93 protein-coding genes and 4 pseudogenes are annotated in these 101,923 nt (G+C 58.6%); 51 read left to right on the top strand and 46 right to left on the bottom strand.

Going from position 1 to position 101,923, the window contains the following annotated elements; translation table 11 throughout:
* A partial coding sequence (locus CFII68_RS27790; protein ID WP_018602255.1) for a hypothetical protein occupies positions 1 to 303 on the bottom strand: 303 nt, incomplete at its 3' end.
* Here CFII68_RS27790 and CFII68_RS22150 point away from each other — a divergent pair.
* The 3 genes from CFII68_RS22150 (at position 302) to CFII68_RS22160 (ending at position 2,031) form a co-directional block, all read left to right on the top strand.
* The gene (locus CFII68_RS22150) at positions 302 to 820 is read left to right on the top strand and encodes an isochorismatase family protein (protein ID WP_018602253.1); all 519 of its coding nucleotides are present in this window, start codon (positions 302 to 304) and stop codon (positions 818 to 820) included. The genes CFII68_RS27790 and CFII68_RS22150 overlap by 2 nt on opposite strands.
* 60 nt (positions 821 to 880) lie before the next feature.
* Entirely contained in the window at positions 881 to 1,192 is a 312-nt protein-coding gene (locus CFII68_RS22155) for an isochorismate lyase (RefSeq protein ID WP_018602250.1), read from the top strand.
* Between the two features lie 308 nt (positions 1,193 to 1,500).
* Positions 1,501 to 2,031 carry an AidA/PixA family protein gene (locus tag CFII68_RS22160; RefSeq protein WP_018602248.1) on the top strand — a complete coding sequence of 177 codons (531 nt, stop codon included), beginning with the start codon at positions 1,501 to 1,503 and terminating at the stop codon, positions 2,029 to 2,031.
* A gap of 88 nt (positions 2,032 to 2,119) precedes the next feature.
* Here CFII68_RS22160 and CFII68_RS22165 read toward each other — a convergent pair whose 3' ends face one another.
* Genes CFII68_RS22165 through CFII68_RS22180 form a run of 4 tightly spaced genes read right to left on the bottom strand, consistent with a single transcriptional unit; the run spans position 2,120 to position 7,246 of the window.
* Positions 2,120 to 2,341 carry a formate dehydrogenase subunit delta gene (locus CFII68_RS22165; protein WP_018602246.1) on the bottom strand — a complete coding sequence of 74 codons (222 nt, stop codon included), beginning with the start codon at positions 2,339 to 2,341 and terminating at the stop codon, positions 2,120 to 2,122.
* Positions 2,338 to 5,214: a formate dehydrogenase subunit alpha gene (gene fdhF, locus CFII68_RS22170; protein WP_018602244.1), complete on the bottom strand. Its 2,877-nt coding sequence runs from the start codon at positions 5,212 to 5,214 to the stop codon at positions 2,338 to 2,340. The genes CFII68_RS22165 and fdhF overlap by 4 nt, the downstream gene beginning before the upstream one ends.
* Positions 5,211 to 6,770: an NADH-quinone oxidoreductase subunit NuoF gene (locus CFII68_RS22175; RefSeq protein WP_018602242.1), complete on the bottom strand. Its 1,560-nt coding sequence runs from the start codon at positions 6,768 to 6,770 to the stop codon at positions 5,211 to 5,213. The genes fdhF and CFII68_RS22175 overlap by 4 nt, the downstream gene beginning before the upstream one ends.
* On the bottom strand, positions 6,764 to 7,246 hold the full coding sequence (locus CFII68_RS22180) for a formate dehydrogenase subunit gamma (protein ID WP_003201284.1): 483 nt from the start codon (positions 7,244 to 7,246) through the stop codon (positions 6,764 to 6,766). The genes CFII68_RS22175 and CFII68_RS22180 overlap by 7 nt, the downstream gene beginning before the upstream one ends.
* A 451-nt stretch (positions 7,247 to 7,697) precedes the next feature.
* Between CFII68_RS22180 and CFII68_RS22185 the strand changes: the two genes are divergently transcribed.
* The 6 genes from CFII68_RS22185 to CFII68_RS27350 all read left to right on the top strand — a co-directional run bounded on the left by CFII68_RS22185 (position 7,698) and on the right by CFII68_RS27350 (position 14,037).
* Positions 7,698 to 9,182: a DUF6531 domain-containing protein gene (locus CFII68_RS22185; RefSeq protein WP_018602236.1), complete on the top strand. Its 1,485-nt coding sequence runs from the start codon at positions 7,698 to 7,700 to the stop codon at positions 9,180 to 9,182.
* Between the two features lie 17 nt (positions 9,183 to 9,199).
* A complete protein-coding gene (locus CFII68_RS22190; protein WP_018602234.1) occupies positions 9,200 to 11,824 on the top strand; it encodes an RHS repeat-associated core domain-containing protein in 2,625 nt (874 codons plus the stop codon).
* A gap of 49 nt (positions 11,825 to 11,873) precedes the next feature.
* Positions 11,874 to 12,302, top strand: coding sequence for a hypothetical protein (locus CFII68_RS27365; RefSeq protein WP_139213124.1), 429 nt, complete (start codon positions 11,874 to 11,876; stop codon positions 12,300 to 12,302).
* A 21-nt stretch (positions 12,303 to 12,323) separates the two neighbouring features.
* The gene (locus CFII68_RS27635; protein WP_174553536.1) at positions 12,324 to 12,731 is read left to right on the top strand and encodes a hypothetical protein; all 408 of its coding nucleotides are present in this window, start codon (positions 12,324 to 12,326) and stop codon (positions 12,729 to 12,731) included.
* Positions 12,732 to 12,755: 24 nt separating this feature from the next.
* Positions 12,756 to 12,986 (top strand): hypothetical protein, encoded by a 231-nt coding sequence (locus tag CFII68_RS27355; protein WP_074849682.1) that lies wholly within the window; start codon positions 12,756 to 12,758, stop codon positions 12,984 to 12,986.
* A 520-nt stretch (positions 12,987 to 13,506) separates the two neighbouring features.
* Entirely contained in the window at positions 13,507 to 14,037 is a 531-nt protein-coding gene (locus CFII68_RS27350) for a hypothetical protein (protein WP_139213123.1), read from the top strand.
* Positions 14,038 to 14,166: 129 nt separating this feature from the next.
* On the opposite strand, the gene CFII68_RS22195 is transcribed toward CFII68_RS27350, so the two are convergent.
* The gene (locus CFII68_RS22195) at positions 14,167 to 15,060 is read right to left on the bottom strand and encodes a LysR family transcriptional regulator (RefSeq protein ID WP_018602232.1); all 894 of its coding nucleotides are present in this window, start codon (positions 15,058 to 15,060) and stop codon (positions 14,167 to 14,169) included.
* Between the two features lie 125 nt (positions 15,061 to 15,185).
* Between CFII68_RS22195 and CFII68_RS22200 the strand changes: the two genes are divergently transcribed.
* Together CFII68_RS22200 and CFII68_RS22205 are read left to right on the top strand one after the other, a co-directional pair.
* Positions 15,186 to 15,632: a cyclophilin-like fold protein gene (locus CFII68_RS22200; protein ID WP_018602229.1), complete on the top strand. Its 447-nt coding sequence runs from the start codon at positions 15,186 to 15,188 to the stop codon at positions 15,630 to 15,632.
* A gap of 25 nt (positions 15,633 to 15,657) precedes the next feature.
* Positions 15,658 to 16,686 (top strand): alpha/beta hydrolase, encoded by a 1,029-nt coding sequence (locus CFII68_RS22205; RefSeq protein WP_018602227.1) that lies wholly within the window; start codon positions 15,658 to 15,660, stop codon positions 16,684 to 16,686.
* A 29-nt stretch (positions 16,687 to 16,715) separates the two neighbouring features.
* Here CFII68_RS22205 and CFII68_RS22210 read toward each other — a convergent pair whose 3' ends face one another.
* On the bottom strand, positions 16,716 to 17,450 hold the full coding sequence (locus CFII68_RS22210) for a helix-turn-helix domain-containing protein (protein ID WP_018602225.1): 735 nt from the start codon (positions 17,448 to 17,450) through the stop codon (positions 16,716 to 16,718).
* Positions 17,451 to 17,563: 113 nt separating this feature from the next.
* On the opposite strand from CFII68_RS22210, the gene CFII68_RS22215 reads away from it, so the two are divergent.
* The 4 genes from CFII68_RS22215 to CFII68_RS26455 all read left to right on the top strand — a co-directional run bounded on the left by CFII68_RS22215 (position 17,564) and on the right by CFII68_RS26455 (position 20,941).
* The gene (locus tag CFII68_RS22215; protein WP_156886079.1) at positions 17,564 to 18,181 is read left to right on the top strand and encodes a YebB family permuted papain-like enzyme; all 618 of its coding nucleotides are present in this window, start codon (positions 17,564 to 17,566) and stop codon (positions 18,179 to 18,181) included.
* Entirely contained in the window at positions 18,178 to 19,644 is a 1,467-nt protein-coding gene (locus CFII68_RS22220; protein ID WP_256211706.1) for an FAD-binding oxidoreductase, read from the top strand. The genes CFII68_RS22215 and CFII68_RS22220 overlap by 4 nt, the downstream gene beginning before the upstream one ends.
* Before the next feature lie 161 nt (positions 19,645 to 19,805).
* A complete protein-coding gene (locus CFII68_RS22225) occupies positions 19,806 to 20,744 on the top strand; it encodes a hypothetical protein (protein WP_024619009.1) in 939 nt (312 codons plus the stop codon).
* A gap of 35 nt (positions 20,745 to 20,779) precedes the next feature.
* Positions 20,780 to 20,941, top strand: a complete 162-nt coding sequence (locus CFII68_RS26455) for a DUF2986 domain-containing protein (RefSeq protein WP_018602217.1) — start codon at positions 20,780 to 20,782, stop codon at positions 20,939 to 20,941.
* Positions 20,942 to 20,947: 6 nt separating this feature from the next.
* Here CFII68_RS26455 and CFII68_RS22230 read toward each other — a convergent pair whose 3' ends face one another.
* Positions 20,948 to 21,622 (bottom strand): DUF998 domain-containing protein, encoded by a 675-nt coding sequence (locus CFII68_RS22230; protein ID WP_018602214.1) that lies wholly within the window; start codon positions 21,620 to 21,622, stop codon positions 20,948 to 20,950.
* Positions 21,623 to 21,700: 78 nt separating this feature from the next.
* On the bottom strand, positions 21,701 to 22,006 hold the full coding sequence (locus tag CFII68_RS22235) for an NIPSNAP family protein (protein WP_018602212.1): 306 nt from the start codon (positions 22,004 to 22,006) through the stop codon (positions 21,701 to 21,703).
* Positions 22,007 to 22,137: 131 nt separating this feature from the next.
* On the opposite strand from CFII68_RS22235, the gene CFII68_RS22240 reads away from it, so the two are divergent.
* Entirely contained in the window at positions 22,138 to 23,904 is a 1,767-nt protein-coding gene (locus tag CFII68_RS22240) for a S8/S53 family peptidase (protein ID WP_018602210.1), read from the top strand.
* A 9-nt stretch (positions 23,905 to 23,913) separates the two neighbouring features.
* Here CFII68_RS22240 and CFII68_RS22245 read toward each other — a convergent pair whose 3' ends face one another.
* The gene (locus CFII68_RS22245; protein WP_018602209.1) at positions 23,914 to 24,450 is read right to left on the bottom strand and encodes a dihydrofolate reductase family protein; all 537 of its coding nucleotides are present in this window, start codon (positions 24,448 to 24,450) and stop codon (positions 23,914 to 23,916) included.
* 304 nt (positions 24,451 to 24,754) lie between these two features.
* Between CFII68_RS22245 and CFII68_RS22250 the strand changes: the two genes are divergently transcribed.
* Complete coding sequence (locus tag CFII68_RS22250) at positions 24,755 to 25,552, top strand: alpha/beta fold hydrolase (protein WP_018602207.1); 798 nt, start codon at positions 24,755 to 24,757, stop codon at positions 25,550 to 25,552.
* Between the two features lie 171 nt (positions 25,553 to 25,723).
* Here CFII68_RS22250 and CFII68_RS22255 read toward each other — a convergent pair whose 3' ends face one another.
* Entirely contained in the window at positions 25,724 to 26,650 is a 927-nt protein-coding gene (locus CFII68_RS22255; protein WP_018602206.1) for an alpha/beta hydrolase, read from the bottom strand.
* Positions 26,651 to 26,772: 122 nt separating this feature from the next.
* On the opposite strand from CFII68_RS22255, the gene CFII68_RS22260 reads away from it, so the two are divergent.
* Positions 26,773 to 27,717 (top strand): LysR family transcriptional regulator, encoded by a 945-nt coding sequence (locus CFII68_RS22260; protein ID WP_018602204.1) that lies wholly within the window; start codon positions 26,773 to 26,775, stop codon positions 27,715 to 27,717.
* A gap of 29 nt (positions 27,718 to 27,746) precedes the next feature.
* On the opposite strand, the gene tssI is transcribed toward CFII68_RS22260, so the two are convergent.
* Together tssI and CFII68_RS22270 are read right to left on the bottom strand one after the other, a co-directional pair.
* Positions 27,747 to 29,075: a type VI secretion system tip protein TssI/VgrG gene (tssI, locus tag CFII68_RS22265; RefSeq protein ID WP_018602202.1), complete on the bottom strand. Its 1,329-nt coding sequence runs from the start codon at positions 29,073 to 29,075 to the stop codon at positions 27,747 to 27,749.
* Between the two features lie 92 nt (positions 29,076 to 29,167).
* Complete coding sequence (locus CFII68_RS22270; protein ID WP_033062430.1) at positions 29,168 to 30,271, bottom strand: polyamine ABC transporter substrate-binding protein; 1,104 nt, start codon at positions 30,269 to 30,271, stop codon at positions 29,168 to 29,170.
* A gap of 138 nt (positions 30,272 to 30,409) precedes the next feature.
* Between CFII68_RS22270 and CFII68_RS22275 the strand changes: the two genes are divergently transcribed.
* Positions 30,410 to 31,201, top strand: a complete 792-nt coding sequence (locus tag CFII68_RS22275; protein WP_018602199.1) for a response regulator transcription factor — start codon at positions 30,410 to 30,412, stop codon at positions 31,199 to 31,201.
* A 28-nt stretch (positions 31,202 to 31,229) separates the two neighbouring features.
* Here the strand turns inward: CFII68_RS22275 and argC are convergent, their stop codons facing one another.
* On the bottom strand, positions 31,230 to 32,159 hold the full coding sequence (gene argC / locus CFII68_RS22280; protein ID WP_018602197.1) for an N-acetyl-gamma-glutamyl-phosphate reductase: 930 nt from the start codon (positions 32,157 to 32,159) through the stop codon (positions 31,230 to 31,232).
* 113 nt (positions 32,160 to 32,272) lie between these two features.
* Here argC and CFII68_RS22285 point away from each other — a divergent pair, with 113 nt between their 5' ends.
* Together CFII68_RS22285 and CFII68_RS22290 are read left to right on the top strand one after the other, a co-directional pair.
* Positions 32,273 to 33,157, top strand: coding sequence for a LysR family transcriptional regulator (locus CFII68_RS22285; protein WP_018602196.1), 885 nt, complete (start codon positions 32,273 to 32,275; stop codon positions 33,155 to 33,157).
* A gap of 114 nt (positions 33,158 to 33,271) precedes the next feature.
* Positions 33,272 to 34,231, top strand: coding sequence for a hypothetical protein (locus CFII68_RS22290; protein ID WP_018602193.1), 960 nt, complete (start codon positions 33,272 to 33,274; stop codon positions 34,229 to 34,231).
* Positions 34,232 to 34,246: 15 nt separating this feature from the next.
* Here CFII68_RS22290 and CFII68_RS22295 read toward each other — a convergent pair whose 3' ends face one another.
* The 3 genes from CFII68_RS22295 to CFII68_RS22305 all read right to left on the bottom strand — a co-directional run bounded on the left by CFII68_RS22295 (position 34,247) and on the right by CFII68_RS22305 (position 35,947).
* Positions 34,247 to 34,564, bottom strand: coding sequence for an antibiotic biosynthesis monooxygenase (locus CFII68_RS22295; protein ID WP_018602191.1), 318 nt, complete (start codon positions 34,562 to 34,564; stop codon positions 34,247 to 34,249).
* Positions 34,565 to 34,605: 41 nt separating this feature from the next.
* Positions 34,606 to 35,580 carry a zinc-dependent alcohol dehydrogenase family protein gene (locus tag CFII68_RS22300; RefSeq protein ID WP_018602190.1) on the bottom strand — a complete coding sequence of 325 codons (975 nt, stop codon included), beginning with the start codon at positions 35,578 to 35,580 and terminating at the stop codon, positions 34,606 to 34,608.
* Between the two features lie 64 nt (positions 35,581 to 35,644).
* Positions 35,645 to 35,947: a helix-turn-helix transcriptional regulator gene (locus CFII68_RS22305; RefSeq protein ID WP_018602188.1), complete on the bottom strand. Its 303-nt coding sequence runs from the start codon at positions 35,945 to 35,947 to the stop codon at positions 35,645 to 35,647.
* 171 nt (positions 35,948 to 36,118) lie between these two features.
* Between CFII68_RS22305 and CFII68_RS22310 the strand changes: the two genes are divergently transcribed.
* The 7 genes and pseudogenes from CFII68_RS22310 to CFII68_RS22330 all read left to right on the top strand — a co-directional run bounded on the left by CFII68_RS22310 (position 36,119) and on the right by CFII68_RS22330 (position 45,287).
* The gene (locus CFII68_RS22310; protein ID WP_018602186.1) at positions 36,119 to 37,978 is read left to right on the top strand and encodes an ABC transporter ATP-binding protein; all 1,860 of its coding nucleotides are present in this window, start codon (positions 36,119 to 36,121) and stop codon (positions 37,976 to 37,978) included.
* A 349-nt stretch (positions 37,979 to 38,327) separates the two neighbouring features.
* The gene (locus CFII68_RS0125780) at positions 38,328 to 39,746 is read left to right on the top strand and encodes a DUF4062 domain-containing protein (protein ID WP_177325031.1); all 1,419 of its coding nucleotides are present in this window, start codon (positions 38,328 to 38,330) and stop codon (positions 39,744 to 39,746) included.
* A gap of 406 nt (positions 39,747 to 40,152) precedes the next feature.
* A complete protein-coding gene (locus CFII68_RS22315) occupies positions 40,153 to 41,175 on the top strand; it encodes a DUF4238 domain-containing protein (RefSeq protein ID WP_018602183.1) in 1,023 nt (340 codons plus the stop codon).
* A gap of 117 nt (positions 41,176 to 41,292) precedes the next feature.
* A complete protein-coding gene (locus CFII68_RS22320) occupies positions 41,293 to 42,189 on the top strand; it encodes a DUF5677 domain-containing protein (protein ID WP_018602180.1) in 897 nt (298 codons plus the stop codon).
* Between the two features lie 74 nt (positions 42,190 to 42,263).
* Positions 42,264 to 42,661: pseudogene (locus tag CFII68_RS27785) on the top strand (integrase); the annotation flags it as partial.
* 231 nt (positions 42,662 to 42,892) lie between these two features.
* Positions 42,893 to 43,489 carry a hypothetical protein gene (locus CFII68_RS22325; protein WP_018602179.1) on the top strand — a complete coding sequence of 199 codons (597 nt, stop codon included), beginning with the start codon at positions 42,893 to 42,895 and terminating at the stop codon, positions 43,487 to 43,489.
* A gap of 298 nt (positions 43,490 to 43,787) precedes the next feature.
* Positions 43,788 to 45,287 carry a hypothetical protein gene (locus CFII68_RS22330; protein ID WP_156886078.1) on the top strand — a complete coding sequence of 500 codons (1,500 nt, stop codon included), beginning with the start codon at positions 43,788 to 43,790 and terminating at the stop codon, positions 45,285 to 45,287.
* Positions 45,288 to 45,416: 129 nt separating this feature from the next.
* On the opposite strand, the gene CFII68_RS22335 is transcribed toward CFII68_RS22330, so the two are convergent.
* A complete protein-coding gene (locus CFII68_RS22335; RefSeq protein ID WP_018602175.1) occupies positions 45,417 to 45,758 on the bottom strand; it encodes a DUF6124 family protein in 342 nt (113 codons plus the stop codon).
* Between the two features lie 470 nt (positions 45,759 to 46,228).
* Between CFII68_RS22335 and CFII68_RS22340 the strand changes: the two genes are divergently transcribed.
* Positions 46,229 to 47,122: a LysR family transcriptional regulator gene (locus CFII68_RS22340; protein ID WP_018602173.1), complete on the top strand. Its 894-nt coding sequence runs from the start codon at positions 46,229 to 46,231 to the stop codon at positions 47,120 to 47,122.
* Here CFII68_RS22340 and CFII68_RS22345 read toward each other — a convergent pair.
* The 10 genes from CFII68_RS22345 to CFII68_RS22390 form a co-directional block, all read right to left on the bottom strand.
* Positions 47,110 to 48,291 (bottom strand): carboxymuconolactone decarboxylase family protein, encoded by a 1,182-nt coding sequence (locus CFII68_RS22345; RefSeq protein ID WP_018602171.1) that lies wholly within the window; start codon positions 48,289 to 48,291, stop codon positions 47,110 to 47,112. The two genes, CFII68_RS22340 and CFII68_RS22345, sit on opposite strands and share 13 nt — an antisense overlap.
* A 109-nt stretch (positions 48,292 to 48,400) precedes the next feature.
* Positions 48,401 to 48,919: a hypothetical protein gene (locus CFII68_RS22350; protein ID WP_018602169.1), complete on the bottom strand. Its 519-nt coding sequence runs from the start codon at positions 48,917 to 48,919 to the stop codon at positions 48,401 to 48,403.
* Between the two features lie 180 nt (positions 48,920 to 49,099).
* Entirely contained in the window at positions 49,100 to 49,543 is a 444-nt protein-coding gene (locus tag CFII68_RS22355) for an HIT family protein (RefSeq protein WP_018602167.1), read from the bottom strand.
* A 396-nt stretch (positions 49,544 to 49,939) separates the two neighbouring features.
* On the bottom strand, positions 49,940 to 50,341 hold the full coding sequence (locus CFII68_RS22360; protein ID WP_018602165.1) for a response regulator: 402 nt from the start codon (positions 50,339 to 50,341) through the stop codon (positions 49,940 to 49,942).
* Positions 50,338 to 52,521 carry a PAS domain S-box protein gene (locus CFII68_RS22365; protein ID WP_018602162.1) on the bottom strand — a complete coding sequence of 728 codons (2,184 nt, stop codon included), beginning with the start codon at positions 52,519 to 52,521 and terminating at the stop codon, positions 50,338 to 50,340. Before CFII68_RS22365 ends, CFII68_RS22360 begins: the two co-directional genes overlap by 4 nt.
* An 86-nt stretch (positions 52,522 to 52,607) precedes the next feature.
* Complete coding sequence (locus CFII68_RS22370; protein ID WP_018602159.1) at positions 52,608 to 53,438, bottom strand: amidohydrolase; 831 nt, start codon at positions 53,436 to 53,438, stop codon at positions 52,608 to 52,610.
* A 28-nt stretch (positions 53,439 to 53,466) separates the two neighbouring features.
* Positions 53,467 to 54,756 (bottom strand): MFS transporter, encoded by a 1,290-nt coding sequence (locus CFII68_RS22375; protein ID WP_018602158.1) that lies wholly within the window; start codon positions 54,754 to 54,756, stop codon positions 53,467 to 53,469.
* 122 nt (positions 54,757 to 54,878) lie between these two features.
* On the bottom strand, positions 54,879 to 55,610 hold the full coding sequence (locus tag CFII68_RS22380; protein WP_018602156.1) for a GntR family transcriptional regulator: 732 nt from the start codon (positions 55,608 to 55,610) through the stop codon (positions 54,879 to 54,881).
* Positions 55,611 to 55,699: 89 nt separating this feature from the next.
* Positions 55,700 to 57,058 (bottom strand): ATP-binding protein, encoded by a 1,359-nt coding sequence (locus CFII68_RS22385; protein ID WP_018602154.1) that lies wholly within the window; start codon positions 57,056 to 57,058, stop codon positions 55,700 to 55,702.
* A complete protein-coding gene (locus CFII68_RS22390; protein ID WP_018602152.1) occupies positions 57,055 to 57,714 on the bottom strand; it encodes a response regulator transcription factor in 660 nt (219 codons plus the stop codon). The genes CFII68_RS22385 and CFII68_RS22390 overlap by 4 nt, the downstream gene beginning before the upstream one ends.
* Before the next feature lie 130 nt (positions 57,715 to 57,844).
* Here CFII68_RS22390 and CFII68_RS22395 point away from each other — a divergent pair, with 130 nt between their 5' ends.
* The 5 genes from CFII68_RS22395 to CFII68_RS22415 all read left to right on the top strand — a co-directional run bounded on the left by CFII68_RS22395 (position 57,845) and on the right by CFII68_RS22415 (position 63,531).
* On the top strand, positions 57,845 to 58,168 hold the full coding sequence (locus CFII68_RS22395) for a PepSY domain-containing protein (protein ID WP_018602149.1): 324 nt from the start codon (positions 57,845 to 57,847) through the stop codon (positions 58,166 to 58,168).
* An 86-nt stretch (positions 58,169 to 58,254) separates the two neighbouring features.
* On the top strand, positions 58,255 to 58,725 hold the full coding sequence (locus CFII68_RS22400) for a DUF2271 domain-containing protein (protein ID WP_018602147.1): 471 nt from the start codon (positions 58,255 to 58,257) through the stop codon (positions 58,723 to 58,725).
* A gap of 24 nt (positions 58,726 to 58,749) precedes the next feature.
* Entirely contained in the window at positions 58,750 to 60,930 is a 2,181-nt protein-coding gene (locus tag CFII68_RS22405; RefSeq protein ID WP_018602145.1) for a PepSY domain-containing protein, read from the top strand.
* Positions 60,920 to 61,885 carry an FAD:protein FMN transferase gene (locus tag CFII68_RS22410; protein WP_018602144.1) on the top strand — a complete coding sequence of 322 codons (966 nt, stop codon included), beginning with the start codon at positions 60,920 to 60,922 and terminating at the stop codon, positions 61,883 to 61,885. Before CFII68_RS22405 ends, CFII68_RS22410 begins: the two co-directional genes overlap by 11 nt.
* Positions 61,886 to 62,187: 302 nt before the next feature.
* A complete protein-coding gene (locus tag CFII68_RS22415) occupies positions 62,188 to 63,531 on the top strand; it encodes an OprD family porin (RefSeq protein WP_018602142.1) in 1,344 nt (447 codons plus the stop codon).
* 43 nt (positions 63,532 to 63,574) lie between these two features.
* On the opposite strand, the gene CFII68_RS22420 is transcribed toward CFII68_RS22415, so the two are convergent.
* On the bottom strand, positions 63,575 to 64,516 hold the full coding sequence (locus CFII68_RS22420; RefSeq protein ID WP_018602141.1) for a LysR substrate-binding domain-containing protein: 942 nt from the start codon (positions 64,514 to 64,516) through the stop codon (positions 63,575 to 63,577).
* Between the two features lie 93 nt (positions 64,517 to 64,609).
* Here CFII68_RS22420 and CFII68_RS22425 point away from each other — a divergent pair, with 93 nt between their 5' ends.
* Positions 64,610 to 65,581 carry a DMT family transporter gene (locus CFII68_RS22425; protein WP_018602139.1) on the top strand — a complete coding sequence of 324 codons (972 nt, stop codon included), beginning with the start codon at positions 64,610 to 64,612 and terminating at the stop codon, positions 65,579 to 65,581.
* A 3-nt stretch (positions 65,582 to 65,584) separates the two neighbouring features.
* Here the strand turns inward: CFII68_RS22425 and CFII68_RS26445 are convergent.
* Positions 65,585 to 65,761 (bottom strand): annotated as a pseudogene (locus CFII68_RS26445) (Lpp/OprI family alanine-zipper lipoprotein); the annotation flags it as partial.
* Between the two features lie 331 nt (positions 65,762 to 66,092).
* On the opposite strand from CFII68_RS26445, the gene CFII68_RS22430 reads away from it, so the two are divergent.
* Both CFII68_RS22430 and fnr read left to right on the top strand, forming a co-directional pair.
* Complete coding sequence (locus CFII68_RS22430; RefSeq protein WP_018602137.1) at positions 66,093 to 67,241, top strand: HD-GYP domain-containing protein; 1,149 nt, start codon at positions 66,093 to 66,095, stop codon at positions 67,239 to 67,241.
* A 138-nt stretch (positions 67,242 to 67,379) separates the two neighbouring features.
* A complete protein-coding gene (gene fnr / locus CFII68_RS22435; protein ID WP_018602135.1) occupies positions 67,380 to 68,132 on the top strand; it encodes a fumarate/nitrate reduction transcriptional regulator Fnr in 753 nt (250 codons plus the stop codon).
* Between the two features lie 308 nt (positions 68,133 to 68,440).
* Here fnr and CFII68_RS22440 read toward each other — a convergent pair whose 3' ends face one another.
* Positions 68,441 to 69,334, bottom strand: coding sequence for a universal stress protein (locus CFII68_RS22440; protein ID WP_018602134.1), 894 nt, complete (start codon positions 69,332 to 69,334; stop codon positions 68,441 to 68,443).
* A 247-nt stretch (positions 69,335 to 69,581) separates the two neighbouring features.
* On the opposite strand from CFII68_RS22440, the gene CFII68_RS22445 reads away from it, so the two are divergent.
* A complete protein-coding gene (locus tag CFII68_RS22445) occupies positions 69,582 to 70,145 on the top strand; it encodes a GNAT family N-acetyltransferase (protein WP_018602132.1) in 564 nt (187 codons plus the stop codon).
* 52 nt (positions 70,146 to 70,197) lie between these two features.
* Here the strand turns inward: CFII68_RS22445 and CFII68_RS22450 are convergent, their stop codons facing one another.
* Positions 70,198 to 71,109 (bottom strand): universal stress protein, encoded by a 912-nt coding sequence (locus CFII68_RS22450; protein ID WP_018602130.1) that lies wholly within the window; start codon positions 71,107 to 71,109, stop codon positions 70,198 to 70,200.
* A 105-nt stretch (positions 71,110 to 71,214) separates the two neighbouring features.
* A complete protein-coding gene (locus CFII68_RS22455) occupies positions 71,215 to 72,465 on the bottom strand; it encodes a DUF4010 domain-containing protein (protein ID WP_018602128.1) in 1,251 nt (416 codons plus the stop codon).
* 207 nt (positions 72,466 to 72,672) lie between these two features.
* On the opposite strand from CFII68_RS22455, the gene CFII68_RS22460 reads away from it, so the two are divergent.
* From CFII68_RS22460 to CFII68_RS22470, 3 genes are read left to right on the top strand one after another with little or no spacing between them, the layout of a single operon-like run.
* On the top strand, positions 72,673 to 73,596 hold the full coding sequence (locus CFII68_RS22460) for a universal stress protein (protein ID WP_018602123.1): 924 nt from the start codon (positions 72,673 to 72,675) through the stop codon (positions 73,594 to 73,596).
* A gap of 59 nt (positions 73,597 to 73,655) precedes the next feature.
* Positions 73,656 to 76,403, top strand: coding sequence for a cation-transporting P-type ATPase (locus CFII68_RS22465; protein WP_018602121.1), 2,748 nt, complete (start codon positions 73,656 to 73,658; stop codon positions 76,401 to 76,403).
* Between the two features lie 41 nt (positions 76,404 to 76,444).
* Entirely contained in the window at positions 76,445 to 76,924 is a 480-nt protein-coding gene (locus CFII68_RS22470; RefSeq protein ID WP_018602119.1) for a hypothetical protein, read from the top strand.
* 16 nt (positions 76,925 to 76,940) lie between these two features.
* On the opposite strand, the gene CFII68_RS22475 is transcribed toward CFII68_RS22470, so the two are convergent.
* On the bottom strand, positions 76,941 to 78,263 hold the full coding sequence (locus CFII68_RS22475; protein ID WP_018602118.1) for a sigma-54-dependent Fis family transcriptional regulator: 1,323 nt from the start codon (positions 78,261 to 78,263) through the stop codon (positions 76,941 to 76,943).
* A gap of 227 nt (positions 78,264 to 78,490) precedes the next feature.
* Between CFII68_RS22475 and CFII68_RS22480 the strand changes: the two genes are divergently transcribed.
* Genes CFII68_RS22480 through CFII68_RS22500 form a run of 5 tightly spaced genes read left to right on the top strand, consistent with a single transcriptional unit; the run spans position 78,491 to position 82,817 of the window.
* Positions 78,491 to 79,369: an MBL fold metallo-hydrolase gene (locus CFII68_RS22480; RefSeq protein WP_018602116.1), complete on the top strand. Its 879-nt coding sequence runs from the start codon at positions 78,491 to 78,493 to the stop codon at positions 79,367 to 79,369.
* 46 nt (positions 79,370 to 79,415) lie between these two features.
* The gene (locus CFII68_RS22485) at positions 79,416 to 81,086 is read left to right on the top strand and encodes a bifunctional protein tyrosine phosphatase family protein/NAD(P)/FAD-dependent oxidoreductase (RefSeq protein WP_018602114.1); all 1,671 of its coding nucleotides are present in this window, start codon (positions 79,416 to 79,418) and stop codon (positions 81,084 to 81,086) included.
* A 28-nt stretch (positions 81,087 to 81,114) separates the two neighbouring features.
* Positions 81,115 to 81,918, top strand: a complete 804-nt coding sequence (locus tag CFII68_RS22490; protein ID WP_018602112.1) for a sulfite exporter TauE/SafE family protein — start codon at positions 81,115 to 81,117, stop codon at positions 81,916 to 81,918.
* Positions 81,919 to 81,960: 42 nt separating this feature from the next.
* Positions 81,961 to 82,395, top strand: coding sequence for a YeeE/YedE family protein (locus tag CFII68_RS22495; protein WP_018602110.1), 435 nt, complete (start codon positions 81,961 to 81,963; stop codon positions 82,393 to 82,395).
* A 2-nt stretch (positions 82,396 to 82,397) separates the two neighbouring features.
* Positions 82,398 to 82,817, top strand: coding sequence for a DUF6691 family protein (locus CFII68_RS22500; protein WP_018602108.1), 420 nt, complete (start codon positions 82,398 to 82,400; stop codon positions 82,815 to 82,817).
* Between the two features lie 177 nt (positions 82,818 to 82,994).
* Here the strand turns inward: CFII68_RS22500 and CFII68_RS22505 are convergent, their stop codons facing one another.
* From CFII68_RS22505 to CFII68_RS22535, 7 genes are read right to left on the bottom strand one after another with little or no spacing between them, the layout of a single operon-like run.
* The gene (locus tag CFII68_RS22505; RefSeq protein WP_018602106.1) at positions 82,995 to 84,362 is read right to left on the bottom strand and encodes an ATP-binding protein; all 1,368 of its coding nucleotides are present in this window, start codon (positions 84,360 to 84,362) and stop codon (positions 82,995 to 82,997) included.
* Positions 84,359 to 85,021: a response regulator gene (locus CFII68_RS22510; protein WP_014338527.1), complete on the bottom strand. Its 663-nt coding sequence runs from the start codon at positions 85,019 to 85,021 to the stop codon at positions 84,359 to 84,361. The genes CFII68_RS22505 and CFII68_RS22510 overlap by 4 nt, the downstream gene beginning before the upstream one ends.
* An 11-nt stretch (positions 85,022 to 85,032) precedes the next feature.
* Positions 85,033 to 85,677, bottom strand: a complete 645-nt coding sequence (locus tag CFII68_RS22515; protein WP_018602103.1) for a tetratricopeptide repeat protein — start codon at positions 85,675 to 85,677, stop codon at positions 85,033 to 85,035.
* A complete protein-coding gene (locus tag CFII68_RS22520) occupies positions 85,674 to 86,483 on the bottom strand; it encodes an SDR family oxidoreductase (RefSeq protein ID WP_018602101.1) in 810 nt (269 codons plus the stop codon). Before CFII68_RS22520 ends, CFII68_RS22515 begins: the two co-directional genes overlap by 4 nt.
* Entirely contained in the window at positions 86,470 to 87,144 is a 675-nt protein-coding gene (locus CFII68_RS22525; protein ID WP_018602099.1) for a TenA family transcriptional regulator, read from the bottom strand. Before CFII68_RS22525 ends, CFII68_RS22520 begins: the two co-directional genes overlap by 14 nt.
* Positions 87,141 to 88,622: an AMP-binding protein gene (locus tag CFII68_RS22530; protein ID WP_018602097.1), complete on the bottom strand. Its 1,482-nt coding sequence runs from the start codon at positions 88,620 to 88,622 to the stop codon at positions 87,141 to 87,143. The genes CFII68_RS22525 and CFII68_RS22530 overlap by 4 nt, the downstream gene beginning before the upstream one ends.
* A complete protein-coding gene (locus CFII68_RS22535) occupies positions 88,612 to 89,289 on the bottom strand; it encodes a thermostable hemolysin (RefSeq protein ID WP_018602095.1) in 678 nt (225 codons plus the stop codon). Before CFII68_RS22535 ends, CFII68_RS22530 begins: the two co-directional genes overlap by 11 nt.
* Positions 89,290 to 89,536: 247 nt before the next feature.
* On the opposite strand from CFII68_RS22535, the gene CFII68_RS22545 reads away from it, so the two are divergent.
* The gene (locus CFII68_RS22545) at positions 89,537 to 91,243 is read left to right on the top strand and encodes an amidase (protein WP_018602091.1); all 1,707 of its coding nucleotides are present in this window, start codon (positions 89,537 to 89,539) and stop codon (positions 91,241 to 91,243) included.
* Between the two features lie 452 nt (positions 91,244 to 91,695).
* On the opposite strand, the gene CFII68_RS22550 is transcribed toward CFII68_RS22545, so the two are convergent.
* Both CFII68_RS22550 and CFII68_RS22555 read right to left on the bottom strand, forming a co-directional pair.
* Positions 91,696 to 92,196, bottom strand: a complete 501-nt coding sequence (locus tag CFII68_RS22550) for a GNAT family N-acetyltransferase (protein ID WP_018602089.1) — start codon at positions 92,194 to 92,196, stop codon at positions 91,696 to 91,698.
* A gap of 1,020 nt (positions 92,197 to 93,216) precedes the next feature.
* Positions 93,217 to 95,271 (bottom strand): pyridoxamine 5'-phosphate oxidase family protein, encoded by a 2,055-nt coding sequence (locus CFII68_RS22555; protein ID WP_018602087.1) that lies wholly within the window; start codon positions 95,269 to 95,271, stop codon positions 93,217 to 93,219.
* Between the two features lie 366 nt (positions 95,272 to 95,637).
* Here CFII68_RS22555 and CFII68_RS22560 point away from each other — a divergent pair, with 366 nt between their 5' ends.
* The 3 genes from CFII68_RS22560 (at position 95,638) to CFII68_RS22570 (ending at position 98,835) form a co-directional block, all read left to right on the top strand.
* On the top strand, positions 95,638 to 96,276 hold the full coding sequence (locus CFII68_RS22560; protein ID WP_018602085.1) for a response regulator transcription factor: 639 nt from the start codon (positions 95,638 to 95,640) through the stop codon (positions 96,274 to 96,276).
* A 318-nt stretch (positions 96,277 to 96,594) separates the two neighbouring features.
* Positions 96,595 to 97,092 carry a hypothetical protein gene (locus CFII68_RS22565; RefSeq protein WP_082306276.1) on the top strand — a complete coding sequence of 166 codons (498 nt, stop codon included), beginning with the start codon at positions 96,595 to 96,597 and terminating at the stop codon, positions 97,090 to 97,092.
* Between the two features lie 105 nt (positions 97,093 to 97,197).
* The gene (locus CFII68_RS22570) at positions 97,198 to 98,835 is read left to right on the top strand and encodes a hybrid sensor histidine kinase/response regulator (protein WP_018602081.1); all 1,638 of its coding nucleotides are present in this window, start codon (positions 97,198 to 97,200) and stop codon (positions 98,833 to 98,835) included.
* Here CFII68_RS22570 and CFII68_RS28140 read toward each other — a convergent pair.
* The 3 genes and pseudogenes from CFII68_RS28140 to CFII68_RS22580 all read right to left on the bottom strand — a co-directional run.
* Positions 98,816 to 99,289, bottom strand: a pseudogene (locus CFII68_RS28140) (methyl-accepting chemotaxis protein); the annotation flags it as partial. The gene CFII68_RS22570 and the pseudogene CFII68_RS28140 overlap by 20 nt on opposite strands.
* A 114-nt stretch (positions 99,290 to 99,403) precedes the next feature.
* A pseudogene (locus tag CFII68_RS28135) lies at positions 99,404 to 100,081 on the bottom strand (PAS domain-containing protein); the annotation flags it as partial.
* Positions 100,082 to 100,255: 174 nt separating this feature from the next.
* Positions 100,256 to 101,161 carry a transcriptional regulator GcvA gene (locus CFII68_RS22580; protein WP_024619763.1) on the bottom strand — a complete coding sequence of 302 codons (906 nt, stop codon included), beginning with the start codon at positions 101,159 to 101,161 and terminating at the stop codon, positions 100,256 to 100,258.
* Positions 101,162 to 101,274: 113 nt separating this feature from the next.
* Here CFII68_RS22580 and gstA point away from each other — a divergent pair, with 113 nt between their 5' ends.
* On the top strand, positions 101,275 to 101,892 hold the full coding sequence (gene gstA, locus CFII68_RS22585; protein ID WP_018602074.1) for a glutathione transferase GstA: 618 nt from the start codon (positions 101,275 to 101,277) through the stop codon (positions 101,890 to 101,892).
* Positions 101,893 to 101,923: the final 31 nt, after the last annotated feature.

Below are 101,923 nucleotides of genomic sequence, written 5' to 3'. Positions count from 1 at the left end.
CGGAGCGTGAGGAACGATCTCCACAGCCCCCACGACCCGATCGTACCCACGCAGCAGCGCGGGAACGATCGACCGCTTTCGCAAGTAAACTGACATACCCGCTTGCCAAACCTGATGACCGGAAGTTACTGTCAGCACCATGAACCTGCCACAGATCGCCTCGACCACCACAACCACGACCGCCAAGGCGGGTCGTGAGGTGTCGTGAGCCAATAACACACGTATCTCAAAGGCCCGCCAGCGATGGTAAGGGCCTTTTCTTTTGCCCTTGCGTCGCTGGCCCACACGCAAGGAAAGCACCATGCACGCTCTGTTAATTCTCGATATGCAAGTTGGGTTGTTTCACGGCCCGGATAAACCCTGGGCCGGCGAAGCGTTGCTGGACACGTTGAATGGCTTGCTGCTCAAGGCCCGGAAGGCCGGGGCACCGATCTTCCTGGTTCGCCACGTAGGCCCGCCTGGCTCGCCCATCGAGCCTGCAAGCCCGCTGACGCAACTGGTGCAGGAACTGCAGTTGGAAGGTGACGAAGTCATCTTCGAAAAAACCCGCCCCAACGCCTTCACCCAGACGGGCCTGGCAGAGCGGCTAAAGGCTTGCGATGCTGAAGGCCTGGTCATCACCGGTATGAAAACCCAGTATTGTATCGACAGTACCTGCCGAGCCGCGCGGGACCTGGGGTTTGACGCGGTCCTGATCGCCGACGGTCATACCTGTTCCGACACGCCTGAATTGAAGGCAGAAATGATCGTCGCCCATCACAACGCAACCCTGGCAGGCGCCTTCTGTCGTGTCGTTCGCGCTGAGGACTGGTGCTTCTAAACCCCATCAGAAGATCGGCCCACGTCGGGCCGGTCTCATTCAACAAGCGGAGCTCACGGCATGGACCCTTTGCAACCCTCGCAATGCGCAAACATGGAGGACATCCGACGCGAAATCGATGCCCTCGACCAGGCGGTCATCACGCTGCTGGGCAAGCGCTATCAATACGTGCTCGCGGCCTCTAAATTCAAGACCTCGGCGGCTTCGGTGCAGGCACCGGAGCGCTTCAAGGCCATGCTGGCGACACGACGCGTGTGGGCCGAGGCCGAAGGCTTGAACCCGGATGCCATCGAGAAAATGTACAGCGACCTGGTGCATCACTTCATTGCCGAAGAGATGAAGCGCTGGACGGCGAATCAGTCCCACAACTGAACCGCGGTCGGCAATGGCTCCCATCCTCCGCACGATCAGAAGCAGTCACCGACAACGGTTGTGCGCCTTTGCCCTCTGATGCCCTCGGAGAATAACCAAAAGTCCGTTAAGAGATCGACCACCACAAAGGTAAATCAAAGCCTTGGTTGTGCTGCGCTTCGCTCCGTTTCGCCAGCGTCAAGAAATGGAAATTTGACACTACAAAGCCATCACCTATCGTTCCTCCCGAGACCGCACCCAGGGACCGGGTGGCCCGGACACCCTTTGAAGGGCGGTCGTCACTGTCATTACCCTCAAGGAGCAACAACATGTCTGGAGCGACCCAAACCATTGATGTGCTCGTCAACGTTGACGCCGACTACCTGCTCGCCCACCCCAATGACGTAGGCGGTGCGATTGCCATGCTGGTGACCCGCAGCGCCATCGACAGCCACGCCAACATCTCCAGTGGCGAAGGCGAAGGCGGTAACGAGTTGTGGTTCGACGTAAAACCCGGCGACATCATTCGCTGGCGCGCCACCACGCTGTCGCGCAACTTCGACCGCATCGCATTGATCAAAAACGTCGTGATCGGCGACCCTCACCAGGGCGGTGATTACAAGGGCACCATCTCGACCCCGCAATCTTTCAATATCCCCGGCATTCCAGTGCCCTATCTGGACAATGGTGCCCCCGGAGGCATTGCCAAGACCGATGTGACCTATACCGTCTGGCAGTCCACTGCGCTGAGCCCGGGAAAGCTCTGGTACCAAATCGTCTTCGTTCTGCTGGACCGTAACCTGAACCAGATCGGCCCGAACAACACATGGGACCCCTACATCACCGTCAATAATCAATAACTGAAATGCACACAGCCCCGGTCGGTTCCCTTCGTCGTTGACGAGGGCGCCGGCCGGGGCTGTGTGCAGGTCCTACAGCATTTCCTTGCTAAGCCGCTTTTTCAAACTCCATCAATGCCGCCAACACCAACGGGTGCAGGACAGCGTCGGGATGTTTCGTTTGCCAGGCCATCAAGTCGCGATACATGGTCGGCGTCCAGAAGCTCTTGATGTGCTGGTACACGCCCCGCACCGCCACCGCGTGATCCGGCTCGCTGGCGAAATACTGGGCGATCTGGTTGGCCATCTTGATCAGGCTGTCAGAACTCATCGACGCACCTCGGCTTTTTCGGCATGGCGACGTTCCCTGAGCAAGCGTCCCTGTTCATCACTGAAGGCCTGGTAGCGCTTCTGCCATTCCGAAGGCTGGCTGACCCGCACGATCTCGACCGCCGTGACCTTGTATTCCGGGCAGTTGGTGGCCCAGTCGGAGTTGTCGGTGGTGATCACGTTGGCACCCGATTCCGGGAAGTGGAACGTGGTATAGACCACGCCCGGTGCCACCCGCTCGGTCACCTTCGCGCGCAGTACCGTCTGCCCGGCACGGCTGCCGATACCCACCCAGTCTTCGTCGACGATCCCGCGGTTCTCGGCGTCGGTTGGGTGAATCTCCAACCGGTCCTCCTCGTGCCAGGCCACGTTGTCGGTACGCCGGGTCTGGGCGCCGACGTTGTACTGGCTGAGGATGCGTCCGGTGGTCAGCAGCAGTGGATAGCGGCTGTTGACCTTTTCCTCGGTGGGCACGTAGCCGGTGAGCATGAAACGGCCCTTGCCGCGCACGAACTGGTCGATGTGCATGGTCGGCGTACCGTCCGGCGCGGCATCGTTGCAAGGCCATTGCAGGCTGCCGTGACGATCCAGTTCGGCGTAGCTGACGCGGGTGAAAGTCGGCGTCAGGCGGGCGATTTCATCCATGATTTGCGAAGGATGGTTGTAGTGCATCTTGTAGCCCAGGGCGTCGGCCAGGGCGATGGTGGCTTCCCAGTCGGCCTTGCCGGCCAACGGGTCCATCACCTTGCGAACGCGGGAGATGCGACGTTCGGCGTTGGTGAAGGTGCCGTCCTTCTCCAGGAACGAGCTGCCCGGCAGGAACACGTGGGCGAACTTGGCCGTCTCGTTGAGGAAGATGTCCTGGACGATCACGCATTCCAAAGCGGACAGCGCGGCCGTCACATGCTGGGTGTTGGGGTCGCTCTGGGCGATGTCCTCACCTTGGCAATAAAGCGCCTTGAAGGTGCCATCCAGGGCCGCCTCGAACATGTTCGGGATGCGCAGGCCCGGGTCGGGTTGCAGGGTCACGTTCCACGCCTGTTCGAACTCGGCGCGTACCGCTTCGTTGGAAATATGCCGATAGCCCGGCAGTTCATGGGGGAACGAGCCCATGTCGCAGGAGCCCTGAACGTTGTTCTGTCCACGCAGTGGGTTCACCCCGACACCTTCGCGACCGATGTTGCCGGTGGCCATGGCCAGGTTGGCGATGCCCATGACCGAGGTGCTGCCCTGGCTGTGCTCGGTGACGCCGAGGCCGTAGTAGATGGCCGCGTTGCCGCCGGTGGCGTAGAGCCGTGCCGCGGCGCGGATCTGCTCGGCAGGCACGCCACACACCGGGCCCAAGACCTCGGGGGAGTTTTCCGGCAGGCTGACGAAATCGCGCCAGCGAGCGAAGTCCGCCGCCTCGCAGCGTGCTTCGACAAAAGGCTGGTCAATCAAGCCTTCGGTGGCAATCACATGGCCCAACGCGTTGAGCATTGCCACGTTGGTGCCCGGACGCAGTTGCAGGTGCAGTTCGGCACGGGCGTGAGGCGAATCCACCAGGTCGATGCGCCGTGGGTCGATGACGATCAGCCGTGCGCCCTGGCGCAGGCGGCGCTTGAGCTGGGAGCCGAACACCGGGTGCGCGTCAGTGGGGTTGGCGCCCATCACCAGGATGACGTCGGCCTTCATCACCGAGTCGAAATTCTGGGTGCCGGCGGACTCGCCCAAGGTCTGCTTGAGGCCATAACCGGTGGGCGAATGGCAAACACGCGCACAAGTGTCGACGTTGTTGTTGCCAAACGCGGTGCGCACCAGTTTCTGCACCAGGTAGGTTTCTTCGTTGGTGCAGCGGCTGGAGGTGATGCCGCCGATGGAGTCGCGCCCGTACTTGAGCTGGATCCGGCGCAATTCGCTGGCGGCGTAGGTGACCGCCTCGTCCCAACTGACTTCCTGCCACGGGTCGTCGATGTGCTTGCGGATCATCGGCTTGGTGATGCGGTCCGGGTGCGTGGCGTAGCCCCAGGCGAAGCGCCCCTTGACGCAGGAGTGGCCGTGGTTGGCCTGGCCGTTCTTGTCCGGGACCATCCGCACCAATTGTTCGCCTTTCATCTCGGCGCGGAACGAGCAACCCACGCCGCAGTAGGCGCAAGTGGTAATGACACTGCGCTCCGGCTGACCGATCTCCACGACGCTCTTGTCGATCAGGGTCGCCGTCGGGCATGCCTGTACGCAGGCGCCGCAGGACACGCATTCGGAATCGAGGAAGTTGTCACCGCCGGCCGCCGCCACTCGAGAGTCAAAACCGCGTCCGGTGATCGTCAGGGCGAAGGTGCCCTGGATTTCCTCGCAGGCACGCACGCAGCGGTTGCAGACGATGCACTTGCTCGGGTCGTACTCGAAATACGGGTTGGAAACGTCCTTGGCTTCATCCAGATGATTGGCGCCTTCGTAGCCGTAGCGCACTTCGCGCAGGCCCACCTGCCCCGCCACGGTCTGCAATTCGCAGTTGCCGTTGGCCGCGCACGTCAGGCAGTCCAGCGGGTGGTCGGAGATGTACAGCTCCATCACGTTGCGACGCAAATCGGCGAGTTTGGAGGTCTGGGTACGCACCACCATGCCCTCGGTCACCGGTGTGGTGCAGGAGGCCGGATAACCGCGCATGCCGTCGATCTCCACCAGGCACATGCGGCAGGAGCCGAAGGCTTCCAGGCTGTCGGTGGCGCAGAGTTTGGGAATGGTGGTGCCGAGCAAGGCCGCGGCACGCATGACCGAGGTACCGGAGGCGACGCTGATTTCACGTCCGTCGATGGTCAGGCTGACCTGCACGTCGCTTTCGCGCGCCGGGGTGCCCAGGTCGATATCGCTGCTGGGATCGAAGATAGTGATCATTGGTCGGCCTCCGTGGTCGCCAGACCGAAGTCGGCGGGGAAATACTTGAGGGCACTGGCGACGGGGTAGGACGTCATCCCACCGAGGGCACAGAGCGAACCGTATTGCAGGGTGTCGCACAGGTCCTGCAACAACAGGGCCTGTTCCTGGCGAGCACCGGCTTCGGTGCTGGCGATCAAGCGATCCACCACTTCCACCCCACGGGTGGAGCCGATCCGGCACGGCGTGCACTTGCCGCAGGATTCCTCGGCGCAGAACTGCAAGGCGAACCGGGCCATCTGGGCCATGTCCAGGCTGTCGTCGGCGACCACCACGCCACCGTGACCGAGCATCGCGCCCATGGCGGCGAACGCTTCGTAGTCCAGCGGCGTATCGAATTGCGCAGGCGGCACCCAGGCGCCCAACGGCCCGCCCACTTGCGCGGCCTTCAGGGGCCGGCCGCTGGCAGTGCCGCCGCCATAGCCTTCCACCAGTTCACGCAGGCTCAGGCCGAAGGCGCGTTCCACCAGGCCGCCGTGACGGACGTTGCCGGCCAATTGGAACGGCATCGTGCCCAGGGAACGGCCCATGCCGAAGTCGCGATAGAACTGCGCGCCCTTCTCCAGGATGATCGGCACCGAGGCCAGGGTCACCACGTTGTGCACCAGCGTCGGCAGCCCGAACAGGCCTTGAATCGCCGGCAGTGGCGGTTTGGCGCGAACCGTGCCGCGCTTGCCTTCGAGGGATTCCAGCAGTGCGGTTTCTTCGCCACAGATATAGGCGCCGGCCCCGACACGAACCTCAATGTCGAAGGCGCAGCCGCTACCGCTCACGTTCGCGCCCAGATAGCCGGCGTCGCGAGCGATGCGCAGCGCTTCGTTCAGCGTACTGATGGCGGCCGGGTATTCCGAACGCACGTAGATGTAGCCCATCGTCGCGCCTACGGCGATGCCGGCGATGATCATGCCTTCGATCAGCAGGAAAGGGTCGCCTTCCATCAACATGCGGTCGGCGAAGGTGCCGGAGTCGCCTTCATCGGCGTTACACACCACATACTTCTGTGCACCCACGGCATCGCGCACGGTGCGCCACTTGATGCCCGCCGGGAACGCCGCACCGCCCCGCCCACGCAGGCCGGAATCCAGCACGCTGGCGACCACGTCTGCGCCATCCATCTGGATGGACCGGGCCAGGCCCTGGAAGCCGCCCTGGGCACGGTAGTCGTCCAGGGACAGTGGTTGCGTGATGCCGGCGCGCGCGAACAGCAGGCGCTGCTGGCTCTTGAGATAGGGAATCTCCTCCACCGGCCCCAGGGCCAGCGGATGGCTGCCGGGATCGCCTGCCAGCGCATCCAGCAGACCCGGCACATCGGCCGGTGTGACAGGGCCAAAGCCCAATCGGACGCCGGCGCTTTCAAGCTCTACCAGCGGTTCCAGCCAATAGAGGCCACGGGAACTGGTACGCAACACCGTCAATGGCAGCTGTCGACGCTCAGCCTCACAGGCCAACGCATCGGCCACCTTGTCGGCGCCCACGGCACGGGCCACCGAATCGCGGGGGATACAGAGCGTCAGCATGCGCCCTCCTCCATGCAATCATTGACCAACTGACGCAGACGCTCGGGCGTGATCCGCGCATGCAACTCCCCATCCAGCTCCAGGGCCGGCGAGCAGACGCAGGCACCCAGGCAATAGACCGGCCGCAGGCTGATGCTTCCGTCGGCGCTGGTGCCGTGGTCGTCCAGCGCCAATTGCTCACGCAGTTGCGCAGCCAGGGTCTCGGCGCCCATGCTCTTGCAGGACTCGGCCCGGCACAGGCGCAGGGTATGGCGCGCGGGCGGCGTGGTGCGGAAATCGTGGTAGAAGCTGATGACCCCGCGCACTTCAGCCTGGCTGAGATTGAGGGCGTGGGCGATCTCCGGGACGGCGCTGTCGGGAACATACCCGCAGCCTGCCTGGATGGCATGGAGAATAGGCAGCAAGGCACCGGGGGTGTCCTTTTCGCGCGCAAGCACGCTGTGGATCAACGGCAGGTGAAGCGTCTCATCAGGCATAAACGTACCTCGGCATCTCGAACGCCACCGCCGCATAGCGGCAGCCGTTCGGAGTCTTGGCTGCGGCGTCCGGTCCACGTCACGGTCGCGTGGCACATCCGATCGCCATTCTCGCTCTCCGGCCAGGTGTCTTTGGCGCACCTGATCCGGGGCATCCTCACAGCTTGCCACTCCCGGGGGTTGGCGATTGCACATGGACGACGAAACGTGTTCTGAAAGCGACTAGACGTGAAAAGTTGTCCTGCGTCCGTGGGAGGTCAAATACCCAAGTGATTGTAGGCGACCCGCAGCGATCGGTGGCGATTGGCCGTTTTCCTGACTGCCAGCGTGGCGAGTGCTTTGTTGAATCACCACATAAGGTTACAAACACAATATATATGTATCGTTTTACAGCTATCAATCTTGCCATCATTTAGGAGGACAACAACCTGACACCAGAAGGAATCCTGGAATGCTACACAAACAGCTTTTTACGTACTCATTACTGCTCTTATCACTTACAGCAAACTTTCATACCTTGGCAGAAGAATATTATTGGACGATTCAGCAGATCCCGGAACATCTTCAAGAGCGACAGCCCTCGCCCGAACTGGCTTGTAGATGGTTACATGAAGAGTATGAAGAAATCTGGAATTACACACCCGCGGTAGCCACGGAGGACGATCACATCTGGTATTGCCACATGATATATGGCAAGGATCCGTTAAACGACTCTTATGGCGCTGTAGCTATTCTCCGCAGCGGCAACACATGCAGCGAAAACCAACAATTCAATAAGATCTCAGGCCAATGCGAGACTCAAGGCGTCGACAGTGGCTGCCCCTTGAGCCTGGCGGGAAACCCAATAAATTTCGCGACAGGTTACAAAATACAAACAGAAAGCGATTACTCAACTGTGCATTCACACCCAAGCGCAAACCCACTCGATTTTTCAAGATTCTACAGAAGTGTTGATGGAGTATGGCGGCACAGTTATTCATCTAGGCTCAGCCTCGAAGAAAACTTGATCACGCTTATTCACCTTGATGGAAGTCGATCCTTTTTTGAAAAAAAGGGAACGTCTTATGAGGCTAGACCACCCGAAACAGGAACGCTCGTCTATCAGTCGGACCGTTGGAGTTATCACGCCCGCAATAATCGCTCACTTGAATTTGATAGCAACGGAAGGTTAATTGCGCTTATTAAATCAGGTAGCGCGCTGAGCATCGCCTATTTAGACAACATTGCGACCGTCACTGATGGTTTTGGCAACGCCTTAAAATTTACCGAGGACACGTTAAAACAGCCTCTTACCGTTACTGCGGGCGACGTAAGCATTAGCTACACCTACAACAATTACAAACAGCTAACCTCCATGACCAAAACCCATCCGACCCATACGGAGAATAAACAATACATCTATGAAGACCCGAAAGATAGCAGACTGCTGACCGGCATTGTTGATGAGCGCGGGGTACGTTATGCCACATGGACTTATGATGCTCAAGGGCGCGCCATTACGAGTGAACACGCGGCGGGTATAGAAAAAATCTCAGTCGGCTACAACCCTGACGGGTCATCGACGGTAATCAACGCACTGGGTAAAGAAACACGGTATCAATTTGAATTGATTCAAGGCGTCAAACGCATCAAATCCATTACAGGTCTTCCATCGGCCAACTGCCCCGATAGCAACTCAACTTTCACCTACGACACCCGCGGTCTGCTGACAAAAAAAACAGACAACAATGGCAATACAACCACCTATCTCTACAACGACCTTGGCCTGGAAACCTCTCGCACGGAAGCGAGCGGCACTTTTCAAGCTAGAACGATCACCACCGAATGGCACCCGACGCTGTATTCCCCTGTGCGCATCAACGAACCGGATCGCTCCATTCAATACACCTACGACACTCAAGGGCGCCAGCTCAGTAAAACAATCACTTCACGTTAATTCAGAAGGATCTGAATATGAACACATTGACATGCAAGGTTGCTCTGCTCGCTCTCGCTTTGTGCGGAACCATTACCACCCTTCCTATTTGCCAAGCTGCCGAACGTGGCTGGTCGTTCACCTATAATGCCCAGGGGCAGTTGGAGTCGTCAGATGGGCCCCGAACAGATGTAAGTGACATTACCCGCTATGAATACGATGCCAAAGGACATCTGGCACGCATTATCAACGCGCTCGGGCACACCACCACATTTTCCAACTTTGACGTCGCCGGCAACCCTAAGACAGTTGTCGATTCCAATGGGGTTATTACAAACCTGACCTATGCGTCACAAGGCTGGGTGAAATCGCTGAGTACCGCTACCGGCACAGTTCGCCTTGAACACAATGCCGTGGGCGACATCACCAAGATCATTCGCGCAGACAAGAGCTGGTCGACTTACACTTGGGACGACGCAAGGCGGCTCATCCGAGTGACCAATAACGCAGGGGAACAGATCGAATTTGATCTCGACCCGATGGGGAACCGGACTGCAGTACGGATCAAGGACAAGACCGGTCATCTGACCAAACAACATCAATGGGTGTATGACGAACTGGGTCGCTTGCTGCGTTCAGTGGGTGCTGCCGGCCAGACAAGCCAGACACAGTACGACCTCAACGATAATCCGATCGCGCTGACCAATCCCCGCAATCACATTCACCAACGGGCCTTTGACTCGCTGAACCGATTGGTGACGAATACTGACCCGCTTAATGGAATCACTCAACTTGAGTACGACGTTCAAGATAACCTCACGCAAGTCCGCGACCCACGTGGTGTAACCACTCAATATCAATACGACGGCCTGGGAAACCTGACGCGGGTGAACAGCCCTGACAGCGGCGCCACTCACTCCCAGCACGATGCCGCAGGCAACGTGACGCAACAGGTGGACGCGCGTGGTGTGGTCACGACTTTTACCTACGATGCGCTCAATCGCCTGTCCGCCCGCCGCTATCCGACGAACCCGGCATTGGACGTTCAGTTCCACTACGATTCGATTGCCGCAGGTAACAAAGGCATCGGCCGACTGACCGCCGTGGAGGACGTCAACGGGGTACTGAATTACACCTACGACGCCCAAGGCAACGTTACAGCCCAGCGGCAAACGGCGCCCGCAAACACAGCGACTCAGCCAGAACAAATCGGCTATGGATACGATGTCGCCAATCGGTTGAGCAGGATCGATTATCCAACAGGTTTCAGCATCGTCTACTCGCGTAACACCACAGGACAAATCAGCCAAGTACAAATTCGGCAGGGCACGGGGCAGCCGACCGCGTTCGCCAGCAACATCACGTATCAACCTTTCGGTCCGCTTAAAAACCTGACCTGGGCCAACGGGACTACGCTTCAACGTACCTTCGATCTGGACTACCGGCTGACCGCTCAAACCGTTGCAGGCCAGAGCAACGCCTATACCTACGACGGCCAGGGAAACATGACTCAAATGCAACGCGACTCAGTCGACAAGCATGGCTACAGCTATGACCCGCTGGATCGCCTGGTAGGAGAATCTACTGCTTTCAACCGGATGACTTACGTTTATGATCCTGCGGGTAACCGCACCCGAAAAGCGCTCAGCACGTTGATTGACAGCGAGTTGCGTGTCACCGCTGGCACGTCTTATCAGTATGGGGCGAGCAACAATCGGTTGACGCAGGCAGGCACCCACTCGGTAGACTTCGACGCGGCAGGCAACCTGACCGCAGACCGCGCCAATCGTCAGTTTTCCTACGACGAGCAGAATCGCCTGAGCGAAGTGAAAATCAAGGGTGCTGTCAAGGCTCGGTTCCGCTACAACGCTTTCGGCCAACGAACCAAAAAAATCACCTCTCAAGGCACTACAACATTTATCTACGGGTTGAGTGGCGAACTTCTTGGCGAGCACGTATTCGATAACCAAGGCAAGAAGCTGAGAAGTCAGTTTTATATCTGGCTCGAAGGGGTGCCCTTGGGCGGGATCAGTGTGAGCTACGGTGCAACGGGCGCGCCAGCAAACAGCGCCGCGTTCTACCTCCATAGCGACCACCTCAACACACCGCGAATCGCAACGAACGCAGCGCGAACCAAGGTATGGGAGTGGGTTTCCGATGCATTTGGTACAAAGCAAGCCAGCGGACAACTGGAAATCAACCTGCGCTTTCCCGGTCAGTACTACGATGTCGAGACTGGACTCCACTATAACTATTTTCGTGATTACGACCCGAAGACTGGTCGCTATGTGCAGAGTGATCCGATTGGGTTGGCCGGAGGGATCAATACCTATGGATATGTGGAAGGAAATCCAATTAGCTTTTTTGATCCATATGGCCTTGCCAAGCCAGACCTAGGCAGCGGGGTGGAATCGCACAATGGTGGCAAGGAGCATGTACATTGGGGAGATAAATCCAATCCTCGGGAAAATGCTGTCAACAGGGACGGTTCAATCAGACACGGTAAAGAGCCACCCCAAAAAATAAAAGACAAGATAAATAATAAGTTTAATTGGAATCTAAAAATTCCTTCCATGCTAATCCCGCTCCCCCCTGAAATATTAGATAGAATAAATCCTGAGCGCCTCCCTGACCCAATGGAGGGGATACCAACAGACTGTTAACATATCCGACCAAATCTAAATCCCCGAAGAAACACCAGAGGCATTCAAAATGATCTATATTGAAGAAAACAACTTCGAGAGACAAATAGACTTGATTTCCGCACTTGCAAATCAGGCACCTTTTGACTTAGTTGCCTGGCTGCATCCGGACTCCACCATCGATACCATATTAGGCGTCAGCGTTTATAAATCAACCACAGTAAATGCAGAGCCAGTTACCACTTACACAAATGACGTTATTGCCAGCTGCACTCAGCGTCTTCGGGTGACCGACGCATTAATAAATAACATTACCCAAGAAAAAAACATCATAGTAAAAAATTGTGACAGCCTATGTATCTATAGCCCCAAAAACCCTGAATGGCAAGCATGTACAATAGGTCACGAAGGAATGATATTGGTTAGAGACTTGGCTCTACTTAGTTATTTAAATTCCTTAGATTTCAATGCATCACTGCATGCGCCATCTTGGTGGTGACTCACCGACACAAAACATATAATGCGTAGAGCGCTACGATCCACTCATTCGCACAGAACGAAGCGCTCCACTATTGAACACATTGTCGACCGCCTCAATCTCTCACCGCCCTGGCGCTGGAACTATTATTGGAGGGCTATTGGTGCCGGTCTAGGCGTAGGACTGAATTGGTATCTTATCGACAAGTTACTAAGCGAATCCGAACCTGACGCAGAAGAAAAGAAAAAAACAATAGCTGGTCTGTCCGGAAAAAATGGAGCCAAGGATATCCCAAACTGGGCTAAAGGAGAAAGATCATTCAAAGGCGAATCTGGAAAAGATTTTGCTGATCGTCTTTTGGGCAAAAAATACGGAGATAATGGATACAACAAAGGACCCGCATCGGAGCATAATAAAATAAGGAAATGGGGTGATCGTGCGTTCGAATAATCCGACAACTATAGAGATCCCGTGATGAATTTTGTTTACATAGTCATACACACACATCAATTACCAGGTGGAAATGACGATATAAAGTTTATAGGCGTCTATGCGAATCATGCATCAGCTGAAGAAGCCGTAAAAAGAGCAAGCCTTAAAACTGGATTCTCGGAAACCAAAGATGGCTTTTTTATTGAAGGCTATCAGGTAGGTAAAGATCATTGGATGGAAGGTTTTTTCACCTATGTACCAGATGAAAAATAGACACTGAGTTTGAAGTGCCGACATTGATCGCCTAGAGGCGGATTGAACAAGCTGTGCAAGTCCGGCTTAACGGCTCTGAACAGAATAAACAATGATCAAATATGTTTTTTTCAATACTGGGGCTATTTTATATAAGTCTGATGATAATGGCGTATCCACATGCAAAAAAGGGCCAAAGTATTGTAGTGGCCGGACCATGGTGGTGCCTCTATAAGAATAGCTATAAAGAAAGCGCTGGAAATCTCTGCAATTTTGGCAGAATCATCCTAGGACTCGACCTAATCCTTCTTGCTTATATTTATTTATAGCGATATCAAAACGGTCTCTGCGTCACCGCCTCGTCAAGGGGCGGTCTTCAGAAGGTAAACCATTAACAGCACACTCGCTATTACCACAGTTATCGGCGGCGCTTTTGCCGAAAACTCCATAGCGACCATCTCATTACACCGCGCAGCGCAACGAACGCGATGCGGGAAAAGAAGTGGAATTTCAACTTTAAGGACAGAGGCAAGCTCTGAAGATGCATACTATCAATACCATTCTTAAACTGTCGAAAACACCAGCAGCACTAATTACTATGGTGCCTGTGGCTTCTGCTGCCATCGTGCTCGGATACCAAGAACCTGTGAATATTGAACGTATCTGCGAGGAGTCGCCACCCCTGCTAATAAATAATTTCAACAGCTGCAGCCATATTGATCAGACCTTGAGTTTCCTTGAGACGCAAGGCTACAAGCCTACAACTCTAGAAAGCTTAGAAAAAAACAGTGGCCTTCTGCGTAAAAAATTCTCCTTAAAAATATTTGAAGTACCCTACTACAAAATAGACAGCAACACCGGCACTGCGCAATTCGGCTTTATAAATGGACGATTATTTTCCATATCCTACTTTCCGAAAGCATCAGACACCGTATTCGAAAAACACCCAGCAAGTAAAACCGAGACACTGACTGTAAAACATCAGAGCAGTCACCAAGGATTGAAATACATATCATGGTCAAACAATTACCTTGAAACCTATATCACTTGGTGGATATCGAGATTCTCATAAGGGCTAGCATATGAGTTACTAAACGTTACGACTATGACTATGACTACTTGAAAGCCGTACCCGTGAAGCAGCGTTGCCTGAACGAGCAAGACATGCGCCGGATCCGCTCATTTGAACCGTCACTCACCCTTAATGGGCTTGGCGCAACGCATTGGCAACCAATGTAAACGCAGGCGAAGGTTGCCGCCGGCTGGGGTAGTACAGATAGTAGCCTGAAAATGGCGGACACCAATCTTCCAGCACGCGCACCAGCCGCCCCTCCTGAAGATGGGGTTCAAACTCCTCTTCCGGCAGGTAGGCAACGCCCAGCCCGGCCACTGCCGCCTGCACGATATGCGTCGACGTGTTGAAAATCAGCTGGCCGTCAACTCGCACGTTCACCTGCTTGCCTCGCCGCTCGAAATCCCAGACATAGAGCCCGCCTGATGTTTGCATGCGCTGGTTGATACAGCGATGGGTCATCAGGTCGCGCGGACTCCTGGGAATGGCGTGGGTAGCGAAATACGCTTGCGAAGCGACGGCAGCCATCCGCAATGGAGGGCCTATCGGAACGGCAACCATGTCTTTGTCGATGGTATCGCCCAAGCGCACGCCGGCATCAAAACGATCCGCCACGATGTCTCGAAAGCCGTAACACACGTCAAATTCGACGTTTACATCCGGGTAGTCGTGCAGCAACCCGGTAAGTTTGGGGAGCAAGGTCGTGCGCAAGACATGATCGCCGCAGGTGATGCGTACAGTGCCCGCGGGCTTGTCGCGCATTTCCGTCAGCATATCCAGCTCCGCTTCTATTTCATCGAAGCGATTGCCTATCGCGTGCAGCAGCCGTTCGCCCGCGATAGTCGGCGAAACGCTGCGGGTGGTCCGCGTCAGCAATCGGATCTGCAAGCGTGCTTCCAGGCCATTGATGGCCTGGCTCAGTGCCGATTGTGTAACCCCCAATGCCCCGGCAGCGCGCGTGAAGCTGCCTTCGCGCGCGACCGTGACGAAAGACAGCAGGTCATTGAGATTTCTTTTGATCATGGTGAAACACATCTAAGCCAATTGATTAGCCTTGCTTATAGCCTTGTTAAGCATTCATTAGCTAGTCGCATAACTGCACGTCGGTCACCATGTTCCCCATGAACAGGAATGAAAGCAGAACTGCGATGAGGGCGACCTGGCTTGGCTTGCTGGCTTCGATACTCGTGCTGGGCAGCTACTCGACAATGAATGATGCCGCGTCGGCATCTTCGCTAACGGAGAACACGGGCATGTGGATGACCGTCGGGGAACAACGCTTCGCCATCACCCTGTCCGACAACACAGCTGCCCGCGCGCTTGTCGCGTTATTGCCACTGACGTTGGACATGAATGATCTCAACCGCAATGAAAAGTACGCCACCCTCCCCCGAGCACTACCTACCCAAGCGAGCAAGCCGGGAACGATCCACAACGGCGATCTGATGCTGTATGGCGCGGACACCCTGGTCGTTTTCTATACGAACTTCGATTCAACCTACGCATACACACGCTTGGGGCGTGTGGACGACCCCGCAAGGCTGGCTCAGGTGCTGGGTCGGCGGGGTGTGCAAGTGACGTTTTCCCAGAATTGACTACTCCGCATCGATAGGATTCCCAATGAAAAAGATCATCGTTTTATTAACCCTTCTTGTCAGTTCGCTCTCAGCCATAGGAGCCGATATGTCCAACGGCGCAGATAACTTCTATACCAGCGACGACGTGACCGTACAGAAGGTCAATTTCAAGAACCAATATCAAATGAACGTGGCAGGCAACCTGTTCATCCCGAAAAAACTCAATGGCAAGAGCAGAAGTCCGGCGATTGTCGTGGGCCACCCGATGGGCGCAGTGAAGGAACAGAGCGCTAATCTTTACGCCACGAAAATGGCCGAAAGAGGCTTCGTGACCCTTTCCCTGGACTTGTCATTCTGGGGCGAAAGCGAGGGGCGGCCGCGCAATGCGGTTTCGCCGGATATCTATGCCGAGGACTTCAGCGCCGCAGTGGACTTTCTCAGCGCCCAGCCTTTTGTCGACAGGGAGCGGATTGGCGCCATCGGCATTTGCGGCAGCGGCAGCTTCGTGATCAGTGCAGCCAAGATTGACCCGCGCATGAAAGCCATCGCTACCGTGAGCATGTATGACATGGGCGGCGTCAATCGCAACGGATTGAAGCACTCCCAAACGCTTGAACAGCGCCGGGCTATCATCGCCCAAGCCACTCAGCAGCGTAGTGTGGAGTTCGCGGGCGGTGAAACGCTTTACACCAGCGGTACGGTGCACCAGTTGGATGACAATACTCATCCTATCCAACGCGAGTTCTATGACTTCTACCGCACTCCACGCGGTGAGTTCACGCCATCGAGCTCGTCCAAAGACCTGACCACGCACCCGACGCTGACAAGCAACATCAAGTTCATGAACTTCTACCCGCTCAATGACATCGAGACCATTTCGCCTCATCCGATGTTGTTCATTGCTGGCGCCGATGCGCACTCCAGGGAGTTCAGCGAGGAGGCTTACAAGCTCGCCGGTCAACCCAAGGAACTTGTCATCATTCCTGGCGCTGGCCATGTCGATCTTTATGATCGGGTCGACCTCATTCCGTTCGATAAGCTGACGACGTTCTTCCAGAGCAATCTGAAGTAATATCTGGCCCAGTCGAGAGACCTATCGATCTACCCCCGCTTAAGCTTCCTGAACACCTGCGGCTCCCAAACTCGCATCGCCAGCAACAGGGCAGTCCCACGTTTCTCTGACAGCGGCGCGGCCAACGATTCGTTGTGAAGCGCCGCCAGTTTGCTGCGCAACTTGTGGAGTTCGACTTGCAACTGGGCGTAAGCGGGCTTGGTCAGCATGCCATGGGCGAAATGCAGGGTTTCATCGGGGACGTCGAATCGGCTCGCCATGAAATCCGGCAAACCCTGTCGCAGGAAGAACCCTCGGATAGGGCCGTCCGGCAGCCAATCGAAATCCCGCGTTACCAGCAACCTGATGCGATTCCCCGCCTTCAGGTCCGCCAGCCCCATCCGCTCCAACACCAACAAATTTTTGATGCACTCGGCTTTTGACACGCAGTAGGCGGACACGATGTCTTCCAGTGACCAGTGATTCAGCGCACACACCGCCACCAGCAACAACTTTTCGTTCGAGACCAGTTGCGCTTCCTGTTCGCGCGTCAGCGTTTGCAGGCGTGGTGTCGATCGCTCAGCCTCCTGAAGCAATTCCGCCATCGTCAGGCCCAGCAGCTCACAGAGCTGGGCAAGGCGTTCGAGCGTCAGGCGACCGCTGGCCAACAGACGCTTCACACTGGGCTCCGACAGATCGAGCGCTTGAGCAACGTCGCGATAGGTCATGCCGGCGGCCTTGAGACGTTGTTTCAGGGTGGAGATGAGTTGGGTAATCTGGGTCATAAGTATTGATATCCGATACTGTTGGTATCAGCTTAGCGAAATTCCAACAATAAAGTTGCGAATTACGCCACCCCCTCCGCATGCTTGAAACTCAGATGAGCCAAGAGGTCAGCATGTCGATCAATAACGCAGCGCACGTTTCCCCAGCACTAGGCGGACCACCCACGGGTGATTTGCAGATTGGAGATATCGTGTTCATCCGTGTCACCGCCCGCCCTTTTCTGGAAGTCGCCAACGCGACGAACTCGTGGACGAACCATGTGGGTGTGGTGGTCGACGACCGTGGCGATGAGCCGTTGATTGCAGAAAGTACGTTTCCGCTTTCGCGAACCACCTCGCTCACCCGGTTTCTCCGTCGCTCCGAGCATGGACGCTGCGCCGTCGCGAGGCTCACGCGGCCCCTCACCGACACGCAATGCACGGCGCTTAAGAATGCCGCTGATCATCGGTTAGGTACGTTCTACGACACCGGCTTCAACATAGGTTCGCGGCGCCAGTTCTGCTCTCGTTTCGTGCGCGAGGTCATCCATGAAGCGACGAACATCCAGCTCGGCAAAGTGGAGACATTCGCAAGCTTGCTGCAAGATAATGCCAATCCGAATCTCGCCTTCTGGCAGTTGTGGTACTTCGGCCGAATTCCGTGGCAACGTCGTACCGTCACTCCAGCCAGCCTGCTTCGAAGTCCGGACGTGCGCGTCATTTTCGATTCCCAACTGAGTGACACTGCATGATCCGCGTCGCACAAACGCTTGTCCCTTCAGAGTCGGCACCCTGTCTCACCCGGCGCAGCCTGCTTCAGGCTGGCATGACCGGGATTGCCTTCGGCGTACTGTCCCCCTGGTCGTCATGGGCGGCACCTTCGGGCGTGCTGGTTAACGATGTGACACTGCTCAACCCGGTCTGGGTGAATCGCCTGCTGGCTCCGCGCACCACCGATGAGATACGACAGGCGCTAGCCCTATGGACAGGCCCGGTGAGCATCGGTGGTGGCCGCTACAGCATGGGCGGACAGATTGCCAGCGAAGACAGCCTGCATCTCGATATGCGTCAGTTCAATCAGGTCATTCGCTATTCGCCTGAAAACAAGGTCATACGCGTGCAGTCAGGGATGCGCTGGCGTGACCTTCAGACCGTCATCGACCCGGATGAGCTTTCGGTAAAGATCATGCAGAGCTATGCCAACTTCACCGTCGGTGGGGCGCTGTCAGTCAATGCTCATGGGCGTTACGTCGGTGCCGGCCCGATGAGCAACTCTGTACGCGCCCTGCAATTGGTACTCGCCGACGGCTCAGTCGTGGAAGCCTCTCGCGCCACAAATACCGACCTGTTTCACGCAGCCATCGGTAGTTATGGCGCGATGGGGGTCATCACAGAGATCGAATTGGACCTGGCATCAAACGTCACGATGGAGCGTCAGGTACACCACATGCCAATTGCCGATTACCCCACGTTCTTTAATGACCAGATCCGCGGAAACGACCAGGCAATCCTGCACAACGCCGATCTGGCGCCGCCCAACTTTGACCAAGCCACCGCCATCACTTGGAGCACCACGGAAGAAGCACTGACCGTCGAAGACCGACTGGTCGCACCGGGGCAATCGTACACGCTCGATCAAACCATCATGTGGGGCGTGGCCAGACTCCCCGGCGGTTCGGTGATTCGCAAGGATGTGGTCGATCCATTACGCTACCTCAGCCACCCGGTGGTACGCCGCAATTACGAGGCCAGCAGGGACGTCGCCTCCCTCGGGCCGATTGCTACCCGCAACAGCACCTACGCGTTGCAGGAATATTTCGTACCGGTAGCCCACCTCAACGCGTTTGTCATACAAATGGCCGATCGACTGAAGGCGCATGACGTTGATGCCATCAACATCTCCATCCGACACGCGCCGCCTGCGCCTGACTCATGCCTGTCCTGGGCACGGGAGGAAGTCTTTTCATTCGTACTTTATTACTGGCAACACGTTGGCGTGGCCGACCGCGAGAAGGTCGGCGTATGGACTCGCGAACTGATCGATGTTGCGCTCGCGTTTGGAGGCACCTACTACCTGCCCTACCAGTTGCATGCGACGCAACAACAGTTTTTGCGGGCCTATCCGGGTGCACAACGGTTGTTCGCACTCAAGGCACGGTTCGATCCGCAGAAGCGATTCCGGAACAAGCTTTGGGATAAGTATTACGTGGGGTAGCGTGACCGTGCCCCGCCAGCGTTCAAACTTGAGGACGCGCCGTCACGGTTTCTATGGACCTCGGCTGCCATCTCGCCACAAGGAACAAAAATCATCGCTATGCTACCCACAGATAGATGAGTCGGGTAACGACCCTTCTATGCGTATATCAAGGAGGATTGATGATGCGGGAAGCAACCACCGGACTCGAAAAACAGATTGAGATCGCGACAAAACTACTCTCTCTGTCGGCAAAAATCGGATTACTGATTGGCGGTACGTGCATCGTCAGTTATTTATTGAGCAACGGTCATTTCCCACAAGGCGTATCCGTTGGAGACAGTTTGCTATTTCTGGTCACGGCGTTTTGCTTTGGGCTGGTTTGTGTTTATTTTTCAGTCTCCGTCACCGCTGTAGGGATATTGCTTTCGCCGCTCTTCATACCGGTGCTTAGAGGTTTTGTCTGGCTACATGGAAAAATCACCGATAAAAAACCCATACTGGAATTCAAACGGCCCAAAATAACCTTCCTCTCGGTGTTTTTTGGAATATGCGGCGCTGCGACCATTTACTTCCTTACCCACAAAAGCCCCTTGGAACACATTCAGCTCATCCTCCTGCCCATTTTCCAGTTCATCGTTTACTCCGCCTATCTGGAACAGAACAAGAAAATAAGCGCAGCGCAGCCGTCGGCACCTGAAATCGTCGATTCCGAGCATCCTGAGCAGAATCCCCACGCCGAAATGAAACCCTTGAAGAGAACCAGGCTCGTGATCGCTGGGGTCATCCTCCTGACGCCCCTTCTCATGGGGGGCGTGACTTCAGACTTGCTGCAAGCGGCCATGAGCTTCGCGCAAATACGTATAGAAAGGGCAACGATTCTGGTGAAACCGCCTTACGCCAACCTGTTGCCAACCCCCAAGGACTCACCGCTGGAAGATTACAAAAGATTTGAAAATGCGACGGTGATTTTCCGAGGTGTTGGCATCTCGACGCTCATTGAAATGCACTCCGAGGGAACGGCGATTCGGTTGGAGATCCCGAATGACTCGATCATTGTCGAGCGCCGTGTGAAGCCCGTTGCCAAAGTCAGGAAAAATCCTGAGAAAACGGAAAGCTGATACCATCCGCACATTGACACGCTGAGCAGAACAACATGAATCGCCGCAAGAAGATAAACCAGTTATTGAAGGCTAACGCCAAGAAAGCCAGTGCCAAGCTGGCTCCCAAAAACAAGAATCAATACATCAGCAAAGCCGACCGATTGAAACTGGAAGCCGAATCCAGTGACGCCCCCCTCACACCCACGCAAAGCTGATCCACATCACCGGCCCCCTCTGAAGCGCTGCGCCAGAACCGCCACGCCTTGCTGCTTACTCAAGGGGTCTTGCAGGGCAACGACGGCCAATGACGCAGTCCAGACCACCGAAACCCCGTAATTGAGTCGCTGGTACAAGCCGAACAAATGACCGTCGGCAAATGCCATCGCCATCAGCATAACCGTCACGATGGCCAGGACTACGCAAATCGCCGAGAACATGGCGAACCTGGACGATGAAAGCAGCGACTTGCCAAGGAACGTCCACAGCGCCCCCGCCAGAGTAAGCGAGATGAACATCACCAGCCCCGCAAGATTGTGGCTTTGCTGCGAGACCGATGGTTGAACCGGCGCACAACCTTGGTCGCAGGAAAAATAGCCGGTCGCGAAGCTTGCCAAACCATGGACGAAAATCAGTACCGCGCTAAACAAGGCCATCGGCGATGCCTTGAACCGTCTCGCCACACCTATTGCGAAAAGCACGAACATCACACCCAGCGGAAAATTGTTCAGCCAAGCAGAGAAGCTGTGGGTTGGCGCTCCCGCGGCGCCTAGTTGGCTCATGGCTTGATCCAGATGGCTGTAGCCTGGATAGGCCCGCGCGGTCAGTGCGACACCCAAAAACAGCCAGAATGGAATCAGTATTCCGCAGCTTAGCAAAGCACGATCAATGGTTTTCATGTGGTGACACTCCGTGTCGTTGTGATGTCCGTTTGTGGGGTGATGTGAAAACTGGCATTGATTCAAGCGTCCACCTGCTCAATCAAGGACAGGGCGCAGGAAACTACGCTCATAGCTCAGAATGAATCGTTGTTCCGTCGCCTGGGCCACCAATTCAACACACTCCGGATCCTGTTCGGCTTTCCTTCGATAGTTTTCGTAGTCGGCCAGGCTGGGGAAGCTGAACAGGCAGTAGGCGATATTGTTGGCGCCTTCGGCGGGTAGAAAATAGCCGTGATGCTCTCCCCCCATTCGGGTCACCACTTCAATCCATTGGCGCGAGTAGCGTTCGAAAGCAGGGATCTGGTAGGGGTCGATAACGTACCGGACATGACAGGTGATCACAGGCTCAATCCTTTGAAACGGAAAAGACCAATTCTACACAGAGTACGATTGAAGTGGCCTCGATAGCTTCTGAACGAAGCAAGCAACGCAGCAGTCGGAGCAACAAGACCCTCGGCAAAGAAACCTGGCTCATGCCCCTACGATCCGCTGCCCTCGCTACGTTGTTCTCTTTGGCTGCCGGCACAGCAACGGCGGCGCCTGAACCGCTGCGCCTGGAAAGCCTGAAACGCTGCGGCGACCTGCTGGAAACCCAGCACCAGGACTGGTGCCTGACCGTACGTGGGTTGGGTGAGGCAACACCGCAGTTGAACCTGGGCGCAAAGGTCATACCCGCAGACACTCTCCAGCGCGAAGGGAAAAACCTGCGCGTGCGCCTGGACAGCGCCGACTACCAGAGCGGCCCGCTCTGGCTGCAGGATGGCCCGCGCGCCAGCAATGCCACCTGGCTGACCTTGCGCAACAGTCACGTACTGGCCGCCAGAGCGGACGAAGTGGCGAAGAACATGGATGGCCTGACCACCTACGTCGACCTGGTCAGCGTGCTGATCGAGGAAGACCGTGACGGCCGTCAGGAAGCCGAGCGCCTGGCCCGCAAGTACGGGGCAACGGTGGTCGGCAGCATCGCGCCACTGAATCTGTACCAACTTCGCCTGCCGGCCAAGGACTTGGTGCAGCGTGACGCCCTGGTGCTGCGCCTGGGCAGCGAGACCAGCGTGGACGCCGTGGTCATCGAGGAGTCCTCGGCCGAAGAAACCGAGCAAGCCGCAGCCCATCCTGAAGAACCGAAGAAGCCAGCCCTGGACTCCGACGAATGGGCCGCGAACCGCTTTCTCGACGCGGTGAATTATTACCAACGCCGCATCCCCAGGCGACAGCCGCCCATCCAGCCGCAACCGGTGCGCATCGGCCTGATCGAGCGCGATGTGGATTTCGACACGACGGATTTCGCCGACTACCTCGGCGCCTGCTCACCGCCGCGCACCTGCGTCTACGCCCGCGATGCAGACAAGCCGGACAACCACGGCACGACCGTCGCCGGCATCCTCGCCGCGCGTTGGGACGACAGCGGCAACACTGGTTTTCTCCGTGGCCTGGACAAAACCAGCGGTGGCTTCGAAGTCATCGTCGAGCGTAACTCCGATGCCGGGATCACCGCCAACATCGCCGCCTCGGTCAACCTCGTGGAGGACGGTGTGCGCGTACTCAACTGGAGCTGGGGCATCCATCGCGTCGGCGCCAAAGACGTCAAAGGCGATGACGTCGATTCGCTGCTGCGCTCGGGCATCGCCATGGGCGGGTACGAGGAGTTGCTGGAGGAGTTCTTCCTCTGGTTGCGCAAGGAACATCCCGACGTCATCGTGGTGAACTCCGCCGGCAACGGTGCCTCGTTCTCGGGCAGCGACGAATACCGCCTGCCCTCCTCCTTCATCACCGAGCAATTGCTCGTGGTCGGCGGGCATCAACGCAGCGAGCGCACCGGCGTCGCCGTCGACGACCCGGCCTATGCGGTCAAGCGCGCCTCCTCCAACATCGACATGCGTGTCGACATCACCGCCGCCGCTTGCGCCCACGCCTCGACGGCCAACGTCGGCCAGGACAGCGCCGTGCATTGCGGCACGTCCTACGCCACGCCCATGGTCGCGGGCCTGCTCGCGGCGATGCTGTCCATCAACCCGAAACTGCAACCCGAGCAACTGCGCACGCTGCTACGCCGCAGCGCCATGACCATCGGCGACAACCACGACTTCGAACAGATGGACGGCGAAGACCTCACTGCGCCCATCCTGCCGTCGGAACGCCGCTTCCAACTCAACGACAAAGACGTCGGCCGCTCGGCCCGGCTGGACATGCAAAAGGCCCTGGACCTGACCGCACAAAGCCGCGACCGCGTGCGTTGAGTCGGCGAGTCAGGGGGCCAGCCGGTAAGTGGACTGCACCAGCCCCGAAGGAAAGCTGCGGCTGGATACCAGTTTCAAATCCACGTCCCGCTCAAGCCCACCGAACAACGGCCGCCCCGAGCCGATCAACACGGGAACGGTGGTGATCACCATATCGGTGACCAACCCCTCGCGCAGGAACGACTGCACCACCTGTCCACCATCCACATAGACGCGCTGCACGCCTTGGCTTGCCAGCTCCGCCAGTAAATCCTCGGGGGCCAGGTTGGAGAAACGCAGCTTGCCCCTCAACGCCTCGGGCACTGGCGAATCGGCCAACTGTTCAGACAGCACCACCACGGGCCGGTCGTAAAACCAGGTGTCGAAGGTCCGCACCTTTTCATAGCTCCCGCGCCCCATCACGATCACGTCCTTGTCGGCGATGAAGGCTGAATAGCCGTGGTCTTCGGACGGGTCGTCGCGTTGTAGAAGCCAGTCGATGTCACCGTCGGCTCGAGCGATGAAGCCATCCAGGCTGGTGGCGATGAAGACGTGGGCGGTGGGCATTTTGGGGGGCCTTTGTTGTGGGATGGTATTGGCGGTTGGTGAAGGGAAATGTAGCAATTTAGATGCGGATCGGATATTTGATGAGAGGTCGGTTTCGGCCCAGACGCGGTCGTTCGACCAAGGGGCAATGCGGTTGACGGGGTGGCGTTTGATGTCCGCATTTTCGGCCATACGCCCGTCGGCGCACTCGCCTATTGAACCTGACTCAAGAGATTGATAGGGTTGCCTCTCTTTCAAAACGCCCTCCCGGTTCGCCGGGAGGGCGTTTTCGTTTTGGTTCCCCCGACCACAAAGGAACCATGACATGAAAGCACCCATTGAAATCAGCTTCGGAGCCGACGCCACCTTAGGGTATGTGCGGTACGGCAATGGCCCCACTCACGTGCTGGTCATGCATGACTGGCTGGGCGACCACTCCAGCTACGATGCCGTCATGCCCTGTCTTGACGGCCATGCGTTTACCTATGTTTTCGTTGATGTGCGTGGCTACGGGCAATCCATTGAACTGGCTGGCGAATTTACAGTAGAGGAGATTTCCTCCGATTGCCTCAGGCTCGCCGACCAGCTCGGTTGGACGCGCTTCCACGTGGTCGGCCACTCGATGACCGGGATGATCACGCAACGTATTGCGGCGGACGCCCCGTCTCGCGTCGCGAGCGCGATAGCGGTGTGTCCCGTTTCTGCCGCTGGCAATCGGTTGAGTCCAGAGGCCCTGGCGTTCTTTGCCAGCACGATAGAAGACGACGAGGCCCTTCGGCGGCTGTTCAAATTCGTGACCGGAGGTCTCTCCGATGGGTGGGTTGATCTCAAGGTCCAACAAAGCCGCGACACAGTCTCACCAGCCTGCCGGGCGAGGTACCTCGAAATGCTGGTCACAGCCAATTTCGTTGATGACGTTCGAGGCCTTGAAACACCGTATTTGGTTATTGTCGGCGACAAGGATCCCGGACTTGATTCCGCGGCTATGACACGCACCTTTCTGGCGTGGCATCCGAACGCAGAACTGCACGTTATCCCCAACTGCGGTCATTACCCGATGCAAGAGTGCCCGCCTTATTTCGCAACCCTTATCGAGGGTTTCCTGAAACGCAACACCGGTTGAGTCCACAGCCAAAAGCTGACACTGCTGTAATGGTTCGTTTAGCTAAATTAACGTGCGTATATGTTGAGTTGCTCAGGAAACAACTTCTCAGAACATCCAGGGTGGGCCCCGTTGTTTGAATGCCAAGGGGTGAACCGCGACAGCCGGAAACTGTCGCGGTCGGTTTACGTTTTAGCGATTAGCGTCGGCCAGGCCAACCTCAATGAAGCGCACGGAACTCTCCATTGCCTGCCGACCTTCTGGCAGCATGGTGGCGTAGAAGTGCCAGGCATGGAACATCGCAGGCCATACCTCCAGGTTGACGCGAACGCGGTTATCCGCCAAATGAGTTGCAAGACGCATCGCATCACTCAACATCAGCTCGTTCTCGCCGATCTGCACCAGAATTGGCGGAAGTCCAGTGACGTCCGCGAACACAGGAGAGGCCAGAGGATGATTGGCCAATGTGTCGCCCAAGAACGCCCTGGCCAGAATATCCAGGACAGGCTTGGAGTTCAGAGGATCCAAACCTTCACGATTGCTCATGGAAGCACCGGTGTGTTCAAGGTTTGCCCATGGCGAAATGGAAGAGCCAACCGCAGGCAATGGAAGTCCTTTGGATTTGGCCGCCACCATCACGCTGACAACCATCGCGCCGCCAGCTGACTCGCCAGAGAATGCAATCTTGTTAGCCGGGATTTTCTGCTCAAGCAACCACTCGTAGGCGCGCAATGTGTCGTCAATAGAGGCTGGGAACTTGTGTTCAGGGGCAAGGCGGTAGTCCGGCATGTACACACGAGCACCGAGCATCTTTGCGTAGTTGCCGCCGATGCCGTGATAGCCGTCTGGACGCCCAACAATGTAAGCACCGCCGTGGATGTACATCACTACTGCGTCGCTTTTGATCTCGTCCGGAGTGACCAGTGTGCCTGGCACGCCACCCATGTCGACTGCTTCAAATTTGACGCCAGCAGGTGCTGGATTTTGCGCGAGCATTTTTGCGTAGGAGTCGCGGATGTCGCTCATCTTTGTGGTGGTATCGATTCCCTTGAGAACGGGTACCAGATCGCTAAGGCTGTTAGCCCAGGTTTGGACGGCTGCTTGTACTTCAATGTTCATAATGACCTCAATTGATCGTTGGGCAACGGAATGGCTAATTGAGATGTTATGCTCATAATTGGGGAATAGGGTTCCCCATAGCCGGGTACTAAGCCGCCCGAACGTTGACGTCCAGAGGTCCCATGGAACTCCATAACCTGAACGATATTGCAGCGTTTGTAAGCTCGGTAAACGCTGGGAGCTTCACTGCGGCGGCCAAGCAACTTGGCCTTACTCGCTCGGCAGTGGGGAAGTCCATAGTCAGGCTTGAGGCTCGATTACAGGTACGTTTGCTGAATCGCACCACTCGTAGTTTGAGCATGACGGATGACGGCCAGGTTCTTTATGAGCGCTGCGTGGGCGTTCTTCAGGATCTGGACGACGTGGAGGATGCCCTTGCGTTTCGTCGTTCGACACCCAGTGGACGACTGCGGATGAGCCTGCCGGTTGCGTTGGGCAGACTTCATGTCCTTCAGCACATTGAGTGCTGTCTGAAGGATTGGCCATCCTTGAGCGTGGATATCACCTTTTCCGACAGGCTGGTCGACCTGATTGATGAGGGATTTGACTTGGCCATGCGCATCGGGCCTCCCAAGGAAGACTCTCGGTTGCTCACGCGCACCGTGGCTTACCAGCAAATGATTACCTGCGCTTCACCCAAGTATCTGGCTGAGCATGCCCCCCCCAAAACGCCCGAAGATCTCTTCGAGCATCAGTGCCTGCATTTCGTGAGCGGCGGGAGACTGCTTCCCTGGAATTTTCGAGTGAGCGGTCGCTCTTTGCCAGTTACTCATGGTGGAAGGCTACAGATGGACAGTGCTGAGTCATTGCACCAGTCAGCTGTCGCTGGCCTGGGTATCGCGACTCTTCCCTCCTACGTGGTTAACGACGATTTGAGGAGCGGCAAGCTCGTTCAATTGCTCGCAGGATATGCAGAGGCCGCAGAGCCTATTCGGGTGATCTACCCGAGCAAGCGGCACCTCTCTCCAAAAATTCGACTCTTCATCGATAAGCTTGTGGAGGCTTGGTCGCCTTTTCCACCATGGGAGCATAATCCGGCGGAAGGTACTCCTCTGTCTGCCCCCTGAGCGAAGCGCATGTTAATGGTCTGGCCCCCTTAGCGACAACACAGACAACCGCTGACCACCGGCTGATCAGGGTCGTTTTCGAGAAAGGTGACCACGACTTCCATGCCCGTCCGGGGCGGCCCCATCTCACAGCTCCAATCGACGGCTCCCTTCAGCCAACAACAACTCTTGTCGTCAAATCGATCTTCACGGTCCCAGGGGAACTTGACCTTGATCCTTCCAAAGCGCAGATCACTCTGGATCCCCTCGCCTTCTAAAGCGACGACTACAGCAGCCTGGTTGCTTGGCACCTGAGGTTTCTTGTGGGCCAACGGCGGACGATAGGGCACACTCCATGGAAGAACGATAAAGCGGTTGCGGTAACCCTGATGAAAGTCATCCTCGTTGTCAGTGCTGCCAGGGGCGATGTCCTCACTCAATACCTGTGGTTGCCTGCCTTCGTGGATGACCTGAGTCAGTAGCCATGGAGCGTTCCACTCCTGGCGCGGATGGCCTGAGATTTCCAGCACATGGCCACTGAGTAACCGAGTCTGGTCGCTCTGCCCCTCAGCTTGCCGATAGGCCGCATGGCGGCGCTCCATACTACGAAGGCGTATCTGCTTGCCGTGCTCGTGACCGGTGGAACGCTCCGGCCTGTGATCTTTTTCAATGTCCAGCTGTTGCTCGAAATCATAGTTGCGGTGCGAGGTACGACTGGTGAGCTGTCCCAAGCGCAGGTTGAGGCGCTTGATCAGTGGCTCGTTGGCCACCCTGTCGCACGCTTGTCCATAAGCAGTCGGGTGCCCCATCCTGGGGAAAACCGCCTGCTCATCACCAAAGACCAGCACATGGCCTTGAGCACTGTGTTGGAAGTGAAAGTGAATACCCTCTTCCTCGCACAAACGCTGAATAAAGTGCAAATCAGTTTCGTCGTACTGGGCGCAGCAGTCACGCTCAGGGTAGGTCGACCCGAGTTGAAACCGATAGGCGTCGCCCAGAATGCCGTGTTCTTCCAGTATCAAGGCGACGATTTTCGGCACCGAGAACCGTTGATAGATCCTCCGGTTGATGCGGTGGCGCAAGTAGGACAGGTGCGGTACGAGGGCCAGGCTGTAGCGCGTCAACCGCTGACCGTTGCGGCCGTGAGCGATGTGATAGACCCGTCCATGGATGCCGTTGCCCTTCGAGTCGAAGGTCAGAAAAGCCTCCACGTCGAAGAGGCTTTCGAGATCCAGATCGGACCGCTCATTAGCAAACTCCACATTGAAGAGGTAAGGCCTGCTGATTGCCTCTTCTCCGGTGAATGCGAGCACTTGAAAATCGTGCTCAAAACCGTCGATGGTCAAACTGAAATGCGTTTGATTGGCTGGGTTGAACATCCGCTGTTCTCTTTTTAAAACCTACTGTTCGCCCCACGCCCATGTATGAAATAAAGGCTTGCATCGAGCATCAGGCGACAAATCAAGTCAGATCAGACACCACTCTTCACTTTGGTCCAGATCCGCGTGCGGATCCGCTCCAGTTTCAATGGCAGTGGCTCAAGTGGAATAAGTGTAGCGATCGTCTTTTTGTCTGGATAAATCCAAGGGTTGTCTCGCAGCTTCTGCTCGACAAACTCAGCGGCATCTTTATTGGCGTTAGGGTATAGCGTGTGGTTTGAGGTCTTGGCGATAACTTCTGGTCGCATCATGTAATTAATGAACGCCATACCTTCTTTGGGATGGGGAGCATCTTTCAGCAAAACCAGATTCTCCGACCAGGAAAGCGCGCCTTCGCGAGGAAGGCTGTAGGCGATCTTGCGCCCGGTGTTGGCCTTCTCGTTGCTGGCCTGTGCAGCAAGGGCACCATTAGCCCATCCCACAACTGCACAGATATTGCCGTCAGCCAGGTCAGCATCGATTCTGGAGGAGTCGAAATAGAGGACGTAAGGACGAATTTTCAACAGCAAGGCTTGGGCTTTCTGGTAATCATCCGGGTTCTTGCTGTTGCTTGGGAGTCCCAGGTAATTCAAGGCAATGGAAATGATCTCACTTGGAGAGTCAAGCATTGCCACCCCACACGACTGGAGCTTACTAATGTTTTCTTCTTTGAAGATCAGATCCCAGCTATTGACCGGCGCATTATCACCCAACGCGCCCCTGACTTTGTCAACGTCATAACCAATGCCGGTAGTGCCCCATAGATAAGGTACGGCGTAGCGGTTACCAGGGTCATTGACCGCGAGCTGGGCCAAGAGCTCAGGATCGATGTGTGAAAAGTTACTCAGCTGACTACGATCCAACGGCTGAAGGACCCCCGCCTGGATCAGGCTTGGCAACACATTGGAGGTCGCCACAACCACGTCATACCCGGTGCGCCCAGCCATGACCTTGCTCTGCATGATTTCAGCGCTGTCGAACGCATCCATATGCACGCTCGTGCCAGTTTCCTGTTCAAACTCCTTTGGCGTCTCCGGCGCAAGCAACCCGAACCAGTTATACAGATACATCCCGGGCTCTACAGCCGCTGCTGATGTACTTATCCCGGCACAGAGAAGCGAGGCGGAAAAAATGGTTCGCAAATGTGACTTTCTCATGCAACATCCTTGTCAAGACGATATGCCCTCATGGCCATCGTTAACCCTGGCAGCGAATATACCGGGTGTTACCGAATAGTAAATACCTACGAATATTTACCCTTGACCTGCCAATCCCTAACCCTAAAGGGGTAGAAAATGCCGTTTGACCTCCATAGCCTGGCTTGGCATCGATCGATTGGAAAGCTGATCATGCAGCTGAATCGCCCAGATTTCTGGAGTTCACTTGTTCGCACATTAAATGAATATGTACAGATCGATAATTGGGTTGTATTGATTTTCAGCAATCAACACGTACAGGTCGTTAGTCTTCCTGAGGTAGCAGATGCGGAAGAGATTGACGCGTTCACTCATCGTTACGTGAAGGGGCTTTATCTACTTGATCCATTTTATATAGCTAATCGAGAAAACCCACAGAGCGGCTTCTTTCATCTATTGGATATTGCACCCGAGTACTTTCTTGAAACCGAGTACTACCACAAGTATTTTGCACAATACATTTCCATGGATGAAGCACAGTACAATGTCCAGCTCGACACCAATAGAACATTGTGCATTTCCATTGGCAGCAAAGTCCGCTTTAGCCAAGAACAGATAACCATGCTTGACATCATCAAACCGTGGGTCACTGCATTGATGCATCAGCGCATGGGTTTTGAAACTGACGTAGAGAAAACCCTGACTGAGCCGCCTCTGTGGCCGGAAACGGTCAATCAGCTTGGCAGCCAAATAACAGCACGCGAGAGTGACGTACTCCGTTTATTACTCAGCGGCTTCTCCAATAAGGAAATAGCCGGAAAGCTGTCCCTCTCGGCGGAGACCATAAAGGTTCACCGCCGCAACATTTACGCTAAATTAAATATCAAGTCACAATCTGAGCTATTTGCTCGATTCTTCATGCCCAAACAGAATATTCCCGCTACCCATTGAAGTCAGGGCTTCGGGCTGATTTGCTCGGTCATGCGCCTGCAAGCATCAAGTTCAGATTCTGCACCGCCGCGCCAGCGGCGCCCTTCCCAAGATTGTCAAACACCGCGGCCAGCAAAACCTGCCCGGTCTCATCATTCTCGAACACCGACAAGCGCAAATCATCGGTTCCGTTAAGCGCTTGAGGATCAAGGGACGTCAACGCTTTAGCTTCTTGCATCGACATCACCTGTACATGGCGCGTATCGGCGTAGTGCTGCATCAGACAGGCATGCAACTGCACTGCGCTCACGCCTGGCGCCAACAACCGGGTTTGCAAGGGTATGGTCAGCACGATCCCCTGCCGAAAAGCGCCATAGGCCGGCACAAACATCGGCCGCTCCGTCAGGCCACTTTGCTGCTGAATCTCCGGAATATGCTTGTGTGCCAGCCCCAGCCCATAGACCTGAAACGCTGACGCTTGAGCTGCGCCTGCTCCCTCATGCTCTTGCACGCCAACGCGTCCTTTTCCGGAATAACCCGACACGGCATGAATGTTCAGCGGGTAATCCCTGGGCACCAATCCGGCCTCCAGCAATGGGCGCAGCAGCCCGATCGCCCCCGTTGGATAGCAACCGGGATTGCTGACCCGCCGCGCAGCGGCGATGCGCTGGGCCTGTTGCGGATTCATCTCTGCGAATCCATAGGTCCAGTCTGGATGGGTGCGGTGCGCCGAACTCGCATCGATCACCCGAACGGCGGAATTTTCGAGGGTCGCTACAGCGTCGCGGGCGGCTTGGTCGGGCAAGCAGAGAATCGCGATGTCGCAGTGGTTGATGGCTTCGGCGCGACGTTGCGGATCCTTGCGATGTTCAGGGCTGAGTGTGAAAAGCCGCAGATCGCTGCGCTCGCGCAGACGTTGGTGGATTTGCAACCCGGTGGTGCCTTGGTCGCCATCGATGAATACAAGGGGACTTGCCATGGAATGCTCTCGGACATTGGAAATCAGGAGCCCAATCTTCAGCGACGCTCTAAGATAGGAAAAGTTGAATTTATAAACGATGAAATTCAGTTTTTCTGAACAAGGAAATCCTCATGCGCGAAATCAGCCTGGACCGTCTGCGCACGCTGGTGGCGATTGCCGACCTGGGATCGTTTGCCGAGGCCGCCCGTGCGCTGCACCTTGCTCCACCCACCGTCAGTCTGCATATCGCCGACCTGGAGGCGCGCGTGGGCGGCAAGCTGTTGTCACGCACGCGTGGCCGCGTTCAGCCTTCAGCGATAGGGAACACGCTGGTAGAACGCGCGCGACGCCTATTGGCAGATGCAGAGCAGGCGCTTGAGGACGTCGAACGTCAGGTTCAAGGATTGGCCGGGCGTGTGCGGCTAGGCGCCTCCACAGGGGCCATCGCACAGTTGCTGCCGCATGCGTTGGAGACATTGAGCCAACGCCACCCCGCGATCGATGTACAAGTCGCGGTGCTCACCTCCCAGGAAACCTTGAAGAAACTTGCCGAGGGCGCTTTGGAGGTTGGTTTGGTCGCGCTGCCACAGTCCCCGGTGAAGGGCTTGCGGATCGAGCCGTGGCGACGGGACCCGGTCATGGCCTTCTTGCCGGCTCGCTGGGAGTCCCCGGAGGTTGTGACCCCCGACTGGCTGTCCGCTCAACCATTGATTTTGAATGACGCCACCACACGCCTTTCGCGCTTGACTGCGGAGTGGTTCGCCAGCGATGGGCAGCAGCCTGCGCCGCGTATCCAACTGAACTACAACGACGCGATCAAAAGCCTGGTGGCGGCGGGATATGGTGCGACGTTGTTGCCCCATGAGGCGGCTACGCCATTGCTTGATAACAGAATCGTCATGCGGCCTTTGAAGCCCTTATTGTGGCGTCAACTGGGGATTGCCCACCGCAGTCGGGACATCGAACGGCCTACGCAACATGTGCTGGACGTGTTGTGGGAGTTGAGCGCGGAGTGATTTTGTCTGGGCATGAGGTATTCTGCGCGGCGTAAAACACGATCCAGGCCCGCGGCGTGCCGCCGTTTGTACGCCCCATTGATTGATCTAAAAGCGGCGCACCAGGAGGTCTGCATGTTGTTTGGACATCGGTTCGAGCGCACCGCGCAGGATGACCTGTACATCCACTCGCGCAATCTGGTGCAGAGCGCCTTCGTGCTGCTGACAGGCGCGCTGGCCTTCATCTTGCCGGTGGCGTTAGCCGTGTTTGTGATCGCTGATGAAGGCTCGCCCCTGACTGACCTCGATCCGCTGACTTCACTGCTGATCGTGCTCGGGCTGCTGCTGATTCCGGCACTCGGCCTCCTCCTGATGGTGTACACCGGCATCCGCGAGACCTTGCTGTTATCGCGACGCGACGGTGAAGGCAAGTTCCGCACTCGAAACTTTTTTGGGCGTCGCGAACGTGTGCATTCGGTCTTTAAAATCGATACCCCCAAATGCCTCGAACTTCGCCGCCGCCAAGATGGCGAGCCCGCCTACACCCAATTGTGGCTGGTGATGCGCGATGGCAGCGAACACCGCCTGACGACCGACAACGTTCCGGTAGTGCAGGGAAATCAACGCACCAACGTATGGCTGCGTGAGCTGGCCGACTACCTGAACGTGGCAGTACCCACCGAAGTCGTGGTGGGCTCGGCGGCGGGTGTGACGAAGGCAACCTACAGGCCTGCTCCAGCCCCAACCAGCGGTAAAGCGGTGAGGGAAGCCAGGCAGCGCAAAGCCAAGGGGCTCACGCCTGCCCATGAATCCACCCAAAAACTCGGCACGCCCGCACGCGCCCTGCTCCTTCTAATGGGTGTTTTCCTGGCACTATTGGAGCTGAGTCGCGTCATCGCATTGGTGCCTGCTCTGTTTGCCGGGCGGCTGCGTGTCGGCGGTCGAACGGGCACGACCACCTTCTACTGGGCCGAGCAACCGCTCACCTTCTCATTCAACATGCTGGTGGGCATGGCCGAGGTGTTGATCATCGGATTCATCGCCTGGGGTTGTCTGCGCATGGCGATCCGGGGCCGGATGAGCTCCAATCCCTGAAGGTGGTCAATTCGATCACCGCTCGGTCAGAAACGGTGAGCAGGAAGCTGTCCCGTCCATATGGTAGACCCTCGGTTCTTCCGAAAAATAGTCCTCCAAACCCATCATGAACATCCGATGGTCTTCACTCTCTTCGAAACCCGGCGTGTGATCCTCGAGTGATTGCCATCGTACGATCAGGTTGAATTGCTGGGGGGACTCAATCCCTTGCGCTAGCAGGTGACCGCAGTAACCCTTTGCCCGGGTGAGCAAAGGAGCAACCTCGGCAAATGCACGCCTGAACATTTCAATGCGTTCTTTGTGAATGGGGAGCAGAGCGATCTCATAAATCATGGCGTTCCTCGAACATGACTTGAACGGTTAACAGTACGCACTTACGCGATGAGCGATGGCTCGACTGCGATCGCGATTTTTCCTTGAACGCCGTTGTTGGGGCTCTCCAACCGGGCATGGGCGAGCGCAATGTCGGCAAGCGAATAGACAGCGCCCACATGTGGCCGCAGCTGACCTCGCGCGACCAATGTGCTCAACTCATCGAGCTTGCCGCGGTTCTGTCTTGTGAAAACGAAGTGATAACTCGCGTTCTTGCCCCAGGCCTGGACAAGGTTTTGTGGCTGTGCAATGTCCACGATCGAGACAACTCGGCCAAGCTGTGCCAGCGCGTCGGGGCTGCGCGACAAGGTATTGCCGCCGATGGTGTCGAACACTACATCCACTCCGCGGCCACCCGTTTCCCGCATGATGGCGTCGACGTAGTCCTCCTTTTCATAGTCGATGACCACATCGGCTCCCAGGCTTCGCACGAACTCAGCGTTTATCTCGCGCACGGTCGTGAACACCCTTGCTCCAATGGCTTTTGCCATCTGGATCGCCACATGACCGACGCCTCCCGCGCCGCCGTGGATCAGAATGCTTTCGCCCACTCTGAGCGCCGCACGCACGATCAGCGCTTCCCATACCGTCCCGCCAACCAAGCTCAGACTTGCCGCCTCTAGATGGCTTAGCGAGGGCGGCTTCTTCCCGATGATGGTTTCGGCAGCAACGTGGTACTCGGCATAACTGCCTGGCCCGTCAAATATTTGCGGGGTGTACCAGACTTCGTCTCCTGGAGCGAAGGTTGTCACGCCTGGCCCAACTTCTTCGACGACGCCCGATACATCGTGTCCGGTAATGGCCGGCAGTTGCACCAGGTCGGGATAATCGCCGCGTCGAACCTGGTAATCCAACGGGTTGATGGAGGTTGCGTGCACTCGGACCAAGACTTGTCCGGTGTGCGGTACGGGCTTGGGCACATCGCGGAGCTCGAACGATCCCGACCCGCCGAATGATTTAAGTACCATTGCTTTCATCGTAAAATCCTCGAATCTACAAAAAGGAATATCGAGATATCTCGATATGTTACGGTAAAAAAAACTACAGTTCTTTCCCTATGACCTCGGCAAGCGCGCTGATGGTTGCTTCATTGCGCTTGTAGTAGGTCCACTGACCGATACGCCGGACTTCGACCAAGCCCACTCGTTGCAGCGTTGCAAGGTAACCAGACACCGTTGACTGCGACAGTCCGATACCTTCTTGAATACTACTGACGCAAACACCCACCGTGAGAACGTCACCTTCATCCTGTGGAGGGAAGTTCTTTGCGGGATCCTTCAAGCCTTTCAAGATTTGCAGGCGTGTAGGGTTTGAGAGTGCTTTGAATATTTCGATCAAGTCCATGGCCCTAGAATATCGAGATTTTTCGATATGTCAATACGATGTTTCGCTCCCCTCCCGGCAACCCAACATCTTGGGCAGCATGCCAATAGAGCCATACCCACCACTCCACAGAACCCTCAAAGCCACCTTTAAATGGCAGAATCTCCTTAATTGATCGTTTTGGAGACCCCCATGCTTCGCGTGTTTGAACAAAGACTCGACCCCTTCCCGCCCGACGAGGTACCGCCGCCACCCGCAGGCCTGGCTCGGTTTCTGTGGGCGTGCACACGGGGCGCCCGCGGTTACATCCTTGCGTTTGCACTGCTCAGCGCCGCTGTGTCGATCTACGAAGCCTGGCTGTTTTCTTTCCTCGGTCAGGTCGTGGACCTGCTCTCGACCTGGCAAGCCGGTGGTGAGGCGGCGGCGCAGGAAAGTCGCGTGCTGTGGGGTATGGGTATCGTTATGGTGGCCAGCATCGGGCTGGTGGCGTTGCGGACCATGGTGCAGCACCAGGTATTGGCGATCAATCTGCCGTTGCGGCTGCGTTGGGACTTCCACCGCTTGATGCTGCGGCAAAGCCTGTCGTTTTTTTCCGATGAGTTCTCCGGCCGCGTCACCACCAAGGTGATGCAGACGGCGCTGGCCGTGCGCGACGTGCTGTTCACCCTGATCGAGATCGCCCCCGGCATCGGCGTGTATTTCATCGCGATCATCGCATTGGCCGGCGGCTTCGCCCTGAAACTGATGTTGCCTTTCCTGGCCTGGATCGTGCTGTTCGGGCTGGCCATGCTCTACTTCGTGCCCCGCTTGGGGAAAGTCGGACAGGAACAGGCCCATGCGCGCTCCTCGATGACCGGACGCATCTCGGACGCCTACACCAACATCACGACCGTGAAGCTGTTCTCCCATTCCAATCGTGAAGCGCACTTCGCGCGCGCGGCCATGGAGGATTTCAAACAGACCGGCTTTCGCCAGATGCGCCTGGTCAGCCAGTTCGAAATCGTCAACCAGGCGTTGGTGGTGGGCTTGATCATGGCCGCTGGCGGTTATGCGCTTTGGCTGTGGCACCAGGGCGAAGTCGGCGCCGGTGCCGTGGCGGCAATCACCGCCATGGCGTTGCGTATCAATGGCATGTCGCACTGGATCATGTGGCAAATGACCTCGCTGTTCGAGAGCATCGGCACCGTGCAGGATGGCATGACCACCCTGACCCGCGGCCCCAAGGTGCAGGACGCGCCGGACGCCGGGGTGCTGGTGACCTCTGGCGGCGCGGTCACCTTCGACAATGTGGGCTTCAACTACAACGGTGAACGCCAGGTGCTCGATGGCTTGAGCCTGAACATTCGCCCGGGCGAGAAAATCGGCCTGGTAGGCCGCTCCGGCGCGGGCAAATCCACACTCATCAACTTGCTGCTGCGCTTCTATGATGTCGACAGCGGGCAGATTCGCATTGACGGGCAAGACATTGCGCACGTGACGCAGGACAGTCTGCGCAGCGCCATCGGCATGGTCACCCAGGATACGTCCCTGCTGCACCGCTCCATTCGCGACAACATCGCCTACGGCCGCCCCGACGCAAGCGACGCACAAATCCGCCGTGCCGCGGCCAATGCCCAGGCCGATGAGTTCATCAGCCAACTGAGCGACCGCCAGGGTCATAGCGGCTACGACACCCTGGTGGGCGAGCGCGGTATCAAGCTGTCGGGCGGCCAACGCCAGCGCATCGCGATTGCCCGAGTGATGCTCAAGAACGCCCCGATCCTGCTCCTTGACGAGGCGACCAGCGCGCTGGATTCGGAAGTCGAAGTGGCCATCCAGGAAAGCCTTGATGAAATGATGCAGGGCAAAACCGTCATCGCCATTGCTCATCGACTGTCGACGATTGCGGCGATGGATCGACTGATTGTCATGGACGATGGACGCATCATCGAACAAGGCACCCACGCTGAATTGCTCGCCAAGAACGGTATTTATGCGCGGCTGTGGCACCATCAGAGTGGTGGGTTCCTGGGTGAGGATCGGTGGGTGCCTGAGGCTATGGATCAGGTGTGAGCGTGGATGGCCTGGGGTGATCCGCAAATGGGTGCTTTGGATCGTGAGCTGTCCTTCACAACGGGCAGCTTTCGGCCAGAAGCTGACGGTCGTGGTAGAGGCCCCATTGCCGAGATCCTCCATTTCTGCCTACCGCTTTTGTGCGGGTTGCTTTGATAACCGTAGTAATCGCTCCCTGAAAGCAGTCGCCGAAATGAGAGCCATAATCAGTGGCCAATTCAACTTGGTAGAGCCCTGCTCGAAAAAGACAGGAACGAAACGAGCCTTTCCACGCTCCCGATTCTTGGATATTCTGCTAGCTAAACAAGCCATTGATGGCACCTAACTCGCTTCTATTAAAGGGTATCGTGTGGCAAGCCTAAAGGTTTTTATCTCATCAACCTGCTACGACCTCCACTCGTTAAGAGGGCAATTGCGAAGCGTAATGTTAGGATTTGGTCACGAGCCCATTATGAGTGACCAAGCCGAAGTTATTTTTGACCCTCAGATTCATACTCATACGAGTTGTCTTCGAGAAGTTAAAAACTGCGACGTAGTGGTTCTTGTTGTTGGCTCTCGGTTTGGAGGAACCATCATCCCAAAAGCACTCGAGCAGATAGATCTTGAAAAAATAGCTGATATGAGTCGCTCGGATAGATTTGGTGAGGGTGGATACAAGATTTCAATAACTCAAGCGGAGATTTTACAAGCCATACAACATGGAATCCCAGTATTTGCTTTTGTTGACTCAGGAATCATGAGAGATCATTTAACCTACGAGAAAAACAAAAACAAGGACATAATTAAAGAGATTGAATTCTCATCGATAGATAAACCGGAAACTGCCGCTTATATTTTTGAATTCATTAATTTTTTGCGATTAAGGAACGAAAATAACAGTATTTTTGAGTTTTCAAGATTTGAAGATATTGAGATCCAGCTAAAAAAACAATGGTCAGGTCTTTTTCAAAGACTGCTGAGCGAGCAGCGCTTAAAAACCACTGATGGTAGAAGCATTGACCTGCTTAGCAGCCAAATCGCAGATCTGAAAGCTGCCGTGCTAGGTTCCATCTCTAGTGGCGAACTGAAAGAAACTGCCAAAGGAGCGATTCGCTTTCGTACACTTGTTGACTTTACGTATAGTCTGATAAACGAAATAGCGCCTGAAAAATTTGACACCTTGATTAAGTCTACTGACTCACTGAAGCAAATTTTATCTGAGTTAGGCATTGCCAATTTTGTTCAGCCGGATCGGACAAGGGATAGATTCTTCGCAAACAGCTCTATTCTAATCAACACTAATGGCACATATTTTCGGGTGCGAATCCCTTTGCATCGAATTTATCGCCTCCAAGAAGAATGGAATGACTTCAAAGAACTAGGGGAAGAGGCTAAGTCTGCGATCATCAATGCAATACTTGATAGTCGGACTGGAAGAGCAACCCCGCTTATTATTCACTTTAATGAGCCATATATCGAAGACAATTCCGGGCCATCTGATGGCGTAATTGATGTTCGCGACCCAGAGGTATCTTTTCTGGACTACGTAAGCACACAAGATGCTCGCAAAGAATTAATTCACAATTTATTGATTTCATTTATTGATTCCGATCCAGTTATGTCAAAGATCAGTATGGAGATACAGGTTCGGGCGGAAGAGGTTCTTGTAATTAAGAAAACAGGCGAAGAAGAAATGAGATTTACCTTTCCCTATAAAATATTTCAAGGAACTGATGTAGCCACTGTTGTAGGCTCCATAATAAGTCGAATGAAGATTGCCATGTTATAACTGCGAATTAATCGATTTCGCCCTGCTCGACAATTGACTATCTGTTCATATTCAAGAGCTACACCCCGTGGGGCGGCCTTTATCCAATAGCATCAATTAAAAAAATGCAAAAGCGCTCACTAGGAATTTGGCAGATTCCAACGACAGTTTTGAAATTTAGAGCAGGCCTGTGTAGAAGTCTTGGTGTGATGACTGCTTTGGGTCGATTGTAGCCAGTCGCGAAAGACCCGAATCGACCCAAGCTGGCGGTCGTGCATATTCAAGTCCAGGCCGATAGCTATACTCAATTCCGAAGCGCAGTTGGTGACAGGATGTCGGATATTCATGAGCTCGTTGCAGGCACCAAGTCGCCTGCATTTAGGTATGATTTCGTGAAACTTCACCTTCTTGACGGGGAAAACTGCTAATGCAGCAGCTGCGTAAAGACAACCACTACGTCCCCAAGCTCTACCTGAAACAGTGGGCGCATGAAGGTCAAATTTCTACTTACCGATTATTGGTTCCTAGCGAAAACGTTCCCCTTTGGAAGAAGCAATCCCTGAAAGGAATTGCTTACCATCAGCACCTTTACACTTACCTGGCGGGTCAAGAGGAGACGGATGAGTTCGAGCGCTGGCTCGACAGTGAATTTGAGAGTCCTGCAGAAGAAGCAATACGTCGAGTTGTTCGAGAAGATCGCATGTCTCCCGAACAATGGAGAAGGCTGGTACGTTTCGCGGTTGCTCTAGATGTCCGCACCCCGGCTCGCCTTAGGGAGTTCTTGCGTCGCCAGAACGAGACATTGCAGACATTGATGAATGAGACTATGCAGCGCTCTGTTTACATAATGGAAGAAGCCGCTAGGCGAAATGAGTCACTACCAAGTCCTTCGGAGGAAAGCGACGCCCTCTCGCTCTTCAAGATATCCGTTGAGGCTCTACCAAGTGGAGGCGGCCAAGTTAAAGCGGAAACCATTATTGGAAGGCGACTGTGGATTTGGCAGATGAAGCACGTACTTACAAAAACGCTCGGCCGCTTACCTGCCCACAGGTGGACTATCTTGCATGCTCCCGCAGGTGTGTCTTGGCCCACATCTGATAATCCGCTGATACGTCTTAACTTTCAGGATTCAAAGAACTATGACTTTGGTGGCGGTTGGGGAATCAAGAACGGCGACATACTCCTACCTTTGAGCCCAAAACACCTGCTCTACACCTGCATTGGTAACAAGGTTTGGTCGCGAGGCACTTCACCTGATGTTAAGACAGCCGGGCTAATACGAAAGATCATCATCGAGCATGCGGATCGCTACGTGTTCGCTCAAGAACCAGGTGACATACACTTGATTCGACCCAGACTAGTTTGCCCAACGACCTTTAAAAATGAGCTGTCCGCCTGGGAGAACTGGCATCCTGAACAGTGCCAAGCTGAAAGAGAACTTCAGAGCTGACCAGAGTCGGGCAGAGCTCAAAAGATCTGTTCGCACCCTTCACGCTTGGTACCTGAAACTCGTAGCGGCGACCGAGCCAAGCAGTATAATTGTTTAAGTCTTATATGGTGACCCCGCATGCTGGAATTTTCCCTAATTACCGAAAAATACCAGCCGTCCTACATTGAGCATCATTTTAGCTCTTTGGAAGGGCTGCACGCATTTTCGACCACGTTTTTCAAAGATGTCGCAGAAATTTATGATGCGCTCACGAGGGTGCGTAACATCCAGCGCAACCCCACAGGGTATTCGATTAACGACGCTCCTATCCTTGGACTTTTGGTCCGAATATCCAAGCTGCTCAAGGAATGTGTGAAGTACCACGAGCAGGACAATGCCGAGGTGATCGCAATTTTTGAGCGTCCCCTTATCGAAGCGACAACTCTCGCCAGCTATCTAATGCTGAATGGTGATGCAGTGATTGCTGACTACCGAAAATGCTCTTACAAAGATCGGCTTAGACTTCTCAGAGAACTGGAGGAAGGTTCCCCGTTCTTCCACACAAAAGCGGGTAAGCGTTTACTAGCCGCAGTCGTAGAAAAAATGGATTTTGAAGGCTTAACAAAAGACGATTTTGCAGAGCAGAAAAAAAATAGATGGCGTTTACAAGGCAAAAGCTTCCGCAGCATTTTCGCTGAAATCGAACACGATGATCTGTATCCCGCCACCTACGGCATGATGTCCGAATCAATTCATGGTTCTTGGAATGAATCTATGGATTGGGGCTTGGTGCGAAATGAAGACGGCACGTTTTCGGCCTTCACTGATTACCACCCAGCCGACATAAGATTCGTGGCTCCGATTGTAAAATTTACTATCAAGCCTTTCAGGCTTTGGCTCCAGCGGATCGATGTTTCAAGTAGTGATCTTCAGGACACGGTAGATTGGATTGAACGGGTTAACAACCGTCTTTTCCTCACGTTTGATAGCCTATATAACGGCGAATACGACGCAAAGACCAGCAAACAAATTTAGTGGAATGGGCTCTTTCGCCGACCTCGTTTTAGGGGGGATGGAGGGACCGCTTTTGGCCGATAGCGACGAAGCACCTGGACGGTCCCCCCTGCCCTCCCGCAACGTGGAGGACATGTCGTGCACGCCACCATCAACCCTGGAACAAGGGAAAGCTCGTCGAACAGAAGGCCCCGCTCCGCCCCAGAGATATTTGGGCAATCCGGGGCAGGTTTCAGCTAGCAGGGGAAAACACGAGATCTCGCTCTCTTTGATTTGGCAATCGACAGCAAGCTACGAGCCTGTGATTTAACCAAGCTGCGGGTACGAGACATAGCACACGGGGCGCACGTGTTGTCACGAGCCATCGTAATGCAACAGAAAACCCAGCGCCCAGTGCAAATTGAAATCACCGTACAAACCGTGACGCACTTGTAGACTGGATACATCGGGCAGACCTCAGTAACGAGGATTTTTGTTCCCGAGCCGGTTGCATGACATCGTAGAACGAGGGCGATTCAAGGTTTGAGCGCACCGTACGACGGTTGCGACTACACCGTCGCTCTCTGGCCATATGGAGCCAGTTGGATGCGCCTAGAAAATCGGGTGCGATTCACACCTAGAGCATTCCTCCAGACAATCGTGATTTCGTTTCCTTCCCTCTCACGTATCATATCTGGCCTCGCAAACGCGGAAACCACTCTTCATCAAGGAATAGACCAACGTCATGCTATGGAAATCCAATAAACCCACCGCCGTTTTTGCTGCTATCGCCATTTCAACACTGCTTGTCGGATGCACCACGGGACGTTATGACGGCACCCGCCCGCCGGACCCGACCAAAGCCATCATCGTTGGCTCCATTACTGAAGGCTTCCTGACGCAACCCCATGGCCTGATGGTGCATATCCGAAAAGTCGGGGAGCGATACACTACCGTTCCGTTGGCCACCTTGAATGCCGAAGACGATCAACCGTCTCCAAACCGGCTTGGCAACCTTTTCATGTACGAAGTGCCAGAGGGCGACTATGAAATTTACCAATGGAACTACGAATATTACCGAGGCGAAACGGCGCCCCGGACAAACCCGGTGATTTTCAGCGTGAAAGCTGGCGAGACCGCCTACATCGGCGACTTCTCCGCCAATGCCCTGACCTTCTGCCTGTCTAACGTCAACAACGCGGAAACGACTGTAGCCGCCTTGAAGCACAAGTACCCGGTGCTCGATGGCCGCACCGTACAGAATCTGACATCCCGGACGGCGTTCGAGCCTTGGCCCGATTCCGATGCTCGCGATAACGGTAAAGGTCTTTGCAAATTCTGAGGCAAGCCAGCCATTCTTAAGCGATAACCCCCTCCGGAGCCCGCCATATTTTCAAGCAAACGCGACAGCGTAAGTATCGAACGCTGACTGGTTCCGGCCAAAAGCAATGGGATGGGTCGTTTTCTGCCTATCGCGACGAGCAGAAAACGGCCAATAGCGGACCTAGGAAAAATTTACCCTAAGCAGCCGTTGGCCCCAATGCCAACGCGTATGGCATTTTTTGTTTTTATACCGCACATTTAGCGAATGGCGTCTTCTCGCGATCGCATTGCCAGTCGCAGTGTTTGAGGGAATTAAAGTGACACGTTCAGCACGTAAGTTGGCCTCTACTTTAGTTGTTGCATGTGCCATCACAATCGCGCTTCAGTGCATGGCGGAATCGACTCCTTCTAACGTGGAATCGCTAATTATCGGCGCCAACTGGAAAGAGGCATCGCGGGCGATTTTCCTGGAAACCAAGTCGGTGGACCGTTTTGAGTGGACCATCCCCACAGGACAGGCCAAAGCTGGCTTTCTCGAAGATGCCCTCGATACGATTGCTGGCATGCCCCCGAACACGCAGCCTGGAGCACTTCTGGCACTTGTTGTCGATGTCCCATCAATTTCGCCGGAAATGAAAGCGGGGTTGGTTCAACGGGCATTAGATGCAGCCAGTAAAATTTCTGGAAAATATGCGAACTACCTGAAATCCGGGGATTTTACCAAGGTCGCACTTTTCTATTCTCGGAACGGTGCAGAGTCTGAAACCCGAGCAGTCTTTGAAGAAGCGCTAAGAGCCGCCGAGAGCGGTATAAATGAAGAAGGTAGTGGTGGATACCGACAGGTTACTGAAGCCATGGTACGCGAATCTACTGGTAACCGGGACTGGATGATTGCGTTAGTAAAGCAACACCTTCAGCGCACAGAGAAATCGGCCAAATCTGCATTTGCCTATCGAGATCTAGCCCAAGTCGCAGTACGGCTTCAAAGAAATGAACTGGCCATAGACCTCATTGAGCTAGGTATCTTATCAGCGAATACTATCAACCAAGCTCCTATGCAGAAGTTGGCGCTTGAGAGTTTGGCTAGTGTTGCAGCAGAGGCGGGGTACACCAAGAGGCTGCCAGAGAAGTCTCCGTACGCAGTTGCCATTCAAGAGGCAAGGTCTGGTAATCCGCAAAAGGCTTACGCGATTGTTTCAGGGCTATCATCGAATCTATACGTTGACCATGCATTAGACGCCTTCAAGAGCGTGTTCGAAGATGCGGTGAGACGGGGAGACCTGGCCACGGCGCTCTATTTTGCCGAGCATCCGGTGAGAAAAATTTCCTGGGTAGAGTCCAATTTCTGGCGACAAGTTGCTGAGATACAGGTAAAAAATGGAGTAAGAAAGGATGCTGCGGCTAGTTACCACCGGGCAGTACTAGCGATTTCAAATAGTCCGGAAAAAATTCGTTACTTTGAGGAAGTAAAAGCAACGGTAGCTCTTGCGGAGTCCATGCGTCAAAACGGGCTTGATGCGGAAGGCGGTAAAGCAATCCTTGATGCTCTGGCCATGATTGACCTGATTCCAGAAAGACTTGCAGATGACCGTATCAAAGCATGTACGTTACTTTCCGAAGCACTTTGGCGCAGTGGAATGTACGCCGAGGCGAAGCAGCAAATTCTTCGAGCCTACCGGCTCGCTAACAGTTATGGAGGCAAGGCGGGCTCGGAGAAAAGTCGTCTACTTTCCGGAATAGGACGAGCCACCTCGACATTCATCCCCCAAGCTGGTGAGCAGTGGGTGTCAAACAACAATCAGAAGAAGTCAAAATAAAGTTCGTCATTCGAGGGGAGTCCGCACGGCCGCTTTCATAACAAGCGTCTGACCGCTTAGGGTCGGAAGCAGCCCTTCGCTTCCGACCCGATCCATCTTGGGAAAAATGGAATCTATTCCACCGAACGCTTACCTAGGGTCGATGACATCCAGCGCCCGGTTTGCCAATAGCAGACCTAGTTCAATCAATTGTTGCAGCCCTAGTGCAACATGCCGTCGAGAATCCTCCAGATCGAACGCTAAATCGTTGGCCATGGCATTGGCGGAGGCTAACGTTTCGCTGAGGTTGGCCAACAGGCTTTCAGCATCGACGCCCTCCACGACGGTGAATAGCTGGTCCGGAGGTGGCTTCTTGTCAGGCTGGGCGGGTTTGGGGTTCAGATAGGAATCGATGACACGTTCGGCGTTGGCGTCGGCCGCGATGTCCAGGTGCAGCGGTGGAACAGGTGGGTCGGGGATGAGTTTGTCCATATGGACCTCCTAACGTCAGTCGGATCCGCCACTGTTCGCGACTAAACGAAGTGGGGTGGCGGCTGTGCGCAGGTTAGTCGACCGGGACGTTAGGAAACCGGCGCACTCGAAAGTGCCCTGCGCACAGCCACCATAAAATCAGCGAGAAAATCGTAGCCTGACTTCAAGGAGACCTTGCGCCTAACGAGATACCGAGCGACTAAACCCGACCGCTGAATTGGCAGCGGTGGACAAAGACTAGGCACCGAAATCAGCAGGCGCAAGGGACTGGAATTTTCTAGGAAATGTCCTGCAAGTCAATGGGCAATATTCGCTCCGTCGATTCCTACGAGAAGCTCGTACAACCCTTCCACCACCGAAACCCTGCGCTGCGCGACGGGTGCGATGTGATTGGAAGACCACAACCATGGCTCAGCCAATTAATACAACAGATGCCATAATCCAAGCCTGCTCATACCTGAGACGGATCAATGACCACCGAACGCTACGACCAACTCGCCATCTTCGCCGCCGTCGCGCAGGAGCGCAGCTTCACCCGCGCAGCGGCCAAGCTGGGCATGTCGCAGCCGGCGCTGAGCCGGGCGATGCGTCAGTTGGAGGAGCGGCTGGGGGTCAGGCTGTTGTCGCGCACCACTCGCAGCGTTGCCCCGACCGAAGCCGGCGAACATCTGCTGCGGGTGGTCGCGCCGCGGTTCGAAGAGATCGATAACGAGATGGCGATGCTCAGTGCGTTTCGCGATAAACCGGCGGGTAAATTGCGCATCACCGCGGGCGAGCACTCCGCAATCACGATCCTGCAATCCGTGCTCGCCAGGTTGTTGCCTGACCATCCCGATCTCAATATTGAAATCATCGTCGACTACGGGTTTACCGACATCGTCGCGGAGGGTTTCGACGCCGGTGTGCGGCTGGGTCCACAGGTGGCCAAGGACATGATTGCCCTGCGCATCGGCCCCGACATGCGCATGGCGGTGGTGGGCTCGCCGGCGTATTTCGCCCGGCATGCCAAGCCGGTCATTCCAGATGACCTTACGGCGCACAATTGCATCAACCTGCGCATGCCGACCCATGGCGGCCTTTATGTCTGGGAATTCGAGAAAAACGGGCAGGAATTGAAAGTCCGGGTAGAAGGCCAACTGGTTTTCAACACCATTGCGATGCGCCTGGAGGCCGCGCTTCAAGGGTTGGGGCTGGCCTTCATGCCGGAGGACCTGGTGCAGGACGCCGTCGCGCAAGGCCGGTTGATTCGGGTGCTGGAAGATTGGTGCGAGCCGTTCTCCGGCTACCACCTCTACTACCCCAGTCGCCGCCAAAGTTCACCGGCCTTCACGTTGCTGCGCGAAGCCTTGCGTTATGAAGGTTGACTGGCCTGGACGGTGTCCAACGCGTCACTGGCACGCTTGGCCGCGGCGGCGTCGCCCTGCTCGCCCAGTAACTGGATCAACTGCCGCAACTGGGCAGCGCTCAAGCCGACTCGCAGGCTGGCGGCCATGTGCGAGCGCAGTTGCGACTCCACGCCGGGGGTGACCGCCAGCGCGGCGACTGTCGCCAGCTCACGGCTTTGCCAGTCCAGGTTGTCACGCTCGAAAATGTCGCCGAACAGGTGCGTCTGCAAGTACTGGTTGATGACCGGGACGAAGTCGAACAACGGCCCTTGGACGGGTGCACCGGCAATGCGCGTCTGATTGGCCTTGCCCGCCGCCAGCAGCGCATCGCCGGTAGGCACCGGGCGAGCGGGCTCACGACCCGGGTCGTCCTGGACGCCGCGCTGCTTGCGAGCCTCGACCACTTTCATCAATTCGCCGAGGGCGTTGAGGCTGCGGGGAAAACCGCTGTAGGCGTAAAGCTGCACCAGGATTTCCTTCGCCTCGCTGACGGTGAAGCCCGCATCCAGCCCTTGGTTCAAGGCCGTATTGAGGCCGGGCATGTTGCTCGTCGCCATGGCGGCGGCAATCAACGGGATGGCTTGCTGCTGGGCCGACAGGGTTTGCGAAACCGCCACGGCCGCAGGCTTGGCCGCTGGCGACGACACTCCAGCGGCGCCGTATTGTTCTTCGCTGACCTTCTCCAGCCACTCCACGTTTTTGCCCTCCACCGTGCCGGTCACAGCCAGGTGGGTCATGGCGCTCGTCGGCGCGGCGCCATGCCAATGCTTGACGCCTGGCGGGCAGACGATCACGTCGCCCGGGCGGATCTGCTGCACGGGCTTGCCCCATTCCTGCGTCAGGCCGACACCGGAAACCACCACCAAGCGTTGTCCGGCGGGATGGGTATGCCAAGCCGAGCGCGCGCCCGGCTCGAAGCTGACGTAGGCGCCGGAGGCATTGATTTCATCGGTTGCCGGGAACAGGGGATCAACCCGCACTCGCCCGGTGAAATAGTCCGCCGGGCCTGCGACTGAAGCCTGGCTGCCGGCTCGGCTGATCTGTTGCGAAGTCCGCGACTCGCTGGTGCTTTCTGTACTGGCGGCGCAGGCAAAAGGCGCCGCCGCGCATAGCGCAAAACAAAGGCTACCGGTTGAACGCAGAGTCATTTGGCTTTCCTCTCGATTGATATCGTAGAGAAACAAATTACCCGCGCCGCATTAATCGATAAACCATCCCAATTACATAGCACTCATATCGCAATCGCATAAATCCGATTTACTTGATCTCGACCCACCGCACGGCCTGTGATCCGTCCAGAGACAGGTGAATGACGGCGGCCCTGCTTGGGAAATTCGGCGCGTCCTCGTCGGTATTCTCCATCACGGGAATGTCGATCAGGGTCTGCTCACCCGTCGGGTCGCTGACCAGCTTGGCATCGAGTTTGTCGATGGCCCGCCAGCTGTCGCCACCAATGCGCATCACGTCCAACAGGCTGTAATGCGGCACGCCTTCTTCGTTCTCTTCGGGTGTGAAGGCCGCCAGGTATTGGCTGTAGTTGTTGCCCATGCCGAAGCCCTCGACGGTGAAGACCGCGAGGGTGACCTGGCTGTCTTCGCCGGTGTCCAGCGTCTGCACCAGCGTTGCTTCGGGGTAGCCGGTGGCGTAGCTGTCCTTGATGAGCGCCACCAAGTGCCCGATCTGTTCTTCCAAGGCTTTGGGAATGGGTGTCGATTCAGCGGCGTGAGTCAGGGTGCAGATGAACAACAAGGCAGCGGTCAGCAGGCGCAATTTCATGAAAGTGAAGTCCGGGTGTCAGGAGGTCGGCGCGCAATGGTAGCGGTTGGCAAGGGATTGGGTGGCGAATTGTTGATGGGTTCTGTCGCGGGATTCACAACCTCGAACGTTGTGGCAAGGTTGCCGAGCATTTTGATGAGTGGGGCACGCCCTGTGCCCCTTACGGCGTCCCGCCCAGCGTCAGGCTTCTGAGCGAATGCGCTCGACCAGACGCGCCTGGAGTGCTTCCAGCTCCTCGGGATCCGCCTTGCCCCTGCCATGCACGCCGGGCGCCTCACCGTCCCAACGAGGGATGATGTGCATGTGAATGTGGTAGACCGTTTGCCCGGCCACAGCACCATTGAACTGCGCGACCTGGACCCCGTCCGGCTGCAACTCGTCCACGATGATCCGCGTCAGGCGCTGCACGGCAGACATCATCGCGCCCAGGACGGCGGGCTCGACCTCAAGGATATTTCGCGCCTGGGAGGCTTTGGGGATGACCAGGACATGGCCGCGCGATTGAGGAAAGAGATCCAGGAAGGCCAACACATCGGCGTCTTCGTAAATCTTGTAGCACGGCGCATCGCCGCGAAGGATCAGCGCAAAGATGTTCTGCGGATCGTAATGACCGTGGAGACTCATGATCACTCCTTGAATGGGTTTGGAGAGGTGGGTTGCCGGTAAGAGATTTAGCACAGTCCAGGGGCAACGTCTTGTCGAGGGCTGCTTGAACACCGGGACTGGGCCTGCTGGGGAAGGTGTTGGATCAGTGGGGATCGGTGCTGAATGCCGGGCCGCCATCGCGAGCAGGCTCGCTCCCACAGGGGGATTTGTGGAGGTCACTCAATCACAGCCCACCGCCGATCCATTGTGGGAGCGGGCTTGCTCGCGAAGGCGGCGGACCTGTCGGCATCGTAGTTGATTGACCCACCGCTTTCGCGAGCAAGCCCGCTCCCACAGGGGACTTGTGGTGATTACCCACTTACAAGTCCACCGCTACCCCATTGTGGGAGCGGGCTTGCTCGCGATGGCGGCGGGTCAGTTGGCATCGGTGCTGGATGCCAGGCCGCTTTCGCGGGCCTCCTTCAGCGTAACGGCAATTTTCTGCTGCAACTCACTTTGCGAAAATGGCTTGTGCAGGACCGGGCACCCGACGTATTCGGCTGGCAGTCCGCTGGCGCCGTATCCGGTGCTGAACAGGAAGGGAATATGGCGACCGCGAAGGATTTCGGCCACCGGAAAAACCCGCTCGCCAGCCAGGTTGACGTCCAGGATCGCCAGGTCAATCTGCACCGAGCCGGCCATGTCACATGCAGCAGCGAGCCGAGCGACCGACGCCACCACCTCGCATCCGAATTCCTCCAGCATCTCTTCGATCAACAGGGCAATCGCGCCTTCGTCCTCGACGACCAGCACCCTGACGCCAGCAAATGGGGTCATGCCCCGGTCATCCCAATCAGGAACGAAAAGCGGCAGCAAACGCCTTGCGGAGCGTAGGTGAGGTCGAACTGGCCGGCCAAGTCGCGCTCGATGCAGCGCTGCATCAAGCGTGAACCGAGCCCCTCCCGTTCCGGCGGTGACACCGGCGGTCCTCCTTGTTCGCGCCAGTCGAGGGTCAGCAACGTTCCGTCCGCCTGGGCTTGCAGGTGCCAAGTGACGGCAAGCGTCCCGGTCTCGACCGACATTGCCCCATATTTCAGCGCGTTGATCGCCAACTCATTGAGGGTCATCGTAAGGTTGAGCGCCACGCGAGTACCGACGTCCACAGAAGAGCCTTCAATCACGAAGCGACCAGGCTCATGCCCAAACACCGGCATCAGCACTTCGTGGGCCAGGGTGTCGAGCGGCGTCTGCCCCCAATGCCGTTTCGTCAAGAGATCGTGTGCCCGCGACAACGCCAGGAGCCTTGCCTCGAAACGCCTGTAGCCGTCTTTCGCATCCTCGGCATTGCGCGCCGTCTGGGCCGCCAGCGATTGCACCGTGGCCAGGGTGTTCTTGACCCGGTGATTGAGTTCATCGATCAGCGTCTTCTGTCGATATTCCGCCTGCTTTCGCTCGGAGATGTCGACCAGCATGTTGATGGCGCCCACCAGGTTTCCATCGGCATCATGCAAAGGCGTGGGATAAGGCGTGAACGGAACGCGGCTACCGTCCGGCCGTTCTGCAACGGCCTCGACGCCGCGTATCGGCCGGTTTTCCTTCAGGGCCACCGCCATCGGGCATTGATCGTGGGGTAGCGCGGTGCCGTCCGTATTGAACAGTTTCCAGGTCACGCACCACATGTCGCCCAACTGAGGCATGCGCCCGGACAGTTCGACAGCGGCGCGATTGTAGAAGGTGATGCGGCCATCCGCGTCGGTGGTGTACACCGCGGCAGGCAACGCCTCGAGCAGATTGCGCATGTGCCGTTCGCTTTCACGGATCTGGTTTTCCATCCGCCGCGCCAGCGTGACGTCCTGCAGCACTCGCACGCCATAACGAAACGTACCGCTGGCGTCCCTCACCGACGAGCTATGGATGTCGAGGTAAACCACCTCGCCATCGGGCTTCAGGGCGCGCTTGCGCAGCACGTAGTTATCCAGCTCACCGGCCACCTGGCGGGCGTACAACCCCGCGTCCTGCGGGATGCAATCCGGGTGGGTATAGTCCAGGAATGTCATCGACAGGAGCTCTTCCCGCGAACGGCCCAGCATGTTGCACAGGGCGTCGTTCACCCGGAGCAAGCGCCCATCCATATCGACCTCGGAAATCCCGATGGTCACCGCCTCATAGGTCGCCGAAAGCCGGTCATCGCTCTCCTGGCGCGCCGCCTCCGCCGCGTGAACGCAGCTCCTGTCGAGGGTGAAGCAGCGTGTATTGAAGAGTTTTCCGTCCTCGAACCGGCCATTCGAAGTGATCGTGACATGCTTGATCGAGCCATCCTTGGCCCTCAGTCGCGCCGGATAGCTTTGCAGGCAGTCGCCGCTGCCCAACTTGGTGAGGATGTCACCAATGACCGGCTCGTCGACATGAAACTCGGTGATGTGGCGACCGATGTACTCGTCCGCCGAATAGCCCAGCAGCGCCAGCTCCGCCTTGTTGGCGCGCAGGATGATGCCCTCGCCACTGACGATATGCAGGCCCACGGCGCTGTTTTCGAAAAAGTCTTCCAGGTCGGCACTCTTGCGCCGAAGCTCCTCGGCCATGGCATGGTGCGCCGAAACATCCTGGAAGCAGTTGATCACCCCTTGAATGACGCCCCGCCAATCCCTGAGGGCGCGGATATTCATCAGCGCCACGAACCGCGAGCCATCCGGGCGCTGGATGAGCACTTCCTGATTACGCGAGGCAATGCCGGTATCGAGTGCCGAGGCCGTCGGACAGTGTTCGAATGCCAGCGGCGTACCGTCGGTCAGGAACAGTCGATGGGCGCCGCAGAAACGGTCAGCGTTCTCTCCAAGTGCTGGCGCCCTTCCCCACAGCTCGGCCGCCTCGCTGTTGTACCTGACGAGCCACCCCTGGCGATCACAGAGGTACACGGCACCGGGGATGGCATCGAGTGCGCTCGTCCCCATCGCGATCAAGCTTTCGTACTCGCTTGGCGCACGCGTTTCCCTGGGTAGCTCTTCAATGTTCGACATCAGTCATCCTCAAACCGCCTGAATGGAGTCTAGATCCCTATTCACTGGGCGAGTTCAGGAAAACTTGACGTCACCGGCCGCGCGCCTCAAAACCTGAATAATGCCTGGGGTGCCTGGACCAATAACGCCTGCATCAGCGACGCCGAACATTCCAATGCGCGCAACTGCCCCATGACCGTTTCGAAACCGACATGTTCTTCATGCTGCGTGTGCGGCCAGTCGCTGCCCCATACCAAGCGCTCGGGGCCAAAGCTGTGTTCCAGCAACGTCAACGAGGCGCGGGCGAACTCAAGATTCTGCGGCGCCGTTGCGCCCAATCGATAGATGCCGGATACCTTCATCCACAGGTGCCCGCCCTGCCCCAACTCCATCAATTGGGCAAAGCCAGGTTGATCGAGGCCCAAACGCGCATCCGGGCGACCGAAGTGATCGACCACCAACGGGATGCCAAATGGCAACAGCTGATCAATCAGCCCCGGTAAGTCCATCAGGTTGGCGTGCAACTCGACATGCCAACCCAGTTCTGCGAGGTGCCCCAAAAAACCGTTCCAGGCAACGTCGCGAAAGTCAGGCAAGGCTTCGCCCATCAGGTTCAAGCGAACACCGACCACGCCCAACCGGGCCATGTCATCCAGCTCGGCGCGGCTGATATCTCGCGCCACCACCACGACCCCGCGCAATTGCGCTGGCGCCTGCCGCAGCGCGGCCAGCAGGTAGCGGTTATCGGTGCCAAGAAAACTCGGCTGCACCAGCACGCCATGGCTCAAGCCATGGGCGTGCAAGTGGCCCAGGTACTGGGCGAGCGTGGCGTCATAGTCGGGTGTGTAGCGCCGGACAGCGGCCAGTTCCAGCCCGCGGCTGAATACGTGGGCGTGACAGTCAATGCCGGTGATCGGCGTAGTACGGGTATCAACCATGGGTTTCATCTATCGAAAATAAGGAAAATCAGGCTCGGGCGCCCTGGCCGTCACTCTCCACCTCAGGCGCCGATGCAGCAGTGGCTTCCAGGCTGCGACCGCGGGTTTCCGGCAGGCAAAGCGCCGCGATCACCGCCACGCCGTAGGCAATCCCGGCGTCGATGCCAATGGCCGAGCCCAGGGACATGGAGTCACTCATGTGCCCGACCAGGAACGGGAACACCGCCGAGAGCACCCGGCCAAAGTTGTAGCAGAACCCCACGCCGGCGCCGCGGACATCCGCCGGGTACAGCTCGTTGAAAAACGCCCCGAGGCTCGCCGGAATGCCCGCCGCGAAGAAGCCGAGCGGGAAACCCAGGAACAGCATCTGGGTGTTGCTCAACGGCAGGAACACATAACACTGCACGGTCACCACGCAGCACAGCGCGAATAGCACGATGTTCTTGCGACGGCCAATGCGATCAATCAACAAGCCACTGACCACGCAGCCGCACCAGAAAGCGAAGATGATCACCGCCAGGTAACCGCCGGAGTTGAGTACCGACAGGTTGCGCTCGGTCTTGAGGAAGGTCGGCAGCCAGGTCATCACCGCGTGGTAACCACCGTGTGCCCCCAGCCCCAGCAACCCGCCAAACAAGGTCACGCGGATCAGCTCGGGGCGAAAGATACCGCCCAGGGATTTGAAGAAGCTTTGCGGGATGACGTTTTCTTTTTTCAGGCGCTGGAAACTGTCGGGCTCTTCAACGTTGCGCCGCACCCAGATAATCAGGAACGACGGCAGCAGACCCACGACGAACATCACCCGCCAGGCCATGTCTTGCGGCACAAGGGAGTAGATCAGCGTGAAGACGCCGACCGCCAGCCCCCAACCCACCGCCCAGGCGCTTTGTACCGTGCCCATGACCTTGCCGCGGTACTTGGGGTTGATGGTCTCGGCCATCAATACCGCACCAGCCGCCCACTCCCCGCCGATCCCAAAGCCCTGCAACGCCTTGACGATCAACAACTGGTGGAAACCGGTGACGAACGCCGACAGGAAGGTAAAGAACGAAAACCACAAGATCATCCACTGCAGCGTGCGCACCCGACCGTAACGGTCCGACAGCGTCCCGCCGACCCAACCGCCAATGGCCGAAGTGACCAGGGTCACACCGCTGACCAGCCCGGCATCACCCTTGGTCAGGGCGAACGCGGCGATCAACGCCGGTATCGCCAGGCCGAACATCTGTACTTCCAGGGCGTCGAGCGACCATCCACCGAAGCAGGCCCAAAACGTTTTGCGCTCCCGCGCAGTGACTTGGCGATACCAACTGAACATGATTTTTATCCTTATGGCTGGAACGAAAGGCAGCCGAGAGCGAACCGCGCCGCTGCAAGGCCAGTCATGGCAAACAAAACGATAAGGGCTGCGGCGACCGACTCGCCGCTAGCCAGGTGGGGTCAGCGGATTTCCACGCGGTAGCGGAAATGCTCGGCGTGCCCGCGTGAGCGTCGCCACTCCAGGGGATTGCCGGCGTAGTCCCGCGCCAGACGCTCGATCACCACCACCGGGCTGTTGACCGGTACTTGCAGCAATCGCGCGTACACCTCGTTCACCGATTCGGCGGTGAGAGTTTCTTCGGCATAGGCGACCACCTGACCGCAGGTTTCTTCATAGATGGGATAAAGCAGCGGTCCCTTTTGACTCAGGTCGATCTCGAGCAAGGGTTGGAAACGGTTGCGGGGCAGCCAGATTTCTTCGGCGAGCACCGGCGCTACATCCAGCAGACGCACCCGCACGATGCGAATCACCGGCGCATCCGCCGGCAACCCCAGCGCCTGGGCCACCGCCGAAGGCGCGGCCACCGGCTCCACGGACAGGATCCGGCTCTCGGGAACCCGGCGTTCGCCTGAAGCGCTTTGAAAGCGAAAAAACCGGAACAGCGACGATTGAAATTGCGGCCGGCGAATGAAGGTGCCGCGCCCCTGCTGGCGCTCCAGGACGCCCTCGCTGACCAATGCATCGATGGCCTTGCGCACCGTGCCGGTAGACAACTGGTATTCGGCTGAAAGTGCCGCCTCAGTAGGAATCGCCTCCCCCGGACGCCAGCGGTTATTGGCGATCTGCTCAGCCAATTGGTCGCGTAAACGTTGATACAGCGGCAGGCGGGCATCACTGGAGAGAGATTTCATTGACCTTACTCACCTTGTTATCTAGTCATATATATGAATATGGATGCGAGTATTTGCTCAAGGTCGATTGATTGTCAAGAATGCCCGGGCTAGCTGGCTGACGAATGGCCGACGGCAACGGTGGCAAGTGGTAGCCAGACCCGAACCTCGAACCCCTCCTCTCGGTCTTTTGCCGGAGACAACAGTTCGATTCGTCCAATGATCCCCTGCACAATCGTCTTGACGATCGCCAACCCCAATCCCGACCCACTGGTTTCGCTCTGGCCGCGCACGAAACGTTCGGTCAGGTGCTGCAGGACGGCCACCGGCACCACCGGTCCGGCATTGATCACCCGCAACAGCGCCTGGTCCGTGAGGGTGACTTCGATGGGTTGATCTATCGCACCGTACTTCAATGCGTTCTCGATCAGATTGCGCAACAGAATGCCAAAGGCATCCGGGTCGACTGTCGAATACACATGGGCCTGGGCAGGAAGTTGCAGCGCGATCTGGCGGGTGCTGTTGTGCCGCCACTCATCCACCACGTGAGCCAACAATGGGACCAGGTCCTGGGGCGCTTGCGAGAGCAGTCCGCCCCCTTCAGCCTTGGCCAATTGCATGAGTTTTTCCGATAACCGGGCCAATTCGCGCAAAGCGCTTTCGATCTTTTTTGCACGCAAACGCAACGGACCTTCAGGGGCCTCCTGGTACAGCCGCTGGACTTGCGCCAATGTCGCGGCCAAGGGTGTACGCAGCTCATGTGCGCTATTGGCAGTGAAGCTGCGTTCGGCCTCCAGGGCCTTACGCAAGCGCTCCAGCAGGCGGTTTACCGCATCCGCCAAGGGGTTGATTTCTGCCGGCAGGCGCGACACCTTGATCGGCGACAGATCACCCACGCCACGGGCCTCTACCGCGTAACGATAGGCCAGCACGCTGCCCAGGCTCATGCGCACCAATAGCCAGGTCCCCAACAGGCTGATGGGGACCAGCGCCAATAACGGCCACAACAAGGTAAACAAGGCCTGTCGTGCGGCCTCGCGGCGATGGCGCAACGGCTCGGCGACTTCGATGAATACCGTCTCACGCAGCGCACTGGCGCCATACAGACGGTACTTTCCAATCGTGGAGAACCCCTCGACCGGGTGTTTGCTGAAGATCTGCGGGTTGGCATCGTGGGACTGCATCAGGACCTTGCCTGCAGCATCGCGCACCAGATAAGTCAGGTGCTCCTTGTGCATCTTCAGGGTGGCAACCTGTTGCACCTCCCCCGGGTTTTCCCGGTTGCTGATTTCCAGCACGGCCAGGGGGAGGATGCGTTGGGCGGTCTCCTCAAGTGCGCTGTCAAAGGCCTCGTTCAGCTCATGTTGCACCCCACGCCAAGTGCCGATTGTCGCCATCAGCCAGAGCAACGTCATGCCCAGCGTCAGTCCCAGGCCCAGACGTTTTTGCAGGCTGAAGGTCGTCTTCATGCCGACACCATCCGATAACCCATGCCCCGCACGGTTTCAATCAGGTCGCGCCCGAGTTTCTTGCGCAATCGACTGATATAGACCTCGATCGTGTTGCTTTCGATTTCGGCGCCGAAGGCGTACAGCCGATCTTCGAGTTGCCCCTTGGACAGCAGCGCGCCGGGACGCTGGATGAATGCCTCCAACAGCGCCCATTCCCGGGCAGTGAGGTCCACGGCCATGCCGGCCCGATGCAACGTACGGGCCGTCATGTCGACGTGCAGCTCACCGAGCCTGATCTGGGGATTGGGGTTACCGCTGTAACGACGAGCCACCGCAGCCACACGGGCCGACAGTTCAAACAGGTCGAAGGGTTTGACCAGGTAATCGTCGGCGCCGGCATTGAGGCCGGCGATTCGATCAGAGATCTGGTCCTGGGCCGTCAGGATGATCACCGCAGTCGCCTCACCTGCGCTGCGTCGCTGGCGCAGGAAGTCCAGTCCTCGGCCATCCGGCAACATCAAGTCAAGCAGGATCAGGTCATAAGCGGTCGTGCTCACGCTGCTGCGTGCATGGGCAAGGTTCTGCACCCAATCAACGGCATGGCCGTCATCGGCGATCTGCTCGCGCACCGCCTCCCCCAACCTTGGCGAGTCCTCAACCAATAAAACCCGCATCGGGCAGCTCCTGTCATCGTGGTTTGCCGCACCTTAGCGGCCTTACCTGACGTGAATCTGAAGATTCAGCTGGCTGTCAGGAATGCACCGTAGGGTATGCCCACAACGAAGCCCCGGCAGGAGACAGATCATGAAATCAGGTTTTATCGCCAGCACTGCGCTGATAAGCGTGCTGGCCAACGGTTACGCCTTGGCCGATGACGACTGCGGCGAACCGGTCAATGACTGGCAGCCACGGGAAACCCTGCGCCTGCAGGTGGAACAGCGGTACGGCTGGACGGTGCAGCGCATCAAGGTCGACGACGGCTGCTACAAGCTCAAGGGCCTGGACCGCCAGGGCAATGTCATCGAAGCCCGCTACACACCAGCGTCGCTGCACCTGCGCGAGCTCGAGATCTACTTCCGGGACGATGACGATGCCAGCGCCTACCTCGCCCCTGCTCCCGCACCGTGACATTTCGACACGTTGATCCTGCCGTTCAGGTTGCTGTCAGCAAGCAGGTCCAGGCTCTCGCCCCAACGATCAAAAGGACACCTCCCATGAAAAAAATCATCGCTGCAACCTGCCTCGCCAGCGCCATCATCCTGCCGGGGCTGGCTCAAGCCCGCGAAGTAACCCTCACGACCCTGCTCAAGCGCTACAGCGGCAACGATGCGTACCTGGCGATTTACGTCACCGACGCCAGCGGCCAGTACCAGAAAACCCTCTGGGTGGCCGGCAAAAAGGCCAAGTACTACAAGCACCTGGCCGACTGGGCCCGTGGAAGCAAGCTGAGCCCCAGCGAGTACGACGGCGTCAGCGGCGCCAGCGTTGGCAGCGGCGACACCCTCAAAGTCAGCGTCGAGCTGGCAGACACCCTGATCGATGCCGGGTATCAGATCCGTATCGATAGCGCCGTCGAGGATAAGCGTGATGCCCGGGCCGACGTCAGCGTGCCACTGACCAGCGAAGGCGCAGGCAAGCCGGCGGCCGGTAATACCTACGTCGAATCCTTTACCTACGATTTGTAGCACCTACCTGTTCGGAGGCCGAACATGCTTCGCCAGCTCCACTCCCTGCCCGGTCTGATCGCCGCCCTGCTGGTCATGCTCTTGGCCATCAGCGGCGCGATGTTGTCTGTCGATCCGGCCCTTGAACGCCTGAACAACACGTCCACTGCGATTGGGCAAGTCAATGTCGGCCAGTTGGCCGGACGCGTTGCCAGTCACTTTCCGGGCGTGGAGCAGATCCAGCGCACCGCGTCCGGGACCGTCATCGTCTACTTCAATCAGGACGGCCGGGTCGGGGCCGAAAAGGTCGACCCGCTGACCGGGCGAGGCCTGGCCCCGTACGAACCCTCCGCTTTCTCACGCTGGATGAAAGACCTGCACCGCTCGCTGTTTCTTGGTACGCCGGGCCACGGGGTGTCAGGCGTCGGCGCGCTGTTCATGCTGATGCTGTCGGTGTCCGGGGCGCTGTTGCTGGTCCGGCGGGTCGGCGGCTGGCGCAACCTGCTGCGGCCATTGCGGGGCGACTTCAGCCAGCGCTGGCACGCAGAGGTCGGTCGATTCGCGTTGCTTGGGCTGCTGTTATCGGCACTGAGCGGGCTCTACATGTGCGCCACGACCTTCGACTTCATCGCCGATGGCAGTCAGAGCGAACCTGTATTCCCCGACCACATCAGCGCGGGCTCGGCCTCGCCCGTGGCGAGCCTGCAAGCTTTGCAGGCCACCGATCTGACTGATCTGCGCGAGCTCGTCTACCCCAGCCCGAATAATCCGCAAGACGTGTTTTCCCTGCGCACGGCCCAGGGCGACGGCTACGTGGACCCGGTCAGCGGCGCCCTGTTGTCCTATCAAGCTCACGACTCGACGCGCAACGTCTACGAGTTGATCTATCAGTTGCACACCGGTGAAGGGCTCTGGTGGCTGGGCCTGTTGCTGGGCCTCTGTGCCCTCGGCGTGCCAGTGATGAGCATCACCGGCATCCTGATCTGGTGGCGTCGCCGCCAGGCCGGGCCGAATATCCGCCACAACAGCGCAGCACAATCCGCAGACACCGTTATCCTGGTCGGCAGCGAAACCAACAGCACCTGGGGCTTTGCCAACACCTTGCATGAAGCCTTGCATCAAGCCGGCCACCGCGTTCACAGCGCGGCAATGAATCAATACGCCAACGACTACGGCAACGCTCAACGCGTGTTCATCCTCACCGCGACCCACGGTGACGGCAATGCCCCGGCCTCGGCTTCGCAGTTCCTGGCACGGCTGGCCGAAGCCGGCCTGAAACCTGGCCAGCCGTTTGCCGTGCTGGGTTTTGGCGACCGGCTGTTTGCGCAGTTCTGTCAGTTTGCCCATCAGGTACAGGAAGCCTTGTTGCAGGCTGGTGGCACGCCGTTGATCGGACTGGAAACCATCAACCGCCAGTCATCCCAGGAATTTGCTCGCTGGGGCCACGCCGTGGGTGAGGTGCTGGGGCAAGACCTGACGCTGATCCACACCGCACAGCCGCCCCGCACCCATCAACTGATCCTGGTCGAGCGCATTGCCTATGGTGAACAAGTCGGCGCGCCCACCCACGTGCTGCGGTTCAAAGCCTCAGGGATATTACCGGCCTTTGAAGCCGGTGATCTGGTCGGCATCCTGCCCCCTGACAACCCCCTCCCTCGGTTCTACTCGCTGGCCAGCAGCTCACAGGACGGCGTGCTGGAGATCTGCGTACGCAAACACAAAGGAGGTCTGTGCTCATCATTCCTTCACAGCCTGGAGATCGGGGCGACCATCGACGCCTTTATCCAACCGAATCCACAATTTCGCCCAGCGTCGGGGGCGCACCCAGTGATTCTGATCGGCGCCGGTACCGGCATCGGCCCGCTAGCCGGTTTTATCCGGAACAACAAGGCCCACCACCCTATGCACTTGTATTGGGGTGGGCGTAACCCGGCCTCGGACTTCCTCTACGAAACCGAGCTCAACCATTACCTGGCTGACCGGCGCCTGACGGCGTTGCACGCGGCCTTTTCCCAGGTCATGGACCGTTCCTATGTGCAAGACCGGCTGATCAGCGACGCCCTGATGTTGCGTCGGCTGATCGAAAAAGGCGCCCAGGTACTGGTTTGCGGCGGTCGCGAGATGGCCAAGGGCGTGATGCTGGCGCTGGATGAAGTGCTGGCTCCCCTCAACCTGAATGTGCTGACCCTCAAGGCACAGGGACGCTACCGTGAAGATGTCTACTGAATGGCGACGCTACAGCCTGAACGGCGAAACCATGGGCACGCGCTACACCGCTCTGTTCTACGCCCTGGCCGAACCCGATATCCCCGCAATCAGCCACGCCCTGGCAAGTGCCGTGGCCCGGGTGGACCAGCAAATGTCGACCTGGAAGGCCGATTCGGAGCTCAATCGCCTCAACAACGCACCTTTGCAAGCATGGATAGCCGTGCCCGAGGAACTGACCACGGTATTGTCTGCTGCGCTGCGCGTCAGCCGGCAATCGGGCGGCGCCTTCGACATCGCCGTTGGTGATCTGGTAGACGCCTGGGGCTTCGGCCCCGGCGAGCTGTCCATCACCGGACCGGCGCTCGATGGGTTGCCTGCGCCCACTCGACGCTCGACTTGTGCAGCGCTGGTCGTTGATTCACAACGCAACCAGGTGCGCAAACAGGCACCGCTTAACCTCAACTTGAACGGCATTGCCAAAGGTTTTGGTGTCGATGAGTTGGCCCGCTGCCTGGACAGGTTTGGCATCACACGCTACCTGGTAGGCATCGACGGCGAGATGCGCGCGCGCGGCAGCAAACCTGATGGGCAGCCTTGGGTCGTGGCCATGGAAAAACCCCGTCGGGGCGTGCGTGAGGTCATGGGGGTGATGGAACTCAGCGACGCCGCCATCGCCACCTCCGGGGATTACCGACATTGGGTCGACGTCAGGGGGCAGTCCTACGCCCACACGATGAACCCAGCCACCGGCGCCCCCCTGTGCAACCCGCTCGCAGCCGTCACGGTGGTGTCGACTTCATGCATGCTCGCCGACGCCTGGGCCACAGCGCTGATGGTACTGGGCGAAACCCAAGGCCCCCGCCTGGCACAAGAACGCGGGATGGACGCATTGTTCGTCGTGCGCGACGGTTTGCAGTTCAAGGAAATATCCATAGTCGGCGGACAGTTGCAGGCTCAGGTCCAAACGCGCTGACGCCGACGCTCGGGTGTTGAGTCAGAAGAACGACCACTCACGCACCAGCCGGAGAAGGTCATCATGCACCCGCCTCACAGCGCAAACCTTGCAGCCATGTGCTGAGTGAGTGCAGCGTCCGGTGTTGCACCTGAACGCTGCCCCCTGTGGGAGCAAAGCTTGCTCGCGATAGGGCCAAAACAGCTGAACGCAATTAACAACGTTTAACTCGCGCGCGCGCGTCCCACGCCCAAGAATGAAGCTCTTGTCTTCCTGGCGCGAAAGCCCTCCTTCGCCCGCCCAATGTCACATGGAAATGAAGCATGTTGCCTGCACCACACCACTCAACCGCCGCCCTGAAACCGCTCTGGCTGCTTGCCCTGCTCACCGGCAGCGCCGCACCGGCGATGGCAGCGGAACTCGCGCAAAACACGCCTGGCTTTCTCGACGGGGCAACGCTGCAAGTCCTCAGCCGCAACTTCTACCTTAACAATGACTATCGCACCCCGACCCCGGCAGGCAAAAGCTACAAACAGGAATGGGCCCAGGGCTTCATCGCCTCGTTCGAGTCCGGCTTCACCCCCGGCACGATCGGCGTAGGCATCGATGCCCACGGGTTCCTGGGGTTGAAACTGGACGGCGGCAAAGGGCATTCCGGAACGGGATTATTGCCGCTGGATGAGAACGGGCGAAGCGAGGACCATTACTCCAGCGCCGGCGGCGCGCTGAAATTCAACACCTCACGCACCACCCTGGCGGTCGGCGAAATGACTGTGCAGAGCCCGGTATTCGATACCGCCGACAAGCGCCTGCAACCCGAATACGCCAGCGGCCTGCTGCTCTCCAGCCGCGAGTTCGAAGGGGTCGACCTGCAGGCGGGCCACTTCAGTGCGTTCAAGAATCAGGACGCCTCGACCAGCAAGGGTGATTTTTCCGGGTATGGGGCGACGACGCGCCACGGCGCCATCGACTTCATCGGCGCCGACCTGCTCACCGGCCAAGCCCTGGGCGGCGCGCTCTACACCTCCGAACTGAGCGATGCCTGGCGCCAGTACTATGCCAACCTGCATGCCACCCTTGGCGAACTGTTCCTCGACGGCAACCTGTACCACACCCGCGACGATGGCAAGGCCATAGCCGGGGCCATCGACACCACAGCCTATAGCCTGAGCGGCAAGTACCGGCTCAATGCCCAGGCGTTCACCCTGGCCTATCAGAAAATCAACGGCGACACGCCCTTCGATTTCGTCGGCGGCGACTCCATCTACCTGGCCAACTCGATCAAATATGCCGACTTCAACGGCCCCGGCGAGCGCTCGTGGCAAGCGCGCTACGACCTTGACCTGGGCACCTTGGGCATCCCCGGCCTGAGCTTCATGGCCCGCTATGTGACTGGGCGCGGGATCGACGGCAGCCATGCCCCCCGAGGCGGTGCCTACAACCCGTTCGATAGCGACACCGGCACTTACAGTCCGCAACAAGGCGCTGGCGGACGCCATTGGGAGCGCGACCTGGACCTGCACTACATCGTGCAGTCAGGCCCGGCCAAGGACCTGTCGTTGCAACTGTCCCACGTCACCCATCGCGCCAACGGCAGCCAGGGCGGCGATGACATCGACCGGCTGTATATCGTCGTCCAGTACCCACTCAAGCTGGGGCCGTTCTGACCAGCCTCAATTGATGCCCAAAGCTTTATCCGTTATGGCAGCTTCACCTGTTTAACTGCGACTGACCGAAGCCGGCCTGACTATCACTTCGCAATTCACCTTCAAGCCAGTCGAGCAGCGCGCTTACCTCAACCCGACCTTCCTCGCCCGGCCGGCTGAATACCGATATCGCGTCAGGCAAAGGGACGCTTTCTACGCAAGGTCTCACCAACGCACCGCTCTCAAGCAGCCCTTGGGCGGTGCGCCGCCACCCCAACGCGATGCCATGCCCCTCGACCGCCGCCTGGAGCATCAATGGATAGCTATCGAACACCGAGCCCTTGGGAGCGTCGTCGAGCGACAGTCCAAACGCCTGGAACCAGGCACCCCACTGCATCCAATGAGGCGGCGTAGCGTGATAGTGCAAAAGGGTGTGGGACTTCAGGTCACGGACTTGCAACGTTTTGTGGGTACGCAGGTAATGAGGACTGCATACGGGAAACACTTCATCAGCGGCGGTAAACATCAAGCCATGGACGCCGCTGGGCCGTCCTGTGCTTTGCAGGGCCACGTCAAAATGCTCATTGAACTCAGTCAGCGGCCCGGTGGATGTGGCCACCTGGATCTCGATTTCCGGGTATCGCTGGTGGAACGTCGAGAGCCGCGGCATCAACCAGTAGAACGCTTCGCATAATTGGCACAGCAAAACGACGCGGTTTTTACCTGGCGATTGACGAAGGCTGACAGCACTGGCACTGATACTTTGCAACGCGTTACTCACCACACGTCCCAACTCACGCCCTTGCTGGGTCAGGAAGACGGCGCGGTTACGACGGCAGAAAAGTTTCAGCCCCAAGTCCTCTTCGAGCCCACGGATCTGCCGACTGATCGCCGCTTGGGTGATGTGCAGTTCCTCGGCGGCCTTGGAAAAACTTTCCAAGCGCGCAGCCGCTTCGAAGGGCAACAAGCTGGCAAGCGGCGGTAATGACTTTCCAAGGTTATTCATAATCAGAGGTAATACATCCAGGGCCGAGAACTCGTTTGTAGCACAGCTGCGACGCTGTGCAACATGAGCTCAATGCCTTAAGGATATGCATGAATGCCCAATGCCTACTCGAACACCCTCGCCGGCGTGAGCCTTGCCGTCGTCGCGACGCTGAGCTGGGCGTTGAATTTCATTGCGCCTTACGTCGTCGGTGCCTACACGATCCACGATCTGATGATCATACGGTTCCTGATCGCCGGGGCGCTGGGTGTGGCTGTCGTGGTGGGCTATCGAACCCAGCTTCGGCGCCTGCGCCGCAGCCAACTGCTACTTGGCGCAAGCCTGGGGGTCATCGGGTACCTCGGTTACAGCAGTTGCATTGCCGCAGGCGTCATGTTTGCCGGGCCGGTACTGACCCCGGCGTTTATTGGCATGGTGCCGGTCTTGCAGGCACTGCTCGGCAACGCCACCCACAAAACCCTTCCATGGCGAAGGCTGGCGATACCGCTGGCTTTTTTAACGGCAGGGCTAGTGCTGTCGAACCTCAGCAGCATCCAGCAGCCCCTGAGCGACGACGGTTCGTGGTTGACGGGCGTGTTTTTCTCGATCGGTGCGGTGCTCTTGTGGCTCGTATTCAGTTGGTTGAACCAGGGCGCCTTGGTCAACCTGTCGGCCAGCGCTTCGGGGGCCTGGACCGGCCTCATGATGGTCGGCGCAGGGATCGGCACCTTGTGCTTGTTACCGGCGGCGCAAGCGTTTGATCTTCTCAAGCTGCCAAGCCTGGGTTTCAGTGTTTCCCTGGCGGGACACTTGTATACCTGGGGTCTTGTGATTGCGCTGATGTCGTCAGTCATCGGGGCCTGGGCCTGGAACGCGGCGTCCCGTCGCCTTCCCATGGTGCTTTCCGGGCAGTTGATATCCCTGGAATCACTATTTGCCACACTACTGGGCTTGTTGTTTCATCACCGGCTGCCAACGCTTCTAGAAGCGTCAGGTCTTGCTGGCGTGCTGGTGGGGGTGGTGATGGCAGTTCGTATCATTTTGACGTCCACTGTCCCTGAGAGAAATGCCTCCTTCATCCGCTGAGTACTTGCGCGTGGCCTTATCGGTCATCCGAGTGGCGCGGATGCTTGCCTCTTCAGCGGTACGTTGCGCCTGCTCGGCCATTATCTCGGCCTGCTCAGCCTTCCTGTAGGCCTCATCCGCCCTGAGTCTTGCCGTTGCGGCGTTATTTTCCGCCGACTCCAGTCGGGCATCCACTTCTTGGTGGACACCGGGGCCCGTCTGCTATTGGAAAGGGAAACCCTGACCCCTGAAGAATTTGCACCGTTTCTACCGATCAAGCGCCCGGTGGCAGCGCTGCGACTTCTTTGACAGCCCTCTTTGCCCAAAGGTTGTCGCGATCCGCGCCTGGCAACCTTGTACAAAACAGGTACAAACCGATACTGAGAAGATTGCACTGACATCACTGTGATATCAATCATGACGGCGCATACTCCCGCTATCCTCAAGCAAGCGCCACTCCGGGAATGCTGAAAACAAAGCCAAGGACGTCCTGAGTAAAAGGGACACCGCGACTCCGAAAAGAGTAAAGGCCATGTCGAACGATAAAGAAACCGACGAACATTGCATAAATAGCACTATCGAACCCTGTCGCTCATCTTCCGAGTCCCCCTATTGGAACGGTCAACCCCCTCATCAAGACACCTCGCACGCCTCCCCTTCCCTGGACCCTCAGGTCAATGATGGAAATTGCCCCTCGATCAATAAGGCTGCCATTGCCAATATCCAGGTGGGTTCTACGACGCTGAATGAAGAGCTGATCACGGCGAGGAAACTCTGTCGCCAATCGAAGTCGGCAGTCGTTGCGATGTTCAGTGATGCACGAATGGGGCGTGCCATTTCCATCGACCAAGCGGATAAACTCGTCGACGACATAGCCCGTTCAATCATGCGTCACCCAAGTGCTTTCATCAGCCTGGCCCGACTTAAAACGGCGACTGAATATACGTATATGCATTCAGTCGCTGTCAGCGCCCTGATGATTGCCGTGGCTCAGCAACTGGATTTTCCTGAAGAGCTTATTCATCAAGCTGGACTTGCGGGTTTATTGCATGACATTGGCAAGATGGCCATTCCCGGCATCATTATTAACAAGCCGGGAAAACTGACCGATGATGAGTTCGCGGTCATTCGTCAACACCCGCGGCTAGGCGCGCAAATATTGCGAACCTCGGCACCGCTGTGCGAAGCGGTGATTGACGTGTGCCTGCATCATCACGAAAAAATGGACGGGTCTGGCTATCCAGATCGGTTGATCGGTGAGCAGATAAGCCTCTTTTCCCGCATGGCGGCCATTTGCGATGTCTATGACGCAGTCACATCGGATCGCCCCTACAACGAAGCCTGGTCCCCCGCCATTGCCATTCAAAAAATGTCGGGATGGAATCGACATTTCGATAAAACGGTATTCCAGGCCTTTGTAAAGTCAGTCGGTATTTATCCGGTTGGCTCCATTGTTCGCCTCAGCGGCGGCGCTATCGGCGTGGTCACTGAACAGAACCCATGTTCGTTATTGAGCCCAAAAGTAAATACCTTCTTCTCCACCTCTTTAAACGCCTACGTCACCCCCTCGATCATCGACTTGAGTGAGCCGAGCTCAAGCGAAAAGATCATTGAACGAATCACGGCAAAACAATACGGCTTCAAAAATACAGAAACATTGTGGAGCGAACTTCCCGCATAAAGCTGACACCTAGCGACATAACCCAATTGCTGCCCCAGCTAAACGACGAATCGACCGAGGGTATGGCTTTAGCCGACAAAAAACAGGCGCGATGGGATAGTTCTTCTATGCTTGGTTCACTCAAAGGAGTTCATCCCTGTGCTCGAGCCCGAAGCCCGACTTCTACACGTGCACTCCCTCAAGGCTGCTTGCTCCAACTGCAGCGTGCTCGAACTGTGCCTGCCCATTGGCCTGACGGGTGGTGAAGTCGAGCGCCTCGACACGCTGATCGCCCAGCGAGTGAAGGTCAAGAAAGGCGCAGCGCTGTATCGCACCGGCGACCCACTGCGCTCGTTGTATGCAGTGAGATTGGGTTTCTTCAAGACCAGCGTCCTTTCGGTAGACGGTCGCGAACAGGTCACCGGTTTCCAGATGCAAGGCGAAATGCTTGGCCTGGACGCTATCAGTACCGATCACTACGCCTGTAATGCCATTGCCCTGGAAGACAGCGAAGTCTGCCCGCTGCCTTTCAACCTCCTGGAAAAACTGGCCCACGACTTACCGTCGTTGCAGCACAACCTGAACAAACTCCTGAGCCGGGAAATCGTGCGCGACCACAGCATGTTGTTGATGCTCGGCAACATGAACGCCGACGAACGCCTGGCGGCGTTTCTACTGAACCTCTCCCAACGGCTTAACATGCGCGGTTATTCCTCCAGGGAATTCGTGCTGCGCATGAGCCGCGAAGCCATCGGTTCCTACCTGGGCCTGCGCCTGGAAACCATCTGCCGGGGCATCGCCCACCTGCGCCAGGAGGAACTGGTGGACATGCATGGGCGCAATGTCACGATTCTGGATTTACCCGGTCTCAAGCAAAAAGTCGCCGGTTGCCATCGTCATGCGGAACTGTGATGCATCGTTGAAGCTGCCGGCCCCTTCGCGAGCAGGCTCGCTCCCACAAGGGATCGTGGCGGGCACAAGTCCGGCGGCTACAAAAAATCCCCTGTGGTAGCGAGCTTGCTCGCGATAGCGGTGGGTCAGTTGGCTTTGATTCGGCTGGGCCGCCGCCTTCGCGAGCAAGCTCGCTCCCACATGGGGTCGTGGTGAGCACAAGTCCGGCGATCACAGAGAATCCCCTGTAGGTGCGAGTCTGCAATCTGCCCTCCCTCAGTCCAGGCAAACCAAGCCCTGGAGCGCCGGACCGCGCAACGTGGCCGTACTCATCCCTTGACCGCCAGCACACTGCCCGGCACCGAGTACAAGGCGCGTTCTGTCGTGCTGCCAAGCAAACGCTCAAGACCGGCGCGGTGCACAGTGCCCATCACCACCACGTCGACCTCGAATTCGTCGATGAACGCCTGGATGACCGGCACCGGCAGGCCAACGACAAAGTGCCGACGTTCCGCCGGTACGCCACAGCGCTCGGCCAGGCTGATAAACGCCGCATGCAGCGATTCGCGCAGGGCGTCGGCAAAGTCGTCATCCCAAGCACCGGCCAGCAACGAGGCTTCACCATTGAAGGCCGGCGACAGGTCGCAGGCGTACAACAGATGCAACGAGGCGTCGCATTGCCGGGCCAGCGCGGTGGCCGTCTGGACGATACGCTCGTTCAAGGCATTGGCCTCGGGGTCCGAGGGGTCCACCGCCGCCACGACCCGCCGCGGCAAGCCGTGCACCGCCTGATTGACCAGGTGCACCGGCACCGGACAGTCGCGCAACAAGTGACAGTCAAGGGGTGTTGCAAACACGCGTTTGAGCAACGGTTCGAGGGTGACGTCCTTGATCAGCAGGTCAGGCTGGAACTGCTCGACGTAGCGCAGGATGTCCAGCAACGGATGGAGCGTCCACACCACGTGAGTCGTCACATCCAGGCCTTCCTCCCTGAGCAGCGCCGCCTCCTCCACCATCCAGCGACGGTAGCGGTGCAGATAGCGCTGCACACTCGCTTCATCGATTTTTTCACCCCATAGGTGAGTGCGGGCCGGTGGCTGGACGAACGCGCACAAGTGCAGTGCTGCGCCGCTGGCCCGGGCCAGGGCACAGGCCCTGCGCATCGCTGCGCAGGGGTGCAGATCAGGTTCGACGATCAATAGCAGACGCTGGTATTGCCCCATCGCACACCTCCATCGGATTGCCCACGCGAAATCCAAAAACCTTGCACCGGCCTTTTCCGGAGCGATCTTCAGCGTGCGCCCATCAAGGCTCCGGACGGTTTGATCTGAATCAAAGGCAAGACAATCGACGGACGGATACGCGGGCACTGATCCAGATCAGAATCGATCGCCGTGGCGGGCGTAGAACAGTATCGAATGCGCAGCTTTTTATCGCACCGCACGTGCACATCCGAGGGAGGATCGCACCATGCTCACTGTCAAAGACCACAACGAACGCGCCGCAGCCCTGTATGCCAGCATCAGTGGCAAACACTGGATCCAGGCACTCAAGGACGGCCGGCATGTCTTGATCCGCCCGCTCAGGGACCAGGATCGCCAGCGCGAATACGACTTCATCATGCGCCTGTCACCGGAGTCCCGGCACATGCGCTTCCTGGCGCAGATCAATGAGCCGGGCGCGGCGCTGCTCGATCAGTTGATGGATGTCGACTGCAAGACGCGCATGGCCTACATCGCCCTGGTCCATGACAACGGCGAGTTGATCGAGATCGGGGTCAGTCGCTATTGCGCGACCCAGGAACACGAATGCGAGTCTGCGGTGACCGTCGCTGACCCTTGGCAACACCTGGGGCTGGGGACGTTGTTGATGGAGCACCTGATCGACACCGCGCGTAAAAACGGCTACCGCCAGATGTACTCCGTCGATGCCGCCAGCAATGCCCCGATGCGGGACTTGGCCCATAGCCTGGGTTTTGAAACCCACAGCGATCCTGATGACACCCGGCAAGTCATCCACCGGCTCTACCTTTAGCTTTGGACGCTGGCGCGAGGCCTTGGTATGGCCTCGCGCAGCGTTGATCCCGTCACGCTTGCGGCTTGATTGCCAAAACGCTGCAGGGCGCCCGTTGCAGCAGGAGTTCGGCGGTAGTGCCCAGGCGCTTGTCCAGGCCACGATGCGCCGTGGTACCCATGACGATGACATCGATCTGGTGATCGCTGGCGAAGGTGCAAATGCTGTTCAGCGGCGCCCCTTCGATGAAGTGGCGCTGCTGCGGTGCGACCCCATGCCGCTCGGCCAGGGACTCGAACACCTCATGTTGTGCCTGGCCCAATGCTTCGTAGAGCCCGGTGGCCAGGGGCAGCGCACCTATGCCCATGTCCGAGGCGTAGACCGCCGTCCAATCGAAGGCGTGCAGCAACTCGACCTGGGCGTTGCATTGCTCGGCCAGTTTGACCGCGGCGTCGACGATCCGGTCGTTGAATACCAGGTCCTGCTCCTCGCTGCGCAGCACATCGACAATCGCCAGGACCCGCCGAGGCCGGGGGTTACGCGAATCCGTGACCAGATGCACTGGCACCGGGCAGTCGCGCAGCAAGCGCCAGTCCAGGGGCGTGAAAAACACCCGCTTCATCGCCGGTTCCGGCTGCGCGTCCTTGATGATCAACGCCATCGGCATCTCCTTGACGTATTGCTGCAAGGCTTGGAAGGCATCCTTGCTCCAAACCACCTCGCAGGTCACCTCGACGCCGTGCCGGCGCGCCAGTTCGGCCTGTTGCCACAGCCAATGCCGATGGGTTTCCAGATAGCCCTCACGCGCTTGCTTGACCTGCTCCGGGGCGAAAAGACCGGCCACCGAGAGCAACTCCAGGTAGTCGAACGCCACGATGTGCAGGGGCAGGTCCAGCGCCAGGGCCAACTCGGTGGCGCGGTCGAACGCCGGCGTACGGATCATGGCGTCGGGCGCCACTAGCAACAAACGTTGAGTCTGGGACATAGGAACACCTCGGCACGTGGCGACAGCCACTTAAAGGATTGAGGGTTCCAGAATGGACGCCTGTCAGATAAAGGACTTGATCTTCATCAAACAGCCATCATTCATTCAGGCTGACAAACTCGGGAGCAACAGCCCCGCCCACATCGCCAGCGTGACCAGCACCTGGCCGGGAATCACATACCCGGCGAACCGTCGCCCGCCACTGAGCCAGGCGACGGCGCATTTGCTCAGGGAGTTGCTGCTCAGCGCCATCAGGACCGGCACGGCGACGCCGTCGAAAGGCAACAACCCGCCCTTGGCCAGGGAAGCGATAGAGGCCGTCGAGGCATGGGCGTCGAGCAACCCGCTGAAAATCGCGGTGACGGTCACCCCGGCCTGGCCAAACACATCAAGCATTGCCGACGAGAGGACGGTGATAGCGGCCATCGCCAGGACCATCGTCACCGCCAGCTTGAGGCTGAAGGCACCGCCGTGCTTGATGGGCTCACCGGCCCGCGCCCTTGGTCGGGGAAACATCAGCACACCGGCGTAGAGAAATACCATCAGCATCCCGCACACCAACGGCCCCCACATCCAACGCAGCAGCGCGGGGTCCACAGCCGCGAGAATCAGGCCCATTTGAGTCACCGTCGCCAGGTTGGATAACATCGCCGCCGCGCTCACCACCTTGAGATTGATCGGCTCTTTGGCCGCGATACCGCCCATGGTCGCGACAGTCGCCGTGGCAGAAGCGAACCCCGAGGCAATCGCACTGAGGGCGTAGCCATAGCGGGTACCCAGGGTTCGAACCGCGACATGCCCCAGCGCACCCACCGCCATCAGCATGACGGTGAGGGTGCACAGGTTGCGCAGGTTGATGGCGTCATAAGGCCCGAGGAATCGATCCGGCGCCAGCGGCAGCACGACCAGCGCGGCGATCAACAGCACCAGGCCATCGCGCAGCTCGGTGGCCGTCAATTGGTTGCGGGCAAAGTGGTGCAGAGCCTGGCGGCTGGCGAGCAGCCCGGCCATCACCACGCCAATCGCGGTCGCCAGGCCCGGGGCGCTCGCACAGAGCCCACCCAGTGCCAATACCGCGAATAACGCCACCTCGCTGGTAATCCCCGGGTCCTTATCGAGATTTCGCCAATAGGCCACGGTCACCAAGGCGCCCAGGGCAAGGGTCATGCCCCCCAGCAACAAGGGACCGCCCGCCTGGATCGCCAGGTAGCCGAGCACCGACGTGATGGCGAAGGTGCGCAGGCCGGCGAAGTCGCGCCGGTCACCCTCGCCTTTGCGCCGTTCGCGTTCAAGCCCCACCAGCAGGCCGATTCCCAGCGCGGCGGCGGCATTGGCGAAGGCCAGGGTTTCAGTCATGGTTACGGCTCTCTGGCGCCCTGGGGCGACTGATCATGCTCAAACATAGCGCGATTGCCTCGCCGCTGCTGCCTTCGATGCAACGCTTTGAAGCGTGTTTGATGCAAATCAAGTTAGCGGGCTCCATGACGCTCATGATTGATGACAGACACCACGCCGCGCGAAACCTCGCCCGGCGCCAACAGGTCCTTGCCCGGGAGGTTTGTCATGTCCACGCAATCACGCTTGATGCTGGTCGTCTCGCCACTGATGGAACACAGCCCGGCGTTCGACCGGGCCGCCGCACTGGCCAAGGCCGAAGGCGCCGCGCTGCATATTGTCGCGTTTGACTACCTCGAAGGCCTGGCCACGGCCGGCCTGGTCAATGAGCAGGCACTGGAGCAGATGCGCCTGGGCTACATCGAGCGCCATCGGCAGTGGCTGGAGGAACAGGCCAGGCCCCTGCGCAAACTCGGTATCGAGGTCACGACAGAAGTGACGTGGGTCGAGCGCCCCTTGCAGGAGATCCTGGTCCACCTCAAGGAAGCGCCGATGGATGCGCTGATCAAGTCGGTGGACCCTGAGTCGTGGTTTTCCCGCCTGATGTTCACGCCGCTGGACGTGCATCTGCTGCGCGAATGCGAAGTACCGCTGCACTTCGTCAACAAGGTTACCCACGCCCGCCCGCGCAAGATCCTGGCGGCCATCGACCCGTTTCATCAGGACGGCCGCTACGAAGGCCTCAATGAGCGGATCCTGAGCGAAGCCAACAAACTGGCCAGTAGCTGCGACGCGACGCTGGAAGTCATCTACGCCTATGACCTTTCGTCCATTACCGCCGCTGAATACGGTTTTGGCAACGGTTCGATGTTCTTCTCCTCGACCCTGGCCCGCCAGCTCTACGAGTCCCAGGGCGCCGCCTTCGATGCCCTGGCCGAACGCAATGGCATCGCCGCGGACCAGCGACGCATGATCATGGGTGACCCGGCCAAGGTGCTGGCGAGCTACGCCGCGTCCCATGACATTGATGTCATCGTCATGGGCCGCGTGCGCTACGGCAGCCTGGACAAGCTGATCGGCAGCACCGTCGAAGGCCTGCTGTACAAGATGCCCTGCAGCGTGTGGGTGATTGCGCCGCAGCAAGTTGGCTGAGGCGGACCTGCGCCGATGGCCTGCAGAACAACCGCTCCGCACCCACAGGAACGCGGCTGATGAACCGACCGAGCAACATACCAGCGGCGCACCCGACAACGCCCTCGCAGAGCCTGGCCTGGTACACGTTGCCCGCCGAACAGGCGCTCAAACACCTGGGTGTCGATGAGCAAGCCGGGCTGGACATCGCCGAAGTCCAGGCCCGGCTTGAACGTACGGGTTTCAACCGGTTGTCAGCGTCGGCCCGGCGGCCAGCGTGGCGGCGATTTCTGCTGCAATTTCATAACATCCTGATTTATGTGCTGCTCGGTTCCGCTGCCATCACCGCAACGCTGCAGCACCTGTGGGACACGGTGGTCATTCTCGCTGTCGTGGTGGCCAATGCGATCATTGGCTATGCCCAGGAAGGCAAGGCCGAGCAGGCCATGGATGCCATCCGCAACATGCTGGCGCCCCGTGCAACGGTGATACGTGCCGGCGAACGCCTGGGCATCGCAGGCGAGGAACTGGTACCCGGCGATATCGTCTTGCTGGAGGCCGGCGACAAAGTCCCGGCGGATCTGCGCCTGCTGCATGCCAATCGGCTCCAGGTCCAGGAAGCCATCCTGACCGGAGAGTCCGCACCGACTGAAAAAAATACCGAACCGGTGCGCATCGAAGCGGCCCTGGGTGATCGTGCCTGCATGGCCTTCAGTGGCACCCTGGTGACCTGCGGACAAGCAACAGGGGTCGTTGTCGCCACGGCAACCTCGACTGAAATCGGGCGCATCAGCAACCTGCTGTCGGCAGTGGAGCCACTGACAACACCCCTGATACAGCAAATGGACGTCTTCGCCCGCTGGCTGACGCTATTGATTTTGCTGATCGCCGGCCTGCTACTCGCTTATGGTCACTTTGTCGGGCATTACGTCTTCACCGAGATCTTCATGGTCGTGGTGGGCATGTCGGTCGCGGCCATACCCGAGGGGTTGCCCGCCGTACTCACCATCACCCTGGCGGTGGGCGTGCGGGCGATGGCCCATCGCAACGCCATCGTTCGGCGCCTGCCGGCCATCGAAACCCTGGGTTCGGTATCAGTCATCTGCACGGACAAGACCGGCACCCTCACCCGTAACGAGATGATGGTGGCATCCGTCGTCACCAGTGACCTGACCTTCACGGTCGACGGTGTCGGCTACCAGCCTTCGGGCAACATGAACCTTGCCGATCAGTTGATCGATACCTCCCATCACCCGGTGCTGGCCGAACTGGGGCGCGCGACCAGCCTTTGCAATGACGCAAGCTTGAGGCAGCACGAAGACACCTGGAAAGTCGAAGGGGATCCCATGGAGGGCGCATTGCTGGTGTTTTGCGCCAAGGCCGGCATCAACGGCGCAGAGGAACGCGGCACCTGGGCCCGCACCGATGCCATTCCGTTCGACGCCAAACACCGCTTCATGGCGACGCTGCATCACAACCATGACCGGCAAGCCGCGATTTATGTCAAAGGCGCGCCAGAGCAGATTCTGACCATGTGCACGCGCCAGCGTAGCAGCACGGGGGCAACGGCCCCGCTCGATGCCGACTATTGGCACACGCAGGCCAATGCCATCGCCGGCAAAGGCCAGCGCGTGTTGGCGCTCGCCGTCAGGTCAGTCCCGCCCGAACACACCCTCCTGGAATTTGCCGATGTGCAAGGGACACTGACCTTGCTGGGCCTGGTCGGGATGATCGACCCGCCCCGCCCGGAAACGATCCAGGCGATCAAGCAATGCCAGGCGGCCGGCATTGTCGTGAAAATGATCACCGGCGACCACGCCGGCACCGCCTGCGCCATCGCTGATCAGATCGGCCTGGACAACCCCGACAAGGTCCTGACCGGCAACGACCTGGACGCCATGAACGATGCCACCCTCAGGGAATCGCTCAAGCAAGTGAACATCTTCGCGCGTACCAGCCCCGAACATAAGCTGCGGCTGGTGACGTTGCTGCAACTCAACGGCATGACCGTGGCCATGACCGGCGACGGCGTCAACGACGCGCCAGCGCTCAAGCGCGCAGATGCCGGCATCGCCATGGGCGGCAAAGGCAGTGAAGCGGCCAAGGAAGCCGCAGACCTGGTACTGGCGGACGATAACTTCGCCTCCATCGTGGCCGCTGTGCGTGAAGGACGGACGGTCTATGACAACATCAAGAAAGTGCTGAGCTGGACGTTACCCACCAACGCGGGCGAGACAATGACCCTGATTGTCGCGCTGCTGTTTGGCCTTACATTGCCAGTCACGGCGATACAGATCCTGTGGATCAACCTGATTACCGCCATCACGCTGGGTATCGCGCTGGCGTTCGAACCGACCGAAGACAACACCATGCGCAGGCCACCGCGCTCACGACAGGAACCGTTGATCAGCGGCGCACTGGTCTGGCATATGGTGCTGGTTTCCATTCTGTTCCTGTGCGGTGTCTACGGTATCTTTACCTATGCCCTGGACCGAGGCTACTCCGTCGAACTGGCCCGCACCCTGGCGGTGAACACCTTGGTCGTGATGGAAATTTTCCACCTGTTCTTTATCCGCAATCTCTACGGCACGTCGCTGACCTGGAAGGGCCTTCGGGGTACGAAGGTTGTGTGGGCGACCATCGCGGTGGTGACCGTCGCTCAGTTCGCCATCACCTACGCGCCGCCGCTGCAAACCGTGTTCGCGACCCAAGCGGTCCCCTTCATGGACGGACTGCTGATCATCGCGGTGGGCGTTGCGCTGTTCGCCATCATCGAAATTGAAAAACAGCTTCGACTGCGTTTAACCGAGTCCGATCGTCAACCGTGACGATCACTCCCCTGCCCACCCACCCCGCAAGGACCTGAACCATGAACGCATCCAGACTCGCCGCCATCGCTCTGACCGCGGTGCTTTTCCCCACGCTGACCTTTGCCCAGCAAGCCACCGACGCCGCCAAGCCGACGCCGCCATCGATGAGCATTGAACAATTTGATCAGCAGATGACGAAGGCCCAGGAAAACCTGAAGAAAATGCAGGAGCAAATGAGCCTGATCCAGAAAACCAGCGATCCGGCGCAACGCCAGAAACTCATGCAAGATCACCAGGCCATGATGCAACAAGGCATGCAGATGATGAATGGGATGATGGGCGGCGGCATGATGGGCGGCCACATGAAGGGGCACGGCCCGATGATGGGTTGGAAACAAATGGGCAACCATTATTCCCAGATGACGCCCGAGCAGATGAAGCAGCACCAGTACATGATGGACAACTACATGGGCATGCAGCAAATGATGATGGAGCAGATGATGCAGCATCAGCAGAATATGGGCACGCCAGCTCCCTAGATCTGTCTCCCGACGATCAGGCCAGGCCCTGCTCCTTCAACCGCCTGTATAACGTGCGCTCACTCACGCCCAGGTGCCTGGCCAGTTCGCGGCGGGTGCCTTTGAAAGTGGCCACGAGCTTTTCCAGATCCCTGCTGTCGGGCCCAGGCATCACGGCTGGGGCGGACAACGCCACGGGGGTCGCGGGCAGATGCAAGGCGTGAATGACACCGTCATCGGCAAACAGCGCAGCCCTTTCCAGGACATTGCGCAGCTCGCGGATATTGCCCGGCCAGGCAAACCGCTGCAATTGCATCAGCGCTTCGGGATCGATGGTCAGCCGACGCTTACCAATGCCGGAACGTTGCAGGAACGAATCCACCAACAAGCCGATGTCTTCAAGGCGATGCCGCAAGGGCGGTAAATGGATGGGAAAAACGCTGATGCGGTAGTACAGGTCCTGCCTGAACTCGCCTTTCTCGAGCATTTTCTCCAACGGCTTATGGGTCGCGGCCACCAACCTGAAGTCCGCGTGCAGGGTTTCCACACTGCCGACACGACGATAGGTTCCAGACTCGATCAGTCGCAACAGCTTCACCTGCATGGCCAGGGGAACGTCGCCTATCTCATCGAGAAACAGCGTGCCGCCCTGGGCCGTCTCCACCAGACCCACCTTGCGCACGGTGGCGCCGGTAAACGCGCCCTTCTCATGACCGAACAGCTCGCTCTCGAACAAGGTTTCGGTCAACCCGGAGCAATCGACTACGACAAAAGGCCCGGCTGCCCGCTCACTGGTTTCATGGACGGCGCGGGCAAACAGTTCCTTGCCGGTGCCGGACTCTCCCAACAGCAGGACCGGTAACATCGAGGGCGCTACCCGCTGCAGTTCCAACAGCGCCTGATTAAAGGCCGGCGAACTGCCCACCAGCCCCTCATTACTGGGCCGGGCCGATGCGCTACGCACCTGGGTAAGACGTTCCACATAAGCGCTGATGACGCCATGCTCATTGAGGATCGGGCGCAGTTCCACGTCGACGTGTTCGGGCCCGCGCGGTGTGTGATGAATGTGCAAGACCCGATCCGGGCCGCGCATCTCCCTGGCCTTTTTCATCGGGCAGTGCTCACCGGCCTGGTCACAAGGCACATCGTAGTGGTGGGAAACCCGATAACACTTATGGCCAATGAATGGTTTGTCGGCGCTGCCGAACTGACGCAGGTAAGCCGTGTTCGCCGCCAGAATGTTGTAATCGGGATCGAGGACGATCATCGGCTGGGGCTCGTGCTCCAGAAACGAGACCAGGGATTGCACCTGGTCTGGATGTGGAAGCAGGTCTTGGGTAGGCGGCAGGCTGTGTGTCATCGCGGCTCCAGTCATTCATCCAGCAAGGGTGACACTGCCACTATGCCAACAAACGCTGCCAATGGCAGTGCAATTGTCTGGAGATTGTCGCGCGCCTTGCCGGCACCCATCAATTTAAATGAATAAAATCATAATGTTATCCATCTAAATCGCTCCCGGAATCAACATGGCAGCATTATTGCTGTGTCTGTCCTTCAAGCGGCCGAGAGCCCCGAAGGAGACCGTTCATGACCGTAAAACCGTACGTCGAAGGATTTTTCGATCCTGAGACCCACACTGTCAGCTATCTGGTGCTGGACGAAGCGACCCGCCAGTGCGCGTTGATCGACAGCGTCCTGGATTACGATCCCAAATCAGGCCGTACCACAACCACCTCGGCCGACAAGCTGATGGCCCGGGTGAGCGAGCTGGGGGCGAAGGTCGAATGGATTCTTGAAACCCACGTCCATGCCGACCACCTCACCGCCGCCCCGTACCTGAAGGAAAAACTCGGTGGCACGATAGGGATCGGCAGCCAGATTACCGCCGTGCAGGAAGTCTTTGGCACGCTGTTCAACATAGGTGGGGAGATGCCCCGCGATGGCAGTCAGTTCGACCATTTGTTTGTCAATGACGAGTCATTCACGGTCGGTACGCTGCAATGCCGTGCGCTCCACACACCGGGCCACACCCCCGCCTGCATGACGTATGTCATCAGCCACGGCCAGGAAACGGCGGCATTCGTTGGCGACACCTTGTTCATGCCCGACTACGGTACCGCACGGTGTGACTTCCCCGGTGGCAACGCGCATGCCTTGTTCCGATCCATCAACAAGGTCTTGAGCCTGCCGGCCAACACCCTCCTCTACACCTGTCACGATTACCAACCGGATGGCCGCGAGGTGCAATTTTCCAGCACCGTCGCCGAGCAACGTACCGACAATGTCCACGTCCGTAACGGCATCAGTGAAGAAGCATTCGTGACGATGCGCACCCAGCGCGATGCCTCGCTGGACATGCCGACGCTCATCCTGCCATCGGTCCAGGTCAACATGCGGGCCGGGCATTTCCCGGAGCCGGAATCGAACGGCACGTGCTACCTGAAAATCCCACTCAATCGGCTCTGAAGACCCGCCCCCTCTCATAAGAAAAACCGTCATCACGGAGACAGTCATGGACATCCGCCACCTTGCGTCCGGCCTCTCGATCTCAGGGCAGATTCATCCCGACCAAATGAGTGAGATCAAAACCAGCGGCTTTCGCGCCATCATCTGTAACCGCCCAGATGGTGAAGGCAGCGATCAACCTTTGTTTGCCGACATCCAGCGTGCGGCACAGGCAATGGGCATCGAAGCGCACTACCTTGCCGCAGAGTCCGGCAAGGTGACCGACGAACAGGGCGTTGCCTTCGGCAAATTGTTCGAGTCCTTGCCCAAGCCCGTGTTGGCGTATTGCCGCTCCGGCATGCGCTCGACCACGATGTGGGCACTGTCCCAGGCCGGCCAGCAGCCCTTGCCACAGATTGTCGAAACAGCCAGCAAAGCCGGCTTCGACATGAAAGGCGTCATTCGCAGAATTGCCAACGAAGGACGCACGCCTGTCGGCGTGGCCGAAGCCCGGCATGCCGTGGTCATTGTCGGCGGCGGCGCGGCGGGCATCGCGGCAGCTTCAAGCCTATTGGCCCGCGAGCCGGGCCTGGACATTGCCATTATCGACCCGGCGGATGTGCATTATTACCAGCCCGGCTGGACCCTCGTCGGCGGTGGCGTCTTCGACGCACACAAAACGGCCCACACGATGGGCGCGACTATTCCCCGGGGCGTACATTGGATCAAGGCGGCAGTGGCTGCCTTCGAACCTGAAAACGACGCCATTATTCTCGATGGATGCCGCATGGTCCGCTACGAGCAGTTGATCGTGTGCCCGGGCCTTAAACTGGATTGGCATGCCATAGAAGGCTTACCGCAGACACTGGGGCGCAACGGCGTCACCTCGAACTATCTGTACCACCTGGCCCCCTACACCTGGGAACAGGTGCAGCAACTGCGCAATGGCCGGGCGATTTTCACGCAGCCCCCCATGCCGATCAAATGCGCCGGGGCCCCTCAAAAAGCGATGTACCTGTGCGCCGACCACTGGAGGCGCCAAGGCGTACTCGACGATATCGAGATCGACTTCTGCAGCGCCGGGACAGTCCTGTTCGGCGTTCCCGACTACGTGCCGGCCCTGATGGAATACGTCCACGCCTATGGGATCGACCTGAGTTTCGGCAGTACGCTGGCGTCTGTCGATGGACCGGCACAAACGGCGACCTTCAGCTGCGTCAAGGTCGATGGCAGTACTCACCTGGTGACGCACGACTTCGACCTGCTGCATGTGGTACCTCCCCAGGTGGCGCCGGATTTTATCCGCGTAAGCCCTCTGGCCGATGGGGCGGGCTGGATCGATGTCGACCCCGACAGCTTGCGGCATAAGACCTGGGTGAATATTCACGCATTGGGCGATGCGACCAATACCAGCAACGCAAAAACCGCAGCGGCGGCGCGCAAGCAGGCGCCCGTGGTCGCCCATAATGTGCTGGCGGCCATGGGCAAGGCCAAGGGCAGCGCCCATTACGACGGCTACGGTTCCTGCCCGCTGACCGTGGAACGGGGCAAGGTCGTTCTCGCTGAATTCACCTACGGCGGCAAGCTCGCCCCCAGCTTCCCATCCTGGCTGATCGACGGTACTCGGCCTTCGAGACTCGCCTGGCTACTTAAAGAGCGCATTCTTCCACCGCTGTACTGGAAAGCCATGCTCAAGGGCCGTGAATGGCTGGCGAAACCTGAACTGGCGGACCTATGAAATCAAACCTCTGCTCCAGGAGACCGAGATGATTACCGTCCTGGTACTGGGCTTTGCGGTGGGCGTGATCCTCGCGCTGACCGGTGCCGGCGGCGGCATACTCGCCGTCCCGTTCCTGGTTTTTGGCGTGGGCATGGGCATGGCCGAAGCCGGGCCCATTGGTTTGCTGGCGGTGGGCCTGGCCGCCACCCTGGGCGCCGTGATGGGTCTGCGCAATGGCATCGTGCGCTACAAGGCTGCACTGCTGACGGCCAGTGCGGGGGTCATCTGCTCGCCATTGGGCCTTTGGTTGGCGCAGCGCACGCCCAACCGTCCGCTGACGATCCTGTTTGCCTTGTTGCTGATGTACGTGGCCTTCCGGGCCTTTCAAAAATCACTGCCGTCTCATGTCGGGGCAAAGGCCTGTGAAACACGCAAGCCGCCACCCTGTGTCCTGGACGAAAATCGCGGCAAGCTGAACTGGACCGGCCCTTGTGCGTGGGCGCTCACGGCTTCGGGCATGGTCGCCGGGGTTCTATCCGGTTTGCTCGGCGTCGGCGGTGGTTTCGTCATGGTTCCGGCGCTCCAGCGGTACACCAATTTGACCACCCAGTCGGTGCTCGCCACGTCGCTGACCGTCATCGCTTTGGTTTCCATGTCAGGGGTGCTGGCGAGTTCGGCGACGGGCCACCTGCAATGGCCAATAGCGCTACCCTTTTCCATGGGGGCCATCGTCGGCATGCTCGGCGGGCGCCTGGTCGCTGCCAGATTGCCGGAACCCTATCTGCAAAGAGGCTTCGCCCTGGTGTCGACGCTGGTAGCGGTCGCCCTGCTGGTAAAGGTCCTGGGTTGAATCACGTAGTGGAATATCAACGATGTGTAGCGGAGAACGCTGATGAACATTGATTGGCTCAACTTTACGCCGTGGTCATCCCTGGCCGGCGGCATGTTGATCGGCTTGGCGGCCAGCCTGTTCGTGGTTGCCAACGGCCGGATCGCCGGCATCAGTGGGCTGATCGGCAGCCTGCTGCAGCGTGGCAGCGAAGGCCTGGGCGAGAAGGCCCTGTTTCTCCTGGGCCTGCTCGTCGCGCCGCTGTTATGGGGCGTGTTTGCCAGCTTGCCGCCGATCGAGTTCCAGAACGGCTGGTTCGGCCTCGCTGTCGCCGGCCTGTTGGTGGGGGTCGGCACTCGTTACGGTTCGGGCTGCACCAGTGGCCATGGCGTGTGTGGCCTATCGCGCCTTTCACCCCGCTCGATGGTCGCCACGGCGTGTTTCATGCTCAGCGGTTTCGCCACGGTATTTGTCCTGCGTCACGTGATGGGGGTTTGAACATGCGCAAACTGACGGCATTCATCGCCGGCCTGCTCTTTGGCCTCGGGCTGCTCCTGGCAGGCATGGCCAACCCGAAAAAAGTGTTGGGCTTCCTGGACCTGGCCGGCGCCTGGGATCCGTCCCTGGCGCTGGTGATGATCGGGGCGATTGGCACCGCCATCGTCCCCCTGGCCTGGGCGCGCCAACAGACTCAGTCGTTGCTGGGCAGCCCCATGCAGTTGCCGGTCAAGCGAGAACTGGACCCACGCCTGATTGGCGGCAGCCTGGTGTTTGGTATCGGCTGGGGCATCGCCGGCATCTGCCCTGGCCCTGCCGTGGCCATCCTGCTGACCGGACACTGGCAAGCCTTTGTGTTCATGCTGGCCATGTTGGCGGGCATGTTGTTGTTCACCGCGCTGGAAACCCGGCGCAACCGCTGATCGGGAATTCACCGTGAATCCGTGGCGAGGACTTGCTCCCGCTTGTAGGAGCTGTCGAGCGAAGCGAGGCTGCGATCTTTCCCATGACACTTGAGTCCCAAGCGAAAGATCAAAAGATCGCAGCCTTCGGCAGCTCCTACACCGCAGCCCAGCGGGAGCAAGCGCCGGGAACGTCATTTAAAAGCGCCCTATTTCCAAGGTCGCGCATAACCCACCTTCGACTCGATTTTCCAGCCGGACCTGGCCTCCCAGGCGTTCGGCGATGGTGCGTACAATCGTCAGCCCCAACCCCGCCCCTTGGTCATTGCCGCGGCTGTAGAACCGTTCGAATAGCCGCTCACGCTCGGCCTCGTCGATACCCGGCCCCTGGTCTTCGACGGACAGCTCGTAGTGATCCCCCTTCCTCGCCAGGCGTACGGTGATCGTGCCCTTGGCCGGCGAAAAATTGGCCGCGTTGGTCACCAGGTTGTTCAAGGCGATGTCGATGGCCACCGGGTCGATTCGAACCGGGCCGATGTCATCGCTGACATCCAGCACCGGCTCGAGCCCCTTGCTCAACAACCAGGGCGTCAGTTGAACCAGGCTCGCACGCACCGTGGCGGGCAGGTCGATGACCGCAGGCGTCGGAACACCTGCCTGCGGTTCGAGCCGCGCCATGGTGAGCAGTTGATTGACCAAACGCGTGGTGCGATCGACGCCAGCGAGCAGGTGTTCCAGGGATTCGCGACGGCTTTGCTCGCTCCCCGCCTCCATCAGGTTCTGTGCATGCACCCGCAGCACGGCCAAGGGCGTACGCATTTCATGGGCGGCGTCGGCAATGAAACGCCGCTCACGGCCCATCACCTCCTGGATCTGCGCCAATACACGGTTGAGGGCCGCCTGCATGGGCTCAAGCTCCGTAGGGAGCGGCATCATTTGCAGGGGTTCCAGCGAGCCGGGATGCCTGGCGCGCAACTTCGCCGCCATATCGACCAGGGGTTTGAGGCCCCAGCCGATGGCCAGCCAGATCACTGCGGCAAGCACCACGCTGCCAATCAGATTGGGGATGACGGTGTGACGAACAATGCGATCGACCAGGTCGGCACGCACGTCATCACGCTCGCCCACCCAGATCTTCAAGCCGTATTGCGCGTCGTCCAGGACGAACGCCCGCCACTTACGGTTTTTCTGGTCCACAACCTCACTGAAGCCAGGCGCGCTCGGCGGTGAGGTGAACGACGGAGCGCTGGACGTATGCACCAACACCGAACCTTGTGAGTTCCAGACCTGGAAAGCGATCTTGCTTTCATAGGGATGACCGTCGACTTTGGGCACGGCCTGCCCCAACGCCGAATTGAACGCCTGATACAGTTCGGCGTGCTCCTTGCTCGCCATCGGCATGCGCATCACGCCCTGCAACAGCCGGGCATTCTGCGCCAACTGGGCATCGTAGACCTCGGCGATTTCGTGGTTGCTGTCATGCAGGTTGAATACGCTGATGATCAACAGGCCAAGAAACAGCAGGCCGAGGATCAACGTGAGCGTACGCCGCCGGATCGAACTCATCGACGCTCCTCCACCAGGTAACCGACACCACGAATGGTGCGGATCAGGTCGGTGGAGAATTTCTTGCGCAGGTGATGGATGTGCACTTCCAGCGTGTTGCTCTCGGCCTCCTCGCTCCAGCCGTAGAGCAACTGCATCAGATGATCGCGAGTCATGACGCGGCCCGGCGGCGAGAGCAGTTCATGGAGCAGTTGATATTCCTTGGGGGTCAGGGCCACCGGCTTGCCCTGGTAACTGACTTGCTGGGTAACGGGGTTCAGGCTGATGCCAGCATGTTCGATCAACGCCTGGGCGCGGCCGGCGCTGCGGCGCAACAAGGCCCGCAGCCGGGCCTTGAGCTCCGCCAGGTCGAAGGGCTTGACCAGATAATCATCGGCCCCGGCGTCCAACCCGGCGATGCGATCCTCGGTGGCATCCCGGGCGGTGAGGATCAGCACCGGCAGGTTGGAGCCACTGTCACGCAAGCGCCGCAACACTTGCAGGCCGTCCATGCGAGGCAAGCCAAGGTCAAGCACCGCCAGGTCGAAAGTTTCACTGAGCAGCGAATGCAAGGCGCTGCTGCCGTCCTGTACCCAGTCGACGGTATAGCCTTCGCGACTCAGGGCCTGATGGATGCCCTCACCCAAGGCCACGTCGTCCTCGATCAGTAATAAACGCACATGCGCTCCTGTCAGTTCAGTTGCTTGTTCACATCCACCAGTAACGCGTCGATCTCCTTGCGGCGTCCGGCATCGGCCGTTTCCCGACCCGGCCGCGGCGCTGCCTGCAAGGCTTTTTGCAGCGCTGCCTTGGCTTCGCTGTAGCGCTTCTGACGGTAGAGGTGATCGCCCCAAAAGTACAGGCTGTCGATGCCGTTCGGGTTGAGTTGCAAAGCCTGCTGGAGCAATTGCTCGGCCTTGTCCGAGTCGCCAAAACCCAGGGGCCAGCCCGGCACCCGGTCGTAGAGTGCACCGAGGCTGGTGTAGGCCGAGCCTTGCAGGGCCTTGGAGTCCAGGGTCAGGGCTTTTTCCAGGTCACCCTTGGCATCCTTGACCTTGCCCAACGCACCGATCCCACCCTTGGCACCGGCCCAACTGCTGTTGACGATGCCAGACCAGATCCACGCTTCGGCCACCGATTGGCGCTCCTGCTTGAACGCCGATGCCTGGACGGCGAGTTTCTCGAACGCATCGGCGCGTTGGCCTTCGGGCACTTCATATTGAATGTGGGCCCAGCTCTGCTGGATGTCGCTGAGACGTTGCTGGTCGGCCGCTTCCAAGGCCCAGACGCTTTGGCTCAGGGTGCCGATCAATAGGTAAGCGAGGACTTTTTTCATGGCTTGAGGTGCTCGTTTTCAGGTTTGTGACTGAGGCGGCGCACCAGCGGCAATTGCTTGCGCAGGCCACGGTCCACCAGGTTGGGCAGCAGGCTGTTGAGGCCGACGAAAAAGCGTTCGGGCCAACCCAGATACAGCTCGCGACGGTCGCCGATAATCGCGTGGATCACCGCCGCCGCCACGGTTTTCGGGTCGTCGACGTTGGCCTTGAGGGCCTGGTTGAGCGCATCGGCCGCCGGGCTGTTCATCGAGGTACGGGTGGCCCGGGGCGCTACGTAGAGCACCCCGACACGGGTATCGGCCAACTCCCGGCGCAAGGCTTCGGAAAAACCGCGCAAGGCAAACTTGCTGGCGCAGTAGCTGGCATAGCCCGGGTAACCGATTGATCCATAGGTCGAGCCGACGTTGACCACCATCGCGCTGTCAGCCTGCTTGAGCAGTGGCAAGAGCAGTTTGGTCAGGCAGATCGGCGCGCTGATGTTCAGCGCCAGCATGGCGTTGATCTCGCTGTCGTCGAGCTGTTCGAGCATGGCGAAGTGGTTCACGCCGGCGGCATTGATCAGCAGGTTGATGCCGCCCTGGGCCTCGGCGGCGACCAGCACTTTGCGCCGGTCGGCGAGGAAGGTCAGGTCGGCTTCGACCCAGCTCAAGTGCTGCGGATAACGCTCCAGCAACGGCTGCAAGGCTTCGCGACGCCTGGCCACGGCCAGTACCCGCGCGCCACTGGCGCACAGGGCGGCGGCGATGGCCTGGCCGATTCCGCCGCTGGCGCCGGTCAGCACGACACGCGCATCACACAGGCGCATGTTCGTGCTCCCCGTCGCGCGGCAGGCCGCGGAACATGTCGGTGTACAACCGGTACACCACCTTGGAGGCATGGATCACCGCAGCCTGGTCCGCCGGATCGTCCAGCCGGTTCATCAGGCCGCGATAAGTCTGCATATGCCCGATGTCGAGCGATCCATGGGAGCTGAGGTAGCTGAACGCCGTGGGCGGCAATTCCAGGCGCTGACGGATGCTGTCAGCGGCATGGGTCGCCAGGGCGATACTGGTGCCCTCCAGCACATTGACCATGCCGAACAGGCCTACCGGGTTGCCTCGGGCGATCAAGTCATAGAGGTAACTGACCATCAGTTCGATGGGCAACGAGGGCTGGCCGTTGCGCACCGCCTCCTTATCGCCACCGCACACGGCAATGTCATCCAGCACCCATTGCTCGTGGCCGTACTCTTCGTCGATGTATTCACACACGGCCTTGCGCAGCCATTCCAGGTGCGTTGGCAGGCGCGCCCCGCAAGCCATCATCAACGGTACGGTATGGCGCACGTGGTAATACGCCTGGATCAGGAAGCCCCGGTAACTGGCCAGGCTGACCTGGCCGTTGAGGGCATCGCGGATGATTGGCAGATTGAACAGGGTCTGGCGTTCTTGCTGGGTGGCTTCTTGCAACGTGTCAAAAAAACTCATGATGGGGATTCCTCGGACAAGACAGATGAAGTGAGCTGCGCGCGGTAATGCTCGACGATGGCCTCCCGGCGTGGCCGGCCATTGGCGGTGAGCAGGCCATTGCCAGCGCTGAAGGGTTGGTCCAGACGCGTCCAGCGATGGACCCGTGCGTAATCGGGCAGCGTGTCGTTGGCCTTGGCCACGGCCAACTCCAGCGCTTGATCGGTACAGTGGGTGCGGGCGGGCCAGAGCAGCGCATGGTTGTGCGGCATGGCTTCGCCATAAACGAAGGCCTGGGCAATGTCACCGCCCTGGGTGAGTTCGGCTTCAACCCATTCGGGGTTCACGTTGCGACCGAAACTGGTCACGAACTGGTGCTTCTTGCGCCCGCGCAGGTAAAGGAAACCGTCTTCGTCGAACTCACCCAGGTCACCGCTGGGCCACCATTCGCTGGTGTGCGGTGGCTCACCCAGGTAACCGAGCAGCGTCGAGCCCTTGATCAGGACTTCGCCGTCATCGGCCAAGCGCACCTCCACATGGGGCAGCGGCTGGCCGACACTGCCGGCACGATGAGCCTGTGGCCGATTGAGGCAGACCACCGAGGCGCATTCCGACAGCCCATAGCCTTCAAACACCGCCAGGCCAACCCGCCGGGCTCGCTGCAACAAATCGTGGGACACCCGTGCCCCGCCAACGGCGGCAAATCGCACGAGGTGCGGGTTGAACAGCTTCTGTTCGGCGGCCGTGACCAACATCAACAGCAGTTGCGGAACCAGGATCAGGCTGTGCGCCCGACGCGCCGCCAGGCATCCCAGCAGGCGCACCGGGTCGACCCCGCTGGCGCCCTGGATGCCGAGGGTCTTCTGGCTGGGCAGGCTCAGCATGGCACCGGCATACAACGCCGCGTAGCAGCCAAGGTTTTCCAGCAGAATCGCCAGGGGCAGCAACGCCAGGTGATGCCTGGCCTCGACCGGTTGGCTGGCCTGCTCCAGTTCACGGGCCACCCGCAACAGGCTGTCGGCGCTCAGGCAGACACCTTTGGGCGTGCCGGTGGTACCGGAGGTGAACGTCAGCTTGGCGGTGCCGGCCGGCAGGCGACTCGGTCCGTCGAAGTGCCGCCGCCAGAACTCGCCACTGTGCTGGTATCCGGCAGCTTGCAGTTCCGCTTCGAACGCAGGCTCGGCAATCACTCGCTCGGCCTGGCTCTGTTCCAGGCAGTGCCGACGTTGAGCCTGGCTGAAAAACCCGGGCAGGAAGACGCAGGTCAGCCCTTCGAACAGTGCGGCAAGGTCCCAGAGCATCGCTTCGATGCCATTGTCCAGGGCCAGGGCGACAACACTGATGCGTTCATCGCGCAGACGTTGCTGGCGGTACACCACTTCGGAATAAAGTGTCGCGTAGTCGAGCTGCGAGCCGTCGCCCCACAGTGCCACGGCATGGCCCCTGCGCTCGGCATGACCACGCAGGGTGCGCTTAAAGCGTTCCATTTCAGGCGACATGGCTGGTTTCTCCGAGGTCCGTCGGCAGTCCCAGGCGATTGAACAGGCCGCTATTGCGCAGGTGAATGAAACCGGCGCGGATGTTCCCGACATGAACCCACGGCTGGCTTTCGTAGTAGCGCCCCCAGAGATGGCGGTCCTCGCCGAGGCGCTGCGGGTCGGCCGGGCACAGGGTCACAGGCTTGAGGCCCAGGCGATGGAAGCTGTTGACCAGGCCGATGTTGCCGGTGAACGCGACCCACTCCAGGCCGCCCATGGCCAACAGATATGTGATCGCGATGATGCTCAGCCGGGCGCTCCCCGTGTCGCTGGCGGCCAGGTTGCCGACCTCGACAATGCCGGCGCGATCCACCGCACGGTCGGCGGCGGCGCTGATCAAGGGCTCGATGGGGCTGTCCAGATAACGCTCGAGAAACAGCGCCCCCTGAGCGGCCCGGCGCACACCAGCGGCTGCGCAGAGCGTGCCGTGGACATCGTCGAGCCCGAACAGCTGCGGCATGAAGTGACGAATATCGGCGCCGTGGACCTGGCGAAAACGCTGCTGGATGAACGCCTCGAGCTCAGCTCGCCGAGGTTGTCCCGGCAAAGCCCGGTGCAAGTGGCGAACCGGCGGGGCGGCGTCGCCAAAGGCCAGCGGCAGATGGATGTTCCAGTCGAAATCGGGCATGGGTCAACGTTCTCCCTCGGGCTATTGGGAGAAAGTATCGGGGCCGTTTCTTAACGAAGTCTGAAGGTGGCAAATTTGGGTTCGTTCGACAAATAGTCCGGTCAAACCGGAGCTGCCCTTGATCGTTTTTCCGTAGTACAGTAGGCAAAACCCGATAAATATCCACTTTGAGATGACCCTGACGTGCCAGGCCCCAACCTCAACGGCCCCGCACACCCCGTCATCCTCCTGCCGCGGCGGTAACTGCATGATCGACATCACCGAAGTTTCCATTGCCCAACTGCGCGCCGCGCTGGAGTCGGGCCAGACCACGGCGGTAGCGCTTGTCCAGGCTTACCTCGCCAGGATCGATGCCTACGACGGCCCCGATACGCCCACAGCCCTCAACGCGGTGGTGGTGCGCAACCCCGATGCCTTGAAAGAAGCCCGGGCCTGCGATGCCCGTCGGGCCAACGGCCAGACCCTGGGGCCGCTCGACGGTATTCCCTACACGGCCAAGGACAGTTACCTGGTCAAGGGCCTCACCGCCGCTTCCGGCAGCCCGGCGTTCAAGGACCTGGTTGCTTATCGCGATGCGTTCACCATCGAACGGCTTCGCGCCGCCGGGGCCATTTGCCTGGGCAAGACCAACATGCCGCCCATGGCCAACGGCGGCATGCAGCGCGGGGTGTATGGGCGTGCGGAAAGCCCGTACAACGGCGACTACCTCACCGCCCCCTTTGCCTCGGGCTCCTCGAACGGTGCGGGCACGGCAACTGCCGCCAGTTTCGCAGCGTTCGGCCTTGCCGAAGAAACCTGGTCGAGCGGGCGCGGTCCAGCGTCGAACAATGGCTTGTGCGCGTATACACCGTCACGCGGCGTGATCTCGGTGCGTGGCAACTGGCCGTTGACGCCGACGATGGACGTCGTCGTGCCCTACGCCAGGACCATGGCCGACCTGCTGGAAGTGCTGGACGTGGTGGTCGCCAATGACCCGGACACCCGTGGCGACCTGTGGCGCCTGCAACCCTGGGTGCCGATTCCGAGCGTCGACTCGGTTCGTCCGGCCTCGTATCCGAGCCTTGCCAGCCACCCAAATGCGCTGGCAGGCGTTCGGTTCGGCGTTCCTCGGATGTACATCAACGCCGACCCTGACGCAGGCACAGCCCAAGCCCCCGGCATCGGCGGCCCGACGGGGCAGCGAATCATCACCCGCGCTTCGGTGATCGAGCTCTGGGAGCAAGCGCGCAAGGCGCTTGAGGCCTGCGGCGCCGAAGTGGTCGAGGTGGATTTTCCCCTGGTGTCCAACTGCGAGGGCGATCGTCCTGGCGCACCCACGGTGTTCACCCGCGGCCTGGTTTCCAAAGAGTTCCTGCACCATGAGTTGTGGGACCTGTCGGCCTGGGCATTCGATGACTTCCTGCGGGCCAACGGTGATCCGAAGCTGAATCGCCTGGCCGACGTCGACGGACCGAAGATCTTCCCCCACGACCCGGGCACCCTGCCCAACCGAGAGGATGATCTGGCCGCTGGCATGGATGAGTACGTGAAGATGGCCCAGCGCGGCATCACGCCGTGGGACCAGATCCCGACCCTGCCCGACGGCCTGCGTGGGCTTGAAGAGACACGTCGAATCGATCTGGAGGACTGGATGGCGCGACTGGGCCTGGACGCGGTGATCTTCCCGACCGTCGCCGACGTCGGCCCGGCCGATGCTGACGTCAACCCGGTGTCTGCCGATATCGCCTGGAGCAACGGCGTCTGGGTCGCCAACGGCAACCTTGCCATCCGCCATCTGGGCGTGCCCACCGTCACCGTGCCGATGGGCGTCATGGCGGACATCGGCATGCCGGCCGGGCTGACGTTTGCCGGGCGTGCCTATGATGATTCGAAGCTGTTGCGATTGGCTTCGGCGTTTGAATCGATAGGTTCAAAACGCCTGGTCCCACCGCGGACGCCGCTGCTGTCGGCTTGATCGTTTAGCGGGTTTGGTCTTGGGGCTGCTACGCAGCCCAGCGGGAGCAAGCTCCCTCGCCACAAAAGCAGCGCTCGACTTCATTTTTGAGTACGAGCGCAACCCCGTGGCGAGGGAGCTTGCTCCCGCTGGGCTGCGCAGCAGTCCCTAGACCGGCTCTACCACCCTGATTATTACGGCGCCTACTTTCGGGATTTCGATGGCAACAAGCTTTGCGTCTGTTGCCATGACTCGGTGTCGACTTAGTCGATCGTAATGCATGGCCTATGACCAGGCGGGGCGTTCAAGATAGCAAGATCGGTCGAGCGCGTTGTGCTTGTCAGCCTCATGCTGGTGTCCTCAAAGGGGGAAAACCATGACCGTCGAGTTTCCGCAAGTCTCCCGACTGGGAGCGCTGGAGTACGACGTTCAAGCCATTGAGGTAATCGTTTATTGGCGCTTTCGTTTCCTGCCTAGCCAATGTACGAATAAACAGCGAAGTCGAACCCATTGAACGGAAAAGAAGCGACCTCTTTCATCCCCATTTTCAAGTGCGCACGAAGCGACGCTTCATTGTCTTTACGTATGAAAAGAATGCCTTCGCGCCCAGGCTCGAGCCGTCGAAGATCCGCGAACATGCGTTGGGCCAAGCCCTTGCCACGCTCTTCCTCGCCTACGCAAATCGGACCATAGACATAGGCATCCGCCGCGCCAGGATAAGCGCCGAACATCGCCTGTACGATCGGCAGGTCGGCATTCATCGCACGCGTGGTGGTCATCAGGAAACCGGTGATATGGCCATCGCGACGCGCAACAATCAGGGGCATCTCCTGCATCATCGCCATCACACGGGCCTCTGGCAGGCTCGCAGAAAGCGAGCCGCCACGCGCCATCTGATTCGCAGCCTGAAGCACCAGGATTCCGTCAAGGTCGGCCTCATTGGCTCTGCCGACAACGCTTTCATGATTCGTCATTTGAGGTATCTCTGCTGGCTAATTAAATGACTACATTTACCGTGACTGCCAGAAGATTAGTACATGAAAACAATTTCAGGACTTGTACCTCAACAACGCGAGCCTTGATCCATAGGCAACACCCATACATTGCATTGCAACCGGATCAGTGCGGACTCGCTTGCCAAGGCATGATGGCTTTCCGGCGAAATTGGCTCGCTGGAAAGTGTCCACCATGTCCCCGCACACCCGTCAACCATGTGTCCGGTCCGTACAAAAAGCGCGAAAGTAACCAAAGCGCTCATGCCCCACCACTTGGCACCTCGCCTAGGCTCGGCGTGCCCCAGATCAACGTCCACCGCGAGGCGGCCTAGCAGCCGACCTGGTTCTGGTCGTACACCCGTCAGATCTGTGGGAGCAAAGCTTGCTCGCGATGAGGCCGGTACATCCAACATCACCGTAAACTGACACACCGCTTTCGCGAGCAAGCCCGCTCCCACAGGGGAGCGCGGGTGTTCGCAGCACCTGAACACGACACAAAAAACCATGTGGGAGCGGGCTTGCTCGCGAAGGCGTCGGCATAGCCAACATCACCGCAAACTGACACACCGCTTTCGCGAGCAAGCCCGCTCCCACAGGGGGCCGCGGGTGTTCGCAACATCTGAACACGACACAAAAAACTGTGGGAGCGAGCTTGCTCGCGATGAGGCCGGCACATCCAACATCACCGTAAACTGACACACCGTCTTCGCGAGCAAGCTCGCACACAGGAGAAACGCGGTCCCACCAAGAACCAGGTCGGCTATCAGGCCGCCTCGCGGTGGACGTTGATCTCGGCAATGCCTTCGTTCAGGCATGCCGAGCCTAGGCGAGACACCGAGTGGTGGGGCATGCGTTTTTGGTTACTTTTGGCAGGTCCCGCTCCCGGCTTTTCCAAAAGTGACCCGCCGTCAGGGCTGAACCCTAAGCAGCCGTTACCGCAGCAACGGCTATACACACCAATCCCAGCATTTCATCCGGTGAAACAGTCGGGCCGTCAGCCTAGACCTCGAGCACCAACGGCTCGCTCCCCTGGGCCGGTACGGCGCAACAAATCAGCACCTCACCTTCGCCAACCGGTTCGGCCGGCAGGCTCAAGTAATGCACCTGGCCGCGGCTCAAGCGGGTTTTGCAGGTGCCGCAGGAACCGCCACGGCAACTGAATTCCGGGTTCAGGCCGCGCGCTTCGGCCAGCTCCAGCAACGTCCCGCTGCCCGGCTCCCAACGTGCCTCCTTGCCGGAACTGGCGAACAAGACCTTCACCGCTTCACTCGCAGCCGGCACTTGCACGGGCGCAGGTACTCTGACTTCCAGATCCCGCACAAGCGTCGAGGGACCGAAGGTTTCCGCGTGGATGCGATCGTCAGGGATACGCAGTTTGCGCAGCCCGTCGTACAGCGCCTGGGTAAAGCTGCCCGGCCCGCACAAATAGAAGTCGTAGTCGTTGAGCGGCAGCAGCGTCTTGAGCAGTTCCACATCGATCCTGCCGGCCAGGTCATAGCCCTCAGCGCCCCCTCCATCAGTGGGCGGCTGGCTGACCATGCGCAGAACCTGCAGCTTGTCACCGGCACGGGCGGCCAGTTCGTCGATCTCGTCACGGAAAGCCAGGCCGGCCACCGAGCGGGCGCTTTGCACCAGCCAGACCGGGCGCATGCGGCTGATGCGTTGGCCCTGGTAAACCACCTCGCGCAGCATCGACAACAACGGTGTGATGCCCACGCCCGCTGCCAGCAAGACCAACGGACGCCGCTCGGTGGCCTGGACGGTGAAATGGCCCTGGGGCGCCCGCGCCTCAATCTCGTGCAGCGCCTGCACCTGATCATGCAGGTGGGACGACACCGAGCCATCGCGCTTGACGCTGATGCGCAAAAAATCATCCGACGGCGCACTGGATACACTGTAGGTCCGGATCGATGGAGCGTTCTGCCCCTCCAACAAGATCCGCACCGGCAAATGTTGCCCGGCTTCAAACCGGGGCAACCCCAAGCCATCGCTCGCCTGCAGGTAGAACGAGCGAATGTCGGGGCTTTCATCCACCACCCGCGCGACCCGCAATGCACGCCAGCGGCTACGCAGCGCCTCGGCCTGCAAGCGCTCGGCGGCCTGCTCCCAACTGCCGGTCATCATTGAGTTGGGCGAGTCGCCTTCGTCCTGGTCCTTCCAACGCAGGGCAATGGCCGCCGGGCGATACACGATGCGTTGCGGGGTAAAGCGCAACAGCCGCTCGGCGCCCTGGAACGCGCTGATCTCGGGGTCGTCCAGCAGCACTTGCGCCGAGCCACTCATTTGCAGCAGATCGCCCGTCTGAAAATCGACGAACACCAGCCCGGCCCGAGGATTGAGCAGGATGTTGCCCAGCGTGTTGAAAAACAGGTTGCCGGAAAAGTCCGGAATGGTCAGCGATCCATCTTCATCCATGCGCACAAACCCCGGCTTGCCGCCACGGTGGGAAGCATCGACCTGCCGCTCGCCATCGCGCACCACGTAGGTGGCGATATAGAACGAATCGGCCGCCGTCACCAGACGCCGCACCAGCGGGTCGGACACGCTCAGTTGACGCGGCGCAACGGCCTGCGCGGCGACAAAGTGGTACTGGCGCAGGTTGATGTAGCGAGGGCAGTTGCCATACGCCTGGCTCACTGAAATCTCGAGCCCCGGGTCGAGTTGACGACGCACGACACCGTTCATGCGGTTGCGCCGGCGGGTGTGCAACTCGATGCCCAGCATCCCGATCGCATCGCCCTCACCCATGCCCTCCTGGGCCGGGTCGTTCGGCTCGGGCTCGAGGTTGATGTGCAGGGTCTGCGGATCGGGCGAGTTCATGAAGCCCGGTTGTCCAGCGCGCAGGGTCGCCCAGACGTCGCCTTGCCGATCCACCGCCCCCAGCACCACGAAAGGCAGTTGGGCGTAGAACGCCCGATGCTGGTCCGGCATCCAGGTACGCGCCAGTTGCCGTTGACCGACACCGGCCATCATGTCGACTGCCCCGACGGAGCGCTGCAAGGCCAGCTCTCCTTCGTGCCAGGGCGAGGTTTTTGCTTGCAAGGCTTCGTCCATCAGCTACTCCTCGCGCTCGCAGCATGAACGCCTGCGCCAGTGCGCTACGGTTGGGGATTCTCCGCCATCGTTTGCACGGCTGTGCAAGTGGCTGGAGTCATCTTCTGCCCAAAGCGACGGCGCTGGAATACGCACAAACTGCAATCCACCGTTTCATAAAATGGAACGGTGGAAGCACGAGGAATGGCCCGAACGAAGGTCAGGTCCTGACGCTGGCAAAGTTCTTGGTCAGCTCGAGCAAGCTCGCTATTCTTTTCCGTCATAATCACTGGATTGTTCCAACATGAAAGGTTGTTTCAAACTTGAAACCCAAGGGGGTGGTTTAGGTTACGATTCGTGAACTGGAAGATCAGAAGGATCTGAAGCATGACGTGCAGAGTAATTGTGGCGGATGACCATCCTTTGTTTCGCGAAGGCATGCTGAGGACCATTGAACGACTCATGCCGACCGCCTCCATAGAACAGGCTGGCAATCTGGACGAAGTATTGGCGCTGGCACGTTCCGGGATGGAAGTGGACTCCCTGATACTCGACTTGCGCTTTCCCGGGATCAAATCGCTGCAGGTCATAGGCCAGTTGCGCAGTGAGTTCAAACGCACCTCGATCATTGTGGTTTCAATGGTCGATGACATCGATGTTATTTCCCAGGTGATGGCGCTGGGTGCCGACGGTTTCATCGGCAAGAATATCGACCCCGCCGGTATTGCCGACGCCATCATGGCAATACGCGAAGGCGAAGTGGTGGTGAAGTATCAAGCCGAAAACGCGATCCTGGACGATGCACTTTCCCAACTGACCGCGCGCCAACGGCAAGTGCTTGGCTTGATCGCGGCCGGCAAGACCAACAAGGAGATAGCCCGGGACCTGGGTATTTCCCCGTTCACGGTGCGCATCCATGTCTCAAGCCTGCTCAAATCCCTCGGTGTGCCCACCCGCGCGGCGGCTGCGGCGCAGTTTTCCAACTTCCCAAGCATGGGTGGATGGCCGGAAAAGCAAGACAATTAAATGTATAACGGCCGCGAATATTAATTGAGCATCACCCTCCCTGCCTGCCCATCTCCGAGGCCATAGCACACTTGTACTATAGCTTCGCCCAGTACTCTCCTCCTAAGCTGTGGACGCTCCATAAAAGGCTGTTCGAACAGCCAAACATAAAGTAACCAACGTGCCATACACCGTGCAGTGTCACTGTGCCTATTGAAACGTTATGGCGTGCGAAGCCTATGGATTTAATAAATCGATAGGCGGCGCAATGCTGGGTCAACTTCGCCGTCTGCCCGGTTGAAATGGAATGGTCCTGACATTAACTCAAGGTAAGTCATCATGTCCTTCGAATATGGAAAAGCACTTAGAAATGGAATGGCGCTGTGCGTGCTGGCGGGCGTACTCAACGGTTGTGCAAACACCGGCGACTTGGGCAACTTGATGAGTTCCTTGAATCAGGGCGCCAAAAAATACGACGTCTCTTACCTCAAGCAAACGATCATTCCGGGCAAGACGACAAAAGGCCAGATCACTCAAATGTTCGGCGCGCCGACAAATGAAGAACTCAATTCGACGAGCGCCAGTAACGAGTCGAACTGGACCTATGAAAAGACTGATGAGGGCCTGGATAGGTACATGAAGCTGGCCCATAAGTACGTGTCGACCGAAACCAGCCTGAAGATGTATGAAACCTCGGCGCAACTGTACAAGGCGCAAACCGTAGCCAATGACGTCAGCAGCGTGACCGGCACGAAAACAGGCCAAAGCCAGACCCAAGGTTCGGTATTGACCATCTATTTCGTCGATGACGTCGTGAAGTACTACAGGGTCTACTGACGCAATGGCATCGCCCGTTGGGGACAGCATCAAGTCTGTTCCCAACCTTCACCGAGGCTAGCCGCTACGCTTGGTGGCATCAGAGGTCATGCGGTGCCAAAGCCAGTGGAAAAGAACAGTGAACTCGACCAGGCCACATTACGCCTGATCGTCAGCGCTTGTGCGCTGTTGTATATCGTCATCCTGGTCGGCCTCTATCCAGAGGACGCCGCGAGCTACGTGCCCATCATTATCTACATCTGCACGTTCATCTTCGTCTCGGTATTCCTGCGCATGTTCATCAAGCGCTGGCCAGGTCACTTCTTCTGGCGGCACCTTTTCACGATGCTGCATGACTACTCCGGCATCGCATTTGCCATGGTACTGGGAGGCGAAGAGGCATTGCCGATCTACGCAGCGCTGCTCTGGGTCACGCTGGGCAATGGCATGCGCTTCGGCTCGCGCTACCTGGCGCTGGCAACCGTTATCGCGCTGTCGACCCTGATGCTGGTTTTCTGGCTGACTCCGTTCTGGCGTACGCAGCCCTACATGTTCCTGATGTTGATCGTCACCACCATCGTGGTGCCAGCCTACGCGCACATTTTGCTCAAGCGCACACGCATTGCCTCTGAAGAAGCCATTTCGGCCAATCAGGAGAAATCACGGTTCCTGGCCCAGGCCAGCCATGACCTGCGCCAACCGATCCACTCCATCGGCCTGTTCACCGCCTGCTTGCGTGACGCCAGGCTGGGGCTGGAAGAATTACGGCTGGTGGACAACATCGACCGTTCACTGCACACCGTGTCGCAGTTGTTCCGTTCGATCCTCGATATCTACACCCTCGATCACGGCAAGCTGACCCCGCAGGCCGATACCGTCCACTTGGGCGCTTTACTGCAGGACGTCGTCAAGCAGAACACCGAGGCGGCGCGCTGGGCCGGCGTTGAGTTGCGCCTACGTGCCTGTCCTTACTGGGTCAGCGTCAATCCCGGTTTGCTGACCACGATGGTGCAGAACCTGCTGTCCAATGCCCTCAAATACGCGCCCGGCCAACCGGTGCTGATCGGCGTGCGGCGCCAGGGCAAGCGCCTGACCGTGGTGATCTACGACAAGGGGCGCGGCATTGCTGCCGAACATTTGCCCGAAGTGTTCAAGGAGTTCTACCGCGTGCGCCATGTGCGCGACAAAGATGTCGAGGGCCTTGGTCTTGGCCTGTCCATCGTCAAGCGCATCAGCCTGATACTCGGTGTCGATGTACACATCCGCTCCAAAGTCGGACAAGGCACCCGGGTGGCGATCAGTGGCCTGGAACCGGCGACACCCCGCGTCATGGTGCCCAAGGTGGTGCCCGTACAGAATCGCCTGGACGGGTTGCGGGTGTGCTTGGTAGAGGACGACGCCAACGTGCTGATGGCAACCTCGGCGCTGCTGGAAAAATGGGGGTGCGAGGTTGAAACCCACAGCGACGGCGAGGGGCTGACCAGCGATTGCGACATCGTCATCGCCGATTTCGACCTGGGCACAAAAGTCTCGGGCGCCGAATGCATCGCCGCGCTACGCGAGCAGCGCGGCTGGCAAGTCCCGGCGCTGATCATCACCGGGCATGAGATCGAGCGGATACGCCAATCACTGCAAAGCCTGAACATCTCGGTGCTGGCCAAGCCCGTGCGACCGCCGGAGCTGCGAGCGGTATTGCTTGAACGGGTCAAGCGCATGGATCGCCAGGGCGAGGACTCAGCTCACCTCAACCCACCCAGCCGATAGCCGTCTTGGGAATCACCTCGGACTCGTCGAGCTTGGACGCAAACATACTCACGGCCTCAAGTGCATCCGTGGTCCCGTTCCTGATTTGCACGATGACCGAACCGGCCTGATCTGCCAGGGTTACGCCGCGCAATGCGCCTTCATGGGTCACGTTCATGCTGGCGACGGCTTCGCGGGTCTCGGAGAGGATCATGCCGATCATTTCGGCAATCTCCGAGGTGGAGCGACTGGTGCGCCCGGCCAGTTGCCGGACCTCGTCGGCCACCACCGCGAATCCCCTCCCCTGGTCCCCGGCCCGCGCCGCCTCGATGGCCGCGTTGAGGGCCAGCAGGTTGGTCTGGTCGGCAATGCCGCGAATGGTGTTGACGATGGCTGTGATCTCTTCCGAACGAGCCCCCAACTGCCCAACCAGACGCGCGGAAGAGCCAATGTTGTCGGCAATCTCGCGCATCTCCTTGGCAGTCTGGTGAATCACCTGGGCACCCTGTTCGGCCACACGTTCGGTCTCGGCGGAGATGTGGTAGGCACGGGAAGCGCCGCGCGAGTCCTCTTCGAATTTCTCCACCCGTTCGCTGATGTCACTGGCGAACTTCACGATCTTGCACAACTTGCCCTCGGCGTCGTAGACCGGGTTGTAGCTGGCTTCCAGCCAGACGACCTTGCCGTTTTTGCCGAGACGCTTGAATTGACCGCTGAAAAACTCACCCGCGTTGAGACGCCGCCAGAAATCACTGTACTCCGAGCTACCGACCAGGCTCGGTTCGCAAAACATCCGGTGGTGCTTGCCCTTGAGCTCTGCCAGCGAGTAATTCATGACATTCATGAAGTTGTCGTTGGCAGTCAGGATGTTGCCGCCCAGGTCGAACTCGATCACCGCCATGGCACGATCAAGTGCCGCCAGCCGACCACGAGTCTCGGCCTCGTTGGCAACCTTGGCGGTGACATCGAGCGCGTACTTGACCACCTTCACGACGCGCCCTTGCTCGTCCACTACCGGGTTATAGCTGGCTTCCAGCCACACGTTCTGCCCTTGCGCGCTGCGGCGCTGAAACGTGCCAGAAACGAATTGACCGGCGCGCAACTGGTTCCAGAATTCACGGTACTCGGCGCTGCCCACCAGCGCAGGCGTGCAGAAATCCCGATGGGACAGGCTGGCCAATTGATCCGCGCGGTAGCCCATCGTGGCAAGGAAATTCTCGTTCGCCCGAAGGACCTTGCCATCGGGGCTGAACTCGATAACAGCCATCGACCGCTCCAAGGCGCCGACCAGTCCTTTGTAGGTTGCCAATTCGGCCGTCCTAGCCGTCAGTTCATTTTTTAGTGTTGTATTAAACATGACGTACCCTCGGTGAACCCTGAAAGTAAGCGGACCTTCTATTCATATCGGCTCACTGACTGGAGGCTGAACGGTACGCTGTAATTATGTTTCGGCGCCAAAACCCACCGAATCCATCAACCAGGTTCTAAAGGCCTGCACTTTGGGGGTGTCGGCTGTTTCATGCGGGCTCACGAAATAGAAGCCGAGATCAGACTTCAATCGCAGATCAAAGGGTGCAACCAATCGCCCGGCCTTCAGGTCATCCTCGACATAGGTTGAACGCCCGATGCACACCCCCAGACCGTCAACGGCGGCCTGAACAGCCATCATCGCCAGGTCGAACGTCAGCCGACTGCCTTCGGCCAGTTTTTTCGGTTGGCCGGCGGCACTCAACCAGGCACTCCAGTCGTCGCGGGTCACCCCACTGACCTGCAACAAGGTGTGCTGGGCCAGATCGCGCGGATTCTCCAAGGCCGTCGGACCTTGCAGCAGCCTGGGGCTGCACACCGGAAAGATCTCATCGGCCATCAGCCAGTCGGCACGCAAGCCCTTCCAGTCCCCGGAACCGTAACGAATGGCCGCATCGACGCCGCCCTTACGAAAATCCACCCGTTCGGTGGATGCCGTAACGCGCACGTCAATGTTGGGAAACGCCTGCTGGAATGACGCCAGCCGCGGCAACAACCATTTGGAGGCAAATGAAACCAGGGTACTGATCGTCAAGACGCTGTTGTTGCGGCTCTCCAGCAACGTCTGCGTGCAATAGCGCAACTCATGGAACGCCGCGCGAACGCCTGGGAAATAGGCATGGCCTTCGTTTGTCAGGGCCAGGCCATCCTTGAGCCGCAAGAACAAGCGCACGCCCAGTTCCTCTTCGAGTCGGCGAATTTGATGGCTTATGGCTGTTTGGGTGACGTTCAACTCCTCTGCGGCTCTGGTAAAACTCATATGCCGCGCGGCTGATTCGAATGCTTTCAGACCGTTGAGGGAGGGAATTCTGGCGGCCATTTTGGTTTGTCGTGCTCATGAGATTTTGTCATACGCTAGCACTGAAGATGTCCTTTGAAAATGTTTCGGCCCTCACCGATTCTGGCGGCACATCCCCTGTCCTTGAGGAAACCATGAAACTGTACTTCGCCCCCATGACCTGCTCATTGTCCCCGCACATCGTGCTGCGGGAACTGGGCCTGCCCTTTGAATTGATTCGGGTCGACAACAAGACCAAGCGAACTGCCGACGGGCTCGATTTCCTGACCATCAACCCCAAAGGCTACGTGGCAGCCTTGGTACTGGATAACGGGAATGTCCTGACCGAGGGGCCCGCCATCATCCAGTACCTGGCCGACCTGGTTCCCGCAAACACGCTGGCGCCGGCCAATGGCAGCTGGGAGCGGGTTCGCCTGCAGGAATGGTTGAACTTCATCACCTCGGAGATTCACAGCGGATGTGCGCCGCTGTTCAACGCCGATATGGCAGAGCCGACCAAGGCCATCTTCAGGGCAAAACTGTTCAAGCGCCTGGATTACCTCAGCCAGGCCCTTGAACAACAGGATTACCTGATGGGCACCTTTGGCCTGGCCGACAGCTATTTGTTTACCGTCTTGAACTGGCTGCCGTTGTTCAATATCCAGATCAGGGACTGGCCGGCGCTGGCGTCGTTCATGGCACGAATCGCCGCACGCCCCAGCGTCCGGGCGGCCATGGTTGCGGAAGCGGCATCCAATCTCGGTGCGATCTGACCACCGCTATCGCGAGCAAGCTCGCTTGTAT

The organism is Pseudomonas sp. CFII68, assembly GCF_000416195.1.
In the GTDB taxonomy this organism is placed as follows: domain Bacteria; phylum Pseudomonadota; class Gammaproteobacteria; order Pseudomonadales; family Pseudomonadaceae; genus Aquipseudomonas; species Aquipseudomonas kilonensis.
This window is presented reverse-complemented; position numbering and strand designations above follow the sequence as displayed.

Excerpts from the sequence above, each read along its gene's own strand:
- CFII68_RS22150 (WP_018602253.1), top strand. The coding sequence starts at position 302 with ATGCACGCTCTGTTAATTCTCGATATGCAAGTTGGGTTGTTTCACGGC.
- CFII68_RS22155 (WP_018602250.1), top strand. The coding sequence starts at position 881 with ATGGACCCTTTGCAACCCTCGCAATGCGCAAACATGGAGGACATCCGA.
- CFII68_RS22160 (WP_018602248.1), top strand. The coding sequence starts at position 1,501 with ATGTCTGGAGCGACCCAAACCATTGATGTGCTCGTCAACGTTGACGCC.
- CFII68_RS22165 (WP_018602246.1), bottom strand. The coding sequence starts at position 2,341 with ATGAGTTCTGACAGCCTGATCAAGATGGCCAACCAGATCGCCCAGTAT.
- fdhF (WP_018602244.1), bottom strand. The coding sequence starts at position 5,214 with ATGATCACTATCTTCGATCCCAGCAGCGATATCGACCTGGGCACCCCG.
- CFII68_RS22175 (WP_018602242.1), bottom strand. The coding sequence starts at position 6,770 with ATGCTGACGCTCTGTATCCCCCGCGATTCGGTGGCCCGTGCCGTGGGC.
- CFII68_RS22180 (WP_003201284.1), bottom strand. The coding sequence starts at position 7,246 with ATGCCTGATGAGACGCTTCACCTGCCGTTGATCCACAGCGTGCTTGCG.
- CFII68_RS22185 (WP_018602236.1), top strand. The coding sequence starts at position 7,698 with ATGCTACACAAACAGCTTTTTACGTACTCATTACTGCTCTTATCACTT.
- CFII68_RS22190 (WP_018602234.1), top strand. The coding sequence starts at position 9,200 with ATGAACACATTGACATGCAAGGTTGCTCTGCTCGCTCTCGCTTTGTGC.
- CFII68_RS27365 (WP_139213124.1), top strand. The coding sequence starts at position 11,874 with ATGATCTATATTGAAGAAAACAACTTCGAGAGACAAATAGACTTGATT.
- CFII68_RS27635 (WP_174553536.1), top strand. The coding sequence starts at position 12,324 with ATGCGTAGAGCGCTACGATCCACTCATTCGCACAGAACGAAGCGCTCC.
- CFII68_RS27355 (WP_074849682.1), top strand. The coding sequence starts at position 12,756 with ATGAATTTTGTTTACATAGTCATACACACACATCAATTACCAGGTGGA.
- CFII68_RS27350 (WP_139213123.1), top strand. The coding sequence starts at position 13,507 with ATGCATACTATCAATACCATTCTTAAACTGTCGAAAACACCAGCAGCA.
- CFII68_RS22195 (WP_018602232.1), bottom strand. The coding sequence starts at position 15,060 with ATGATCAAAAGAAATCTCAATGACCTGCTGTCTTTCGTCACGGTCGCG.
- CFII68_RS22200 (WP_018602229.1), top strand. The coding sequence starts at position 15,186 with ATGAGGGCGACCTGGCTTGGCTTGCTGGCTTCGATACTCGTGCTGGGC.
- CFII68_RS22205 (WP_018602227.1), top strand. The coding sequence starts at position 15,658 with ATGAAAAAGATCATCGTTTTATTAACCCTTCTTGTCAGTTCGCTCTCA.
- CFII68_RS22210 (WP_018602225.1), bottom strand. The coding sequence starts at position 17,450 with ATGACCCAGATTACCCAACTCATCTCCACCCTGAAACAACGTCTCAAG.
- CFII68_RS22215 (WP_156886079.1), top strand. The coding sequence starts at position 17,564 with ATGTCGATCAATAACGCAGCGCACGTTTCCCCAGCACTAGGCGGACCA.
- CFII68_RS22220 (WP_256211706.1), top strand. The coding sequence starts at position 18,178 with ATGATCCGCGTCGCACAAACGCTTGTCCCTTCAGAGTCGGCACCCTGT.
- CFII68_RS22225 (WP_024619009.1), top strand. The coding sequence starts at position 19,806 with ATGATGCGGGAAGCAACCACCGGACTCGAAAAACAGATTGAGATCGCG.
- CFII68_RS26455 (WP_018602217.1), top strand. The coding sequence starts at position 20,780 with ATGAATCGCCGCAAGAAGATAAACCAGTTATTGAAGGCTAACGCCAAG.
- CFII68_RS22230 (WP_018602214.1), bottom strand. The coding sequence starts at position 21,622 with ATGAAAACCATTGATCGTGCTTTGCTAAGCTGCGGAATACTGATTCCA.
- CFII68_RS22240 (WP_018602210.1), top strand. The coding sequence starts at position 22,138 with ATGCCCCTACGATCCGCTGCCCTCGCTACGTTGTTCTCTTTGGCTGCC.
- CFII68_RS22245 (WP_018602209.1), bottom strand. The coding sequence starts at position 24,450 with ATGCCCACCGCCCACGTCTTCATCGCCACCAGCCTGGATGGCTTCATC.
- CFII68_RS22250 (WP_018602207.1), top strand. The coding sequence starts at position 24,755 with ATGAAAGCACCCATTGAAATCAGCTTCGGAGCCGACGCCACCTTAGGG.
- CFII68_RS22255 (WP_018602206.1), bottom strand. The coding sequence starts at position 26,650 with ATGAACATTGAAGTACAAGCAGCCGTCCAAACCTGGGCTAACAGCCTT.
- CFII68_RS22260 (WP_018602204.1), top strand. The coding sequence starts at position 26,773 with ATGGAACTCCATAACCTGAACGATATTGCAGCGTTTGTAAGCTCGGTA.
- tssI (WP_018602202.1), bottom strand. The coding sequence starts at position 29,075 with ATGTTCAACCCAGCCAATCAAACGCATTTCAGTTTGACCATCGACGGT.
- CFII68_RS22270 (WP_033062430.1), bottom strand. The coding sequence starts at position 30,271 with ATGAGAAAGTCACATTTGCGAACCATTTTTTCCGCCTCGCTTCTCTGT.
- CFII68_RS22275 (WP_018602199.1), top strand. The coding sequence starts at position 30,410 with ATGCCGTTTGACCTCCATAGCCTGGCTTGGCATCGATCGATTGGAAAG.
- argC (WP_018602197.1), bottom strand. The coding sequence starts at position 32,159 with ATGGCAAGTCCCCTTGTATTCATCGATGGCGACCAAGGCACCACCGGG.
- CFII68_RS22285 (WP_018602196.1), top strand. The coding sequence starts at position 32,273 with ATGCGCGAAATCAGCCTGGACCGTCTGCGCACGCTGGTGGCGATTGCC.
- CFII68_RS22290 (WP_018602193.1), top strand. The coding sequence starts at position 33,272 with ATGTTGTTTGGACATCGGTTCGAGCGCACCGCGCAGGATGACCTGTAC.
- CFII68_RS22295 (WP_018602191.1), bottom strand. The coding sequence starts at position 34,564 with ATGATTTATGAGATCGCTCTGCTCCCCATTCACAAAGAACGCATTGAA.
- CFII68_RS22300 (WP_018602190.1), bottom strand. The coding sequence starts at position 35,580 with ATGAAAGCAATGGTACTTAAATCATTCGGCGGGTCGGGATCGTTCGAG.
- CFII68_RS22305 (WP_018602188.1), bottom strand. The coding sequence starts at position 35,947 with ATGGACTTGATCGAAATATTCAAAGCACTCTCAAACCCTACACGCCTG.
- CFII68_RS22310 (WP_018602186.1), top strand. The coding sequence starts at position 36,119 with ATGCTTCGCGTGTTTGAACAAAGACTCGACCCCTTCCCGCCCGACGAG.
- CFII68_RS22315 (WP_018602183.1), top strand. The coding sequence starts at position 40,153 with ATGCAGCAGCTGCGTAAAGACAACCACTACGTCCCCAAGCTCTACCTG.
- CFII68_RS22320 (WP_018602180.1), top strand. The coding sequence starts at position 41,293 with ATGCTGGAATTTTCCCTAATTACCGAAAAATACCAGCCGTCCTACATT.
- CFII68_RS22325 (WP_018602179.1), top strand. The coding sequence starts at position 42,893 with ATGCTATGGAAATCCAATAAACCCACCGCCGTTTTTGCTGCTATCGCC.
- CFII68_RS22335 (WP_018602175.1), bottom strand. The coding sequence starts at position 45,758 with ATGGACAAACTCATCCCCGACCCACCTGTTCCACCGCTGCACCTGGAC.
- CFII68_RS22340 (WP_018602173.1), top strand. The coding sequence starts at position 46,229 with ATGACCACCGAACGCTACGACCAACTCGCCATCTTCGCCGCCGTCGCG.
- CFII68_RS22345 (WP_018602171.1), bottom strand. The coding sequence starts at position 48,291 with ATGACTCTGCGTTCAACCGGTAGCCTTTGTTTTGCGCTATGCGCGGCG.
- CFII68_RS22350 (WP_018602169.1), bottom strand. The coding sequence starts at position 48,919 with ATGAAATTGCGCCTGCTGACCGCTGCCTTGTTGTTCATCTGCACCCTG.
- CFII68_RS22355 (WP_018602167.1), bottom strand. The coding sequence starts at position 49,543 with ATGAGTCTCCACGGTCATTACGATCCGCAGAACATCTTTGCGCTGATC.
- CFII68_RS22360 (WP_018602165.1), bottom strand. The coding sequence starts at position 50,341 with ATGACCCCATTTGCTGGCGTCAGGGTGCTGGTCGTCGAGGACGAAGGC.
- CFII68_RS22365 (WP_018602162.1), bottom strand. The coding sequence starts at position 52,521 with ATGTCGAACATTGAAGAGCTACCCAGGGAAACGCGTGCGCCAAGCGAG.
- CFII68_RS22370 (WP_018602159.1), bottom strand. The coding sequence starts at position 53,438 with ATGGTTGATACCCGTACTACGCCGATCACCGGCATTGACTGTCACGCC.
- CFII68_RS22375 (WP_018602158.1), bottom strand. The coding sequence starts at position 54,756 with ATGTTCAGTTGGTATCGCCAAGTCACTGCGCGGGAGCGCAAAACGTTT.
- CFII68_RS22380 (WP_018602156.1), bottom strand. The coding sequence starts at position 55,610 with ATGAAATCTCTCTCCAGTGATGCCCGCCTGCCGCTGTATCAACGTTTA.
- CFII68_RS22385 (WP_018602154.1), bottom strand. The coding sequence starts at position 57,058 with ATGAAGACGACCTTCAGCCTGCAAAAACGTCTGGGCCTGGGACTGACG.
- CFII68_RS22390 (WP_018602152.1), bottom strand. The coding sequence starts at position 57,714 with ATGCGGGTTTTATTGGTTGAGGACTCGCCAAGGTTGGGGGAGGCGGTG.
- CFII68_RS22395 (WP_018602149.1), top strand. The coding sequence starts at position 57,845 with ATGAAATCAGGTTTTATCGCCAGCACTGCGCTGATAAGCGTGCTGGCC.
- CFII68_RS22400 (WP_018602147.1), top strand. The coding sequence starts at position 58,255 with ATGAAAAAAATCATCGCTGCAACCTGCCTCGCCAGCGCCATCATCCTG.
- CFII68_RS22405 (WP_018602145.1), top strand. The coding sequence starts at position 58,750 with ATGCTTCGCCAGCTCCACTCCCTGCCCGGTCTGATCGCCGCCCTGCTG.
- CFII68_RS22410 (WP_018602144.1), top strand. The coding sequence starts at position 60,920 with ATGTCTACTGAATGGCGACGCTACAGCCTGAACGGCGAAACCATGGGC.
- CFII68_RS22415 (WP_018602142.1), top strand. The coding sequence starts at position 62,188 with ATGTTGCCTGCACCACACCACTCAACCGCCGCCCTGAAACCGCTCTGG.
- CFII68_RS22420 (WP_018602141.1), bottom strand. The coding sequence starts at position 64,516 with ATGAATAACCTTGGAAAGTCATTACCGCCGCTTGCCAGCTTGTTGCCC.
- CFII68_RS22425 (WP_018602139.1), top strand. The coding sequence starts at position 64,610 with ATGCCCAATGCCTACTCGAACACCCTCGCCGGCGTGAGCCTTGCCGTC.
- CFII68_RS22430 (WP_018602137.1), top strand. The coding sequence starts at position 66,093 with ATGTCGAACGATAAAGAAACCGACGAACATTGCATAAATAGCACTATC.
- CFII68_RS22440 (WP_018602134.1), bottom strand. The coding sequence starts at position 69,334 with ATGGGGCAATACCAGCGTCTGCTATTGATCGTCGAACCTGATCTGCAC.
- CFII68_RS22445 (WP_018602132.1), top strand. The coding sequence starts at position 69,582 with ATGCTCACTGTCAAAGACCACAACGAACGCGCCGCAGCCCTGTATGCC.
- CFII68_RS22450 (WP_018602130.1), bottom strand. The coding sequence starts at position 71,109 with ATGTCCCAGACTCAACGTTTGTTGCTAGTGGCGCCCGACGCCATGATC.
- CFII68_RS22455 (WP_018602128.1), bottom strand. The coding sequence starts at position 72,465 with ATGACTGAAACCCTGGCCTTCGCCAATGCCGCCGCCGCGCTGGGAATC.
- CFII68_RS22460 (WP_018602123.1), top strand. The coding sequence starts at position 72,673 with ATGTCCACGCAATCACGCTTGATGCTGGTCGTCTCGCCACTGATGGAA.
- CFII68_RS22465 (WP_018602121.1), top strand. The coding sequence starts at position 73,656 with ATGAACCGACCGAGCAACATACCAGCGGCGCACCCGACAACGCCCTCG.
- CFII68_RS22470 (WP_018602119.1), top strand. The coding sequence starts at position 76,445 with ATGAACGCATCCAGACTCGCCGCCATCGCTCTGACCGCGGTGCTTTTC.
- CFII68_RS22475 (WP_018602118.1), bottom strand. The coding sequence starts at position 78,263 with ATGACACACAGCCTGCCGCCTACCCAAGACCTGCTTCCACATCCAGAC.
- CFII68_RS22480 (WP_018602116.1), top strand. The coding sequence starts at position 78,491 with ATGACCGTAAAACCGTACGTCGAAGGATTTTTCGATCCTGAGACCCAC.
- CFII68_RS22485 (WP_018602114.1), top strand. The coding sequence starts at position 79,416 with ATGGACATCCGCCACCTTGCGTCCGGCCTCTCGATCTCAGGGCAGATT.
- CFII68_RS22490 (WP_018602112.1), top strand. The coding sequence starts at position 81,115 with ATGATTACCGTCCTGGTACTGGGCTTTGCGGTGGGCGTGATCCTCGCG.
- CFII68_RS22495 (WP_018602110.1), top strand. The coding sequence starts at position 81,961 with ATGAACATTGATTGGCTCAACTTTACGCCGTGGTCATCCCTGGCCGGC.
- CFII68_RS22500 (WP_018602108.1), top strand. The coding sequence starts at position 82,398 with ATGCGCAAACTGACGGCATTCATCGCCGGCCTGCTCTTTGGCCTCGGG.
- CFII68_RS22505 (WP_018602106.1), bottom strand. The coding sequence starts at position 84,362 with ATGAGTTCGATCCGGCGGCGTACGCTCACGTTGATCCTCGGCCTGCTG.
- CFII68_RS22515 (WP_018602103.1), bottom strand. The coding sequence starts at position 85,677 with ATGAAAAAAGTCCTCGCTTACCTATTGATCGGCACCCTGAGCCAAAGC.
- CFII68_RS22520 (WP_018602101.1), bottom strand. The coding sequence starts at position 86,483 with ATGCGCCTGTGTGATGCGCGTGTCGTGCTGACCGGCGCCAGCGGCGGA.
- CFII68_RS22525 (WP_018602099.1), bottom strand. The coding sequence starts at position 87,144 with ATGAGTTTTTTTGACACGTTGCAAGAAGCCACCCAGCAAGAACGCCAG.
- CFII68_RS22530 (WP_018602097.1), bottom strand. The coding sequence starts at position 88,622 with ATGTCGCCTGAAATGGAACGCTTTAAGCGCACCCTGCGTGGTCATGCC.
- CFII68_RS22535 (WP_018602095.1), bottom strand. The coding sequence starts at position 89,289 with ATGCCCGATTTCGACTGGAACATCCATCTGCCGCTGGCCTTTGGCGAC.
- CFII68_RS22545 (WP_018602091.1), top strand. The coding sequence starts at position 89,537 with ATGATCGACATCACCGAAGTTTCCATTGCCCAACTGCGCGCCGCGCTG.
- CFII68_RS22550 (WP_018602089.1), bottom strand. The coding sequence starts at position 92,196 with ATGACGAATCATGAAAGCGTTGTCGGCAGAGCCAATGAGGCCGACCTT.
- CFII68_RS22555 (WP_018602087.1), bottom strand. The coding sequence starts at position 95,271 with ATGGACGAAGCCTTGCAAGCAAAAACCTCGCCCTGGCACGAAGGAGAG.
- CFII68_RS22560 (WP_018602085.1), top strand. The coding sequence starts at position 95,638 with ATGACGTGCAGAGTAATTGTGGCGGATGACCATCCTTTGTTTCGCGAA.
- CFII68_RS22565 (WP_082306276.1), top strand. The coding sequence starts at position 96,595 with ATGTCCTTCGAATATGGAAAAGCACTTAGAAATGGAATGGCGCTGTGC.
- CFII68_RS22580 (WP_024619763.1), bottom strand. The coding sequence starts at position 101,161 with ATGGCCGCCAGAATTCCCTCCCTCAACGGTCTGAAAGCATTCGAATCA.
- gstA (WP_018602074.1), top strand. The coding sequence starts at position 101,275 with ATGAAACTGTACTTCGCCCCCATGACCTGCTCATTGTCCCCGCACATC.